Source organism: Olleya sp. YS, from assembly GCF_029760915.1.
Lineage (GTDB): Bacteria > Bacteroidota > Bacteroidia > Flavobacteriales > Flavobacteriaceae > Olleya.
Map to the genome: position 1 here is coordinate 2,027,128 of NZ_CP121685.1, position 115,343 is coordinate 2,142,470.

Annotated in this window: 115 protein-coding genes (2 of these 115 only partly in view); 49 read left to right on the forward strand and 66 right to left on the reverse strand. The window is 32.0% G+C overall.

Annotated elements, in window-relative coordinates; translation table 11 throughout:
- On the reverse strand, window positions 1–166 hold the beginning of the coding sequence (locus Ollyesu_RS09245) for a glycosyltransferase family 2 protein (RefSeq protein ID WP_279300939.1). It extends 743 nt beyond the left edge of the window; the window shows 166 of its 909 coding nt (coding positions 1–166); it begins with the start codon at window positions 164–166; the stop codon falls past the left edge of the window.
- A 98-nt stretch (window positions 167–264) separates the two neighbouring features.
- On the opposite strand from Ollyesu_RS09245, the gene Ollyesu_RS09250 reads away from it, so the two are divergent.
- Together Ollyesu_RS09250 and Ollyesu_RS09255 are read left to right on the forward strand one after the other, a co-directional pair.
- The gene (locus Ollyesu_RS09250) at window positions 265–1,218 is read left to right on the forward strand and encodes a hypothetical protein (protein ID WP_279300940.1); all 954 of its coding nucleotides are present in this window, start codon (window positions 265–267) and stop codon (window positions 1,216–1,218) included.
- Between the two features lie 3 nt (window positions 1,219–1,221).
- Window positions 1,222–2,166 carry a hypothetical protein gene (locus tag Ollyesu_RS09255; protein WP_279300941.1) on the forward strand — a complete coding sequence of 315 codons (945 nt, stop codon included), beginning with the start codon at window positions 1,222–1,224 and terminating at the stop codon, window positions 2,164–2,166.
- Here Ollyesu_RS09255 and Ollyesu_RS09260 read toward each other — a convergent pair.
- Both Ollyesu_RS09260 and Ollyesu_RS09265 read right to left on the reverse strand, forming a co-directional pair.
- Window positions 2,158–3,225, reverse strand: coding sequence for a glycosyltransferase family 1 protein (locus Ollyesu_RS09260; RefSeq protein WP_279300942.1), 1,068 nt, complete (start codon window positions 3,223–3,225; stop codon window positions 2,158–2,160). The two genes, Ollyesu_RS09255 and Ollyesu_RS09260, sit on opposite strands and share 9 nt — an antisense overlap.
- A complete protein-coding gene (locus Ollyesu_RS09265; protein WP_279300943.1) occupies window positions 3,226–3,972 on the reverse strand; it encodes a glycosyltransferase family 2 protein in 747 nt (248 codons plus the stop codon).
- A gap of 101 nt (window positions 3,973–4,073) precedes the next feature.
- On the opposite strand from Ollyesu_RS09265, the gene Ollyesu_RS09270 reads away from it, so the two are divergent.
- The gene (locus tag Ollyesu_RS09270; RefSeq protein ID WP_279300944.1) at window positions 4,074–4,772 is read left to right on the forward strand and encodes a polysaccharide deacetylase family protein; all 699 of its coding nucleotides are present in this window, start codon (window positions 4,074–4,076) and stop codon (window positions 4,770–4,772) included.
- Window positions 4,773–4,844: 72 nt separating this feature from the next.
- Here the strand turns inward: Ollyesu_RS09270 and Ollyesu_RS09275 are convergent, their stop codons facing one another.
- A complete protein-coding gene (locus Ollyesu_RS09275; protein ID WP_279300945.1) occupies window positions 4,845–5,582 on the reverse strand; it encodes a glycosyltransferase family 2 protein in 738 nt (245 codons plus the stop codon).
- Window positions 5,583–5,689: 107 nt separating this feature from the next.
- Here Ollyesu_RS09275 and Ollyesu_RS09280 point away from each other — a divergent pair, with 107 nt between their 5' ends.
- Window positions 5,690–6,517, forward strand: coding sequence for a glycosyltransferase family 2 protein (locus Ollyesu_RS09280; protein ID WP_279300946.1), 828 nt, complete (start codon window positions 5,690–5,692; stop codon window positions 6,515–6,517).
- Here the strand turns inward: Ollyesu_RS09280 and Ollyesu_RS09285 are convergent.
- Both Ollyesu_RS09285 and Ollyesu_RS09290 read right to left on the reverse strand, forming a co-directional pair.
- Window positions 6,514–7,086: a class I SAM-dependent methyltransferase gene (locus Ollyesu_RS09285; RefSeq protein ID WP_279300947.1), complete on the reverse strand. Its 573-nt coding sequence runs from the start codon at window positions 7,084–7,086 to the stop codon at window positions 6,514–6,516. The two genes, Ollyesu_RS09280 and Ollyesu_RS09285, sit on opposite strands and share 4 nt — an antisense overlap.
- The gene (locus Ollyesu_RS09290) at window positions 7,083–8,174 is read right to left on the reverse strand and encodes a glycosyltransferase family 9 protein (RefSeq protein ID WP_279300948.1); all 1,092 of its coding nucleotides are present in this window, start codon (window positions 8,172–8,174) and stop codon (window positions 7,083–7,085) included. Before Ollyesu_RS09290 ends, Ollyesu_RS09285 begins: the two co-directional genes overlap by 4 nt.
- Before the next feature lie 212 nt (window positions 8,175–8,386).
- Here Ollyesu_RS09290 and Ollyesu_RS09295 point away from each other — a divergent pair, with 212 nt between their 5' ends.
- Window positions 8,387–9,040, forward strand: coding sequence for a lipopolysaccharide kinase InaA family protein (locus tag Ollyesu_RS09295; RefSeq protein ID WP_279300949.1), 654 nt, complete (start codon window positions 8,387–8,389; stop codon window positions 9,038–9,040).
- A gap of 95 nt (window positions 9,041–9,135) precedes the next feature.
- Here Ollyesu_RS09295 and Ollyesu_RS09300 read toward each other — a convergent pair whose 3' ends face one another.
- Window positions 9,136–9,951 carry a 2,3,4,5-tetrahydropyridine-2,6-dicarboxylate N-succinyltransferase gene (locus Ollyesu_RS09300; protein WP_279300950.1) on the reverse strand — a complete coding sequence of 272 codons (816 nt, stop codon included), beginning with the start codon at window positions 9,949–9,951 and terminating at the stop codon, window positions 9,136–9,138.
- A 102-nt stretch (window positions 9,952–10,053) separates the two neighbouring features.
- Here Ollyesu_RS09300 and ruvX point away from each other — a divergent pair, with 102 nt between their 5' ends.
- The 4 genes from ruvX to mazG all read left to right on the forward strand — a co-directional run bounded on the left by ruvX (window position 10,054) and on the right by mazG (window position 12,431).
- Window positions 10,054–10,464, forward strand: coding sequence for a Holliday junction resolvase RuvX (gene ruvX / locus Ollyesu_RS09305; RefSeq protein WP_279300951.1), 411 nt, complete (start codon window positions 10,054–10,056; stop codon window positions 10,462–10,464).
- Window positions 10,465–10,472: 8 nt separating this feature from the next.
- Complete coding sequence (gene def, locus Ollyesu_RS09310; protein WP_279300952.1) at window positions 10,473–11,066, forward strand: peptide deformylase; 594 nt, start codon at window positions 10,473–10,475, stop codon at window positions 11,064–11,066.
- 54 nt (window positions 11,067–11,120) lie between these two features.
- Window positions 11,121–11,546: a DUF5606 domain-containing protein gene (locus Ollyesu_RS09315; RefSeq protein ID WP_279300953.1), complete on the forward strand. Its 426-nt coding sequence runs from the start codon at window positions 11,121–11,123 to the stop codon at window positions 11,544–11,546.
- Between the two features lie 111 nt (window positions 11,547–11,657).
- The gene (gene mazG, locus Ollyesu_RS09320) at window positions 11,658–12,431 is read left to right on the forward strand and encodes a nucleoside triphosphate pyrophosphohydrolase (RefSeq protein ID WP_279300954.1); all 774 of its coding nucleotides are present in this window, start codon (window positions 11,658–11,660) and stop codon (window positions 12,429–12,431) included.
- A 587-nt stretch (window positions 12,432–13,018) separates the two neighbouring features.
- Here mazG and Ollyesu_RS09325 read toward each other — a convergent pair.
- The 35 genes from Ollyesu_RS09325 to htpG form a co-directional block, all read right to left on the reverse strand.
- Window positions 13,019–13,387, reverse strand: a complete 369-nt coding sequence (locus Ollyesu_RS09325) for a DUF2200 domain-containing protein (RefSeq protein WP_279300955.1) — start codon at window positions 13,385–13,387, stop codon at window positions 13,019–13,021.
- 51 nt (window positions 13,388–13,438) lie between these two features.
- Window positions 13,439–13,861, reverse strand: coding sequence for a hypothetical protein (locus tag Ollyesu_RS09330; RefSeq protein WP_279300956.1), 423 nt, complete (start codon window positions 13,859–13,861; stop codon window positions 13,439–13,441).
- A gap of 155 nt (window positions 13,862–14,016) precedes the next feature.
- Window positions 14,017–14,667, reverse strand: coding sequence for a hypothetical protein (locus Ollyesu_RS09335; protein WP_279300957.1), 651 nt, complete (start codon window positions 14,665–14,667; stop codon window positions 14,017–14,019).
- A gap of 12 nt (window positions 14,668–14,679) precedes the next feature.
- Entirely contained in the window at window positions 14,680–15,102 is a 423-nt protein-coding gene (locus tag Ollyesu_RS09340; RefSeq protein WP_279300958.1) for a hypothetical protein, read from the reverse strand.
- Between the two features lie 575 nt (window positions 15,103–15,677).
- Complete coding sequence (locus tag Ollyesu_RS09345; RefSeq protein WP_279300959.1) at window positions 15,678–16,121, reverse strand: hypothetical protein; 444 nt, start codon at window positions 16,119–16,121, stop codon at window positions 15,678–15,680.
- Between the two features lie 81 nt (window positions 16,122–16,202).
- A complete protein-coding gene (locus tag Ollyesu_RS09350; protein ID WP_279300960.1) occupies window positions 16,203–16,943 on the reverse strand; it encodes a DUF6090 family protein in 741 nt (246 codons plus the stop codon).
- Window positions 16,944–17,118: 175 nt separating this feature from the next.
- Complete coding sequence (locus tag Ollyesu_RS09355; protein ID WP_279300961.1) at window positions 17,119–17,490, reverse strand: glyoxalase; 372 nt, start codon at window positions 17,488–17,490, stop codon at window positions 17,119–17,121.
- A 168-nt stretch (window positions 17,491–17,658) separates the two neighbouring features.
- Window positions 17,659–17,904: a hypothetical protein gene (locus Ollyesu_RS09360; protein ID WP_279300962.1), complete on the reverse strand. Its 246-nt coding sequence runs from the start codon at window positions 17,902–17,904 to the stop codon at window positions 17,659–17,661.
- Window positions 17,905–18,168: 264 nt separating this feature from the next.
- Window positions 18,169–18,885 carry a hypothetical protein gene (locus tag Ollyesu_RS09365; protein ID WP_279300963.1) on the reverse strand — a complete coding sequence of 239 codons (717 nt, stop codon included), beginning with the start codon at window positions 18,883–18,885 and terminating at the stop codon, window positions 18,169–18,171.
- Window positions 18,886–18,969: 84 nt separating this feature from the next.
- Window positions 18,970–20,883, reverse strand: a complete 1,914-nt coding sequence (locus Ollyesu_RS09370; RefSeq protein WP_279300964.1) for a DUF349 domain-containing protein — start codon at window positions 20,881–20,883, stop codon at window positions 18,970–18,972.
- Between the two features lie 102 nt (window positions 20,884–20,985).
- Complete coding sequence (gene aroE / locus Ollyesu_RS09375; RefSeq protein WP_279300965.1) at window positions 20,986–21,747, reverse strand: shikimate dehydrogenase; 762 nt, start codon at window positions 21,745–21,747, stop codon at window positions 20,986–20,988.
- A complete protein-coding gene (locus Ollyesu_RS09380) occupies window positions 21,716–22,735 on the reverse strand; it encodes a DUF368 domain-containing protein (protein ID WP_279300966.1) in 1,020 nt (339 codons plus the stop codon). Before Ollyesu_RS09380 ends, aroE begins: the two co-directional genes overlap by 32 nt.
- The gene (locus Ollyesu_RS09385) at window positions 22,736–23,746 is read right to left on the reverse strand and encodes a DUF368 domain-containing protein (protein WP_279303070.1); all 1,011 of its coding nucleotides are present in this window, start codon (window positions 23,744–23,746) and stop codon (window positions 22,736–22,738) included.
- Between the two features lie 53 nt (window positions 23,747–23,799).
- A complete protein-coding gene (locus tag Ollyesu_RS09390) occupies window positions 23,800–25,188 on the reverse strand; it encodes a tetratricopeptide repeat protein (RefSeq protein WP_279300967.1) in 1,389 nt (462 codons plus the stop codon).
- A gap of 144 nt (window positions 25,189–25,332) precedes the next feature.
- A complete protein-coding gene (locus Ollyesu_RS09395; protein WP_279300968.1) occupies window positions 25,333–26,520 on the reverse strand; it encodes an aspartate aminotransferase family protein in 1,188 nt (395 codons plus the stop codon).
- 5 nt (window positions 26,521–26,525) lie between these two features.
- Window positions 26,526–28,304 (reverse strand): OstA-like protein, encoded by a 1,779-nt coding sequence (locus Ollyesu_RS09400; RefSeq protein ID WP_279300969.1) that lies wholly within the window; start codon window positions 28,302–28,304, stop codon window positions 26,526–26,528.
- A gap of 587 nt (window positions 28,305–28,891) precedes the next feature.
- Window positions 28,892–30,163 (reverse strand): adenylosuccinate synthase, encoded by a 1,272-nt coding sequence (locus Ollyesu_RS09405; protein WP_279300970.1) that lies wholly within the window; start codon window positions 30,161–30,163, stop codon window positions 28,892–28,894.
- A 5-nt stretch (window positions 30,164–30,168) separates the two neighbouring features.
- On the reverse strand, window positions 30,169–30,627 hold the full coding sequence (locus Ollyesu_RS09410) for a transcriptional repressor (protein WP_111660584.1): 459 nt from the start codon (window positions 30,625–30,627) through the stop codon (window positions 30,169–30,171).
- 95 nt (window positions 30,628–30,722) lie between these two features.
- Window positions 30,723–32,942: a RelA/SpoT family protein gene (locus Ollyesu_RS09415; RefSeq protein WP_279300971.1), complete on the reverse strand. Its 2,220-nt coding sequence runs from the start codon at window positions 32,940–32,942 to the stop codon at window positions 30,723–30,725.
- Window positions 32,943–33,077: 135 nt separating this feature from the next.
- Window positions 33,078–34,061, reverse strand: a complete 984-nt coding sequence (locus tag Ollyesu_RS09420) for a hypothetical protein (protein ID WP_279300972.1) — start codon at window positions 34,059–34,061, stop codon at window positions 33,078–33,080.
- Between the two features lie 21 nt (window positions 34,062–34,082).
- Window positions 34,083–35,324, reverse strand: a complete 1,242-nt coding sequence (locus Ollyesu_RS09425; RefSeq protein ID WP_279300973.1) for a DEAD/DEAH box helicase — start codon at window positions 35,322–35,324, stop codon at window positions 34,083–34,085.
- A 49-nt stretch (window positions 35,325–35,373) separates the two neighbouring features.
- Window positions 35,374–36,381 (reverse strand): transglutaminase domain-containing protein, encoded by a 1,008-nt coding sequence (locus Ollyesu_RS09430; RefSeq protein ID WP_279300974.1) that lies wholly within the window; start codon window positions 36,379–36,381, stop codon window positions 35,374–35,376.
- A gap of 14 nt (window positions 36,382–36,395) precedes the next feature.
- On the reverse strand, window positions 36,396–37,058 hold the full coding sequence (locus tag Ollyesu_RS09435) for a carboxypeptidase-like regulatory domain-containing protein (protein WP_279300975.1): 663 nt from the start codon (window positions 37,056–37,058) through the stop codon (window positions 36,396–36,398).
- 133 nt (window positions 37,059–37,191) lie between these two features.
- Complete coding sequence (locus Ollyesu_RS09440) at window positions 37,192–37,752, reverse strand: hypothetical protein (protein ID WP_279300976.1); 561 nt, start codon at window positions 37,750–37,752, stop codon at window positions 37,192–37,194.
- A gap of 12 nt (window positions 37,753–37,764) precedes the next feature.
- Window positions 37,765–39,093, reverse strand: a complete 1,329-nt coding sequence (locus tag Ollyesu_RS09445; protein WP_279300977.1) for a hypothetical protein — start codon at window positions 39,091–39,093, stop codon at window positions 37,765–37,767.
- 124 nt (window positions 39,094–39,217) lie between these two features.
- Window positions 39,218–39,805 (reverse strand): hypothetical protein, encoded by a 588-nt coding sequence (locus Ollyesu_RS09450; protein WP_279300978.1) that lies wholly within the window; start codon window positions 39,803–39,805, stop codon window positions 39,218–39,220.
- A gap of 237 nt (window positions 39,806–40,042) precedes the next feature.
- On the reverse strand, window positions 40,043–41,335 hold the full coding sequence (locus Ollyesu_RS09455; protein WP_279300979.1) for an MFS transporter: 1,293 nt from the start codon (window positions 41,333–41,335) through the stop codon (window positions 40,043–40,045).
- A 2-nt stretch (window positions 41,336–41,337) separates the two neighbouring features.
- On the reverse strand, window positions 41,338–43,170 hold the full coding sequence (locus tag Ollyesu_RS09460) for a Xaa-Pro dipeptidyl-peptidase (RefSeq protein ID WP_279300980.1): 1,833 nt from the start codon (window positions 43,168–43,170) through the stop codon (window positions 41,338–41,340).
- A 266-nt stretch (window positions 43,171–43,436) separates the two neighbouring features.
- The gene (locus Ollyesu_RS09465; RefSeq protein WP_279300981.1) at window positions 43,437–43,622 is read right to left on the reverse strand and encodes a hypothetical protein; all 186 of its coding nucleotides are present in this window, start codon (window positions 43,620–43,622) and stop codon (window positions 43,437–43,439) included.
- Window positions 43,623–43,650: 28 nt separating this feature from the next.
- On the reverse strand, window positions 43,651–44,082 hold the full coding sequence (locus tag Ollyesu_RS09470) for a hypothetical protein (RefSeq protein ID WP_279300982.1): 432 nt from the start codon (window positions 44,080–44,082) through the stop codon (window positions 43,651–43,653).
- Window positions 44,079–44,417 carry a PadR family transcriptional regulator gene (locus Ollyesu_RS09475; RefSeq protein WP_279300983.1) on the reverse strand — a complete coding sequence of 113 codons (339 nt, stop codon included), beginning with the start codon at window positions 44,415–44,417 and terminating at the stop codon, window positions 44,079–44,081. Before Ollyesu_RS09475 ends, Ollyesu_RS09470 begins: the two co-directional genes overlap by 4 nt.
- Window positions 44,418–44,692: 275 nt before the next feature.
- Window positions 44,693–45,445 carry a hypothetical protein gene (locus Ollyesu_RS09480; protein WP_279300984.1) on the reverse strand — a complete coding sequence of 251 codons (753 nt, stop codon included), beginning with the start codon at window positions 45,443–45,445 and terminating at the stop codon, window positions 44,693–44,695.
- Between the two features lie 8 nt (window positions 45,446–45,453).
- Window positions 45,454–46,173, reverse strand: a complete 720-nt coding sequence (locus Ollyesu_RS09485; protein WP_279300985.1) for a hypothetical protein — start codon at window positions 46,171–46,173, stop codon at window positions 45,454–45,456.
- 133 nt (window positions 46,174–46,306) lie between these two features.
- Window positions 46,307–46,771 carry a hypothetical protein gene (locus tag Ollyesu_RS09490; RefSeq protein ID WP_279300986.1) on the reverse strand — a complete coding sequence of 155 codons (465 nt, stop codon included), beginning with the start codon at window positions 46,769–46,771 and terminating at the stop codon, window positions 46,307–46,309.
- Window positions 46,772–46,885: 114 nt separating this feature from the next.
- Entirely contained in the window at window positions 46,886–48,793 is a 1,908-nt protein-coding gene (gene htpG, locus Ollyesu_RS09495) for a molecular chaperone HtpG (RefSeq protein WP_279300987.1), read from the reverse strand.
- 263 nt (window positions 48,794–49,056) lie between these two features.
- Between htpG and Ollyesu_RS09500 the strand changes: the two genes are divergently transcribed.
- On the forward strand, window positions 49,057–50,067 hold the full coding sequence (locus Ollyesu_RS09500; RefSeq protein WP_279300988.1) for a ketoacyl-ACP synthase III: 1,011 nt from the start codon (window positions 49,057–49,059) through the stop codon (window positions 50,065–50,067).
- 446 nt (window positions 50,068–50,513) lie between these two features.
- On the opposite strand, the gene Ollyesu_RS09505 is transcribed toward Ollyesu_RS09500, so the two are convergent.
- Window positions 50,514–53,003 carry a TonB-dependent receptor gene (locus Ollyesu_RS09505; RefSeq protein ID WP_279300989.1) on the reverse strand — a complete coding sequence of 830 codons (2,490 nt, stop codon included), beginning with the start codon at window positions 53,001–53,003 and terminating at the stop codon, window positions 50,514–50,516.
- 106 nt (window positions 53,004–53,109) lie between these two features.
- Here Ollyesu_RS09505 and Ollyesu_RS09510 point away from each other — a divergent pair, with 106 nt between their 5' ends.
- A complete protein-coding gene (locus Ollyesu_RS09510) occupies window positions 53,110–53,472 on the forward strand; it encodes a CoA-binding protein (RefSeq protein WP_279300990.1) in 363 nt (120 codons plus the stop codon).
- Here Ollyesu_RS09510 and Ollyesu_RS09515 read toward each other — a convergent pair.
- Together Ollyesu_RS09515 and Ollyesu_RS09520 are read right to left on the reverse strand one after the other, a co-directional pair.
- On the reverse strand, window positions 53,469–53,723 hold the full coding sequence (locus tag Ollyesu_RS09515) for a hypothetical protein (RefSeq protein ID WP_279300991.1): 255 nt from the start codon (window positions 53,721–53,723) through the stop codon (window positions 53,469–53,471). The two genes, Ollyesu_RS09510 and Ollyesu_RS09515, sit on opposite strands and share 4 nt — an antisense overlap.
- Window positions 53,724–54,118: 395 nt before the next feature.
- A complete protein-coding gene (locus Ollyesu_RS09520; protein WP_279300992.1) occupies window positions 54,119–55,600 on the reverse strand; it encodes a sodium:solute symporter in 1,482 nt (493 codons plus the stop codon).
- 151 nt (window positions 55,601–55,751) lie between these two features.
- Here Ollyesu_RS09520 and recR point away from each other — a divergent pair, with 151 nt between their 5' ends.
- The 3 genes from recR (at window position 55,752) to Ollyesu_RS09535 (ending at window position 58,884) form a co-directional block, all read left to right on the forward strand.
- Complete coding sequence (gene recR, locus Ollyesu_RS09525; RefSeq protein WP_279300993.1) at window positions 55,752–56,369, forward strand: recombination mediator RecR; 618 nt, start codon at window positions 55,752–55,754, stop codon at window positions 56,367–56,369.
- Between the two features lie 9 nt (window positions 56,370–56,378).
- Window positions 56,379–57,476 (forward strand): glycosyltransferase family 2 protein, encoded by a 1,098-nt coding sequence (locus tag Ollyesu_RS09530; protein ID WP_279300994.1) that lies wholly within the window; start codon window positions 56,379–56,381, stop codon window positions 57,474–57,476.
- Between the two features lie 94 nt (window positions 57,477–57,570).
- Window positions 57,571–58,884: a dihydrolipoamide acetyltransferase family protein gene (locus Ollyesu_RS09535; protein WP_279300995.1), complete on the forward strand. Its 1,314-nt coding sequence runs from the start codon at window positions 57,571–57,573 to the stop codon at window positions 58,882–58,884.
- 238 nt (window positions 58,885–59,122) lie between these two features.
- Here Ollyesu_RS09535 and Ollyesu_RS09540 read toward each other — a convergent pair whose 3' ends face one another.
- The 4 genes from Ollyesu_RS09540 to Ollyesu_RS09555 form a co-directional block, all read right to left on the reverse strand.
- Window positions 59,123–59,794 carry a hypothetical protein gene (locus Ollyesu_RS09540; RefSeq protein WP_279300996.1) on the reverse strand — a complete coding sequence of 224 codons (672 nt, stop codon included), beginning with the start codon at window positions 59,792–59,794 and terminating at the stop codon, window positions 59,123–59,125.
- 99 nt (window positions 59,795–59,893) lie between these two features.
- Window positions 59,894–60,460, reverse strand: a complete 567-nt coding sequence (locus Ollyesu_RS09545) for a DUF664 domain-containing protein (RefSeq protein ID WP_279300997.1) — start codon at window positions 60,458–60,460, stop codon at window positions 59,894–59,896.
- Between the two features lie 120 nt (window positions 60,461–60,580).
- Entirely contained in the window at window positions 60,581–61,003 is a 423-nt protein-coding gene (locus Ollyesu_RS09550; RefSeq protein ID WP_279300998.1) for a hypothetical protein, read from the reverse strand.
- A gap of 55 nt (window positions 61,004–61,058) precedes the next feature.
- Window positions 61,059–61,697, reverse strand: a complete 639-nt coding sequence (locus tag Ollyesu_RS09555; protein WP_279300999.1) for a glutaredoxin domain-containing protein — start codon at window positions 61,695–61,697, stop codon at window positions 61,059–61,061.
- A gap of 72 nt (window positions 61,698–61,769) precedes the next feature.
- Between Ollyesu_RS09555 and Ollyesu_RS09560 the strand changes: the two genes are divergently transcribed.
- The 11 genes from Ollyesu_RS09560 to Ollyesu_RS09610 all read left to right on the forward strand — a co-directional run bounded on the left by Ollyesu_RS09560 (window position 61,770) and on the right by Ollyesu_RS09610 (window position 69,424).
- Entirely contained in the window at window positions 61,770–62,546 is a 777-nt protein-coding gene (locus Ollyesu_RS09560; protein WP_279301000.1) for a 3'-5' exonuclease, read from the forward strand.
- Between the two features lie 10 nt (window positions 62,547–62,556).
- Window positions 62,557–62,904 (forward strand): hypothetical protein, encoded by a 348-nt coding sequence (locus Ollyesu_RS09565; RefSeq protein ID WP_279301001.1) that lies wholly within the window; start codon window positions 62,557–62,559, stop codon window positions 62,902–62,904.
- A gap of 15 nt (window positions 62,905–62,919) precedes the next feature.
- Complete coding sequence (locus Ollyesu_RS09570; protein ID WP_279301002.1) at window positions 62,920–63,531, forward strand: fumarylacetoacetate hydrolase family protein; 612 nt, start codon at window positions 62,920–62,922, stop codon at window positions 63,529–63,531.
- Window positions 63,532–63,534: 3 nt separating this feature from the next.
- Window positions 63,535–63,876 (forward strand): Hpt domain-containing protein, encoded by a 342-nt coding sequence (locus tag Ollyesu_RS09575; protein ID WP_279301003.1) that lies wholly within the window; start codon window positions 63,535–63,537, stop codon window positions 63,874–63,876.
- Entirely contained in the window at window positions 63,876–65,120 is a 1,245-nt protein-coding gene (locus Ollyesu_RS09580) for a competence/damage-inducible protein A (protein ID WP_279301004.1), read from the forward strand. Before Ollyesu_RS09575 ends, Ollyesu_RS09580 begins: the two co-directional genes overlap by 1 nt.
- A gap of 87 nt (window positions 65,121–65,207) precedes the next feature.
- Window positions 65,208–65,444 (forward strand): 50S ribosomal protein L28, encoded by a 237-nt coding sequence (gene rpmB / locus Ollyesu_RS09585; RefSeq protein WP_111660560.1) that lies wholly within the window; start codon window positions 65,208–65,210, stop codon window positions 65,442–65,444.
- 27 nt (window positions 65,445–65,471) lie between these two features.
- Window positions 65,472–65,654: a 50S ribosomal protein L33 gene (gene rpmG / locus Ollyesu_RS09590; protein WP_028282775.1), complete on the forward strand. Its 183-nt coding sequence runs from the start codon at window positions 65,472–65,474 to the stop codon at window positions 65,652–65,654.
- A gap of 34 nt (window positions 65,655–65,688) precedes the next feature.
- The gene (locus Ollyesu_RS09595; protein WP_111660559.1) at window positions 65,689–65,841 is read left to right on the forward strand and encodes a DUF4295 domain-containing protein; all 153 of its coding nucleotides are present in this window, start codon (window positions 65,689–65,691) and stop codon (window positions 65,839–65,841) included.
- 168 nt (window positions 65,842–66,009) lie between these two features.
- On the forward strand, window positions 66,010–66,984 hold the full coding sequence (ftsY, locus tag Ollyesu_RS09600; protein ID WP_279301005.1) for a signal recognition particle-docking protein FtsY: 975 nt from the start codon (window positions 66,010–66,012) through the stop codon (window positions 66,982–66,984).
- Between the two features lie 328 nt (window positions 66,985–67,312).
- A complete protein-coding gene (locus Ollyesu_RS09605) occupies window positions 67,313–67,741 on the forward strand; it encodes an SRPBCC domain-containing protein (protein WP_279301006.1) in 429 nt (142 codons plus the stop codon).
- Between the two features lie 33 nt (window positions 67,742–67,774).
- Window positions 67,775–69,424 carry an amidase family protein gene (locus Ollyesu_RS09610; RefSeq protein WP_279301007.1) on the forward strand — a complete coding sequence of 550 codons (1,650 nt, stop codon included), beginning with the start codon at window positions 67,775–67,777 and terminating at the stop codon, window positions 69,422–69,424.
- Here Ollyesu_RS09610 and Ollyesu_RS09615 read toward each other — a convergent pair.
- A complete protein-coding gene (locus Ollyesu_RS09615) occupies window positions 69,421–70,497 on the reverse strand; it encodes a serine hydrolase (RefSeq protein WP_279301008.1) in 1,077 nt (358 codons plus the stop codon). The two genes, Ollyesu_RS09610 and Ollyesu_RS09615, sit on opposite strands and share 4 nt — an antisense overlap.
- A 95-nt stretch (window positions 70,498–70,592) precedes the next feature.
- On the opposite strand from Ollyesu_RS09615, the gene rimO reads away from it, so the two are divergent.
- Complete coding sequence (gene rimO, locus Ollyesu_RS09620) at window positions 70,593–71,897, forward strand: 30S ribosomal protein S12 methylthiotransferase RimO (RefSeq protein WP_279301009.1); 1,305 nt, start codon at window positions 70,593–70,595, stop codon at window positions 71,895–71,897.
- Between the two features lie 146 nt (window positions 71,898–72,043).
- Here the strand turns inward: rimO and Ollyesu_RS09625 are convergent, their stop codons facing one another.
- A complete protein-coding gene (locus Ollyesu_RS09625) occupies window positions 72,044–72,715 on the reverse strand; it encodes a hypothetical protein (RefSeq protein ID WP_279301010.1) in 672 nt (223 codons plus the stop codon).
- A gap of 208 nt (window positions 72,716–72,923) precedes the next feature.
- Between Ollyesu_RS09625 and Ollyesu_RS09630 the strand changes: the two genes are divergently transcribed.
- Both Ollyesu_RS09630 and Ollyesu_RS09635 read left to right on the forward strand, forming a co-directional pair.
- Entirely contained in the window at window positions 72,924–73,415 is a 492-nt protein-coding gene (locus Ollyesu_RS09630) for a DUF4878 domain-containing protein (RefSeq protein ID WP_279301011.1), read from the forward strand.
- Window positions 73,416–74,069: a YiiX/YebB-like N1pC/P60 family cysteine hydrolase gene (locus Ollyesu_RS09635; protein WP_279301012.1), complete on the forward strand. Its 654-nt coding sequence runs from the start codon at window positions 73,416–73,418 to the stop codon at window positions 74,067–74,069.
- Between the two features lie 7 nt (window positions 74,070–74,076).
- Here the strand turns inward: Ollyesu_RS09635 and Ollyesu_RS09640 are convergent, their stop codons facing one another.
- Window positions 74,077–75,333 (reverse strand): carboxypeptidase-like regulatory domain-containing protein, encoded by a 1,257-nt coding sequence (locus tag Ollyesu_RS09640; RefSeq protein WP_279301013.1) that lies wholly within the window; start codon window positions 75,331–75,333, stop codon window positions 74,077–74,079.
- Between the two features lie 132 nt (window positions 75,334–75,465).
- Between Ollyesu_RS09640 and bshC the strand changes: the two genes are divergently transcribed.
- Window positions 75,466–77,067 carry a bacillithiol biosynthesis cysteine-adding enzyme BshC gene (bshC, locus tag Ollyesu_RS09645; RefSeq protein WP_279301014.1) on the forward strand — a complete coding sequence of 534 codons (1,602 nt, stop codon included), beginning with the start codon at window positions 75,466–75,468 and terminating at the stop codon, window positions 77,065–77,067.
- Between the two features lie 48 nt (window positions 77,068–77,115).
- Here the strand turns inward: bshC and Ollyesu_RS09650 are convergent, their stop codons facing one another.
- The 3 genes from Ollyesu_RS09650 to Ollyesu_RS09660 form a co-directional block, all read right to left on the reverse strand.
- A complete protein-coding gene (locus tag Ollyesu_RS09650) occupies window positions 77,116–78,345 on the reverse strand; it encodes a T9SS type A sorting domain-containing protein (RefSeq protein ID WP_279301015.1) in 1,230 nt (409 codons plus the stop codon).
- A gap of 70 nt (window positions 78,346–78,415) precedes the next feature.
- Window positions 78,416–80,122: a hypothetical protein gene (locus tag Ollyesu_RS09655; RefSeq protein WP_279301016.1), complete on the reverse strand. Its 1,707-nt coding sequence runs from the start codon at window positions 80,120–80,122 to the stop codon at window positions 78,416–78,418.
- 233 nt (window positions 80,123–80,355) lie between these two features.
- Window positions 80,356–82,233, reverse strand: a complete 1,878-nt coding sequence (locus Ollyesu_RS09660; protein ID WP_279301017.1) for a tetratricopeptide repeat protein — start codon at window positions 82,231–82,233, stop codon at window positions 80,356–80,358.
- A 184-nt stretch (window positions 82,234–82,417) separates the two neighbouring features.
- On the opposite strand from Ollyesu_RS09660, the gene guaA reads away from it, so the two are divergent.
- The 4 genes from guaA (at window position 82,418) to Ollyesu_RS09680 (ending at window position 86,837) form a co-directional block, all read left to right on the forward strand.
- The gene (gene guaA, locus Ollyesu_RS09665) at window positions 82,418–83,953 is read left to right on the forward strand and encodes a glutamine-hydrolyzing GMP synthase (protein ID WP_279301018.1); all 1,536 of its coding nucleotides are present in this window, start codon (window positions 82,418–82,420) and stop codon (window positions 83,951–83,953) included.
- Between the two features lie 120 nt (window positions 83,954–84,073).
- Window positions 84,074–86,023 carry a LysM peptidoglycan-binding domain-containing protein gene (locus Ollyesu_RS09670; protein WP_279301019.1) on the forward strand — a complete coding sequence of 650 codons (1,950 nt, stop codon included), beginning with the start codon at window positions 84,074–84,076 and terminating at the stop codon, window positions 86,021–86,023.
- A gap of 38 nt (window positions 86,024–86,061) precedes the next feature.
- Window positions 86,062–86,604 (forward strand): hypothetical protein, encoded by a 543-nt coding sequence (locus Ollyesu_RS09675; protein WP_279301020.1) that lies wholly within the window; start codon window positions 86,062–86,064, stop codon window positions 86,602–86,604.
- Window positions 86,604–86,837 carry a DUF3820 family protein gene (locus Ollyesu_RS09680; RefSeq protein ID WP_279301021.1) on the forward strand — a complete coding sequence of 78 codons (234 nt, stop codon included), beginning with the start codon at window positions 86,604–86,606 and terminating at the stop codon, window positions 86,835–86,837. The genes Ollyesu_RS09675 and Ollyesu_RS09680 overlap by 1 nt, the downstream gene beginning before the upstream one ends.
- 4 nt (window positions 86,838–86,841) lie before the next feature.
- On the opposite strand, the gene Ollyesu_RS09685 is transcribed toward Ollyesu_RS09680, so the two are convergent.
- Window positions 86,842–87,276: a DUF1801 domain-containing protein gene (locus Ollyesu_RS09685; RefSeq protein ID WP_279301022.1), complete on the reverse strand. Its 435-nt coding sequence runs from the start codon at window positions 87,274–87,276 to the stop codon at window positions 86,842–86,844.
- Between the two features lie 229 nt (window positions 87,277–87,505).
- Between Ollyesu_RS09685 and Ollyesu_RS09690 the strand changes: the two genes are divergently transcribed.
- From Ollyesu_RS09690 to Ollyesu_RS09700, 3 genes are all read left to right on the forward strand, one after another.
- Complete coding sequence (locus Ollyesu_RS09690) at window positions 87,506–89,122, forward strand: CTP synthase (protein ID WP_279301023.1); 1,617 nt, start codon at window positions 87,506–87,508, stop codon at window positions 89,120–89,122.
- 84 nt (window positions 89,123–89,206) lie between these two features.
- Complete coding sequence (gene yidC / locus Ollyesu_RS09695) at window positions 89,207–91,114, forward strand: membrane protein insertase YidC (RefSeq protein WP_279301024.1); 1,908 nt, start codon at window positions 89,207–89,209, stop codon at window positions 91,112–91,114.
- Window positions 91,115–91,247: 133 nt separating this feature from the next.
- The gene (locus Ollyesu_RS09700; protein WP_279301025.1) at window positions 91,248–91,934 is read left to right on the forward strand and encodes a toxin-antitoxin system YwqK family antitoxin; all 687 of its coding nucleotides are present in this window, start codon (window positions 91,248–91,250) and stop codon (window positions 91,932–91,934) included.
- Window positions 91,935–92,083: 149 nt separating this feature from the next.
- On the opposite strand, the gene Ollyesu_RS09705 is transcribed toward Ollyesu_RS09700, so the two are convergent.
- Complete coding sequence (locus Ollyesu_RS09705; protein ID WP_279301026.1) at window positions 92,084–93,058, reverse strand: fasciclin domain-containing protein; 975 nt, start codon at window positions 93,056–93,058, stop codon at window positions 92,084–92,086.
- Between the two features lie 181 nt (window positions 93,059–93,239).
- Here Ollyesu_RS09705 and mnmA point away from each other — a divergent pair, with 181 nt between their 5' ends.
- The 6 genes from mnmA to Ollyesu_RS09735 all read left to right on the forward strand — a co-directional run bounded on the left by mnmA (window position 93,240) and on the right by Ollyesu_RS09735 (window position 99,387).
- On the forward strand, window positions 93,240–94,430 hold the full coding sequence (mnmA, locus tag Ollyesu_RS09710) for a tRNA 2-thiouridine(34) synthase MnmA (RefSeq protein WP_279301027.1): 1,191 nt from the start codon (window positions 93,240–93,242) through the stop codon (window positions 94,428–94,430).
- Between the two features lie 25 nt (window positions 94,431–94,455).
- Window positions 94,456–96,087, forward strand: coding sequence for a S8 family serine peptidase (locus tag Ollyesu_RS09715; RefSeq protein ID WP_279301028.1), 1,632 nt, complete (start codon window positions 94,456–94,458; stop codon window positions 96,085–96,087).
- 92 nt (window positions 96,088–96,179) lie between these two features.
- On the forward strand, window positions 96,180–97,121 hold the full coding sequence (locus Ollyesu_RS09720; RefSeq protein WP_279301029.1) for a nitronate monooxygenase: 942 nt from the start codon (window positions 96,180–96,182) through the stop codon (window positions 97,119–97,121).
- A gap of 57 nt (window positions 97,122–97,178) precedes the next feature.
- Window positions 97,179–98,561 (forward strand): MATE family efflux transporter, encoded by a 1,383-nt coding sequence (locus Ollyesu_RS09725; protein ID WP_279301030.1) that lies wholly within the window; start codon window positions 97,179–97,181, stop codon window positions 98,559–98,561.
- Between the two features lie 18 nt (window positions 98,562–98,579).
- Window positions 98,580–98,807 carry a hypothetical protein gene (locus Ollyesu_RS09730; protein WP_279301031.1) on the forward strand — a complete coding sequence of 76 codons (228 nt, stop codon included), beginning with the start codon at window positions 98,580–98,582 and terminating at the stop codon, window positions 98,805–98,807.
- Window positions 98,808–98,811: 4 nt separating this feature from the next.
- The gene (locus Ollyesu_RS09735) at window positions 98,812–99,387 is read left to right on the forward strand and encodes a phosphatase PAP2 family protein (protein WP_279301032.1); all 576 of its coding nucleotides are present in this window, start codon (window positions 98,812–98,814) and stop codon (window positions 99,385–99,387) included.
- A gap of 1 nt (window position 99,388) precedes the next feature.
- Here Ollyesu_RS09735 and Ollyesu_RS09740 read toward each other — a convergent pair whose 3' ends face one another.
- Genes Ollyesu_RS09740 through Ollyesu_RS09750 form a run of 3 tightly spaced genes read right to left on the reverse strand, consistent with a single transcriptional unit; the run spans window position 99,389 to window position 102,352 of the window.
- A complete protein-coding gene (locus Ollyesu_RS09740; RefSeq protein WP_279301033.1) occupies window positions 99,389–101,023 on the reverse strand; it encodes a phospholipid carrier-dependent glycosyltransferase in 1,635 nt (544 codons plus the stop codon).
- Window positions 101,016–101,639 (reverse strand): lipid-A-disaccharide synthase N-terminal domain-containing protein, encoded by a 624-nt coding sequence (locus tag Ollyesu_RS09745; protein ID WP_279301034.1) that lies wholly within the window; start codon window positions 101,637–101,639, stop codon window positions 101,016–101,018. Before Ollyesu_RS09745 ends, Ollyesu_RS09740 begins: the two co-directional genes overlap by 8 nt.
- The gene (locus Ollyesu_RS09750) at window positions 101,639–102,352 is read right to left on the reverse strand and encodes a glycosyltransferase family 2 protein (protein ID WP_279301035.1); all 714 of its coding nucleotides are present in this window, start codon (window positions 102,350–102,352) and stop codon (window positions 101,639–101,641) included. The genes Ollyesu_RS09745 and Ollyesu_RS09750 overlap by 1 nt, the downstream gene beginning before the upstream one ends.
- A 94-nt stretch (window positions 102,353–102,446) precedes the next feature.
- On the opposite strand from Ollyesu_RS09750, the gene Ollyesu_RS09755 reads away from it, so the two are divergent.
- Window positions 102,447–103,388, forward strand: a complete 942-nt coding sequence (locus Ollyesu_RS09755) for an NAD-dependent epimerase/dehydratase family protein (protein ID WP_279301036.1) — start codon at window positions 102,447–102,449, stop codon at window positions 103,386–103,388.
- 145 nt (window positions 103,389–103,533) lie between these two features.
- Here the strand turns inward: Ollyesu_RS09755 and Ollyesu_RS09760 are convergent, their stop codons facing one another.
- From Ollyesu_RS09760 to Ollyesu_RS09775, 4 genes are all read right to left on the reverse strand, one after another.
- Complete coding sequence (locus tag Ollyesu_RS09760; protein WP_279301037.1) at window positions 103,534–104,304, reverse strand: HNH endonuclease; 771 nt, start codon at window positions 104,302–104,304, stop codon at window positions 103,534–103,536.
- Window positions 104,305–105,504, reverse strand: coding sequence for a DNA adenine methylase (locus Ollyesu_RS09765; protein ID WP_279301038.1), 1,200 nt, complete (start codon window positions 105,502–105,504; stop codon window positions 104,305–104,307).
- Window positions 105,505–105,665: 161 nt separating this feature from the next.
- A complete protein-coding gene (gene meaB, locus Ollyesu_RS09770) occupies window positions 105,666–106,739 on the reverse strand; it encodes a methylmalonyl Co-A mutase-associated GTPase MeaB (protein WP_279301039.1) in 1,074 nt (357 codons plus the stop codon).
- A gap of 66 nt (window positions 106,740–106,805) precedes the next feature.
- A complete protein-coding gene (locus Ollyesu_RS09775) occupies window positions 106,806–107,366 on the reverse strand; it encodes a DUF2911 domain-containing protein (protein WP_279301040.1) in 561 nt (186 codons plus the stop codon).
- A gap of 178 nt (window positions 107,367–107,544) precedes the next feature.
- Between Ollyesu_RS09775 and Ollyesu_RS09780 the strand changes: the two genes are divergently transcribed.
- From Ollyesu_RS09780 to Ollyesu_RS09795, 4 genes are all read left to right on the forward strand, one after another.
- Window positions 107,545–108,102, forward strand: a complete 558-nt coding sequence (locus Ollyesu_RS09780; RefSeq protein ID WP_279301041.1) for an RNA polymerase sigma factor — start codon at window positions 107,545–107,547, stop codon at window positions 108,100–108,102.
- Complete coding sequence (locus Ollyesu_RS09785; protein ID WP_279301042.1) at window positions 108,086–108,652, forward strand: hypothetical protein; 567 nt, start codon at window positions 108,086–108,088, stop codon at window positions 108,650–108,652. Before Ollyesu_RS09780 ends, Ollyesu_RS09785 begins: the two co-directional genes overlap by 17 nt.
- A gap of 64 nt (window positions 108,653–108,716) precedes the next feature.
- Window positions 108,717–110,225, forward strand: a complete 1,509-nt coding sequence (locus Ollyesu_RS09790; RefSeq protein WP_279301043.1) for a hypothetical protein — start codon at window positions 108,717–108,719, stop codon at window positions 110,223–110,225.
- 33 nt (window positions 110,226–110,258) lie between these two features.
- Entirely contained in the window at window positions 110,259–110,951 is a 693-nt protein-coding gene (locus Ollyesu_RS09795; protein WP_279301044.1) for a peptidoglycan DD-metalloendopeptidase family protein, read from the forward strand.
- Window positions 110,952–110,982: 31 nt separating this feature from the next.
- Here Ollyesu_RS09795 and Ollyesu_RS09800 read toward each other — a convergent pair whose 3' ends face one another.
- Window positions 110,983–112,143 carry a hypothetical protein gene (locus tag Ollyesu_RS09800; protein WP_279301045.1) on the reverse strand — a complete coding sequence of 387 codons (1,161 nt, stop codon included), beginning with the start codon at window positions 112,141–112,143 and terminating at the stop codon, window positions 110,983–110,985.
- Window positions 112,144–112,328: 185 nt separating this feature from the next.
- Entirely contained in the window at window positions 112,329–113,573 is a 1,245-nt protein-coding gene (pepT, locus tag Ollyesu_RS09805; protein ID WP_279301046.1) for a peptidase T, read from the reverse strand.
- A gap of 142 nt (window positions 113,574–113,715) precedes the next feature.
- Between pepT and Ollyesu_RS09810 the strand changes: the two genes are divergently transcribed.
- A complete protein-coding gene (locus Ollyesu_RS09810) occupies window positions 113,716–114,759 on the forward strand; it encodes a quinone-dependent dihydroorotate dehydrogenase (RefSeq protein ID WP_279301047.1) in 1,044 nt (347 codons plus the stop codon).
- Window positions 114,760–115,343, forward strand: the 5' portion of a protein-coding gene (locus tag Ollyesu_RS09815; RefSeq protein WP_279301048.1) for a LysE family translocator. The gene runs 43 nt beyond the window's last position; the window shows 584 of its 627 coding nt (coding positions 1–584); its start codon is at window positions 114,760–114,762; the stop codon falls past the right edge of the window. It begins immediately after the preceding gene.

Genomic DNA, 115,343 nt, shown 5'->3' on the forward strand with positions numbered 1-115,343 from the left:
GCATGTTTTCTTTTAAGTAATTATAGTCTTCACTAGTAGAGTTGTTGTCAACAACAATCACTTCAAAAGATATAGATGCGTCAGTATATTCAAATACAGATGCAATACATTTTAATGTGTACTTTGAAGTATTATAGTTTATTATAATTACCGAAACGTCCTTCATGAGCACAAATGTAAAGAAAGCTAGTATATTTTAAATCAAACTAAATAAATATTCTATTTTTGTGCCACTTAAAAAGGTGGTTTTACATTAACAAAAACATGGGTAAAAGAAAAATTTTAATTGTTAGTCCAAGAGCATTTGGATACATAGATTACATGATAAATGCTTTAGAACAATATGATGACGTTGAGGTTAGTGTATTGTTTTTAGAGTATGCTGGTTACAGAAATAAAAAAGAAAAAGTAGTTAATTTTTTATCAAAAACTTTTACTGGTGTTAACTTAAAAAAGACCTATTACTTTTTAAAAACAGATGTCAAAAAATTAGGAAAACAAGACGAAGTTTTAATTATCAGACCAGATTTTTTATCCAATAGCTTTTTAAAGCTTATTAAAAAACATACTAAGGTTTTTAATGCTTTTTATTTTGATAGCGCACAACGTGTTTCTAGAAAGCAGGATATTATTCACTTTTTTGATAAAGTATACAGTTTTGATAAAGTAGATGTCGAAAAATATAATTTTGAATTTATTACTAATTACATTTTCGCTAGATCAGAAATCAATCCTAATCCTGAGTATTTATTTTTTAATATCTCTGGTAATGATGATGATTACAGATTTACCCAATTAGAAAACCTAGGAAAGTATATAAAAAGTAAAGGCTGGACGCTTAAATTTTTGTCGTTCCATCCAAAAAAAGAAAAAGCAGGAAGAGGTATAATAGATGTGATTGATGAGATAATTTATGTAGATGAAGCAATTGATTTAATTAAAAAATCTAAAATTCTTGTCGAGCTACAGCGTAATAACCAAATAGGATTATCCTTTAGGATTTTTGAATCCTTAGGTCTAAAAAAGAAACTGATAACCTCTAACACAGACGTTGTTAATTACGACTTTTACAACCCGCAAAATATATTGGTTGTAGATCCAGACAATGTTGTTATACCAGACGATTTTGTAACCTCACCATATGTAGAAGTTCCAGAAGATATTTTAGAGAAATATACCATTGAACATTGGGTTAAGCGTGTCTTTAATTTAAACTAATAAATGAAAAAAATACTTATTGTAGGTCCACCAAGTCTTGGTTATTTAACAAAAATTGATCAACAATTAAACCTACGTGAAGGTGTACAGTCTGATATTGTTTTAATTGATAAATTTACTTTTAAGTATAAAAATTTTGGACATAAAATAGTTAATTTTTTATCCAAAGTCTTTTTAGCTAAAAACTTAAAAAAGGAACACGTTAATACGGTAATTATTAATAAAATTAACCAACTAGGCCCTCAGGATTTAATTTTTATAATCAGACCAGATTTATTAAAGCCTAAAACTTTAAAGTATTTAAAAACCCAAACCAAGTCTTTACAAGCGTTTTACTACGATAGCACAAGACGTTTTCCTAAAAAAGTGGACATCATTCCGCTATTTGACAAAGTGTATAGCTATGATAGGTTAGACGTAGACAAGTATAACCTAGAATTTTTAACTAACTATATATTTGACGAAAGCGAAAACACTAATCATGAGCAACTATTTTTTAATATTTCTACTCATGATTATCGTTATGAGGCTATGGAGCGTTTAGCAAAATACATTCATGAAAAACAATGGAGTAAAGAAATATTAGTGTTGGGTCCAGACGATTTAGCATCAGAATACCTTACCATTATACATCAACAAATTCCTGTTGATGAGGTGGCTAAAAAAATTAATAAATCAAAAATTATAATTGAAATCCAACGCAAAGAGCAAGTCGGTTTATCTTTCAGAATTTTTGAAGCATTAGGACATCGTAAAAAGCTTATTACTACTAATGCAGATGTTGTTAACTACGATTTTTATCATCCTCAAAATATTTTGGTTATTGATGAAGATAATATAGAAATCCCTGAAGACTTTGTTACTTCACCATACGTGCCAGTAGAGGATGAGATTTTAAACCAATATCGATTAAATTACTGGATTAATAAAGTGTTTGATTTACAATAAACTTCTGTAGACATCAGCATACTGCAGTGCTGCGGTATTCCAATTAAAACTTAACGCACGTTTTATGTAAGCTTCAGTGTATTCTGGTTTGTTAGTTTCAAATTGATGCATGCCTTTCTCAAAAACTGAAGCCATATCTTTTGCATCAAAATTGTCCCAATAAAACGCTTTGTCTCCACCAATTTCTGGTAGAGAGGTTAAATTAGATAAAAACACAGGTTTTCCAAATCGCATAGCCTCAATAGGAGGTATTCCAAAACCTTCGAGCAACGACGGAAATACAAATGCAGTACACTGTTGAAAATAATACTGTTTTTCTTCAGTATTTAGTTTGCCTAACAAATGCACACGCGTTTTAGTGTTTGTTTTCTCAATAGCATTTACTAAAGTTGTTGTAGCATAATTACCTGAAGCATCTCCAGCTAAAACCAAATCAAAATCTGGTAAATACTCTAGCATTTGTACTAATGTATGTACGTTTTTTCGTTTGGTTAATCCACCAATAAAAAATAAATATGGTCGTTTAGTTACTGGCTTTATTGATGTATTATTTAAATCTAATACTTCTGTTAACGGATTACCATTGTGTATAACATATTCTGGAACCTTTGGTACATCAAAATATTGATGTGTTGATGCTTTTGCAAATTCAGAAATGTACGTTATGGCGCTACTTCTATTAAGTTTGTCTATAAAACGTTTGTTAGTGTTGTGGTTTAAATCACTTGAGACTTCACTTATAAAATTGACATCATGTACAGTTAAAACGTATGGGATTTTATGATAAGGTTCAATCTTTATATTTTGGTTTAGACTATGCCAAACATCGTATTTTTTTCTTATTCTAAACAAAGGATGTCTAGATAAAGACTTGTATGTTTTATAGTTAAAATAGTCGCTAAATTCGTCTTTTAATGCAGAGGTATCTTTAGCATGCAATGTCATTTTAAAATCTGTAATATTGGCATGATGTAACCCTTTAATTAAATGATAATTAAATTGTCCAAAACCATTAAATTGGTTTTTAATATTATGAGATTCTAAAAAAACCTGTTGCATTTAATCTATATTTCTGTACATAGTCCAAAGCTGAATATAACGTTTAAATACCGAAAACGCATGCACGTAACTAATTATAAAACCCTCTTTACCATCTAAAAAACCTAAACGCAAAAAATATTGATGCATAAAACGATACCAAGGTCTAAACAAAAAATGATATAAATTTGGACGTACATTTTTTTTGTATAACGCTTCGGCTTGTAATTTACTGTATAGACTTAATTTTTCATTATAACTATCAAAATCCTTATACGTTTGATGATTAACGTGTTGTTTTAAAAGACCAATTTTAGCAGAAGTTTCTATAGCTTCATGGACTAGTTTTCCATTGTATTTACAATAGTTTTTATCAAATAAACGCACTGCAATATCAGTTTGAAAACCACTATATTTAATACGTTTTCCCATAAAATGAAAATCGCGCTTTACTCTAAAAGCTTTTTCTTTAGGGTTGGATTGTACAGTGGTGATAATCTCTTCAGCTAATGCTTCAGGAATCATTTCATCTAAATCAAAAAAGGTGACCCAATCATGTTTTGCTAAACTCATTGCGTAATTTTTTTGAGAAGAAAAATTATCAAATTTTCGTTTAACAAAAGTTACATTATGTTGTTTAGCAAGTGCTTCCGTATTATCTGTGCTGTAGGAGTCTACAATAATAATTTCATCTGCAAAAGACAAGCTTTTAATATAGCGTTCTATATTATCTTCTTCGTTATATGTAATAGCTAAAGCGCTTATCATGCTATAGAAAGTCAGATTTTTGGCAAATATAACCATTAGGCTTTATATATTTGTGTGCAGAGTATTCAATTTAAAACAACGTGCCAAAACTTCCTATTTTAATGTATCATAGTGTAACCACTCAATCTAGTAAGAGTCGTGGTTTAACTATTGATGTCCAAAAGTTAGAAGAGCAACTGTTGTTTTTAAAATCTGAAGGCTATACCACACTTCATTTTAAAGATTTACAGCAGTTTAGTTCTGCTAAAGACTTTCCGGGAAAAGCGGTGATTATAACGTTTGATGATGTGTATGTCAATCAGTTAGAATTGGCTTATCCATTGTTTGTAAAGCACCATTTAAAAGCATGTTTTTACATACCGTTTAAATATGTTGGAGGTGTAAATACTTGGGATGAAGGTGTAGAACCTATAATGTCTGTTGCACAATTACAGTCTTTAGACAGTGAAGTAATCGAACTTGGTTTACACAGTTTTGCGCATCAACGTTATGATCAACTATCTCTTGAAGCCATACAAAAAGACTTTGATTTATGTAAAGATTTTATAGTCGAAAATAAGCTAGATATCAATAATACATTAGCGTATCCTTATGGAAAATACCCAAAAGCAGGAGAGGAGCAACATGCTTTTTTTAAGTGTTTAAAAGAAAATAATATTGCTTATGGTTTACGTATTGGAAATAGAGTGAATAGATTTCCGTTTAAAAATCATTACGAAATACAACGTTTAGATATTAAAGGAGAGGATAGTTTGAAAACGTTTAAGCGCAAGTTGAAGAAGGGGAAGCGTTTATTTTAGTTAAAAGTTTAAAAGTAGGAGTTTTGATTGTTTTTCCCTTTTCCCTTTTCTCTAATCCCTAATACCTAACTACTATTTAATCCCTCTCTGTAACAACATCAACTTTACATATCTAGAAAATACACCATAAGCATTAATACTAGCAACTGCTAATCCAGGAATCCCATCCATAAACCCACGACGTAAAATATAGCTACTAAAAAAACGATAAAAGGGTTTAAAAGCTAAATGAAAATAGTTTGCTTTTTTTCCTTTTTTTAGTAGTTGCTCTGCCTGAAACCAAGCGTAGCTATCCTTTTTGCTTATATAATGCAGTAAACCTTTGTAGGTAAAGTGCAGTACTGGGTTTTTAAGTTGTCCAATGGTACCTTCAACAATTAATTTTTCGTGTACCAATCCTTCAAATTTACAGTTGTCACGTTTAACTAATCTAGTAACGTTGTCACTATGGTTATACAAAAACCGATTCATATAAAAATGCGGAAAATTAAGCTTGTAACCAGCATGTTTGTTGCTGTCCATTGCTGCTATAATTTCTTGCTTTAAGGCGTTTGGGATACGCTCGTCAGCATCAATAAACAAAATCCATTCGCCTGTTGCATATTGTAACGCATGATTTTTCTGATTCGAAAAATTATCAAATTTACGGGATAACACTTGACAATTGTAACGTTCTGCAATCTCAACTGTTTTATCAGTACTCATAGAGTCCACTACAATAATTTGATCTGCAAAACGTACAGAACGTAAGGCATTTTCAAGGTAGTTTTCCTCATTATAAGTAGGAATAATAACAGTTAGTGTTTTCATTTAAAACGTAAAGTGCAAATTTACATTAATAATTTTAGCTTAAAAAAATCTAAGTGTATCAATACCTGAAATAGTCTTATCTTTGTAGCCAATAAAATATCAATTAAATGAGTGGTTTACCTATTACTGTTATCATTAGTACTTACAATTCTGAAGCATGGCTTGCCAAAGTTTTAGAAAGCTACAAGCATCAAGATTATGAAAATTTTGAAGTGATTGTTGCAGATGATGGGTCGCGTGAAACAACCAAAGACTTAATTGATAGTTTTCGTGAAGATTATCCTGTAAACTTGCGTCATATATGGCATGAGGATAAAGGGTACAGACGACAGGAGTTGTTAAATAAGTGTATTGTACAAACAGAACACGACTATATTTTAATGACAGATGGTGACTGTATAGCACGAAAAGACTTTGTATCTACACATGCTAAATATGCTGAGAAAGGCTACTTTCTATCTGGTGGGTATTTAAAACTAGATATGCCAACTAGCGAAGTCATTTCATTAAAAGATATCGAAAACGAAAATTGCTTTAATACCGATTGGTTAAAAAAGAATGGTAGTGTTAGTTTTAAAAATGCTTTAAAAATAAATGTAAGTGGTATTTTAGCTGATGTACTAGATACTGTGACACCAACAGGAGCTACGTTTAATAACTGTAATTCTAGTGCTTGGAAAGACGATTTAATCGCTATAAATGGTTATGATGAGCGTATGCAGTATGGTGGACCAGATCGCGAGTTAGGTGAGCGTTTGTTTAATTATGGCATCAAGTCTAAACAAATTAGACATAAAGCTATTGTACTTCATTTAGATCATCCCAGAGGTTATAAAACAAAGGAATCTTTAGATCGTAATTTAGCCATTAGAAAAAACGTAAAAGACAACAAGGTGGTTAAAACACCATATGGTATTGAGAAGTTAAAGGATTAAGACTTTTTATAAACACCAATCTTCCAATACCTCATTTTTTCATTGGTTTTAATTGTTGTAAAATCGATTTTTTCAAGGTTTTCAAAATATTCCCAACAACCATGTCCTTCTCTAAAGATCGATACTATTAATATCCCGTTATTCTTAAGTTTTGCTAATAGTCTATCTAAAACTTTTCTTTTTTCCGATTCTTGAACATAATAAAATGCTTCATTTAAGATAATAATATCAACTTTTTTTGGTGGAATAAATGTATGAAGGTCAGCAACTATAAAGTCGGTTTTAGGATAATGTTTTGATTGTGCTTTGGCAATAGATACTTTAGAAAAATCTACTCCTAAAAAAGAATTAAAATGCTCTCTTTCTAAATAGTTATTTAAAACACCTTCACCACAACCTAAATCAAGAATTGTAGGTGTTTCTGTTCCATAAGATGTCATAAACTTAATAATAGTAAGATACCTTTCAGCTTCAATAGGTTTTTTTAAGCTCTCCCAACGTCCGTTTTTGTATTGCTTGTTCCAACGTTGCTTTCTGCGCCAATTATGAAATCTATTTATAATATTCATAATAAATGGGTATTTAAAAAAGCATCTAATTTAGGGATAATCATCTCTGGCGTCAATTGCTTATACATATAGCTTGGATCTTCTTCAATTTTACGACGCTCTTCTCTATCTGTTGAAAATAAATCCGGTTTTTCTTCTAGTAAATGAATTGATGTGTGTGTTTTTCCATCTTCAAAACTTGCCCAATGTTCTTTTAAAACATAAGGTGAAAATATGGTAAACGTTGGTTTACCTAATGCTTTAGCAATATGTACTATACCACCTTCATTACCTACTAGTAATTTGCACTTATTCATTAGCGTGATAAATCCTCTAATACTATCTTCATAAATATCAATAATAATGTTGTCTTTATTTTGACACTGCTCATAAATATGCAATGCATCTTCTTTTTGATGTGGTGCATAATTAAACAGCACATTTACATCAAAGGTTGAGGTAATATGGTCTATTAACTTCACAATATAATCGTATGGCATTGATTTTTGTGGAGTACTACCTAAAATACCTAGCATAATGGCAGGTTTATCGTACTTATCTAGTCTATTGTATTGTTGTTCTTTTTCGGTTAAAACAATACGTGGATGATAATCTATTTGGTCTTGTGGTAACGGAAAAAAGGTGTTAAACATATGGACTCTGTCCTCGATTGCTTTCCCACAATAATGGGTTTTTTCTTCTAAAAACGGAACGGTGTGTGTGTAAAATTTAAACCAGGGATTTTTGCCACGTTTTTGAAACCCAATACGCATTTGTGCACCAGAAAAATAACAAATAATACGACTTTGAAGCTTGGAATACGGATCAAAAATAATGTCATAATTAGTCTTTTTTACACGACTAATTAGCTGTTTTAAATTTAAGATTTGTTTTAATTCTTTCTCGTTTATTGCAATAATATTATCGATATTCGGATTATTCTCAATGACACCAACCGTATAGTCATAGACTAAAAAATCTATTTGGCTGTCAGGATAAACGGTTTTCATGTTTTGTGCTATAACAGAAGCTATAAGCACATCTCCAATTCGTTTATTTTGTATAACAAGAATTTTTTTCATCGTAATTCCTGCAATTACAGGAAGCATATTAAAATATTTATTGCTTTTAAGGACTATACCGCAAAATATAATTTTATCGGCTTTTATTAAAATTTAGTTTAATATATCTTTGAACAATCACTAAAATTAAAATTATTATATACTGTCATCCAAAATATCAGCATCTAAAAGAACAACTTTTAAATATAATTTCAACGTTTGAAACCTCTGGAGAGGCAGTAACTGTTGGACAGCGTAACGTGATTAAATCTTTTGAGATTGACGGTTTAAAACTTAATGTAAAATCGTTTAAAGTCCCAAATGCGTTCAATAGTTTGGTTTATAAATGCATACGACCAAGTAAAGCTAAGCGTTCTTTTCAGTATGCTAGTAGGTTGATAGATTGTGGAATTTCAACGCCTTTTCCAATTGCTTACATAGAAAACACGACTGCTTTTGGATTAAAAACTAGCTATTATATTAGTCAGCATATCGATTATGATTTTGAGTTTAGAGAGTTAATTCACAAACCACAATTTCCAGAACGCAATATCATATTAAAACAATTTGCTGCGTTCACGTTTAAATTACATGAAAACAACATAAATTTTTTAGACCATTCTCCAGGAAATACATTAATTACTAAAGACGATTCAGATTATAAATTTTATTTAATAGATTTAAACCGCATGCGTTTTGAAACAATGACCTTTGACAAACGCATGCATAACTTTAGACGCTTATGGTTATCCAAAACTATGATTAAAGTCATTGCTGAAGCTTACGCAAAACTATATAATAAGTCTTATAAAGAAACTCATGACTTAATGTTGAAGCATAGCAGAGCATTTCAATTAAAAATTAATAGTAAAAAGTTAAGACGTAGCGGACGAAAGATGCGATTTAGTAAGTAGAAAGAAGTTTAAAGTAAAAAGTAAGTAGAATATAGTATGCAGTCTTCAGTCAAGATTAAATACTGCTAACTGAAGACTGATTACTACCAACTTATTTATACTGCCACATCATACTCACGTAACGCATCATTTAAAGACGTCTTCTTATTAGTACTTTCTTTACGTTTTCCAATAATTAAGGCACAAGGGACTTGATATTCTCCTGCAGCAAATTGTTTCGTGTAACTTCCTGGTATGACTACAGATCTTGCAGGTACGCGACCTTTCATTTCTATTGGTTCAGGACCAGTTACATCTATAATTTTTGTGCTCATAGTTAACACCACGTTAGCACCTAAAACCGCTTCTTTTTCAACATGAACACCTTCAACAACTATACAACGTGAGCCTATAAAAGCACCATCTTCAATAATTACAGGAGACGCTTGTAAGGGTTCTAAAACACCACCAATACCAACACCACCAGATAAGTGTACATTTTTACCAATTTGTGCACAACTACCTACGGTAGCCCAAGTATCTACCATGGTTCCTTCATCCACATAAGCACCAATATTGACATAACTAGGCATTAAAATGGTGCCAGCAGATATGTAAGCACCATGACGAGCAACTGCGTTTGGCACAACTCTAATTCCTTTAGACTCATAACCTCTTTTTAAAGGGATTTTATCGTGATACTCAAAAATACCAGCTTCTAAAGTTTCCATTTTTTGGATAGGGAAGTACAACACTACTGCTTTTTTAACCCACTCGTTAACTTGCCAACCTGAAGTTGTAGGTTCTGCAACACGCAATTTACCTGAATCTAATAGATTAACCACTTCTCTAATAGCTTCAATAGTTTTTGTATTAGTTAATAGCTCTCGGTTTTCCCAAGCGTTTTCTATAGTTTGTTGTAATTCTGTCATATCAATATTAATTTAGGACAAATATAATTCGTAAAAATTAAAATATGGCACAATATTTAAGGTGTTAAGGTTATAAAACTATAAATTTGCAGAAAATTTAATATGGCTCGCATTTTAGCAATAGATTACGGAAAAGTAAGAACAGGATTAGCAGTAACAGACGAGCTGCAAATCATTGCGTCTGGCTTAACCACAGTTAAAACCAAAGAGCTAATTACATTTTTAAAAGACTATCTAAGTAAAGAGGACGTTGAGTTATTTTTAGTGGGAGAACCAAAACAAATGGATAACACACCTAGCGAAAGTGAAGTGTTAATCAAACCATTTTTAAGTCAACTACAGATGTTTTTTCCAAACGTACCTGTAAAACGAGTGGACGAGCGTTTTACCTCTAAAATGGCAACACAAACTTTAATAGATAGTGGATTAAAGAAAAAACAAAGACAAAATAAAGCGCTTTTGGATGAGGTTAGTGCAACCATCATTTTACAGAGCTATCTTTATAATCAATAGTAAATAATATGATATTACCAGTTGTCGCTTATGGCGATCCCGTTTTAAAGAAAAAAGGGACAGAAATAACTAAAGATTATCCAAACTTAAAAGAGTTAATTGCTAACATGTACGAGACCATGTATGCTGCGTCTGGAGTGGGTTTAGCTGCGCCTCAAATAGGTTTGCCTATCCGCTTGTTTATTGTAGATGCCTCACCTTTTGCAGAGGATGAAGAGGTGCTAGGCAAGGAAGAAATTACTTTTTTAAAAACCTTCAAACATACCTTTATCAATCCAGTAATTATTGAAGAATCTGGAGACGAGTGGGCTTTTAACGAAGGTTGTTTAAGTATTCCAGATGTTAGAGAAGACGTGTTTAGACAACCCAATATTAAAGTTGAATATTTAGATGAAGACTTTAAAAAACATACTATAGAATTAGATGGTTTAGCTGCTAGAGTCTTTCAACATGAGTATGATCATATTGAAGGTGTGTTGTTTACAGATCATTTATCAGCTTTAAAAAAGAGATTGATAAAAGGAAAACTAACCAATATCTCTAAAGGAAAAATTAATGTGGATTATCGTATGAAATTTCCGTTAATGAAAAAGAAACGTTAAACGTTTGGAAAACCCAAACTAACATAAGATATTTGCCCACTTTAAAATTAAATTATGGCTTTAGATAAAGTATTAGCAATTGCTGGAAAACCAGGATTATATAAATTAGTAACTCAAACTAGAGGTGGTTTTATAGCCGAATCTTTAATTGACAACCGTCGTTTAGCTGTTGGTATACAACAAAACGTGAGTATTTTAAGTGAGATTGCTATTTATACGTTGACCGAAGAAGTACCATTAAAAGAGGTGTTTAATAAAATTAAAGCTAAAGAAAATGGTGCACCAACTAGTATAAGTCATAAAGATTCTAAAGATAAATTAGAAGAATACTTTTTTGACGTCTTACCAGATTACGATGAAGACCGTGTCTATGCAAGTGATATTAAAAAAGTAGTACAATGGTACAATATGCTTCAAAAAAATGATATGTTGCAATTTGAAGACGATGCTAAAGAAGAAGCGTCTAACGAAGAAGAATAAATAATTTTCATATTATAATTATCTAAAAATCCAGCAATTGCTGGATTTTTTTGTTTTCGTTTTTTAAGATGAAACAAATCAGCGTACTTTTACAAAAATCTTTTTTTACATATGAATTCTAGAGCAGACCAATTAAAAGCATTTGACCGTTTATTAACTATAATGGATGAGTTGCGCCAGCAGTGTCCTTGGGATAAAAAGCAAACCATGGAAAGCTTACGTCATTTAACTATTGAAGAAACCTACGAGTTGGGTGATGCTATTTTGGATAACGATTTAGAAGAAGTCAAAAAAGAAATTGGAGACCTGATGCTGCATCTAGTGTTTTATGCTAAAATTGGTAGCGAAACCAACCATTTTGATATTGCAGATGTTTGTAATGATATTTGCGATAAGCTCATCCATAGACATCCACACATTTATGGAGACGTGACAGTACAAAATGAAGACGATGTCAAACGTAATTGGGAAAACTTAAAGTTAAAAGAAGGTAAAACTAGTGTGCTGCAAGGAGTCCCTAAAAGTTTACCAGCCTTAGTAAAAGCAAATAGAATACAAGATAAAGTAGCAGGAGTGGGTTTTGATTGGGAACAACCAGAACAAGTGTGGGAAAAAGTAGAAGAGGAGCTAAACGAGTTTAAAGTTGAAGTCCAAAAAGGCGATAAAAACGCAATGGAAAGCGAGTTTGGCGATGTGTTGTTCTCTATGGTTAATTACGCACGTTTCTTAAAAATAAACCCAGAAAACGCTTTAGAACGTACCAATAAAAAATTCTCTAAACGTTTTAAATACTTAGAAAGTAAAGCAAAAACTTTAAATAAAGACTTAAAAGACATGACACTTGCTGAAATGGATGTTTTTTGGGAGGAAGCGAAAAAACAGTAATTGGAAAATCTGGTGATTTTCAAATACTCAAGTTTTTTGGGAGGAAGCGAAAAAACAGTAATTGGAAAATCTGGTGATTTTCAAATACTCAAGTTTTTTGGGAGGAAGCGAAAAAACAGTAATTGGAAAATCTGGTGATTTTCAAATACTCAAGTTTTTTGGGAGGAAGCGAAAAAACAGTAGCTGTCATTCCTGCGAAGGAAGGAATCTCATGATGTATCTAAAGGGTTCTCAATACATTTTTCTCGTACCTCATAAAACATTCGAACTGGCAGAAGCGAATGATATGCATAAAATTCTTCACAATAAAAGCACCATTTTTTGACATGTTTTTATTATAATTTCAAAAAAAATAAACTTTTTTACAATTGTCGACATCCAAAACTATAATTGTGTCGTATATACAACAAATGACATAATCTTTTCTTAGATATAGTTGATTAATAGCAAAACATCAAACTTGATGTCATTAAAAATAATTATTTCTTGTAAGCGAAGAGAAATAATTGGTTAGTTTAGTTAGGAGCCACAATCCTACTTCCTTCAAGAAGTAGGATTTGGTTTTTTATAAGGTCTAGGTTTTAAAACTATTTAGGTTGACGTAGTATTTTATCCATTTTACGTCCTTTAGCCAACTCATCAACCAGTTTATCAAGATACCTACACTCTCGCGTTGTTTTGTTGGTAATATCCTCTATACGATAGCCACAAATAACTCCTTTAATTAAATCGGCATTTGGATTAAGTGTTGCATTTTTAAAAAACGTTTCAAAGTTGACTTTATTTTCTAAAATGTCCTTAATCTGCTTATCGTTATAACCTGTTAACCATTCTATAACTTGGTGTAATTCTTCCACAGTTCGTCCATTGCGCTCAAGCCTAGTAACATAGTGTGGATAGACAGAGGCAAAGCTCATTTTCGCAATTCTTTCATCATGATGACTAGTATCTTTCATGGGTTTTAGTGTTATAAATTCAGTTCAGTTTTTGTTTATAATCTACTAATCTTACTCATTAAAGTAATAAAAACAAAGGAGTTCGATATTGCTATCAACATTATCATTTTCACTTAAATATACTCTGAATTCGAAGTCACAAGTTGATTCAGGATCAATATTCAAACAAGAAGTCGAAGAAGTAGTATTAGAAGTCGAATAGGTTATTATTTCTCCATTTTCTCTAAACACGAAACTTGGTTTTCCTGAAACTGATACAAGATTTTCATTGGTAATAGTTGTAGATATTAAATATCCTTTTTCATCAGGTTCATTAAAAGTCAGAATCTGAAAACCCGATTGAGTTACTCCGTCAATTCCTGGAAAAGGATTTAAGTTACAAGGGTTATTTGAATTGTTATCATCATTATCATCATTTCCACAACTTATGAGAGTTAAGATTAGTAAACTACTAAAAAAAGTTTTTAATTTCATAAAAGTATATTTTTAGTTAATCATTACTTTACGATTTATGTATGATTTTTTTAATGGTTAAGTGACTAATTTAGTTAAAATATGACGAATAAAAACCATTAGGGATTTTTATTAGTCTTAAAAAAGCAATCATACATTGCTATTATTTAATATAGTTATTTGACTACAGGATGCCAAATATCTTCTAATTCCTTAATTTTCTTATTTTCGAAATTTGTGGCTTCAAAAAGCCATTCTATTAAATCTATATGTTTAAATCCATTTTGCTGGCAGATGGCATTAAGTTGTCTTTCTGTATAATCTGACATAGATAGAACATTAAATTTCCAATCACCATTGTCTTTCACAAATTTAAGAGTAACATTTGGTGACAAGGTCTTTCCGTCTATTGTGAAATCGCCAGTAGCGTTTTGGTTATTTATTTTGATGTTAGTAATTCCTGTTGTTTTAATGGCACGTATTTGTTCTGTATCCATTGTACTTATTTCTGTAAATATTTTAATCATTAAATCCTTTGGACTTAGTGTTTTTAACACAGAATCCTCGATTATTGCTCTTGTTGATAACAAATTAATTTTCTCGGATAACTGTAATTGGGTTATACCAACTGAGTCTAATTTTAATATTTTAGAAAGGAAATTTTTATAATAATTACGAGATTTGATATCGCTTAAATTATAAATCTTTTCTCCATCTAATTCAATATTAGCTGTATTAAACTCATTAAACGTATTAATGATGTCTTCCTTTTCATTACTACATCCAAATAAAAAAATAGACATTAACAAGATTATAATTTGTCTCATAAATTGTTTTAATTAACTAAGCCAACCCTTTTTAGTGGCTTTTTTACTGTAGAGATAAAGTAGTCCTGCTATTGTAATAACGACAATTGGTATAACGATTGAAATAACAATCGAAACATTCTTAATATCAAAATAAAATAGCCAATATAATTCTATTAAAAGTAAAGTAATTAATGAAATTGCAAAAAATAAAGTTGCAATTTTTTTTCTCATAAGAAGCATTAAACTGCCTAAAAATTCAGAGAATATCGCAGCAAGAAATACAACTGCGTACCATATTGGTATTGACTGAATGGATTGAAACTCCTCTATAGTTGAATTTTTTTCAAGAAAATCCAATTCGAATGAACTAAAATATAATTCAAGAATATTCCACACAAGAGCGAAAATTGCTACTACATAAAAAGAAGTTGGTGGTTTAGTTTTTAAACTCATATTAGAAACATTATTTACGTTTCAATAAAGATAATTAAAATTTGATGTATACCAGAAATTATAGTTTTCTATTAATTAGAATTGTGAGATCAATAAAAATCTTGAGAAATAACTCAACAAAAACTCTGCTTATTTTTTTGTTTAGATTTTCAATCCCGAAAGCTTAATGCAATTCTACTTTTGAGTAAGAATTCATTCAGATTGTTTAAATACATGTTTACTAGTGCGGTACGTATAAAATACTAATAAAATGAATATTGATATGTAAAATAAAATTTCATAAAGTTCTGTTTTTGCAGACTCTGTATTTCCAATATAATTAGTACTGTTGCTTTCTGTTAACATTAGATATGAGCAAACTAAAAACCATAAATGAACAATTACGATTATAATTTTAAAAGATAATTTCATTTAGCGTTCTTATTTTTTTCAATTGTAGGCAACGTATTTGTATAATATAGTTGCGTGTTTAAGCATTAAAGTTAGCAAATAAATGACGCATATAAAGTCTGTTAGAACTTTTATAAGTAGGTTATATTAGCATTAAATTATTTGTGTAGTTAGTAACTTACGGTTTATTCTATTGTAGAATTATTTTCTGAATCAATTATATTTGGTTTTATTTTTAAAACAATCCAATAACCAATTATCAGCCCAACAAAGGAAAAAATCAAATCATTAATATCAAACACATTATTTCCTCCTAAATTATGAATTTTTAATTCTTGAGTTAAGACATAAATACCTGCTAAAATAACAGCGAGAATATAAATTGATCTGGTTCTAATTTGATACCTTCTATTTAATTTATCATTTACTATTAATCCTAAACCAGTTAAAGTTAAAGTTCCAATTATCGCCTCAAAAAAATTCGGGAATGACAGTAACGCTATCTTGAAAAATTCAGGTGATTCACTATCTAAGACACTTGGTCTAATAAGCTTTAAAAATATAAAGATTGGTATTATGATAAGCTCTACACGAGCCAATTTCATTATATCAATCATTTTCTCGTTCATTTTGGTTTCGCTTGCTACTATTGGTTTGTGTGTGATAGGTTACGGAAAAAGACGCGAGTCATTTTCTGCTTTGAGACTAGGTTAATTAATTTCTGTTTTAACCAATTTTATAATTGCTTCTATTTCTTTTTTTAGTGGTTCATATTGCGACGACTCTAACACTTTACTAGTTGTTATAAACAATAATATTTCATTGTCAAATTGACTTTTCTGAAGAACTTCTAAATTATTAGTATCTGGTTTACTTTTACTTATTCCAATCAAATTTTCGGTGACACCAATTTCATTAAATATACTTCTAAGTGAACCATACTTACGTATTATATTGAAAGCTTCTCGCTGATTTTTGTGAAGTAATTCTTCTTGAAATCTTAAATTATCAATTTTTCGTGACCAAGAGGCTAGTCTTTTTCTCAGCTCCAAATTTGATATGTCATTAAGTGCACCTGAATTCAACATTTCTATAAGAATTGAATTTTCGGATTTGAATACTGGTGAGTAACCTAATGAACTTCCAATTAACATCGCGAGTTCTTTTTCATTGTTGTAAGGTTGTTGCTTCGCAATTATCTCAGCAATTTTCTTAGCGGAATTTATGTTATCTCGATTCTTAGAAATTGTGAAGTCCAATATTTGCAAGTTATTTTCAAATTCTAATTTCAGCCCATTTAGATAAACTTGCGTTTTTTTAGCAGTTTTTATTTTTTCGTTGTATTTGCCTATTCCTAAGGCGAGTATGATTCCGATAACAACTAAAAGTATTTCTCCAACAGCATACTTTAAATAACTAAAAAATCTAGATTTGTTTTCCTTTTCTTTCATATTAAAATTAATTGTTATTCAAATTAGGGCCAACTTTATGTATGGTTTGTTACGTAGTTAAAAAACTAATTTAATAAAATTGAAACGAACCAGAGAGAATTCCGCAGGAATATTAGTAAGTAGGCTAGAAGCAAGCCAATTAATTATACACGTTGTTGTGAGCAGTTTTATTTAATCACTTCTTCGTTTTAAATTTTCCAATATGCCATAAAATTCCAGATGGATCATGAAGAAAAAATTCATTTCCCCATTCGTTATAGACTATTTCAGATAATTTTACATTATCATATTTTTCGGTTAAATTCAAATTCTTTATTCTTTCCAATGACGTTTCTAAATTTTCCACTTCGTAGAAAATCATTGAGTTATCAACCCAATCTTTGACATAAGCATCTTGTAAATAGAATCCGAACTTTTGAATATGAAAATAAGACATGTTTTCGGAAGTAATTATTTCATTAAATCCCAAATCCGAATAAAAATTTCGAGAAATATTGAAGTTTTTAGATCCAATAAATGGTCTGATAGATTTTCCAATTATTTCCATATGTAGTATTTCAGTTAAATTGCTTACAACGTGTTTGTGTATGGTTCAGTTGCGTGTTTAATCAACTAATTTAGTAAACAAAAACGAGCGCGAGAAAATTCCGAAGGAATTTTCCAGATAAGCACTTGCCAAAGCAATAAATTACACACGTTTTTGTACAACGTTTTTTTATTTAGTCGACTCAAACTCCGTCCATTTTCCGTTTATCAGCTTTTCTAATTTACCAAATTCAGGATTTCCGTTTTGATGTCCTTTTATTCTGACAGGATTTATCCAATCGTGTTGGCAATTCGGTTCAGGATTTGGTATTTCAGTCCAATTTAATTTTATTGTTCCATATTCCTTTTCGCAAGATTCCATTGCGTCATTTTCCGATTCATACCATTCGTCCCATTCTGCCCCACAATCCTCCAAATTTTTATATCCAAAACGATAAGTTCCGAACTCATCATTATAAATCATAAGTCGAACAATTCCGTCTATCGGTTTGGTAAGATTTACAATTTTTCTCATTCAGCGTTTAGTTTTGGAAATGTTGCACAACGGTCTAGTGTATGATTTCGTTGCGTGTTTAAGCACTAAGTTAGCAAATAAAACACAGATAGAAAGTCCGCGAGGATTTTCGTAAATAGTCTAAAATCAAGCAATTAATTATACACGGTGTTGCCAGTAGTATTTTTAATATACTCGATATCCGACTAATTCCATTTTTCCGTCAAAATTCTGAAAGTTGAAAGATTCATATTTCGCACGATTATTTTTCTGCCAATATCTATATTCAATTATATCTGTTAATTCGTTCGAAGAATCATTGAATTTAACTAACGCTTTATTAAGATATTCACGTTGTTTATTTTCAAATCCTAATTCCTTTATTTGCTTTAAAAAACTCAAAAACTGTTCGTAAGTAAACTCTTTAGTTATATTTGAATGCAAATTTTTATAAAATTCAGAATAGTTTTCGTTGTTCAGCATCTCAATTAATTCCTCAACTTTTTTAGTTGATTCCAAAATTAATGTTTCGTTTTCTCTTTGTTGTTTTTTTATTTCCTCAATTTTCTCAACAGTTACTTCACGGATTTTTTCCAAATTCTTTGGCTTGTCAAATTTTGGATATCGGAATTGTATTATTAGTTTTTTTTCTTCTGGTCTTGTATTCGAAAAGAATTTCAAATCTTTAGTGTCTTTTGGGTCAAATCCACTAATTTTTGTTTTTAAAAATTCATTCCAATTTTGATTGACAATATCTTTACTCAACTTGACATTATCTTCGTAATTCTCAAATATATCAATATGAGCAATTTCGTCAATTTCAATATTATTCACTTTGGTATCACAAGATGTAAAAATCAAAGCGATAAATAAAAATTTTAGTAGGATGTTCGTTTTTTTCATATTACTGGCAACTAGTTATATAACAACTTATATCTATTTTTTTGGGTGTATTTATCCAGTTATGACAACTTTTTATGTTTTATTTTAAGAGTAAAGCCCTTTAATTTTTTTCAATTTTGTAGTCCATAATTTTAAGTCGTCTTTATGCTTTGTAATATTTTTATGGACATCTTTAACTAATGGGTTGTCTGACTTGACATTAGAGAAAAACTGTAAATTGTTTTCTAGTTGGTTGATTTCGCCTTTAATCTCATCTACTTTTTTCTGGATATAAAAACGCTCGTTATCCAACGCTTTGGTGTCATTACCAGAACTTAATTGGTCTAATTTATTTTCAAACTTGATTAACTCGGCTTCCGTTTTATTTAAATCCAACGCTTTAAACACATCGTCTAATGCAGTATTAAAATCGCTTTCTATTTGGCGTTTATTACGTGGCACGCGACCAATGGTTTTCCAGGTATTAATGTGTTCTTTTATGGTTTTTAAATCTGTAGCTTTTTCGCCTGTTAGTTGTAATGCTTTAACGTCTTTTATCAACGCTTCTTTTTGGGTATATGCAGCATCTTCTTCTGCACTGGCTGCATGACGTTGTGCTTTTATACGGTCAAAATAGTGGTTACAAGCGCCTTTAAACTGTTTCCAGATTTTATCGCTGTCTTTTCTTGGAACGTGTCCAATACGCTTCCAGTCGCTTTGTATTTTTTTCATTAACGCAGTGGTAGCCTCAAAATCTTCACTATCCTTATTGGCTTCTGCTATTTTTACCAGTTCTAACTTTTTTTCTAAGTTTACGTATTGGTCTTTTTTAAGGTTTTTATAAAACTCGTTTTTCTTACGGTTAAAACGTCTAACAGCTTCTTTAAATTTAGCCCAAGTAGCTTCATTAACTTTAATAGGTACTTTACCTGCTTTAAAAAACTCTTCACGAAGGGCTTCAATCTCTTTTATTTTGTTTTGCCAACCACTATGACTGGTAATGTTTTCGTTAGTTTTTTCATCAATAAGTGTAATTATAGCTTGCTTATTAATAAGGTTTTGCTCGTATAACGTATCTAGGTTTTTAAAATAGTCTTGACGCTTAGCATTAATCTTTTTAGTAGCTTCTTTAAAGCGATCCCAAATAGGTTCTCTATGTTCTCTTGCTACAGGACCAAGCTCTTCCTTCCAGATTTTATGTAAATTTTGAAGTTCTCTAAACGCTCTGTTGGTATTGTCTTCATTGGCTAACGCTTCTGCTTGCTCTATAATTTTTGTTTTTAACTCTAAATTATGTGCAAAATCTTTGTCACGTAAATCTCTGTCTAGGTGTAATAAATCGTAAAAACGCTCGACATTAAAATGGTAGCTATTCCAAGCATTGTTATACTTGTCTCTTGGTATTGGACCAGCTGTTTTCCATTGGTCTTGCAGCTCTTTAAATTTTTTGTATTTGGTATTCATCGAGTCTTCAGCATCTACTGTTAATGCTTTTATTTGATCGATAATGTCTAATCGTTTAGTTAAGTTTTGCTTGTGGTTTTGCTCGATAGTTTTGTAGTGTGCAGTCAGACGTTGTCTATAATCTTTATAAGTGTCTTTAAAACTGCGTTGTAAAGGTGTGTGGTATCTAAAGTCAATCTCGTTACCACCATTGCTTAAAAACTCTTCTTTTTTCTCGTCTAAAAGCTCCTGAAATTGTTTGTCAAACTCTGCTTTTATAGCTTCAACCGGTTTTTTTATGGCTTGTACTTTTTCGTTTTTAACCAAACGTTCTAGTTGAATTACTAGTTGTTCTAGGTTTAACGATTCGTAATCAACTTCTTCGATGTTATGTCGTTCTGCATTTCCTTCATCTTCTGCATCTTCTGCATTAGAATCGTCAATTTCATTTAACACATCATCTTGATCGTCGCTTTGTTCTGGTGTAGCAACGTCTTCTTGAGGTGTCTCTGGTTGTACGCTTTCGTTTTTTTCTTCCGTTCCATCTGCTTGTTGCAGGTTATCTTGCTCTGACATTTTGGTAAATGTTTTAGGTTGTTTTTATGTGTGTTTAGCTTTTAAAGATAGTAACTACTTGAAAAACTACAAATATTTTGTGGGATTAGTCGCTGTTTACTACTATTTATTCCAGATTTGCCAAGATTTTTCTGCTTGAAATACTAACATATTGTATCCATTAATTGTGACTGCTCCTTTAGATTTTCCGTGTTTTAAAAAAAGGGTTTCTGAGGGATTATATATTAAATCGAATAAAATATATTTAGCAGTAATACCTTGATACGGAATGTTTGGCGCTTCGTCTACATTAGGAAACGTACCAACTGGTGAACAGTTAATGATAATTTGATGTTGACTAATATCCTCATGGGTAAGCGAATCGTAGGTATATTTAGTATTATTAGAGGCTTCTCTAGATACAAAATGATAAGTAATATTAAGTTCTTTTAATACAAAAGCAATTGCTTTACTTGCACCACCTGTGCCTAAAATTAAGGCTAGTTTGTGGTGTTTTTTAAGATGTGGTTTAATGGATTTTTTAAACCCATATATATCTGTATTGTAGCCTTTTAAATTCCCTTTTTTGGTAAATTTAATCGTATTTACAGCACCAATTTTTTTAGCTTTTTTATCTAAACGATCTAAAAAAGGAATGATACTTTCTTTATAAGGAATAGTCACATTAAGACCAGCTAGATTATTGGTTGTTAGGACTTGCTGTTTAAAGTCTTCAATAGATTGAATATCAAAATTTTGGTAGGTTGCATCTGTTATATCTTCGTCCTTAAACTTTAAAGTAAAATAGTTTTGGGAAAATGAGTAGGAGATGTCTTTTCCTATTAATCCAAAATTACGCATGTGATTTTCTGGTTTTTTGTCCATAGAGTTCTAATGCTAATACGATTGCGATACCTACCACAATATAAAATATAGCTAAGTAAGTTTGAGTGTTTAGTTCTGGCCAATAACGCTCGTAATTTTCCACTATTTTTTGACCTCTGGAGTCTAATAGAAAATGTCCTTCTGTTTGTACTTTATAAATGGTATGCTTAAAAGGCCAAACTACACCTAAAGAGCCAACTATAAACCCAATAATAGAAGCCAATGTGACACTTTTATAATGTTTTAAAATGTAATTTAAGACATGGGAAAAAGTAACTAATCCAACCACAGAGCCTAATGTAAAAACTGCTAACACTTTAAGCATTCTAATACGTTCTATGTTTGATACAAAGCTAAAATCGCCAGTAAATATCTCAGAAAACGTATCAAATAAGGCATTTACAGAATCTACTAAAAGCAACACATAATTACCTAATAAAATTAAAATAAATGACCCTGAAAATCCTGGTAATGTCATACCTGATACACTAATTATTCCGCAGAAAAATACAAAGAACAAGTTGTCATTTTCTGTAGCTGGATCTAAAAAACTAATGCTTAATCCTAAACATGCACCTACTGCTAATGCAATATAGGTTGTAGTTTTCCAGTCTTTAAAATCTTTACTAATGTAGTAAATAGAGCCTATAATCATCCCAAAAAAGACACTCCAAACGTATAACTGATAGTGAGTAATTAGGTAATCTAATATTTTTGAAACACTAAAGTAGCTAACAATCATTCCAAAAAACAACAAGCCTAAAAAGCGACCATTTATATAATGGTAAAACAATCTAAACTTTCCGTTTAATAATAGCTTAAACGCTTTACCATTTACTTTTTGTAAAGACTGTATAAACTCTTCATAAAACCCTGCAACAAACGCAACTACACCACCAGACACACCAGGAACTTTATTGGCAGCTCCCATTCCTAATCCTTTTAAAATCAAGAATAGTTTGTCTTTAAATGTACGCGTGTTTTCCATTTATTGGGCTTTATTACCTACTTTTTCGAGAATAAAAATAGTTAAAAATCCAGCAATCATTAACCCAATTGCGAACAATAATTGCGTATCTGTATTGGCATTAATTTGCGAGTAGGTGGACGGTGAAACACTTTTTTCAATGACGGTTTTGTAACTGTCAAAATCAGCAATACTTTTTTGGTATACGCTTAAAGTTTCAAATTTAGATAGTCCAGCAAAGTCCATGACTATTCCAGAACTATCCTCCATAACAGAAATAGTTTTTTTGTAAGGCCAAACCTTGTTTAAAGAGCCTAAAATAAAGCCTGTTAAAATGGCTAATGTGGTATTGTGATAATTTTTAAACAACCATTTTAAAAGGTGGCTAAAGCTTAACAGTCCAACAATTGCACCAGAAGCAAATAAGGCTATTTTTTTGAAGTCAAAATCATGAAACGCATTACTTAATGTTTTGTAAGCACCTAAAATAACCAGAATAAAACTACCAGAAATACCTGGTAATATCATAGCACAAATTGCGATTGCTCCTGCAATAAATAAAAAGTAACTGTTGGTATTACTAGCTAAAGATGGGAGGCTAGTAATGTAAAATGCAGCAGCAGCTCCTAAAATTAGTGCTAGAACGGTACTGATTGACCATTTGGTAATTTGCTTACCAACAAAAAAAATACTGGCTATAATTAATCCAAAAAAGAATGACCAAATTAATACTGGATGTTCTTCGATTAAATATTTTGCCAGTCGCATAAACGACACAAAACTAATAATGATTCCTGTAAGTAATGCTAACAGAAAATTACCGTTTAATTGTTTCCAAAACGCTGAAAAGCCTTTTGATTTTAAAGTTTTTAGTAAGGAAAGATTGATGCCACTTATTGTAGCAATTAATTCTTCATATATCCCAGAAATAAAAGCAATAGTACCACCAGAAACACCAGGAACTGCATCTGCTGCTCCCATAGCCATACCTTTTAAGCTTACTACAAGATAGTCTTTAAATCGTCGTTGCATGGTTTGATTTTTGTGAGTAATCAAAGGTATGCAAAATTCGTTTTAAGTACAGATTATTGTAACTTTTTTAATGCGTTTTGAAACGTGGTAGATTGGTACACTTTTGGAAATAATTCTTCTACTACAAATAAAAATTCTGCATTAAATGTAAAAGCATTTTTTAAATGATAGCTCCCTTTTTCGGTTTCTAATAGGCTATAGTAAATACCTGCAAGTCTAAATTCTATTTCGGCATTTTCAGGATAAAATTCTGCTGCTTGAATTAAATTGTAACTAGCAGCTTCAGGCTCTCCTAATTGTACTAAAATATCACCTCTTTGTAACCACGAGTTTAGTTCGTAATTACCTAATTCTAAAGCACGTTTGTAACCACGCTCTGCTTCTTCAAGAAAGTTTAATCTGTGATTGATTTGTGCATACAATTTCCAGTAAATAACGTTATCGGCATCAATATTAATCGCCTTGTTAATATAATATAATGCCTTCTGGTAATTTTGCTGTTTGTTGTAAAACTTAGTTATAGCAATCCAACCTTTATCTAATAATGGATCTTCTTTAACTGTTTTATAATAGTATTGTTTTGCTAAATCTGTTTGTCCAAGTTTTTCATAACAACAACCTAAACGTAAAAATGCAAAGGACGTTGGATCGTCAAGCTCCATAGTCAACAAATAGTTTTCTATTGCTTCATTATAACGCTTTAATTTTTCTAGAACTTTTCCTTTTTCTAGATATGCACCTACAAATCTATCATCAGAGATTATTGCAAAATCAAAAGCACTTAACGCTTTAGTATACTCTTTTAAAGTGAAATATTGCTTACCTAGTTGGTGCCAGGCTACTTCAGAATAAGGATGCTTATTTAAATAGGTGTTTAAAAAATGAATAGCTTCGTCATTTTCATTTAAAAAATCAAAACAATAAATAACATTATATAATGACGAATAATCTTCAGAATCTTCATCTAAACAACGCATAAAACTTTGTTTTGCTTCTTCAAAATTATCTAAAAACAGGTATTCCATTCCTATTAAAGAATGTAGTTCTGAAGTTTCTTCAGATAAATCTAAAGCAGTTTTAAGTACGTTGATGGCATCTTCATGCTTGTCTTCTTTAGATAAAATGTTTGCTTTTTGAATATAAATTTCTTCATTTGAAGGTTCCAAAACATGTAAAGCATCCAACATTTGGTTGGCTTCTTTAAGTTTGTTTTCAAAAACAAAAATTTCGACTTTAAATAATTTAAGATTTGTAGATGTTGGATGTTGTTCTAAACCTAATTTAATCGCTTTTTTTGCTAGAGACACTTTACCTTGATTAAGATAATGGTGAATTATATTTTCAAATTCTCCCGAATCGAAAAACAACACATTGTTTGTTTTTAACATCGATTCGAATTTTGTTAACGATACATTATTTGGTTCTTCTTGACTAAACTCCATAGGCACTATTTAAGTGTTTCTATTGTAATAAATGTAATGCTCTCTTACTTTTTATAGTGGTATCAAGCACTTTTGTTTTTAACAAAGTAATCAACAATTACAGGTTTTTATATGTTTTTTATCTGATTGTTAGCGACTTAGGTGTTAATTGTGGTCGCTTATTTTATTTAATATTTCAATAATAATGCCACAACCTTTAATTAATTCCTCATTTGTGATGGTTAAAGGTGGAGTTATCCTAATGGCTTTAGGTTCAAAGAGTAACCAAAACAAAATTAATCCTTGATTTTGCGCTTCTAAAACCACTTGATTAGTGACTTCTGCAGATGTAGTTATGGCAGCTAACATTAGACCACGTCCTCTAATTTCTGAGATTAAAGGATGTTTTAAATGTTGTCTAATAAGTTGTTCTTTTTCTAATGTTTGTGACATTACGTCTGTTTCTGTCACTTCTTGTAATGTTGCTAAAGCCGAAGCTGCAATTACAGGATTTCCGCCAAAAGTAGTTATGTGTCCTAGTTTTGGACTGTCTTGTAGTAAATCCATATGTGCTTTGGACGCTGTAAATGCGCCTATGGGTAGGCCACCACCAAGTCCTTTTCCTGTCACTAATATATCTGGAATTACATTGTAATGCTCAAAACCAAACAATTTACCTGTACGTCCCATTCCTGGTTGAATTTCGTCTAAAATTAGTAGGGCTCCAACCTCTTGACATTTATCTTTTAGCTTGGCTAAATACTTATTTTTAGGCTCTATAAATCCTGCACCACCTTGAATGGTTTCAACAATTACAGCTGCGGTTTTAGTAGAGATATGTTTAAAATGTGGCTCATAATTAAATGTAATATAACTTACATCTGGTAATAATGGTCTAAATGGTGCTTTACGTTCTTCAAAATCCATCAAGCTAAGAGAACCTAACGTATTACCATGATAAGCATTATGCGCAGCAATTATCTGACTACGACCTGTTACACGACGTGCTAGTTTTAATGCACCTTCAATAGCTTCGGTACCAGAATTAACTAAGTATGTTTTTTCTAGTGGTTTTGGAAGCTGTTTTGCTAACAGGTGACATAAGTCTACAGCTGGTTGTTGTACATATTCGCCATAAACCATAACGTGCAAATATTTATCTGCTTGTGTTTTTATAGCTTCAATAATTTTTGGGTGACTATGTCCTAAAGTGCAAGCAGACACACCAGCAACAAAGTCTAAGTAAGCTTTGTTTTTTGTGTCATAAATATAACTCCCTTTGGCATGAGAAACTTCTAAAGCTAATGGATGTGGTGTGGTTTGTGCTTGATATTTAAGAAAGGCTTCCTTCATAATAATCAATCGTTTGCTTCTTCAGTTTTTGGCTTTTTATCTATAACTAAGTCCTGCTTAGTAGGTGTTAACTTAGGTTTCAGGAATTTTTTTGGAATCGTCCTAGATGCTTTTGGTTTTTCATCCTTTTTGTTAAGTTGTTTGTCTTTGGCTTCTTTATCTGCTTTATTGACACGTCCAATCAACGCTTCACCAAAAAATTCTTCACCCGGATTATAGGGTTCTAATCCTCTAATAATGGGAAGTTCCAAAGGTGGATCGTCTTTAAACAAATCGTCAACAGATCGTGGTCGCTCATCATCTCTCCAATCAAATCCTCTAAGTTTTCTAGCATTTGCAGGCAAATCTTCTTCGGTGTATAGTTTACCTTCAAATTGTTGAAGTTTACGTAATTCTATAACTTCTTTGTTTTCAAAATATATTATAATATCTGCTGATTTTGATTTTTCAATACCAATTAGTTCTTGGTTTTCGTTTCTACTGTAGTTAATAGATTCGGCATTTTTAAGAATATCTACTTGTTTGATGTTATTGTCTTCATCAAACAAACCAATAAGTCGCTTTCCTGAAATTTGATTATAACCATCTGTAGATAAGGTGTCTTTGCTTATAAGAAACGCATTGTAAAATACGATGAGCGAATCTAATTTTTCAGTTTCAGGATTAGATTTTAGATGAATCGTGTCTCCTGTCATTTGATTGTCCTCATTCCAAAGTATAGGTTTTCTTGCAGCAGAAAAGGCATCCCCTTTATTAAATCGTCTTAAATTAATCAATTGTGTGAGTCCAGATTTATGGTCTGCATGTATTGAATCTGATTTACCACTAAGATCCGATTTAAAAATTTTGGCATTATAATATGCTCTTGTAATACGATGTTCTGGTTTTCCGGTAACCATCAAAGTATCTGCATGTATATAGATGCTATCATTTTCTTGAGTAGTAATGGCTAATGCACGTTTGGTAATATAAACGGAGTCTTTTGCACGATATACTTCGGCATAATGCCCTTTTACAATACTTTTATTTATGGTGTCTGTAACTGTTATATTATTGGTTGCTGATGCAAAGTTTCTATTACGATCAAAATACATACTATCGCCTTCCACCACACGATTATCGTAATCTATTCTGGATTTTCTAACAAAATAACCTGTGTCATTTGTGGTGTCATAAAATCCACGTTCGCTATAAATTTTACTACTATCTCCAACAATGGTTGATGGTCCATACATGTATGCATGACCAGTATCTGAGTAATAATCTAAGGTTTTAGTTTTTAATACGTAATCTGGATTTACCAATTTTACACTATCTACAAAGCGATACTTTTTATTAGTCATGTAATAGCGACCAATGCGACTTGTGATAGTTCCTGAAGAGTCTCTGACCACTTTACCGCCAGATTTATAATAGGACTCTTGCTTGGCTCTGTTAAAATATAAGGTGTCTGTGGTGATTGTAGACTGTGGATCTGTTAATACGACGTCTCCACTTGCAAACGCGAGTTGCGTTTTACCAGAATACTCAACATATTCTGAGGTCAGGTTAATGGTATCACCTTGTTTCATGTTGACATTTCCGTAAGCTTCAACAAAATCTTCTTTACCATAAAAAATGGCTTTATCGCAAAACATATCAATCCCATCATGATAGATGTGGACTTGACCTTGATCACTTCTAGTTAGTATACTGGCTCCAGGAAAGTTCTCTTCATCTATATCTCCAAACGCACCAGAGTCTTTGATTTCTATGGTTTTTTGTTGTGCTAGACCTATCTGCATAGCACATATAATGAATAGGAGAGGAGTATATAATTTAAATTTCAATATCTTACAGTTTAGCACAAAAATAACGATTTAATAGACTTACTATTATGTATTAAGATTTATTTAATACCAAAAAACCTGCCATTAAATTCAACTTGATTTGACAAGCTTTAATTTGTCGAAAACCAAATGGAATATTGAAAGAATAATAAAGCAGTAAAAAGGAAACCAAAAATAAATAGTAAAACTATTTTGATTTTTTGTTAATATCAAAATTAAACCAATAAGTATTAAAATAAATCCAATTACGTTATATCTAACATTTCTAAAAAAGATAAGAATTATACCTAAAAGTCCACTAAGACTAACTGTAAACTCTGGAGACAAAAAATTAAGAGATTCAATTTGGTCAAAGAACATTACTATTAATGAAACTCCGTAGAAAACAGAAAATTTATTATATGGTATTAAAATCAATAATAGAGAAATAATAGATAGGATTTTAATAAGAATTTTCATTTTAGATTTCATTTAAAATTTAAAAACCTTGTAGATTATAAATAGTCTACAAGGTTTACTAAGTTATAATAAAATTTTAAGAATTACCTAAAAATAGTCTGCTTTCTATCTGGTCCAACAGACACGATAGTAATAGGAATTTCCAATTCTTTTTCTAGAAAATCTATATAGTCATTTAACTCTTTAGGTAGTGTCGATTGATCAGACATTTGTGTCAGGTCTTCCTTCCAACCTTTAAAATCTGTATAAATTGGTTCAACATTTTGTGGTTCAATATTGTAAGGTAAATGGGTAATAGTATCTCCTTTATATTTGTACGCAGTAGCAACTTTTAAGGTTTTAAAACCTGATAGTACATCTGCTTTCATCATCATTAATTGGGTCACACCATTGACTTGGCACGCATATTTTAAAGCGACTAAATCTAACCAGCCACAACGTCTTGCACGACCTGTGGTGGCACCAAACTCGTGACCAACTCGTCCCATGGTTTCTCCAACCTCGTCAAACAACTCTGTTGGAAAAGGTCCAGAACCAACACGTGTAGTGTAGGCTTTAAAAATACCAAACACGTCACCAATTTGGTTAGGTGCAACACCTAAACCAGTACAAGCTCCTGCTGCTGTAGTATTACTTGAGGTTACAAAAGGATACGTCCCGAAGTCGATGTCTAATAACGAGCCTTGAGCACCTTCTGCCAATATGGATTGTCCAGATTTTTGAGCTTGGTAGATATATTCTTCAGAATCTATAAATTTTAAAGATTTTAAGACTTTTACTGCTGCAAAAAACTCTGTTTCTAATTCTTTTAAGTCGTATTGGATATCAACGTTATAAAAGTCAATCATAGACTCATGCTTATCTGCTAACGCACGATATTTGTCTTTCCATGTGTCTAATTCTAAGTCGCCAACACGTAAACCGTTACGACCTGTTTTGTCCATGTAGGTTGGCCCAATTCCTTTTAAAGTAGATCCAATTTTTGCTTTTCCTTTTGACGCTTCACTTGCAGCATCTAATAACCGATGCGTTGGTAAAATAATATGTGCTTTACGCGAAATAAGAAGCGATTTTCTATAATCTACATCTTGCTCTTCAAGCTTATCTAATTCTTTTTTAAAAATTACAGGATCTATAACCACTCCGTTTCCTACTAAATTAGTGGCTTCATCATGAAATATTCCTGAAGGAATAGTGTGTAGCACGTGTTTTTTACCATTAAATACCAATGTGTGTCCTGCGTTAGGACCACCTTGAAAACGTGCGATAATATTATATTTTGAAGTTAAAACGTCGACAATTTTTCCTTTGCCTTCATCTCCCCATTGTAAACCAAGTAGTAAATCTACTGCCATTTTAGTTAGTTGTTATTAGTTTTTTTTCGGTTTCCGTAAAAGTATAATGAGTGTTTAGAGATTTCGATATCAAACACTTCTTCAATTGTTTTTTTAATGGCTTGGATGCGTGGATCGCAAAATTCTATAACTTCTCCTGTATCTTGAAGAATCACATGATCGTGTTGTTTATCAAAATAGGATTTTTCATAATGCGCTTGGTTTTTTCCAAACTGATGTTTTCTAACTAAGCCACAATCTAAAAGCAACTCTATGGTATTGTATAGCGTTGCTCGACTGACACGATACTTTTTATTCTTCATATTATCATACAAAGATTCTATATCAAAATGTTCATCATTAGAATAGATTTCTTGAAGTATAGCGTATCGTTCTGGTGTTTTTCTATGACCATTGTCTTCTAAAAAAGAAGTGAAGACGTTTTTTACAATCTCTTGATTTTTAATATCTGTTTTTGCACTCATAAATACCCAACAAATTTACATATTTTTTTGAGGTTGTAGTTATAAAAAGTAAGGTTTGAACCATGGGTTATTAGACACTTATTAACAACTAAATATTAAACCCTAGTCACTTTATCTATTCCGTTTATTTTTTTAAGATTATCCATCAATTTTTTAAGCATGGTTTTATTGCGGACAATGACATTAATTTTACCCGTAAAAATCCCGTCGTCACTCTGAAAACTAATACTATTCATGTTAACATGCATATTGGATGAAATAACTTTAGTAATGTCATTTACCAATCCTAGGTTATCTATGCCTGACAAGATAATTTGTGCTGCAAATTCTTGTTGAGAGGAGTCTATCCATCGTGCTTGCATGATACGATACGCATAGTTGGATTGTAAGCTTAAGGCATTTGGACAATTTTTTTTGTGCACTTTTATTCCGTCATTAATAGTAATAAATCCAAACACGGAATCACCAGGAATTGGATTACAACAATTAGCTAATTTATAATCTAATTTTTCTTCCTCTTTACCAAACACTAAAAGATCGTATTTGTTTGTAATTTCCTCTTTATTAAGCTCTTCTGGATTAATGTTTTGCTTTCTGGTTATTTTGCTTTTCAAAAAGCTTACTAGTGCATTGCTTCTGGATGCTGCATATTCCTTTAGCATAGTGTTATCTATGTTTCCTGTGCCCACACGATAAAATAAATCTAAACTAGTTTTTAGATTAAAATGGTTAACCATTTCGTTAACTGACTTTTCATTTAAAACTATTTTAAGTTGTTTAAGTTTACGTCTCAAAATTTCTTTTCCGTCTTCAGCTATAGTTTTTGTTTCTTCTTTTAATAGCGATTTAATTTTACCTCTGGCTCTTGCTGTAGTTGCATAATCCAACCAGTTTGGGTTGGGTTTAGCATTTTCAGAAGTTATAATTTCAACTTGGTCACCACTGTTTAATTCATGACTTAGAGGCACCAATTTACCATTAACTTTTGCGCCTCTAGTTTTACGTCCAACTTCGGTATGTATACTAAATGCAAAGTCTAAAGGTGTTGCACCTTTTGGTAGAGATTTTAATTCACCTTTAGGTGTAAAGACAAAAATTTCTTTAGAGTATAAATTCAGTTTAAATTGCTCTACAAAATCTACTGCATTCATAGATGAGTTTTCTAGTGCTTCTTGAAGTCGGTTGATCCAAATGTCTAAACTGTCTTCTTTATCTTCAGCATTTTTATATTTATAATGTGCAGCATACCCTTTTTCTGCAATTTCGTTCATACGCTCACTTCTTACCTGAACTTCTACCCAACGTCCTTTTGGACCCATTACAGTAATGTGTAATGCTTCATAACCAGTAGATTTTGGAGAGGATATCCAATCTCGTAAACGTGTTGGGTTGGGTCTAAAGTGATCTGTCACGATAGAATATATCTTCCAAGCTAAGAATTTTTCGTTTTCACGATCACTTTTATAAATAATTCTAACCGCAAACTTATCATACACTTCATCAAAAGATACTCCTTGTTTGTCCATTTTTCGTTTGATAGAAAATATGGATTTTGGACGACCCTTAATAGTGTATGTTAACCCTTCTTTGTCTAAAGATTTTTTAATAACGTTATTAAACTCTTCTATATAGGCATCTTGTTCTTCTTTACTTTCCTTTATTTTGTTAAGGATGTCATTGTAAATGTCAGGTTCAGTATACTTTAAACCTAAATCTTCCAGCTCTGTTTTGATATTGTATAGCCCAATTCTATGTGCTAAAGGTGCGTAAATATAAAGAGTTTCTGAAGCTATTTTTTCTTGTTTATCTGGACGCATGCTGTCCATAGTTTGCATGTTGTGCAAACGATCTGCTATTTTGATAATAATAACTCTAACATCATCATTAAGGGTGAGTAGCATTTTTCTAAAATTTTCGGCTTGTAAAGAAACATCCATGTCTTTTTCTTTACTTAAAGATGAAATTTTAGTTAAGCCATCTACAATTTTGGCAACAGTCTCACCAAACAAATCTTCGATATCTTTGATGGTGTAGTTGTCGTTGTCTTCCACCACATCATGAAGCAATGCTGCTGCAATTGAAGTAGCATCTAAACCAATTTGTTGTGCTACAATTTTAGCAACAGCAATAGGGTGAAAAATATAAGCTTCTCCACTTTTTCTGCGTTGCTGGTTATGTGCCTCAACCGCTACATCAAAAGCTTTTCTTATAAGCTTTTTGTCTGCTGTAGACAGCGTACGATAACTTACTTTTAAAAGTTGTTTATAGGCTTTGGCAATTTCAGCATTTTCTTTTTCAGTATCAATTTCTGTCATGGAGTAGTCACCTTCATTTAAAATAGAATCTGTATTAAAAATAAGATAAAATACTGAATGGACAACAACTAGTTGTATAAATTTAAAGGAATCCGAATAAAGTGTTTTTTTATTCGTTAAAATGATGTAAAACTTCTACTGATTTTTATACACTTCCATTTTTAAACCCATACCATAGTTGTTTAAGCCTGCGTTTAGGAGATTGGAGTTTTTTATGTTTTGTTTGTCAAACAATACCCATTGTCCACCATTTAAAAAAATGCGTTTAACGAAGGTTTTTTTCTCTGAGATTTCGTCAGTAAATGGTAATAAGGGTCTAAACGTTGTTGATACTTTTACAATACCACGTCTAGTTTTTACCTCTTGGTATTTTTTATTGGGAAGTAGTTTACCGTTCTTATCAGTAAAGCCTAGTACTTGTATAGAAACAAAAAGTCCATTTTTAGGAATAAAAATATCAAAGCCAGACACGTCAAATTCAAATATAGGTTTAGTGTCTTCTGTAGCAATAAAAACAATTTTTTCATAGGTTAATACCTCTCCTGGTGATCCATTATTATTTTGGTAAAACTGTACTCTAAATAATGTAGAAAACGGACGTTTTTCATGATTGTCTCTATTGCGTTTTCGCCAAGTTTTGGCTTCTGTTTTTATAGGTAATAATATTTTAGTTAATCGTTTTGGCCTGGTGTCTGAATTTGGAAAAAAGACTGCGATTTCACTTTCTATGGTTGGTAGCCAACACTTGTAATAATCGTCATGACCAACAGGTTTTATAGTCACTTCTTTAAATTTACCTGTTGGTTTTGCGGTAACAATAACTTCATCCAACAAGTCTGATTGTGGAGCTAGGTATAAAGTGTCGTTTAATGTAGATGTTGCTAGCTTTAAGTCCTTATATCCTAATGCAGAAATAAATAACGAATCAATATCTGAATATAGTTTTTTAGTAAATACAAATTGTCCTTCATCATCTGCAAAAATACCATTACCATTACCAAACGATACTGTTGCAAAAGACACTCCTTTTTCAGAAATACTGTCTATAAGTGTGGTTTGGCTAAAACTAGTAGTTGTAATAACAAAGGTTAGTAGGTAAGCTAAATGTTTCACTATCATAATACTACAAACATATCAAATTTAATACCAACGTTTTTTCTTTTTTTTAGACGCGACGCTTTTGCGTCCCTTTTTGTGTTTACTTCCAGTTTTTTTAGACTTGTGCACTATAGGTTTTGCTTTTGGATCTAATGGGTAAGGATGATTGTCTATAACATCCAACTGTAAGTTGATGAGTTTTTGAATGTCTATAATGTAAGCTTTTTCATCTGCACTACACAATGCGTAAGTCATTCCTGACTGTCCTGCACGAGCAGTACGACCAATTCTATGGACATAAGTTTCTGGAATGTTAGGTAAATCAAAATTTACCACTGCATCTAGATTGTCTATGTCAATACCACGAGCTGCAACGTCAGTTGCGATTAGAATATTGACTTCTTTTTTCTTAAATCGTTTTAAAGCGTCTTGCCTAGCAGTTTGGCTTTTATCACCATGGATACTATCGACTTGATATCCATTTTTAAGTAAGGTTTTTTCTAATTTGTCCACACCATATTTAGTGCGTCTAAAAATAATGATGTTGCCTTGAATGGTATTACGAAGTAAATGCAAACACAATTCTATTTTATCCTTTTTTGGGACATAATATAGTAACTGGTTAACGTTCTTTGAAGTTGAACTATTTTGAGCTACTTCAATACGCTGAGGTTCTGTTAAAATAGTTTTGACTAATTGTTCTACTTTATAAGGGATTGTTGCCGAAAACAATAAGGTCTGCTTAGTTTTAGAGCATAAACGTTCAATTTTTTTGACATCGTCTATAAAACCCATGTCTAACATTAAATCCGCTTCATCTAGTACTAGAGTTTCGATGTAATCTAGATTAATATCATCTTGTTTGTGTAAATCTAATAGACGTCCAGGAGTTGCTATCACAATATCAACACCTTGCTTTAATGCTTCTTTTTGAGGGTCTATAGACGTGCCTCCATAAATAACTACACTTGATAATTCTGTGTAAGTTGCGTAAGCTTCAAAGTTTTCTGCTATTTGTAGGGCTAATTCACGTGTCGGACTAACTACTAAAGCCTTAATTTTTTTTCCTTTTTTTGAGGCTGTTTGCTTATCATACAATTGCTGTATGATTGGTAAGGCAAATGCTGCAGTTTTACCAGTTCCGGTTTGTGCGGAAACTATAACGTCTTTTTTATTAAGTACTAGCGGAATGGTTTTTTCCTGAACCAACGTTGGATTGTCGTAACCTTTTTCTGCTATAGCGCGAAGTATAGGCCTATTAAGTTTTAAGTCTTTAAATGACATGTTGTAATATTTGCTACAAAGGTAGCTTTTTAGTCGAACAAAATAGACTTTAACTTTTTTCTACTTTTATGGTATAGGTTGCTACAATATCGTTTTCAATTTTTAAGTGAACATCATAAAATCCTTTATGTTTAAATTTGGTTTTAAAAGTGATGTAACCATCTTGGTTTTTTATATCATAAATATCAAACGGTATAGTATCTGTACCAGAAAATTGTACCAAAGCCACATTGTCTTTTTTTATAGGTTTTAGGGTTTTAAAGCTAAATTGAACTGCGTCATCTTTTTTTGACGTCAAATGCATCATCGATGGGCTAATCGGAATTATTTTATGCTCAAACGTTTCGCCATATACTATTGGAGCTACTTCAAGTGTTTTGGTTGTTAACGAGTCGTTTAAATACCATTTCTTGTCTAAAGGAAAATGATTTTTAGCAAATAAAACTGGATCTGTTAAGAAGTAACCTTCGTTAAAGTCTTTTACAAAAGTATTTCCATTTAACAGGTAACCACTGGACCAAGTCGCATCACATAAGTACCATTTATCATTTAGTTTTACAGCATTCCAAGAATGATTAATCCTATCTAAACTATCTATATTAGAGGTAACACTTCGACCATAGCCATTAACAATTTGACAGTCAATATTTGCAAAAAAGCAAAGCTCTTTTAGTAAATAGGCATAACCAGTACACATGGTTTTTTTGTGTTTAAGTAACCGTTTAAAAGATGATTTTTTATACTGATTATTCCATTGAATATACCCTAAACTATCGTTTTTAAATTGCTTTCTTTTTTTAGAGATTTTGTGGTCTTGTATGGCATCTCCTTTAATGTTATCGCACACCCAAAAATAGATTGCTCTAAATTTTTCTGCATCTGTAGTTAACTTATGGGTTAAATTATGCGCAAGTATGGGAAGATTATCTAATCGACTTCCGTGATTTAGCTTAGCAATATTATCTGCTCTGGTAAAATCGATGGACTTAAAATCCGATACTTGCGCTATTGCGCTATTAATCAAAAGACCTAGAATAAAGGAAAATATTGGTTTCATATACATTCTAGAAATTAGTCCTTTTTAGATTTGTATACTTGTTTAACGTCCACTCTTCCCATCATGATATAAGCTTCGTCATCCATATTTATATTTAGTTGCATATTAGATGATGCATTAGTGGTGTCAATAACTGTTTTTTTAGACTGATAGCCAACATAACTAAACACTAATACATCACCTTGTTTTAATTTTTGAGGAAATTGAAAATTTCCATCAAAATCAGAACTTGCTCCAATTTCTGTACCTTCTAAAACAACATTAACTCCAGGAAGTGGGATTCCGTTTTGGTCTTTAATGTGCCCTTTAACAGTCACTTTTTTTGTTGTTTGCTTTATTTCTTTATCAGTTGCGTTGCTTGGTGTATCTTGTGCTTGAGCTGTAGTTAATGATAATAACGAAAAGCAAGCTAGTCCAATTCCGCTTAACAGGCTTAAATAAGGTCTTTTATCTGGTGTCATAGTATATGTATTTAATTGTGATTGGTTAAATCTTCCACAGGTGTTTTCTGGATTGTTTATGGTGAAATAATGAGAGATTTCTTCTGTATTCATTGTAGTAAAGTCTATGACTTCTTGGTTGCATGAGTTACAAAACCCACCTGCTTTTGTAGTAGAAAATGAATTGAAGTTTTCTTGACAAGGTGTTTTGATACTTAGGTTAAATTGATTTTTCATGATATAAAGTTTAATTGTTATGTTACATCAAACTTATATTACATTACTCTATTTAAAAACTAGTAATGAGTGAATGCTACTTTTGAGTGAGTAAAGTGTATTTTTCAAAGTTTATATTGTGGTAATTTCAATTTTAGCGACACATTTTTTCTGTAATTCCTAATTGATTGGATAATTTTCTGCGTCTTAAGGTAGTGTTTTTAGGGTTAGTTTTTAAGAATTTAATCGGTAATTCTGTGTCCAAAGAAATTGTTTCAAAAGTAGATTGATGTTCAAAAAAACATTCGTTTTTATACACTTGATTGTTATAAATAAATTCAAATTCTATAACATACAAAAACTCATTAATATGTTTTGGTTGCCTACTGTTAAACGATGATGTTTTGTGTGTATAATTGTCTATTCTCTTATTTATTATTCTAGCACTTGTGTAGCTTCCGTATTTTTTAATTTTAGCTTGCTCATAATAATACATAAAACTTGACGGTAATGTAAATAGCATAAAAGCGGAAGCCAAAATCATAAAAACACATCCAAAAATTATAAATGCTATTCCATTGTCATCAATCTTAGTTCCTAAATAAGTAAAAAACCCTCCAACTATTAAAAATATAAACCAAATACCTAATAATCCTAAGTGTGGTTTAAAGGCTTGAATAATAAATTGTTTATTATCTGATAAAGTGGGTTTCAATAAGGTTATAAATTACTTTTTAAAATACCAAAACGGAATGGTTTGTATAAAATCTTGTTTTATACTGTCTTTAGCTTTGTATGCTCTGTAAATTTTCAAGTTGTGTTTTCCATTTTTAATGGAGTCTAAGCTAATAACTGTTTCAAAACCGTCTTGATTATTATTATGTTTAGTGAATAAAAAATTCTGATTTTTATATTCTGTACTATCAATTTTTATAATATATATATCAGACAATGTTTTTATGTAATCCGCTTTAAGGCTATCTATTTTTTGTCTGTTTTTTAAATACTCATTTGAAAAGAAAATACCGGACTTATAACCACGAATATCTTCTTCAGGCTTTAAGATCTTATTGTAAGCAAATATAGCATCCTCTAACCGTTCACTATATTCAATAAAGATAGGAAGGTATTGTGTTGTAATGATTTTTGATGGGATAGAAACATTTCTTACAAACATGCCTTTTTCGGTAATGTTCTCGTCGTAATTAAGTCTGTTTGCAGTAAAAGAATTTGATAGATCTGAAGATGAAAAATAATTAGATCTATTAAAGCTGAAAGATGTTATCGCTATTATTGTAAAGTATATAGGAATTAAAGCTAGACTTAATCGTTTTCCAAACTTATTATCAATAAAATTATGAACCAATGGACGATATAAAAAGGATAATGTTAAGTAGCCAAACACCCAATAAAATGGAAAGTAAATTTTAGCTAGCCATTTATTTTTTTTCAGGTAGCCTTGGGTTATAAAATCTATAAATGTAAATAGCATCCCAAAGAGCACAAAAAATAACATTGTTAAACCTAAAATAAAAAATATAACATGTCTATTTTCGTGATCATTTATAAGGAAGTAGGCTATTGCAAAAATAGATCCAATGATTGCAAAAACACTTATGATATAAAAAATGATTAAAAATGAGATTGCGAAGAGAACACTACAATAATCTTCTAATCTTGAAATATATTTATCAAACGATCCTATTTTTTTTCTTAAATAACGATCAAATTTTGGTCTGTAATTAAGCTTTTTGTAGTCTATATCACCAGATACGTAACGTAAGCCTAAAGCACCAATCCATAAGCCTCTTAATATAACATGCAATAGTAAGGTAAACATTAAAATAGAGCAGGAGATAAGCGCAATCATTAATGCAATACCAATAGCTATATTATTCTCGTTTTGTGCAGTATTAATAAATAGCTTTAGTGGTTCAAATACTTGAGATAACCCATAAATAGAGAACCCAGAAATAATAAGCTCTAGTTGCCAGCTTTCTTGTTGAAGTTTATCTAACCAAAGTTTAAAGGCTTTGGTTCTATAATTATTTCTCATAAAAATAGTACGATTGGTTAAGGTAAAGATAAATTAAATATTGAAAATGACTGTATAAATTATTCTACTGCAAAAAAAAAGCTACTTCAAGTAGAAATAGCTTTTTTTATATAGTAATATATTTTTAGTTTACTTTAAAACCTAAAGCAATATAGGGTTGTCCAATATTAGCAACAGGTCCTCCTGCACCATAAAATACAGACCCTTGAAACACTACATTACCTTGCGTAATTGGGTATGGTACATCTGTAAAGTCATCTTTTCTGATAATTCTACCAACGGTTTCATTTAGCATAGTATATCCAGGTAAAATAGTGCGTTTTACAGTTATAAAATCACCTGTATTAACCACTACAGGTGTTATGTTTTGGTAGTCTAAACCACTTTGAGAAAAGGTATGTGTACCTAAGTAGCTACCACCACTGGTGTTATTAATAATTTCCATATCATAACCTCCAGCATAAGTACTTGGGTTTTGATAGCCTATAGAACATATTTCTCCTGAAGCATTAATTTGTATTTCATATTCATGGGTTTCTAAATCCATAAATTCTGCTGGTGCATTATAACCATTTGCAGTATTAAAAGCATTGGTAATAGCAGCATTGACGTAATTATTATCACATACGTTATTGGTGCTATCATCATCGTTATCGCAATTAAAACATGTGAAGCATAATAATGCCATTAAAGTAATTTTGATTGTTTTCATAATTTTAAAGTATTGTTAGATTAGTGTAATGTAGTTAAAAAAAATAAGTTCGATTTAAATGATATTTATTTTAATAAACAAAGTCATTAACTTTAGTTTGTATTGTTTTAAATAATTACAAAACAAAATTACTTTAAGAAAAAGACTATAAAAACACATACACTAAGAAGTTATGGTTTGGACACATTATCATCCAGTTTCAGTGTATTAAAGGTTTTAATAGTATTGTTGTAACATCTATTCCACATTTGGCAGTGTATAACTTTTAAAAGCACCTAACAACCCAAATAGTGATAATACTAAAACGACACCTTCTATGGAAATTAACGAGACTAAAGCGCTTAATCCACCTGTAACTAATAAAATTAAGCCAATAACAGTATTGCTTACAGCTACATAATTGGTTCTTTGGTTACCTTTAGCCATATCTACAATATAGGTTTTGCGTCCTAATCTTACACCACCATGTGCAATACCTAAAATAAAAAAAGCAATTGGGTAAATCCATGTTAGACTTCTAATTGATTGAAAATAGGTAATAACAAAAAAAGTAATAATGCCTAAAACAGATGCTATTAAAACAGCAATAGCCATGACATTTTTACTGGATTTATCTGCAAATTTTCCCCAAATAGGTGAACTAATTATTGAGGCTATTCCTTTAGCTATAATAAATAGTCCAAGTAAATATGCTTCTTTACCTATATACTTTTGCGCTAATAACACGTAATAAGGAGCAGTTAAAGCTGAACATAATAGCAATGATCTCGCGATAACAAAATCTCTAAAGTGTTTATCTGTTTTTAAAAGACCTAATTTTGAAATAAAGCTACTTTCTTCTTCATTACTTTTAATGTTAGAAGGAAACTCTTTTATTCTTGAATAAATTATTGCAGCAATTAACCACGTTACTGATGCAAAAAAAATAAGGTTGCTGTAAAAGTTAATAGTAGCATCACTTTTTGACTTGTAAAGTATATATAGTCCAGCCAATAATACTAAAATCCCTGATATCGAAACCGTATAGCCTTTTAATTTACCTCGTCTAGTTTTTGGAATACATTTTCCTGTAACATCTTTTGATGATAATGAGCAAATACTTCTGGACAAACTAAATATAATTACTGCTAGTATTATTAACCAACCTGCTGTTGTACCTTCAAAAAATAATGCAATAAAACCGATAGAAGCAATAGCCAAAAATTGTAAAAAAGATCCAACTACCCAAATCCATTTTCTAATAGATTGCCTGTTGACGTATCTTGATAAAAATACTTGCGGAACCATTGAGCCAGATTCCCTAATAGGAACAATTAAGCTAATGAGGTAAATAGGTGCATTAACATAGCTCATTAACCAAGTCAATACCGTTTTTGGATTGCTTAAAGTGTCTCCAAGCTTTGTAAATACACTACTAAAAATTAAAAGAAAATAATTTTTTGGAACATGTTTGCAAGCCTCGTCAGTAATATCTGTACAAACACGTTCTCCTGTTTCATTATTTAAATAACGATATAGTTTTTCCAACATTTTTATTCAGTCACCTTATCAAATGCTTCTTTTCCACCAACAATAGGAATAGTCAATCTAGTTTTATCTAAGTCGACAGTTAATTCGGTTCCAGGTTTTGGATGAATAGTAAAGTCTTTATCACTAGAAAATATAATTAACCCAATGCGTTGTCCAGCTCTAATTATTTGATCATCAGGTTGTAATTTAAAGGTCAAATCATAAAATTTTCTTGGTTTTAAAGGCTCGCTTTTTGATAAGGATTCGTGGTTTTGTGGATCTGCCCAACCACGTGTTATAATATTATTTGTTATCAATTTTGCGTCTTCTTCCCAAGGAAGTGACACCAACCAAACCGATAGGTTTGCAGCAGATTTACTACTTGATACACTAATGGTAATTTCTGCTTCACCAGAAATATGAAGTGCTTCTTTTAGCTTTGATGTAGTATATAATAATCTGTTTTTAGAACTTGTAGCCTGTGCATGGTCTTTACCAGAGACATTAAAATCATCCACAAGCATTTCAGTTTTTTGACGTTTGTTTTGTTTTAGGGAGAGCATTCCAACGTCGTTTCCACCTTTATTTAAAAATAATGTTACGTTTTTCGCTTCAGGATTTGGGTATGCTTCATAAGCAGTAGGTTGGTCGCGTTTATCATTCTCGCGAACAATCCAAGCTTGTTTATCGTTTTCTACTCCATTTTCAATACCATGTAAATAGCGAGTAAACCAACGATTCATCATGGTTATAGGTGGTGGTCCACCATGTCCATTTTGATGATAATAGATTTGTGTAGGTAAACCCATTGCTTTTGCTTTTTGGTAAATACGGTTACTGTGTTCTGGCATCACATTCCAGTCGTTAAAACCATGAGACATAAGCAAAGCAGCTTTCATATTATCCATTTGATTTAAGTAATCGCGTCCAGCCCAAAAATTGTTATAATCTCCAGTCAGTCTATCCATTCCGTTAGCCATTTCGGTATCTCTTATCGTTTTATTGTTGTATGGACGTTTACTCTCGTCTCCACTATGTATAAAGTCATATAGCACATCAATATCTTCACCTAAATAACCTCCTGGATGACGTACCAAACCATTAGATCTATAATAATGATAATAAGACGTATTTGGTGCAATTGGGATAATGGCTTCTAAACCATCTACACCAGTTGTAGCAGCTGCTAAAGGAAGTGTCCCATTGTAAGACGTACCAGTCATACCTACTTTTCCTGTGGTCCAAGTCGCCTTAACTTCTTCGTTGCCATCAGGTGTGGTATAGCCTTTAGCACGACCATTTAACCAATCAATAACTGCTTTTGGTGCTAAGGATTCGTTTTCGCCACCAACCGTTGGAGCACCTTGCGATAATCCAGTGCCAGGAGAAGAGGAGTGTACCACAATATAACCACGTGGTACCCATTTCATGATATGTGAATTGGAGATAATTGGACGTTGTCCAAAACGTTTGACTTCTGGATGCACACGCTCTACTTTTGCAGGTTCGCCTAATTCATGCTCGACGTCCCACATTAAACCAGGTACGTCTTGCGCAACACCAGCAAAGTAGGGACTAGTTACATAGACTACAGGTAGTTTTAAGCCTTCCGTATCGGTTTGTTTAGGTCTGGTTACCGACACGTGTACACGATCTAGTTGGTCATCACCATCTGTGTTAAAAGTAGTTTCTACCCAAAGGTCATGTCTAATCCACTCTTTATAATCGCTAAATCCTTTAACGATTTGTGCTTCTCCATTTTCAAAAACCGGAACAGTTTTGTCTTGAGCAAAACTTACGGTTGTTACTAAAAATAGGATTGAAAAAAGACTTAGAATTGTTTGTTTTTTTGTCATCATAACTGCTTATAACGTTTGTTGGTACAAGTTAGTTATTTTTTAGGAATAGGGAAGGGGTTAATGTTAAGGAAAGATAAAAGTTTTGATTGAGTTTTAGTGGAGTTGTTTAACTTTTAGTTATCACAAGTTTTCAATTCGCTATATCAAATGTTTAACGAAGTTACTTGTTTTTTGCTAGATAATCAATATAAACAACTACGTATTTTAGTAACTAAAAAACCACCTGAAAAAGGTGATTTTTTGATTTTAGAATAGTGTTATTACTAATTCGCTATTGTCTCTTTTTTATATAACTTATAAAATAGGGTTGGTAAAAATCCAAAGTTCAGTAGCAGAAATCCTATAAATAAAATAATTCCAGAGAAAGGCCAATGCATAATTTTAAATAAGATGGCAGTACTTAAGGTAAACAAGGCTAAAAAGCCTAAAACATAAACTGATTTTTTCATTTTGATTGATTTTAATTAATGTTCGTAATTATGATTGATATTTAAGTGTTTTTTCTTTGTATTTATTGTAAAAGTAAACTGGTAGAGTGATAAGTATTAAAAGCATAAATCCTAGTAATAGCATTATGCTGGCATATGGCCAATGCATAATTTTAAACAGGCTACCTATTGCTATAAGTATGGCTGTTAAACAACTACTAGCAAATAATAGTTTATTTCGGTTTTTGGCTGATTTGAAATACAACTGCACATTGGTCTCTTGTTGGATTTGATTGATATTTAGATAACCTCCAAATTTGTTTATTGCATTTTGGTAAGCTGTTTCAAAATTGGCATGATCTGTATTTTCTATATAGGTACATATGTGGTCTAAAATGTCTTCTTTTAGTGCTTCATTTTTTAAGCCATACAACTCTAAGTTATTAGAGATATAATCAATGTGTTGATCTGTTAGTCTCATTTTAAAGTAGTTTTTGGGTTAAAGATTAATGACAGTGTATTAATAAAATCGTTAATCTGGTTGGTTTGTTCAGCTATAACTTGTTTTCCAGATTTAGTAACACTATAATATTTACGTACTCGTTTGCCTATGTATACTTTTTCTGTTTCTAAAACCTTATTGCTTTCTAGCTTGTGCAAAATAGGGTATAAAGCACCTTCAGAAATGTCTATTTTACCTTTTGTAAGTTCTTTTACTTTTTGTGTAATCTCATAACCATACATTTTATCATGCTGACTTAACAGTTTTAAAATGATAGGTCGAAGTGTTCCTTTTGTGAGTTCTTTACTATACATATGACAAATATACACTTTTTTTAAATACATTTTAATAAAATGCATTATTTTTTCTCAGACATAAAAAAACCACCTACAAGAGGTGGCTTTTTAATTTCCGCGACAGCGAAAAATTATTTTGATTATGATATTGCTTACTTTATCATATCATAGCTACGCTTAATAAAGTCGCTTAACTCTTTTCCTTTTAATAAGCCTTGAGATAAACGTGCTAAGTCTAAACTTTGATTAATTAAACGTTCTTGTTTTTTTAGTCTTAGTATTTAAAAATTTTATTAAAGCAATAATTTTTCTTTTTTTAAATAATCAATAATTTTCATTCCTAAAATTGTCGATTTTAGTTGAAAAAAGCTTTCAGCTTGAAAAGCAATTCCTCTGTGTAATGACTCTTCTCTCTGAAAAATAGTTTTAGAATTACTATTTTCATCAATATCTTCAGAACTCCAAACAATCATACTTGTTTGTTCATTTCCAATTGTAAATCCACAGACATATGTTTTATTTTCATGAATAAATAAAAGAGGAGCGCCAGATATTCCTCGAGGACACATATAAGAAAGTTCGTAATGAGCAGGAACTTTAGGGAATCTATGATAATACCCTACTAAAGTTATATAGCCTTTATAACTTCTTATTAAAACTTCTGAGTGTTCATTATCGAATCCATATGCGTAGCCAGTACTAACTACATTATTAAGCATATTAAGTTTTTGAGAAAACCAAGGATAAGCTTTTGCTCTTGGGATTGAAGCAGTTAAAATTCCAGAATCATTTTCTTTAAAAATTTCACTTTGTCCTATTTCAACAAAAGACATAGTTTTATCTTCATTTTGATATCCTAAAGCTATAACGTCTTGTTCATATGCGCTTTCAATTGTGTGGGCACATGTTATAAAATAATTATTCTTTATATAAAAAGCTGTTCCAAAAATATTTACAGGATTGAATCTACCATGTTTTGTTTTGTTTCCTCCAAAAACAGGGAAAACTATGTCATAAGCAATTGGTTGATTTGTGTTAGTACTCATTATCAGTTCTATTTAATAATAGCAGTTTGGATATTACTATTTTCTAAGCTAATAAAGTTAATAAACTTTAACCCATTATCTTTCACTCTATTAGGGAAAGTAAATAGGGTGTCTAAATTACCCTGTTCTAAAACTTTATTTTTTATCCATATTAACCTCAAATCAGACAACTCTAGAAAAGCTGCCTTAATTATTTCAAAATTATAGCCTGGGATTAATTCTGGAATTAGGTTTTTAAAATTTATATCTTGATGGTTAGTTTCTGAAATGTACTTATCATTAATTGAAGTTAAGTCTATATTATAATAGGATAAATAATTTTCTGGAGAAATCATCAATGTAAGAATTTTGATATGTAATTCATTTAAACTATTTAATAATTCTAAATAATATTCTTTCTCATTCTGTGTTGTTTCAAAATCTAAAGTTGAATTTATTAATAGTGCTTTGAATGCAACTAGCTTAGTTTTTTGATAGTTTTCTCTTACACCTTTAATGCAACTATTTAGAATAAATTCAAACTCTTCGGAATTTAAATATTCTTGATTTACTTTTTTTAAGCAATTACCTAGGCTTGAGAGAAGCTCAATTACTCTTTTATTGCTTTTTTCAGAATGATTAGCAGTTGTTAACGATATTATTCCATCAGTATTTGGTAATAAAGATAATGTTGGTTTTAATTTTTCTTCAATTTTTTCTGATAAAAATAATTTACTCTTTTTCTTCATTTTAGATTCCTAGTATCTTTTAAAATTAAATATCGATTTTTTTCTATAAATATTAAGGATACTAACTAAGTATTTATATATCCAAAAAAACTATCTCAAGAGATGCTTTTTGTGTGAAAAAAAGTAAATAAAATTATTTATATATTATATCTATAATTTGCCCATTAACATTTAATGTTTTTATAGGGTCGTTTTTTGGTATTGATGCTGCAAATTCAATAAAAAAAGTTCCTTTTTTATTGGGTTTTAATTTTTGATGGAACCTATTGAATCTACCTGTTAATTTCATTGCTTTAACTACATAATCTATGTTGATGAGGTTTAAATTTTTATCATATAAAAATATTTTTTCAAAGTCTATGGTTTGCTCATTATTTGATTTATTTTCAAACTTAAATATGAATGAAATAAAACGGGTTCCTTTTTTTGACACGTATGTTACATTACCTCTGTTTGAGGTTCTTGATTTAGAAATTTTTTGAATTGAAAATTTTAAACTTTCAGAATAGTTGTATGTGTGGCTTTTGTCTAACTTTTGTTTTTTTTGATTTGTACCACCTAATGTAACTAATAAAAAAATAAGCAATATGTTTTTCATAATCTTTTGATTTTTTTAAATGTACTTATTTTTTCTAAAACTAAAAAAACCACCTACAAGAGGTGGCTTTTTAATTTCCGCGACAGCGAAAAATTATTTTGATTATGATATTGCTTACTTTATCATATCGTAGCTACGCTTAATAAAGTCGCTTAACTCTTTTCCTTTTAATAAGCCTTGAGATAAACGTGCTAAGTCTAAACTTTGATTAATTAAACGTTCTTGTTTTTTTCTAGTCTTGGTATTTAAAATTTCATGGACCAGCTCTGAGTTTGTGTTTACTACCAAGTTATACATTTCTGGCATGCTACCAAACATGTTCATACCACCACCTGTAGCTTGCATCTCTTTCATACGACGCATAAATTCCGGTTGTGTAATCATAAATGGTGTTGCATTGCTATCCATAGCTTCTAATTGCACCATAAATTTTTCTGAAGGCACCACATCTTTTAATAGCTCGTCCAACGCTTTGGTTTGGTTTTCGTCTAATTTAGAAATAGCTGTGTCTTCCTTCTGGATTAACTTATCAATGTGGTCTGCATCGACACGAGCAAAGCTTATTTTTTCTTTAGTAGTTTCTAGCTTTTGCATAAAGTGTGACACAATTGGGCTGTCTAATAATAACACCTCATAACCTTTATCTTTTGCTGCCTCAATGTAGCTGTGTTGCTCGTCTGCGTTGCTTGCATACAAGATAACTAGTTTATCATCTTTGTCGGTTTGATTGGCTTTAGTTTTATTGTATAATTCCTCATAAGTGTAATACTTACCATCTACTGTTGGGTATAAGGTAAATGCTTCTGCTTTTTCAAAGAATTTGTCATCAGACAACATACCATATTCTATGACGATTTTAATATCGTTCCATTTAGCTTCAAAATCTTCTCGATTGTTATTAAACAACGATTTTAATTTATCGGCTACTTTACGCGAGATGTAAGAGCTTATCTTTTTAACTGCACCATCTGCTTGTAAGTAAGAACGAGACACGTTTAATGGGATGTCTGGACTGTCAATCACACCACGTAGCATGGTTAAAAATTCAGGCACAATACCCTCTACATTATCTGTTACAAACACTTGGTTTTGATATAACTGAATTTTGTCCTTTTGCATCGCCATATCCTGAGTCATCTTAGGGAAATATAAGATTCCTGTCAGGTTAAATGGATAATCTACATTTAAATGAATATGAAATAAAGGATCTTCAAATTGCATTGGATACAACTCACGATAAAAGTTCTTATAGTCTTCATCTTCTAACTCTGTTGGTTGTTTAGTCCAAGCAGGATTAGGGTTGTTAATAATGTTATCTACTGTTATTTTTTTCTGAGGTTCGGTAGTGTCTTTACCGTCTTTGTCCTTTGTTGTTTTAGGTGTGTGATCAGGATCGTTAACTTCTTTTGTTCCAAACTTAATTGGTATTGGCATAAACTTGTTATACTTACTTAACAAGCTGCTAATACGCGCTTCTTCTAAAAATTCAGTAGAGTCTTCTGCTATATGCAAAATAATCTCTGTACCTCTGTCTGTTTTGTCATGTGCCTCTAAAGTAAACTCTGGTGAGCCATCACAAGTCCAATGTGCAGCAGGCTCATCTTTATGCGATTTGGTAATAATTTCTACCTTATCTGCCACCATAAAAGCCGAGTAAAATCCAAGACCAAAATGTCCTATAATACCAGAATCTTTAGCACTGTCTTTGTATTGGTCTAAAAACTCTTCAGCACCAGAAAACGCGACTTGGTTGATATATTTTTCAACCTCTTCTGCTGTCATCCCTAAACCTTGGTCAATAATGTGTAGTTTTTTACCTTCTTTATCAATTTTAACTTCAATAATAGGATTGCCATAATCCGATTTAGTTTCACCAATACTAGCTAAGTGTTTTAGCTTTAAGGTTGCATCGGTAGCGTTACTAATTAGCTCACGTAAAAAGATTTCGTGATCACTATACAAGAATTTTTTAATGAGTGGGAAAATGTTTTCTACTGAAACGTTAATATTTCCTTTTGCCATGATTTAATTATTTGATATTCCTACATAGGCAGGAATCTGTTTAAACTTAATTTTATTACTATGGTCTATTAGTCAACAAAAATGCCAATTGCTTAAAAGTGACAAACTGACACGACTAATCTACAGAATGAAAAAAAGACTTCGTTTAGAATTAAAGTTTAAATATTGGTAATTGAAAATTTTGTAGCTGAATGATTAAATTTGCTTTATATTTAATTCGTAAATGAAATTTCCGATGCTTCGGAATAAAAAACAGAAGTTTTATGTACAATTCAAAAATTATAGGTTTAGGTAAATATGTACCAGACAATGTGGTGACTAACGATGATTTATCCAAACTAATGGATACAAATGACGCATGGATTACTGAGCGTACTGGAATAAAGGAAAGACGCTGGGTCAAAGAAGGAAGCGGTGACACTACAGCAACTATGGGAGTAAAAGCTGCCAAACAAGCTATAGAACGTGCTGGTATAGATAAAGACGATATCGATTTTATCATTTTTGCCACTTTAAGTCCAGATATGTATTTTCCTGGTCCAGGTGTGCAAGTACAACATGCTTTAGACATTAAAACAGTTGGTGCTTTGGATGTACGTAACCAATGTTCTGGGTTTGTTTATGCTGTATCTGTTGCAGATAATTTTATTAAAACTGGTATGTATAAAAATGTATTGGTTATTGGTAGCGAGCTGCATTCTCATGGATTAGATAAAACTACAAGAGGACGTGGCGTGTCAGTAATTTTTGGTGATGGAGCAGGAGCTGCAGTACTTACACGTGAAGAGGACACTACTAAAGGGATTTTATCTACACACTTACATAGCCAAGGTGAACATGCAGAAGAGTTAGTGGTTAAAGCACCAGGAATGGGAACCCGTTGGGTTACAGATATTATTACAGAAAACGATCCAAATGATGAGAGCTACTTCCCATACATGAATGGACAATTTGTATTTAAAAATGCTGTAGTCCGTTTTAGTGAAGTTATAATGGAAGGTTTGGCTAAAAATAATTTAGGAAAAGATCAAATTGACATGTTAATTCCGCATCAAGCTAACTTACGTATCGCCCAATTTATACAGAAGAAATTTGGACTGAGTGACGACCAAGTCTTTAACAATATCATGAAATACGGAAATACAACAGCAGCTTCTATACCTATTGCTTTAACCGAAGCTTGGGAAGAAGGAAAAATTAAAGATGGAGATAATGTAGTGCTAGCTGCTTTTGGTAGTGGATTTACTTGGGGAAGTGTGATAATGAAGTGGTAATTTATTTCTGCGAAAGCAGCAATCTCATGAATATGAGTTAGGTTTTACATTGAATCTTATTAACATCAATAAATTGATAAGTCTTTCTTTCTCGCAACTACAAAAAAAACAAAAGCCCGAAACATTTGTTTTGGGCTTTTAATAAACTAACCATTTAAACTAAACTTTATAAATACGTTGGTTTTTTGTGAAGACTAATTCAAATAAAATATAAAACGATTTATTGTTTGTTTAATAGTAAGACGCCTAAAAACAGATTTTATTACACTGATTTTCAATATTTAACGTCTTTTTAACATACTTAAAGTAATAAACACAAAGTTGTGTTAAAACAAAAACCCAAAGTCGATCAGGCTTCGGGTTTTCTTATTTAGCAACCAAACATTTACACTAACCATCAACTGTATGGATGGTCACTAAATACCTTCTAGAAGTTATTGTTAATATTATAAAAATCCACCACCTTGTGCTTCATTCTTATCACGTTGCTTTCTTGATTTAGCTCTGTAATTTCCTCCACCAAATCTATAAGATAATCCTGCAAAAATAGTTCGGCTTTCCCAATTAAAAGCACCTGTCTGTCTAAATGGATTGTCACCTTCAAATGCAAATTGCATGGTGTCAAACACATCGTTAAAATTTAAACTAAAACTACCTTTGCCATCAGCAAAACTCTGTCTTGCTCCTAAATTAACAAAGTACATTGGCTTCATAGTAAACTGGATGCCTTTGTTTTGTCCTCTATAAAATCCAAAAGCAGATAAAGATAACGTCTTAGTAACTTTAAAATTATTAAACATTCTCAAGTTCCAAGCTACGTTATCTACTGCCAGTTTTTGAGTAATGATGTCATCTGCTGTAGCAGTTTCAATAGGTGCATTTAATACTTCGGTAATTCCATTTTGTGTTTGGCTGTACAAATCAAAACTTCCGTTAAAACTCCACCATTTTGTTGGTCTGTAGTTGCTAGATAATTCTATTCCGTAAGAGGAGTTGTTATTAAAATTGTCAAAAGTTAAAATGATTCGGTTTAAATTATTTCTATCTATAAACACTGCTCTATTAATTTCATCTTCAATAATTCTGTAAAATACACCAGCAGTAATACTTCCTTTTTCAAGTTGACGTGTATAATTAGTTTCAAACGAATTGGTAAATTGTGGTTGCAAGTTTTGATTACCAAAAGATGAAATTAAAGGTGTACTCCACTCTCTAATAGGGTTAACTTGTCCAACTCCAGGTCTATCTACACGACGACTATAACTAAACTGATAGCTGTTTTTTTCTGTAGGTGAATAAGTGAAAAATGCTGAAGGATACAGTTGAAAGTAATCGTTGGTAAACGGAATAACTTCTGTAGTAGTATCCGCAAATAATTGCACTGCATCTGATTGCTCTTTAACATTTTCTAATCTAACACCCACTTGATAGGTAAACTTTTCTAGTTCTTTTCCATACGTGGCATAAGCAGAAAAGATATCTCTAGTATAATCAAAATCTGTACTTGGTGTTGGAATAAACTCATCACCATTATTTGGTGTCATATCTTGATTTGGATTTGCTGAAAACCCTGTAGAGCTATAATCTATTTTAGAATCAAATAACAAAGCTTGTAACCCTAATTCTAATTTAGAACTGTCGCTTAGCGGATTAATATAATCTAGGTTAACAGTGGTTAAGTCTCTGTCTGTGTCTACAAAATCTAAATAGTCTTGTGTTTGCGTAAAACCTCTAAATCTAAAGTCTGCATCTTCATCTTGATTAAATCTATTGTAGTCTACTTCTAATTCTATATTATGACCTTCTTTGGCAAAATCTAACTTGTAATCAAAATTATATTGTCTTGAGATGTTACTGTTATCTGTAAAAAATAGTTGTGTTTGATTAAACGACTGGTCGTCATAAAAAACAATATTTGTTGGACCTTCATTACTGCTATCTGATGAGTTTTGACTAGTAAATACCGAAATAGTATTTTTTTCATTTAAATAGAAATCGACGCCAACTTTATACAGATGGTTTTCGGTTGCATCTAAAAAATTAAAAAACTGTTCAGAATTATCATCTGGTCTAAAGATGTTTCCGTAATTCTGATTCTTGTTAATATTATTTCCGTAGTTACCATACAGGTTGACTTTTCCGTTTCTGTAATTCATATCAATAGAGCTATTAAACTTAGCATTTTCTTGATATGCTAATCCTAAATTGATATTACCGTTAAACCCAATTTTTACATTTTTATGTAATATGATATTGATAATTCCACTCATTCCCTCTGGATTATATTTAGCAGATGGGTTGGTAATTAATTCTATACTTTTTATTGAGGTTGAAGGTATTTGCTTTAGTAATTGTGCTGCTGGAATATTTGACAGTTTTCCATCAACCATAACACGCACATTTTGGTTGCCACGTAAGCTTATATCACCAGTCTGTTGGTCGACACTTACAGATGGTAGGTTATTCATAATATCGCTAGCGGTAGGTCCAGAAGTGGTTAAATCTTTTCCAACGGTAATAACCTTTCTATCTACTTTTTGTTGTATAGTTGAGGTTTCTGCAACTATAGTAACTTCATCTAAGTTAGTTGAAGCTTCTTCTAAATTTATAGTTCCTAAATCTATTGTTCTATTATCTTTAGAAATAACAATAGTTTTTGTTTGTGGTAAAAACCCTAAATATTCAATACTGACAGTGTTAGAACCTTCAGGTATCTGATTGACTTCAAATTGCCCATTATCATTTGTAATTCCTCCAGTAATTAGCTTATTATTTGTGTCTTTGACAATAATGTTTACATAAGGTAAGGGTTGGTTGAGAGTTGCGTCTAATACATTACCAGTAATAGTTCCAATTTTGGGTAATGCTTCCGCATTGTCTTGTGCTTGTAAGCTAAAGGCTACCAATAGCAATACAAAGGTGAGTAGTTTTTTCATTTTGTTGATTGATTTGTTTGATTGATGACTTGTGGTTATATTTTAAAGACGCTTTTTTTATCAAACTGTTACTGTATATTTACATTTTATTGAAATTTTAACATTTATGAGTAAAAAAACATTGGTATTAGGGGCTTCATTAAAACCTGATAGATATAGTAATATGGCTATTAGAAAATTAGTTAATTATAATCAAGAAACTGTTGCTTTTGGTATGAGGTCAGGAGAAGTAGCAGGCGTACCAATAGATACAGAATTAGTGGATTATAAAGATATTGATACGGTTACTTTGTATCTAAACCCAACTAGGCAGCAAGAATACTATGACTATGTAGTAAATTTGAAACCTAAACGCGTAATTTTTAATCCAGGTACAGAAAATCCAGCGTTTTATACTATCCTAAAAGCGCATAACATTACTTTTGAAGTGGCTTGTACTTTAGTTTTGTTAAGTACTAATCAGTATTAAGATTTTTGTAATAAATCATTGATTAATACTCCATACTCATTTATTTTAAAATGAATTTTCTTTGGAGGAGGTGTCTTTTTTTCACTGTAAAAAAAAACTTTTCCATCTATACCAATATTATCTAATAAACCTAGATTATAAAGTTGATGTTTATCAAATTCTGAAACCTGATCTTCTTTATATATTTTTCTTATTTTTTCTAAATCAGATAAATAACCTTTATTGATTACATGAGATAATCTTAGAAACATTTCATAGTTTATTTTCTCTTCAATAGTAAATTTAAAGAGTTTTCCTATGAGTTTAGATTTAGTATAATTATCGTTTTTGTCAATTATTAATAATAAATTTTCTTCAATTCTATTACTGTATTTTTTACTGTTATTTATTTTTTCAATAAAAGATATTCTTTTTTGTCTAGGAATAGGTTTTAGTTCTAATAAAAAGTTTAAAATTTTCTTAAGTAAAATTTTATCTCTTAAGCCAATACCAATATTTTTAATGCTTATCAGCGTATTAATTACTGGAATATCTTTTAATATTCCGTCTTCTAAAAACTCATCTATACCAATCTCAATAAGTTCTGAAGTAACATTTTTTAATTCATCTGAAATTATTGATTTTCCTAAAGAATTTTTTATATAAATTACTGATTTGAAATGGTTTTTTTAGAAATCAACCACAAGCCTATAAAGGTAATCAACCCATTAAGCGGAAGTATTTCCCAATGGAAAGCGTATTTCCCAATAAAACTATCTGGGAAATTTGCTGGTAATTCTGTAATGATGTAGGTAATAATTATGGATGCCAATCCAATAACCCAAGCCCACTTGTCTTTAATTTGTCGCTTAGTTAGTATTCCAAAAGCAAATAAACCAAGCAGTGGACCATAAGTAAAAGTTGCAAATTTAAATAGGTTATTGACGACGCTACCTTCCAATTCATTAAAAATTATAACGACAATAATTAATACCAAGGACACACCAATATGTACTTTTTTACGTAATGGTTTTTGTTCGGCTTTTGGCAATTTTTCAATATTTAAAAAATCTATAGAAAATGAGGTGGTTAAAGAGGTTAATGCACTATCTGCACTACTGTAAGCTGCAGCTATTAATCCTATTAAAAAAGTAATTTGTAACCCTAGTCCTAAACTTTGATTCATAGCTATTTCTGGAAATAATAAATCGGTTCTAACTTTTTCGTCTACAACAGGAATGTTAACTCCAAATTGTTCAGCATAGATAAATAAAAGTGCACCAAGAGATAAAAAGATAACATTAACAAACACTAATAACACGGACATACTAAACATGTTTTTCTTAGCGTCTTTAGGGTTTTTACAGGTTAGGTTTTTTTGCATCATATCTTGATCTAAACCTGTCATGGCTATGGTTATAAAAATTCCGCCAATAAAATACTTCCAGAAATATATTTTACTATTAACATCCTCAAAAAAGAATAATTTACTTTTAGCTTTAAACGCGTTTTGATTAAAAATCTCTGTGACAGACCAATCTAATTTATTAACAATTAAAACAATTGCAACAATTACTGAAGTAAGCATTGCTAAAGTCTGTAACGTATCCGTCCAAACTATGGTTTTAATTCCACCACGATTAGTATATAACCAAATTAATGCTATAGAAATTACTACAGTTATCCAAAACGGAACACCAAGTTTTTCAAACACAATATACTGCATGGCTAAAGCCACTAAAAATAGTCTAAATGCAGCACCTGTAACACGAGATAATAAAAAGAAAAAGGCACCTGTTTTGTAACTAGTAGTTCCAAAACGTTGTTCTAAATATTGGTAAATAGAGGTAACATTTAACCTGTAGTATAATGGAAGTAGAACTAGCAAAACCACCAAATATCCTACAAAAAAACCAAAAACCCCTTGCATGTAGGCAAACTGCTGACCTTCTACCAAACCAGGAACAGAGATAAAGGTCACTCCAGATAAAGAGGCGCCAATCATTCCAAAAGCCACCACATACCAAGGTGATTGTTTTTTAGCTTTAAAAAACACGTCGTTAGAATCGTCTTTACCAGTAAAATAAGAAATGAGTATTAGCACACCAAAATAGGCAGCAATCAATAAAAGGATTTGTATTGAAGTCATAAAGTTAGTTTAACACTGCCAAAATACAAAATAAGTTAAAAGTACTTGGAGTTATAAGTATTTAAAGTTTTAATACTTATGGTTTTGTTTTGTAAGATGAAAACAATTTTTTTATTCGCAAATTAGTGTCGAAAGTAGTAATTTCGCAGATATGGAATTTTCATCAAAACTTCTTGAAAACGCAGTTAACGAAATCTCACAATTACCAGGTATTGGTAAGCGTACTGCATTGCGTTTGGCGTTACATTTGTTGCGTCAACCTAAACAGCACACGCACAATTTAAGTCACGCCTTGCTCAATATGGTTAACGATTTAAAATTCTGTACGTCTTGCCATAATATTAGCGATAACGATTTATGTGATATTTGTGCCAATCCGTTACGTAAAGACAATGTAATATGTGTTGTAGAAGATGTTAGAGATGTTATGGCTATTGAAAATACTGCATCACATAAAGGCTTGTATCATGTGTTGGGCGGAAAAATTTCGCCTATGGATGGTATTGGTCCTCACGATTTAAACATTAACAGCTTAGTTCAAAAAGTACAAGCAGGACAAGTCAAAGAGCTGATTTTTGCATTAAGCCCAACTATGGAAGGTGATACAACTAACTTCTATATTTACAAGCAAATTAAAGATTTTGAGGTACAGACGTCTACGATTGCTAGAGGAATTTCTGTTGGTGACGAGCTAGAATATGCAGACGAAATCACTTTAGGACGAAGTATTATAAACAGAATTCCGTTTGAGTCTTCACTAAAACTATAGCTGTTTTACATGAAGCTATCCATTATCATATTAAACTATAACGTACGCTACTTTTTAGAATTGTGTTTGCAAAGTGTAGAAGCAGCCATTACAAATCTAGAAGCAGAAATCATTGTGGTAGACAACAACTCGCAAGATGATAGTTGTCAAATGGTAAAGCAAAAATTCCCAAACGTTTTACTCGTTGAGAATAAAGAAAATTTAGGTTTTTCAAAAGGGAATAATAAAGGTGTACAATATGCGAAAGGCGAGTATTTATGTATTCTAAATCCAGATACAGTTGTCCCAGAAAACTGTTTTGAGGAGTTATTTGAATTTTCAAAAATTAAAAACGATTTAGGCCTATTTGCCTGCAGATTAATTGATGGTACAGGTGTTTTTCTGCCAGAAAGTAAGCGTCATATTCCAACTCCAACGGTTGCTATTAAAAAAATATTAGGTTTTGACACTTCTTACTATGTGTCAGAATTAAAAGATAATTCCACAGGAATTGTTCCAGTTTTGGTTGGTGCATTTATGATGGTAAAAAAAGATGTTTACAATCAAGTTGGCGGTTTTGATGAAGACTATTTTATGTATGGAGAAGACATTGATTTGTCCTACAAGGTGCAACAAGCAGGTTTTGATAATATGTACTATGGACCAGTTCAAGTCATTCATTTTAAAGGTGAAAGCACATTAAAAGATGCTAATTACGCCAAGCGGTTTTATGGAGCTATGCAGATTTTTTACAAAAAACATTTTAAACGCAATGTGCTGTTTGATGGACTGGTTTGGTTAGGTATTAAATTGGTAAAATATTCTAAAAATATCGCTTTCGCGGAACGTAAGCCAGTATCAAACTATGTTTTGGTATCTGATAGAACTTATCCAGATTTGGAAGTCGCTGTATCCAAACCAATTAAGGTGGTTTCAGAATTATCTAATACAGAAAGTAATACACAGGTAATATTGGATGCTAACTACTTAAGTTTTAAAAGCATCATTGAAACACTATCAAATTCAGAAAAAAATAAAAACATAAGCTACAGAATTATTCCAAAAAACTCTAATTTTATCCTTGGAAGCGATTCGTCAACAAGTAGAGGCGAAGTGCTTCACTTTTAATAGCTTGTAAAATGATAAATAATAATCAGTAAAATGTTCTATTTTTTATTAATTTTGCAATTCAATACAACAAAAAGACTATTAGATTATTAATATGGCAAGATTTGAACTTAAATTACCAAAAATGGGAGAAAGCGTTGCGGAAGCAACCATTACCTCTTGGCTAAAAGAAGTTGGAGATACTATTGAAATGGACGAAGCAGTATTAGAAATTGCAACAGACAAAGTAGATAGTGAAGTCCCAAGCGAAGTAGATGGTGTTTTAGTTGAAAAACTATTCAACGTGGATGATGTGGTGCAAGTTGGTCAAACCATAGCTGTTATTGAGACAGAAGGTGATAGTGAAGCAGTAACCGAAGCACCAAAAGTAGAGGCTTCACCAGAACCATATCCTGTTGCAGTACAGGAGGTTGCTAAAACAGTAGAAGTTGCACAAGACACTGCTGCACCAATTGCATCTAATGGAGACCGTTTTTATTCGCCATTAGTAAAAAATATGGCTAAAGCCGAAGGGATTTCGCAATCAGAATTAGATGCTATTCCAGGAACAGGAAAAGATAATCGTGTGACTAAAAACGACATGATTGCTTATTTAGAGAATAGAGGGAAACAACCTGCAAAAGCTGAAACTACAATAAGTACACCATCTGCTGCTTCAAAGCAAGATAAACAAACAGAAGCACCAGTACAATTTGCAGCAGGAGATGAGATTATAGAAATGACCAGAATGGGCAAATTAATTGCACATCATATGGTAGAATCTGTTCAAACTAGTGCACACGTGCAAAGTTTTATAGAAGCCGATGTGACTAATATCTGGAATTGGAGAAAGAAAGTAAAAGACGGGTTTATGAAGCGCGAAGGCGAAAACCTAACCTTTACACCCATCTTTATGGAAGCTATTGCAAAGTCATTACGTGACTATCCAATGATGAATATTTCTGTGCAAGGAGATAAAATTATTAAAAAGAAAAACATTAATCTTGGTATGGCAGCAGCTTTACCAGATGGCAATTTAATAGTACCAGTTATTAAAAATGCAGACCAACTAAATTTGGTTGGTATGACCAAACAAGTAAATGACTTAGCAGGTCGTGCTAGAGATGGTAAATTAGCTCCAGATGACATCCAAGGTGGAACTTACACAGTAACCAACGTTGGTACGTTTGGAAGTATTATGGGTACACCTATTATTAACCAACCACAAGTTGGTATTTTAGCTTTAGGTGCCATACGTAAAGTACCAGCAGTTATCGAAACACCAGATGGTGATTTTATAGGCATCCGTTATAAAATGTTTTTGTCACACAGTTACGACCATAGAGTGGTTAATGGAGCTTTAGGAGGGCAATTTGTTAAAGCGGTTAAGGATTATTTAGAGTCTTGGGATGTGAATCGTGAGATTTAGACTAATTACTTTGAAAAAAGGAATCTCATTATAATAATTAAAAAAGCACAATTTTAGAATTGTGCTTTTTTATATCTTAAATTTTAGTTTTTGGAGTTTCGTTTAACGGTCTCGGCTAAGAGTAGATGGGTGGCTAAGCATTTAACTTTGCAAGTACACACCAAGCTGAAAATCTGCGAGGATTTTCAGAAGTAGGCGAGAACAAGCAATTGCTTATAGCCAATGTTGTGCATAGTTTTTATTCATTCCACAGTCGATTCATATAATCTTTATCAGAATCATTTGTAATAAAATATGTCCAATTTGATTCATCCGCAATTAAAAAATTAAATGTAACGAACTCTTTCTTGTTTCCGTTTTCGAATACTTTTAATTTATACTGATAAGTCGGGTGAAATATTGAGTCCAAAATTCCATCTCGATAGTCAGAAACTTTGCTTTTATTCCAGTCTTTTATAAATCGTTCAGTTTTAATTCGGTTGAGTTTTTTTGTTTTGTTTGGGTCAATTCTAGAAACTATTATAATTGAGTCAACTTTTTGTATTTCAATTTTAGTCTTTTGAGATTTAAATTCCGTTATTTTTTTATCACATACATTAATTATCAAATATTGTCCATTTTTGGGCTCAAATCGAATGTTACAAGAGTCAAATTTATAACCGCTACTTGCAATAAATTCTCCGTTCTTTTTCAAGTCAAGAGGATAGTAATGTGGTCCAGCCCAACCAAGACATTTATTTTCAATTATTTCATATTCATTGATTGTCCAAGTGTAACTTATTTCGCAGTCAGCTCCATAAGCCTCTCCAAATAAATTAAGTGCTTTTTTCGAAATGAAAAATCCTCCAATTAGTATTATTCCAAATACAATTGATAAAATTATTAATGTTTTTTTACAACCTTGATTCATTTAAATTATGCACAATGTCTCTGATAAAAAATCGTTTTAATGTTTTTTATCAATCGTTAAACGAAGTTAGTTGATTTTTTTAACTAAGTCAAGGTAAGATTAATTATTAGTAGCACGCTTAGCAATCAACCTGATTTGTCCCATGTGGTTGGCTTGGTGCTCCATAACGTGGTACCAAGCCCAATGGTTATTCATACTGCTACCTTTTACCATAGATTTAAACCATGTGTCGTCCTTGGTTTTTAGCAATCTATAGGTGTCTTTACGTACCTCGTCCCACAGATCAAGATAATATTGTATTGGTTTCCCTCTTAATTGTTCGCGTCCTACATCTCCTAAGTTTAAGGCTACACTCCATTTTTCAGCTTCCTCTTTGTTAAAGCTTCTGTTTTCAAAGGTATAGACTTGATAATATTTTTCGGTAGCAGCAAGATGGTATATCATAGCTCCAATTCGGTTAGCTTTATCATCTAATAAAAAGTCGGTTTCTTCTTGGCTTAAATATTGAACACTGCTTGTTACTCGTGCTTTTAAGTCGTCAAGCATAGATACCACAATTCCAATGTTTGGTGTGTATCCTTTTTTGGTTTCAATGGTATTCTGTGCAACTGTAGTACTAAAAAACAGTAAAAGCACTAGGCTAAAATTTAATTTTATTGTTTTCATAATATTGATTTTTAGAAAGTTATAAAATTAAAACGTCAAAATTCTAAATTTAAGTATCAAAATTTAAAATCTTAATTAAGCCTATCACTCTAAACTTGACTAAAGATTTTTAAAATAATATTATAAATCCATCAGACCAAAACCCTCAGGAGCTTTCTTAGAATTAACTTTATTGTATGTCCAGATGTAAATTGTTTTGACGACATTAGAATCTAAATCAAGTAAGTTGTATTGGTCCACTGGAGTTTTCAATATTTTATTTTGAAGTGATCCAGCTCTTTCCCATGAATATTGAGATGAACCAGGTTTTATATATACTAATCTTCCTAGATATTCTCTGGAGTCTGGAATACTAGAAAATGGAATTGGGTTGTTTGGAGACAAACCAAATTCGCCTTCTCCATTTGGTAACTCTTCTAGTTCTGTGCCTTCTTCATCTCTTAATAATTCCATTTGTTTTTTCATTTCTTCAAAAAAAGAATCCGAATCTATTTCATCTTTAGTCTTTCTAGATTTTGATTTAAAAAAATCGAATAATCCCATACTTTTAATGGTTTAGTTTAAAATTAATTTAGTTGTTTTTCATTTAAAGCTAAGCCTAATTAAATCCATCCCTCAACGCTTGAATAAAATCTTCTAAGCTTTCAATATCATTATACAATTGGTCTTCAATTTTTAAAATTGGGATGTTATTAAAGTCACTTTTAGGCTTAATAGCTTTAAATTCTTTAATTATTTTATTGTAGTTGGTGGTGTCTTGATCCAAATTATACTCGGTGTAACCTATCTTGTTTTTAGTTAAAATATGTTTGGCATCTGGACAAATACTACAATCGTCTTTAGTGTAAAGTGTGACTTTTTTATTTTTTAATTCTCGGTCTAATTTAAAGTCTATAATTTCAAAATCTTTATCAACTTCTAAGCTGTAAGATACTTCATTTACCACCAAAATATAAGTGTAATTACCAGGTTTATCATTCAGTTTTACCATGGTTAGGACTTTCTTTTTGCTATTTCCTGGAATGGTTTGTAAGATAGGTCTCTCGCTACTACGTCTAAAATCGTTAGTATCTACTTTTAAAAACACATCGTAAGAGATAGAGTCCGTATTTTCAATAAATAACTCATAGCGTTTGCCTATAATTTCTTCATTTAACTTAACGTATTTATGGTCGTTTTGAGAAAAAGAAGTTAGAGATAGTAAAGCAAAAAATAATAGGGTAAAGTTTCTAATCATTTTAAAAGTATTACAAAGTAAAAGTAACAGATTACATTTATATTTGCATAAATCATTCCAATAAATTCATATATGACGTTAAACTTAACAAAACCCATTTGCTTTTTCGATTTAGAAACTACAGGAGTTAATATTACTAACGATAGAGTAGTAGAAATTTCTATATTAAAGGTATTTCCAAACGGAAATAAAGAAAGCAAAACGTGGTTGGTTAATCCAGAAATGCCTATTCCACCTGTAGTCTCTGCAATACATGGTATTACAGACGATAGAGTAGCTAATGAGCCTACTTTTAAAGAATTAGCATCAGAAATTAATACTATGATTAAAGATGCGGATTTGGCTGGATTTAATTCTAATCGTTTTGATATTCCGCTTTTAGCGGAAGAAATGCTGCGTGCAGGAATAGATTTTGATATGAAAAGTCGTGTGGCTGTAGATGTACAAACTATTTTTCATAAAATGGAACAACGTACACTTAGTGCTGCCTATAAATTTTATTGCGATAAAAGTTTAGAAAATGCACATACAGCAGAAGCAGATACTTTAGCAACCTACGAAGTTTTAAAAGCTCAAGTCCAGCTTTATGACGAGTTGGAAAATGATACCAAATTTTTAGCCGAGTTTAGCTCGCGTAAAAAGTTTGCTGATTTTGCAGGATTTATAAGTTACAATAAAACAGGTCAAGAAGTATTTTCTTTTGGAAAACATAAAGGAAAACTGGTTACAGATGTGTTAGATCAAGAACCAGGATATTTTGGTTGGTTGCTAAATGCAGACTTCCCATTATATACAAAAAAAGTACTAACAGCAATCAAGTTAAGAGCATTTAATAATAAGCTGGATTAAGTAAAGAGTATTGAAAAATATCGATATTATAATTTGGACTATTTTTTTATCTGCTACATTTAGTGTAGTTTTTTATATATACTATAAAAAAAGTAAAGCAAAAGATATTGAAAATTATAATTCAGATGTAAGAAAATTAATTAAAGCAATTAATAATAATCACAAAGAAGGGATTGTAATTTATGGTAATAACGTCCTATGGAATTATTATTTGAAATCAGACGACTTAGATTATTTGATAATATGTCTTGAGAAATATATTGAAGAATCCTCAGAATTAAAAAAACTATACGATTCTTGTATCGATAAAAAAATTCATAGAAACACTTCACATTATAGAAAATATTGGGTATTATAATAAACAATCCAAACCATGAAACTAATCTGCATAGGTCGTAACTACACAGACCATATAAAAGAACTAGAAAACGAAAAACCTACAGACCCAGTAGTGTTTATTAAGTCAGACAATGCCATTTTATTAAAAAAGCAACCTTTTTTTATACCAGATTTTTCTAATGATGTACATCATGAGGTAGAGGTTTTGGTAAAAATTAGTAAATTAGGAAAGCATATCGATAAAAAATTTGCACACAAATATTACAAGCAGATTGGTTTAGGTATCGATTTTACTGCACGAGACTTACAAAAGCAATTAAAAGACAAAGGATTACCTTGGGAAAAAGCAAAATCTTTTGATGGCGCAGCAGTGATAGGTACATGGTTAAGTAAAGAAGAATTTTCTGACGTCAATAATATCAATTTTAGCTTAGAAAAAAATGGAAGTGTGGTTCAAACCGCAAATACAAGCTTAATGTTGTGGAAAATTGACGAGTTAATCGAATATGTATCAAAATATTTTACTTTAAAGATAGGAGATATTATATTTACCGGAACACCTGCTGGAGTTGGCAAGGTAGTTGCTAACGATAAACTAAACGGATTTATTGAGGATAAACAATTATTTTCAATAACAGTAAAATAATACATGGAACAACATTACAAATTACACAGATTAAAAGAATTAGCAGATAACGATCAAGAATTTATCTTAGCATTAGCAGCCACTTTTATTGAAGAAGTGCCAGGAGATGCTAAAGTGCTTAAAATAGCTGTAGAAAATAAAAACTATTTGTTAACCTATCAAACGGCTCATAAAATGAAACCTACAGTAGATATGTTTGAACTAGGAATCTTAGACGATTTAATTGAGGTGCAAGATTGGGGGAAATATGAGCAAACAGATAAAGACATCACAGATAAATTAAATAAAGTTTTAGATGCTGTAGAAAAAGCAACTACAGAAATTACTCAAGATTTTAATTTGTAATGCTAGCCGAAATAATTACTATTGGTGACGAAATCTTAATCGGACAGATAGTAGATACTAATTCCGCCTTTATAGGTAAAATGTTAAACACCATTGGTGTTTCTGTTTATCAAATCACATCCATTCAAGACGACAAAGACCATTTACTAAAAGCTTTTGCTGAAGCAGAACACAATGCAGACATCATTATTGTTACTGGTGGTTTAGGTCCTACCAAAGACGATATCACTAAGCATACTTTATCTCAGTACTTTAATGATACGTTAGTACAAAATGATGCTGTTTTACATCACGTTGAGTATTTGTTTAAAAAGTATATCAATCAACCTATTTCAGATATTAATCGTAAACAAGCACTAGTACCTTCAAAAGCTAAAGTGCTTATGAATCGTTTTGGAACTGCTCCAGGTATGTGGTTAGAAAAAGGTAATAAAACCTTTATCTCGCTTCCAGGTGTACCTTACGAGATGAAAGCACTCATGGAAAATGAAGTCCTTCCTAAATTATCTCAAAAATATAAGCGTCCTTTTATTCTGCATAAAACCATTTTAACCTATGGTTTAGGTGAAAGTGCAATTGCAGATCGTTTAGAAGCTATAGAAGATAATTTGCCTAAACATATCAAACTAGCCTATTTACCTAGTTTAGGACGTGTTAGATTACGATTGTCAGGCAAATCAGATAACGAAGATAGTTTAGCACAAGACATTCAGCAACAAGTTGATAATATCTTACCACTTATTAAAGATATCTTTGTTGGTTTTCAAGACTCTAATGAAGGTCTAGAACAAATCATAGCCAAACAACTAACCAAATCAGGTCAAACGTTAGCATTAGCAGAAAGTTGTACTGGCGGAAAGTTAGCCGAACAATTTACAGCACATTCTGGTGCGTCTGCATTTTTTAAAGGAGCTATTGTTAGTTATGCTACCCAAACTAAAATAGATGTTTTAGGTGTGTCAGAAGATTTAATTAAACAACATTCTGTAGTTAGTGCTCCAGTAGCTAAAGCTATGGCAATTAATGTAAGAGAAAAATTAAAATCAGATATTGCTATTGCAACAACAGGTAATGCTGGACCAACTAAAGGCGATTCTGATGCTGAGGTTGGTACAGTTTTTATAGCAATAGCTACAAAAAACGGAGTAGTAGCGCACGAATTTACCATGGGAAATCATCGCGAACGCGTTATAAATAAAACCGTAAATAAAGCGTTAGAGTTACTCCAAAAAGAAATTTTTTAAAATTAATTATTTAGCTATTGTCAAATAGTAAATTATTAGTATATTTGCACCTCGATTTTTAGTAACATAATTTAAAGTTATAAAGTAATGTCAAGAGTTTGTGAACTTACAGGAAAAAAGGCAATGGTTGGTAACAACGTATCTCACGCAATGAATAAGACAAAGCGTAGATTTGATGCTAATTTAATAAAAAAACGTTTTTATATTCCTGAAGAAGATAAGTGGGTAACTTTAAAAATATCTACATCAGCATTAAAAACTATCAATAAAATCGGTATCTCTGCTGCATTAAAAAAAGCAAGAGCTAACGGATTTGTAAAATAATTGCCCAACAGGTAAAGAATTATAATTATGGCAAAGAAAGGTAATAGAGTACAAGTAATATTAGAATGCACAGAGCATAAAGAGTCTGGTAAACCAGGAACTTCTCGTTATATTACAACTAAAAACAAAAAGAACACTCCGGACAGAATGGAAATTAAAAAATTTAATCCAATCTTAAAGAAAATGACTGTTCATAAAGAAATTAAATAATATTCTTTAAGTAAAGAATAAAAAAGTATTAGACATGGCAAAGAAATCAGTAGCATCATTACAAACAGGATCTAAAAGATTAACAAAAGCAATTAAAATGGTAAAGTCTCCAAAAACAGGAGCTTACATGTTTGTTGAATCAATCATGTCACCAGAATTAGTAAAAGATTTTATGAAAGACAACTAGTCTTACATCAAAACACAACATACAAAAGCTACTTTCTATTAGAAAGTGGCTTTTTTGTTTTTAAAATATTGCGTTTCTTTACCAAGTAAAACTATGACAATGTAGCAGTCTATTAAATTAGGCGCTAAAATTGTAATAGGCTAATCAAACATATCAATTAAAAAACACATGAGTTTTTTTAAAAAAATATTCTCCTCAGATAAAAAAGAAACCTTAGATAAAGGTTTAGAAAAATCAAGTACCAGTTTTTTAGGCAAGCTTAGTAAAGCAGTTGCAGGAAAATCTAAAGTAGATGATGATGTTTTAGATAACTTAGAAGAGGTTTTAGTCTCTAGTGACGTTGGTGTTAATACGACTTTAAAAATCATCGAACGTATCGAAGCACGAGTTGCTAAAGACAAATATTTAGGGACAGACGAGCTGAATAAAATTCTTCGTGAAGAAATTGCTGGCTTACTGTCAGAAACTAATTCTGGAGAAGACACGGAGTATACCATTCCTGACTTACCAAAACAAGACAATGGAAACAAAACACCTTACGTCCTAATGGTCGTTGGTGTAAATGGAGTTGGTAAAACAACCACTATAGGTAAGTTGGCCTACCAATTTAAAAAGAAAGGCTTAAACGTGGTTTTAGGTGCAGCAGATACCTTTAGAGCTGCAGCAATAGACCAATTACAAGTGTGGGCAGATCGTGTAGATGTGCCAATGGTACGACAAGATATGGGTAGTGATCCAGCATCTGTTGCATTTGATGCCTTACAATCTGGTGTATCACAAGATGCTGATGTTATTATTATCGATACAGCTGGTCGTTTACATAACAAAGTTAATTTAATGAACGAGTTAACAAAAGTAAAACGTGTCATGCAAAAAGTAATTGGTGATGCACCACATGATGTATTATTAGTTTTAGATGGTAGTACAGGTCAAAATGCTTTTGAGCAAGCTAAGCAGTTTACAGCTGCTACAGAAGTGACTAGTTTAGCAGTAACTAAATTAGATGGTACTGCAAAAGGTGGTGTGGTGATTGGTATTAGTGACCAGTTTCAAATTCCAGTTAAATATATTGGAGTAGGAGAAGGTATTGAAGACTTACAAGTCTTTAATAAATTTGAGTTTGTAGATTCTTTCTTTAAGTAGATGAACTCAACTTCAGATAGATTATTCAGAATCATAGCAATTTTTATAATTCTATATTCTACCTTAGTTCTAATTACTACTGTATATACTACAATTCAAACATACTTTAATCTAGACAATCCTTTAATACCTGAATATTTAGTTTATTATTCATTATTTCCTTTAGTATTTATAATTCCTATTTTTGGTTTTAGTATTTGGTTTAGTTGGAAAAGCCTTTATAGTACTAATGCTAATAAAGTTATCATATTGATACTTTTAGGTATTTGCATTTTTCATTTTACTTTTCCAGACTTAGTTTATGATTTTATTCATAAATTTAATCCTTATGGCACATAATATATTACATGATTTAGTTATCAAAGTAGCTCCAAAACAAGTGTTTGATGCAGTGACACAACCTGAACACTTAAATAATTGGTGGACATTAAAATCATCAGGTCAACCAGAATTAGGAGCAGAGTATAATCTTAATTTTACTGATAAATACGATTGGTATTGTAAGGTTTCAGAAGTGGTTCCAAACCAATCTTTCTATCTAAAAATGACACAATCCGATCCAGATTGGATGCCAACTACTTTTGGTTTTAATCTTAAAAATCACGACAATGGTACGTTAGTCGAGTTTTCGCATAACGACTGGCAATCCAACAGTCATCACTTTAGACATAGTACTTATTGTTGGGCTTTACTACTTAAAGGCTTAAAACAATATTTAGAAAACCATATCATCCTTCCATTTGAAGCTAGAGGTTAATTTCCTTTTTGTATTTTTATTAAAAAATACAACATGAGAGTTTTAACATTTCTATGTCTACTACTAATTACCTTTGGGTGTAAAGAGGCAACAACCACTACAGAAAAAAAAGACAACACAGATATTTCTGATATTTCTACCAAAGACTTTAGAGAATTTAAAGTTTTGGACTCTAAATACTTATCTAATGCTCAGATTTGGCGCGATTTAAACGTTCAAATCGAAGACTTTACAGAAGAACGATACAACGCTTTAAAACCACTTGTTTTAGAACAAGATATTCCCACATTACAACAATATATTTCAGAAGGAAAACTGTCTTATGAAAATTTAACCAAGTTTTATTTATACAGAATTAGAGCATTTGACAGAGAAAATGATTTGTCTCTAAATTCAGTCATTGCCATCAACCCAAATATAATTTCTGAAGCTAAAGCAAAAGATGAAGCTTTACGTAATATGGATATTGCAATAGAAGATTTAAAGTATTCTGTTTATGGAATGCCAATCTTACTAAAAGATAATATCAACGCCTTAGGAATGCCAACAACTGCAGGAGCAGTTGCTCTTCAAAACAACAATACAAACGATGCTTTTATTGTCACAAAGCTCAAAGAACAAGGTGCATTAATTTTAGGTAAAGCTAACTTAAGTGAATGGGCTTACTTCTTTTGTGGTGATTGCCCAAGTGGTTATAGTGCAATTGGTGGTCAGACCTTAAATCCTTATGGTCGTAAAACCATTGATACTGGTGGCTCTAGCTCTGGAAGCGGAGTAGCAGTTGCAGCCAATTTTTGTGTCGCAGCAGTAGGTAGTGAAACTTCAGGATCTATATTATCTCCTGCGAGTCAAAACTCGGTTGTAGGATTAAAACCAGAAGTAGGTTTAGTAAGTCGTAGTGGTATTATTCCAATATCTTCTACTTTAGATACTGCAGGTCCTATTGCTAAAAACGTAACCGATACAGCTATCTTATTGGGTGCTATGTATGGTTATGATCCAGAGGATTCAAAATCTTTTGAATCTGTCAATACAAAATGGACACCAAGAGATTTTTCTAGATTTGAAGGTAAATCTTTAAAAAATAAAACATTCGGAGCATTTAAACCCTTGTTAAAAGACTCGTTGTATTTGGAAGCTATTTCGGTTTTAAAAGCGCAAGGTGCAGAAATAGTAGAGTTTGAACCAGAAGACTATCAACTTCCTGATTTTTTAAGACTGCTAAATTTAGATATGAAAAAGGATTTGCCTGACTATTTTTCTAAATATGCAGACCCAACTTTAAATTTAAAATCGGTAGACGACGTCATTACTTTTAATACAAAAGATTCTGCAAACGTTATGCCTTATGGGCAGAAATTATTTAGAGGAGTTGTAGCTGATACTGCAACTGAAGAAGAATTCAAAAACATTAAAAAAATATTAAAAAATAACGGAAGTATGTATTTTGACATCGTTATGAAACGACATAATCTTGATGCTTTTCTATCTATAAATAATTATCATGCAGGTTTTGCTGCTGTAGCAGAAAACCCAGCAATTACAGTACCAATGGGTTACACAGAAAATGGAGTACCTAAAGGGTTAACCTTTATTGGTAAAGAGGAAAAAATGTTATTAGACTTTGCGTATTTATACGAGCAAGTGTCTAAAAAAAGACAAGCACCAAAAGATTATAACTAATTAATAACTGCATTAATTTTTCCCCATAGGTCATCATCAAAAGTGGATAATGCAAAATTAACATCATCTGCTGCGTCTCCCATTCTAATAATTACTAAATCTTTGCTTGGGACTATGTAAATTTTCTGGTCGTTTTTACCCAATGCGCAATATATATCATCAGGTGCGTTTGGGATTAGTTCTCCAGAAAACTCAATTTGTGTTTGTGGTAAGTGATAGCTTGATTTACCATTTAACCACCACATATATCCATACGCTTCATTAATAGTTTGAGAGGTATTTGTTGCTTCGGTAACAAAATCTTGAGATATAATTGTGGTGTTGTCCCATTGTCCACTTTCAGAAATCAATAAACCAAATCGTGCCATACTCCTAGAATTACTCCAATACACGCTTAAATCTCCAGAGCCAAACCAAGCTCCAGTCATACCTATTCTATCTCTTAACTGTTCATTAAAATAATTATCCCATGTGTCATTACTAACACTTGCTACAACATCTTGCAATTTTACATACACATTGTGATATGCCCAACGTGTACCAGCATCTGCAATATACTGTAAGTCTTCTGGTGCTACCGAATCGCCTAGCGTATCATCCAACCCAGAATCCATAGATAGTAAGTTTTTGCAAGTAATTAAGTGTTCTTGCTCTAAAGTCGCGCTAGTCCAACCAGTACCTAAATAATCAGAGACTTTAGTATTAATATTAACCAATCCTTGGTCTTGCGCAATTCCTGTGACTGCTGTAGTTAGTGTTTTTCCTGCACTTGCCCAATACCATGGAGCTGTGTCTGAGTGTCCATTAAAATATTGCTCAAAAGCTATTTTTCCTTTGTGCAACATAATAAATGACTTGGAGTTTGTTTGTTCTAAAAATAGTGCCAATTCATCTATAGCTGTTGTATTCCAATTTAAATCTGTAGGCGAAACCGTTTCCCAAGTATCAGAATTTATAGGCGGAAAATAAGTCGCTTCAGGCGTTGGGTTATTAGTATCTGAGTCGTCATTGTCAGACGAACAATTAAATAGTATCACAATTAAAAGACAAAGTACAAAGTGAATCGGTTTCATAATACTGGTTTTTCTTTTGGACTAATATAAAACGGAATGGTTTAATATCTGTTATATTAAAATTAGATAGTATCTTTGCAGTCCAAAATTGAGGTATGAGAACAAAGTCACTTAAACAAAACAAAATCAACGTTATAACTTTAGGTTGTAGTAAAAATGTTTACGATAGCGAAGTCCTAATGGGACAATTAAAAGCTAACGGAAAAGAAGTGGTGCATGAAGAAGAAGGTAATGTCGTGGTTATTAACACTTGCGGTTTTATCAATAATGCCAAAGAAGAAAGTGTGAACACGATTTTAGAGTACATGCAAAAAAAGGAAGATGGAGAAGTGGATAAAGTGTTTGTAACGGGTTGTTTATCCGAAAGATACAAGCCAGATTTACAAAAAGAAATCCCTAATGTCGACCAATATTTTGGAACCACAGAATTACCAGGTTTATTAAAAGCTTTAGGTGCAGATTACAAACATGAACTTATTGGTGAGCGTTTGACAACCACACCAAAAAATTATGCGTATTTAAAAATTGCTGAAGGTTGTGACAGACCGTGTAGTTTTTGTGCAATTCCTATTATGCGTGGAAAACACAAGTCTACACCAATAGAAAATTTAGTAACTGAAGCTGAAAAACTAGCTGCAAATGGTGTAAAAGAACTCATACTAATTGCACAAGACCTAACCTATTACGGATTAGATTTATATAAAAAACGAAACCTTGCCGAATTACTTGAAAACTTAGTCAAGGTAGAAGGTATCGAGTGGATTAGGTTACATTATGCTTTCCCAACAGGATTCCCTATGGATGTGTTGGATATCATGAAGCGAGAACCTAAAATTTGTAATTATTTAGATATACCGTTACAACATATTAGTGACGATTTATTAAAAAGTATGCGTCGTGGTACCACTAAAGAAAAAACCACTAAACTAATCCATCAGTTTAGAGCGATAGTTCCAGAAATGACTATTAGAACCACCTTAATTGTTGGTTATCCAGGCGAAACTGAAGCACATTTTGAAGAGTTAAAACAATGGGTTAAAGACATGCGTTTTGAGCGTTTAGGGTGTTTTACGTATTCTCACGAAGAAAACACTCACGCTTATAACTTAGAAGACGATGTGCCACAAGACGTGAAACAAGAACGTGCCAACCAAATTATGGAAATCCAATCTCAGATTTCTTGGGAGTTAAATCAAGAGAAAATAGGTCAAATTTTTAATGTTGTTATTGACCGTAAAGAGGGTAACTATTTTGTAGGTAGAACCGAGTTTGATAGTCCAGATGTCGATAACGAAGTATTGATTGATGCAACAGAAACGTATTTAAAAACAGGAGAGTATTACAACATTAAAATCACAGAAGCTGAAGATTTTGATTTGTATGGTGAGGTGGTGAAGTAGGGTTTTGTGTGAAGGTCTAGTATATGATTTCGTTGCGTGTTTAAGTAAGTATTAATTAAGCAAATAACACATAAATATTAAGCCCAAGTGGACTTTCGTAAGTAGGCTCTAAGTAGCAATGAATTATTCAAATCTTAACCTAGCATTTATTGAAAATCCGATGAGCTAATTATAATTTCATATTCATAAGGTTCAGTTGTGTCATTTATCGGAATTTCAATATAATGATTTAAAAATGGACTTGAATTTCCAATTCGAAAATTAATTTCATTAACCACGTTTTTGTCAATCCAAATTCGTCTTATTGAATTTTGAGTTGAAGGTGGTATTGGGTCGATTAGTCTTTCAGGAAATTGTTTGTATACATTTATTTCTTGAGTTATTTCATCGGTAGCTATAACTTTTAAATCTACAGGATATAGTCTCAAACCCTCAAAATTCAGTTCTTCTTGGTTTCCAATACTTTCGTCTTGAATAAATTCGACCAAATTCGGTATGTGCACTTGTTCATTAAAGTCAAGTTGAATTTGATATTTATTTCCATTTCCAGTCGTGTTAAATGGTAAATTGTAATCTCCATTTATGTCAGTTGTAGTCGAATCTATAAAACCTTTAAATATGTAATTCGTTCCAGCAAATGTTGCTTGCGTGCTATATTCCGCTAATTTTATTTTCTCATTTACTATTGGAATATCATTAGTTGAATCATAAACTTTCCCAAACACTAAAGTTTCAATGTCAGCTGGAATTGGATCTTCTTCACAACTTACAATTAGAAGCGAAAAACAAGTTAAAATATAAATCAAATTTTTCTTCATAGATTAGGTTTATATTATGCACAACGTATATATATTGCGAGTTTTCAATATAACTATATCGAGTATGTAACGAAGATAGCCGAAAAAAACAACAAAGTCAAGTACCTAAAATTAATACAACCTATCAATTTTCAGGTTTACAACCACAAAAACAATTTGAGTATTAAGCCTAAAAAAGTATATTTACAAAAACTTAACAAATCATAAAATGAAAAAATCAATTTTAAAAACATTTCTAGTCTCTTGTTTCCTTGTGTTAACTGCTTGTGGTGGTGGTGGACCAGAAAGTGCAACCATTAACTTTTTAGAGAGCATGTATTCTGGCGACTTTGAAACTGCTAAACAATATGCGACGACTGACACTAAATCTATGTTAACTATGCTAGAATCTTTTGGTGCTAAAGACCAATTTGCAGACAAAATGAAAGAGTCAGAAATGGAATTTGAAGTGGTAGAGACCAAAATTGATGGTGATACTGCGGTTTGTACTGTAAAAATGTCAAGTAGCGAAGATGAAAAAGATCAAGACATGCCTATTAACTTAGTTAAAAAAGATGGCGAATGGCTAGTTGATATGAACAAAGAGTCTATGAACAAAGAAGGTATGAATGATCTTGATAAAGAAACAGGTAATCCTGATTTAGACTTTGACGAAGATGAGGATGAAGACCAGTACGAGGAAGGCGAAGCAGCAGAGTAGATGATAAAAACAGCTATTAAAATAATACTGCTTATTGGTGTCATTTTTTTAGGATATAAATTTTTAAAAGACGATTCAAACAGACCATATGAATCGTCTTTTTTGTATAAACTATCGTCTAAAGAAAAAGCTAAACTCCAAAATGGAGATATTATTTTACGTCGTGGTTATGGTTTAGTAAGCACCATGATCTTAAAAATGATGGATGAGGATTATGATGTGACACATCTAGGTGTTATTGTAAATCAAAACGACACGTTAAAAGTCGCACATGCCTTATCTAGTAGTGTGTCTAATCAAGATGGATTACGTTTACAAGCTATAGACTCGTTTGTACATAACTCTCACGACCAAACTATTTTAGTCACAAGACTAAAAAATATAGATAGTATTAATCAACAAAAAATAGTGCGTCAAATAGCGTATTACAAACAAAAAAACTTACCCTTTGATCATAGCTTTAATTACAAAGATAGCACAGAGCATTACTGCTCTGAGCTTATTTGGCGTATTTATGAGCATAATCTCAATATATTAAAGGTTTCAGATACGCTTAGTGATGAGTATAAGTATAACTCGCTTAAAACCTTTTACGACACCAATTATTTTGATGTTATTATAAATCATCAAGATAAATCCTTAACACCACTTTAGGATAGTATTATACCTTCTTGAGGTTTTTACTAATCTTTTTAATAGCACTTTCTATGGACTTTTCTGGTTCTATAATATTGTATTCGCCCCAAAAATTTGGATCGGAAAATCCAGACGCTTGATCTTGTAAAATACTGGTTGGTCTTAAGCGTTTAGTATCTTCATTGGACAATAAATTTTCGTCTATGTTCCAATCGGTTATAGCCATTTCACTTTGTAAGGTGTATCTACTATTAAATAATCGGTTTTTCCAATTAACTTTAAATGTTAGTAAAATATTACTATACCCAAAATACCATTTGCCATTTTTAGTCTTATAATTAACACGATAGGAGGCTTCTGTTGGGTAAACTTTAGCACGTCTTGGTTTTTTTCTTACAAATAGTTTAGAGGCTTCTTCACGATTTTCGACATTTAAACTATACACAGCACTAGTTAATGCATAGGTAGTTGCATCAATGTACAATTTACCAGAGTACATTGGGCTTAACACATTTTGATTTTGCTGAAAATTAACCACATAAACAAGTCTATTATCTATCTGTGTGGAGCGATCAAAACTAAAATTATAATCGTCCATATTGTCATCAGTAAAAATGAATTTAGGATACTTAATCACATCAGTATACAAGCTACTAAAAGGACCGCCTTGTAATTTTAAAGCTATAGTATCTAATCTTGAGTAATCGGTATTTTTTCTGGCTTTTATTAGTGTAATACCATCGTTTCGGTTAGAGGTATAAGATTGCTTGTTAATAGTGACTACTGCTTCAGACAACGACGCGTTTTTATTTCTTTTTTTAATGGTTTCTCTGTAAAAACCTGTCATAAATATATTTTCAGAAAAATAGTTTTCACCTTTTAAAGACAAGGTTTTATTAACTAAAGTTCTGGCATCTTTAGGTACTACTAAATCAATCTCAGCAAGTACAGTTGCAGCTTGCTCAAGATAAATTTTGGTATTAGTAGTTTTAAATTCAGATAAAGCAACATCTAACTTTTTATAACCTAAGTAGGAAATAGAAACAGAGTTATTTAATAAATCTTCTGGAACTTTAAGTATAAACTCTCCTTCGTTATTAGTAACTGTACTAATATTTGAGTTATTAACTGTAAGGTCTGCTAATGATAAAGGTTTAGACGTATCCTTGTCTAAAATTTTTCCTTTAAATTCCTGAGTATTTTGTGCAAAACTAAATACACTAGAAATTAGAATTAAAAGAGTTAAAAATGTGTTTTTCTGTGTAAAAAATAAATGTTTCATAGCAATATTTTATTGAGGGATTAACACATAAATTTAAGCAAAATTTGGCAGATTAGTGTAAGGATTTATGTTAATTTTAAGACAAACAATAGGCTAAACTACCTTATATTTACATCAGATTTAATTGTAACTATGCCAACAGACTGTATACCTTTTAAAGATACTGGATACTTTTCTAAAATAATACTAGACTATCTGAGCCAAAAGACAGAATTGCAGTCGTTTTATGGTAAGTTTCCTGTATTAGAAAATTTTAGGGCTCAGATACAAGATAAGCAAAAGATTTTCTCTTTAAAACACAGATCTGTTTTGGTTGAAGTGTTACAGCAACAATACAAGACCTTAGAAGCTTCTCAAACAACATTATCTAATATAGAGTTGTTAAGTAAAGACACAACGTTTACTGTGACAACTGGACATCAACTTAATTTGTTTACTGGTCCACTTTACTTTTTGCATAAAATAGTATCTACCATTAACCTGACCAAACAATTACAAGACACTTATCCAAATTATAAGTTTGTACCTGTGTATTGGATGGCTTCAGAAGATCATGATTTTGAAGAAATTAATTATTTTAATTTCAGAGGTAAAAAAATACAGTGGAACAAACAAGTTAGCGGGATTGTAGGTGATATTGAAACACAAGGCTTAAAAGACGTTTTTGAAATAGTTTCAAAAGAACTTGGTGTTGGTAAACATGCAAACCAATTAAAGGAGTTGTTTGAAAACGCCTACTTAAAACATCATACTCTAGCAGAAGCGACACAATATTTAGCCAATGAGTTGTTTAAAGACTATGGTTTAGTAGTCTTAGATCCTAACCATAAAGCGTTAAAGGAATTGTTTATTCCGTATTTAGAAAAAGAAGTCTTAGATCAAGTGTCTTTTAAGGCTGTTCAAGATACCAATCAACAAATTAGTCATTTGTCTACCGATTATAAAATACAGGTTAATCCAAGAAAAATTAACTTATTTTATATCTCTAAAAACCTTCGTGAACGTATTGTTTTTGAAGATGAAACGTATAAAGTACTTAATACCAAAATTAGTTGGAACAAAGCTGAAATACTACAAGAAATCAATCAGTTTCCAGAACGATTTAGTCCTAATGTAATTTTACGTCCACTTTACCAAGAGGTTATTTTACCAAATCTATGTTATATTGGTGGAGGAGGCGAGCTAGCGTATTGGTTTCAATTAAAATCTAATTTTGAAGCTAATCAAGTTCCTTTTCCAATTTTACTGTTACGTAATTCTGTGTTGATTCAAACAGAACAACAAGCTAAAAAACTTAAAAAACTAAACATCACAAACAAAGACATCTTTTTAAAACGTGATGCGTTTATTAATAAAAAGGTGCGTCAAATTTCTAATATAGATATTGATTTTTCAGAGCAAATCAATCACTTAACAAAACAATTTAAAGATTTGTATGCTTTAGCAGAGCAGACCGATAAATCGTTTATTGGTGCAGTAGCAGCACAAGAAAAAAAACAAATAAACGGATTACAACATTTAGAAAAACGCTTATTAACTGCTCAAAAGCGTAAGCTTAAAGATCAGGTAGAACGTATGACAGAGTTGCAAAACCAATTATTTCCCTATGGAAGTTTACAAGAAAGAAATACTAATTTCTCTGAAATATATTTAGAGTTTGGTGAGCAGTTAATTCCTAAATTAATTCAAGAATTAGAGCCTTTAAAAGGAGAGTTTACCATTATTACTATTTAAAAAAACCTCCTGATAATAATCAAGAGGTCCTAGCTTTTATTTGATTGTTTATTGCTTAATAAATTTAAGGGACTGATGGTTGTCTATAGTTAAAAAATAAAGTCCATTTTGTAGTTTCTTAACAGTAATTTTAGAGTCTTTATTCAATTGACCAGAAGAAACTTTTTTACCAGTGATATCATAGATGCTATAGTTTTTATTGTCTAACACATTAGAAACACAAATAAAATCTGAAGTTGGGTTAGGATATAGTTTAATGTTTGACAGTGAATTATAGGTGTTTACAGACAGAGATTCATCTGTTATAGAAACTTTAAAACCAAAGTCATGATTGGGTTTTATTACTCCATCCCAAAAAGCATTTCCCTCAGGGAAAGGGCTAGGTGCAGTACCTTGCGGAATTAAATTTCCAATATCAAAAACAAAAGTATATTGATTATTTTCTATTAAGGGTACATTACCAGAAATATCTATTCTAGCTTTTCGTTCTTGACTTGCTACGGTAATATCTGGAAAGTTTTGAGTATATATTGGTGTTCCTGAAGTCGTATTGCCATCATAAATATATAAGGTACTAGCAGATAAAACACCAGCAGCTGGATGAACATTAAATTGTACATAATTAAGTGATCCAGTACAATTAGCGGTAAAACTTTGTCCACATATTTGAGGGTTGGAGTAGTACGTATTGTAATTGTCACCAATTGTACATGACTCTATAGGAGTAATGGATTTAACCATTAAATTATCCATTGCCCAATAGTCCATACCATTAATAATTTCTAATTCCAAACTTATTAATTCCATGCCATCCCATATAAAATAATCATACGAAAAGGTTTCAAAATTTGTGTTTGAAGTAGAGGTTATAGTAAATTCTTCAGAGATAGTATAATTGTATATCGTTTTGCCTGTAAATCGGATTGTTCCTGTTGAATAATTATCTCCATCATTTGTTCCAGTCCATCCACATTGGGTATCTGCTACAGAAGCAAGTTGAAAAGTGTAGCCATCTGGTGCAACTATACTGCCTATTACTCCAGATGATGCACCATCTAAGTATCCTGAATCTAAATACCTATTGAGTCCTGAGGCACCATCACAAGAAAAACCATTGAATTCGCTAATGATTAAATCTCCTGTAGTAGTAAAGTTTAAATTATTAATTGAAAATGAAGTGCCTCCAAGAAGTTCGTTTTCAAAATCTTCAGTCATAATTTGTGCGTTTAAAGTAGCACTAATCATAAAGAAAAATAAAGTGTAAGTAATTATTTTCATCGTATTTAGATTTATAAGTTGATAAAAACGAAAGAGTAACTTTTAATTGTTACTCTTTCGTAAAATTTGGTTAGTTACAGTTAGCAGGAACGTCTTGGACGTTGCTTTCAGAATCTATAATTTTATCTAAAGTTAAAACCCCTTTAAGAGTAATAACTATTGAGGTAGGTTCAACAGTTGTGACTACACCATTAAAATTATTAACGTAAAATAATGTTCTAATTTCTTCGCCAGATAATACTCTTCCAGAACTAGAATCTACACCCTCAACTCGAAAACGTTGTGCAAAATTGATCCTTGTTTCTGGATAAAATTGAATAACATCATAAACTAACGAAGCGCTTCCCGAAGGGACTATAACTGTTCGTGTTGACGTAATTACTTGCGTTTCTCCACTTTGCGTACTTTCCCATTCACTAGTTGTTTCTGTAGAAGACCAAGAATGGCCATAACTTGTATTTACACCTGCATTTACAGTGGTTCCTGTCCCTAATATTTGAGCAGAAAACTCCACGTCTAAACTTACACCTACATCAAATGAATTAGAAGTGGTTGTAGAGAGTGTTTCTTCAAATCCAATAGTGCTTTGTTGGGTTTCACTTTGCGCTACACCTACGGTTTGACTTAATGTTCCACTTCCGCAATTATTAAGAACACTATTAAATGTTAAGGACGTTACAGCAGGTGGAAGTATAGGTTCTAAAAATGAAGTGCCAATACTAGTTACGTTCCATTGCACACTAGTTGAAACTAAACGCCAGCTTCGTGGTTCTGCATAGACGGTCTGGGGATTAAAAACAACAGCATTATTAACTACCCAATTGCTGAAGGATAATCCAAAACCAGGAATTTGTTTTAATGGAAAATTATCTCCCCATTCTATACTTACAATAGAATAACTACCATCGTTTAATTGATCGAATCGATATTTAAAATTATCATAATCTGAGGCAGATTGAATCTGAGAAAAATTTGTACGTGTACTCAAATTTGGTGCAACAAAAGTTCCAAAATAATTTTGTGTATTTACGGTTATTTCTGTGGCTTGTATAAATCGTCCTGTTTCTTTATGAAGTATAGCAAAGGTATTATACTCATTAGGAATAGGAATAAAAGCAAAACCTCTATCTGTCTCATTTGCATTAAAATCTGTAGGATTAGCAGTAATAACATGACTATAACTTGGGTTATCTAAAAATCTCCAGGCACCATTATCTGGGCTTCCATCAACATTCATACGTTGTATGTAATACGTTGTGCTATCGGATAATGTTAGTGTTTGGTTTTCAATAGTTTCTTGTATGTTATTAGTATTTGCAGAACGTGTAGGAGGATTGGATTGAAAAGAAGAAGTAAAGGTACTTTCTGTAAAAATAATATTACCATTGACATCTTTATATTCGGGAGTCACTGGTACACCATTTGTTAATTCGTTTTTAGCAGCTTCACTTAACCCTTCTAAAGGTATTTTAAGTTGTCCTAAATAAGAATACTCATCCAAAGGTATAGTTTCAGAAAAATTACCATTATTGGCGTTAACATTGATAGTAACTTGAGTAGGTTTGTATCCTTTTCTAGCTAATGGTCGACCATCTAGTACAATTCCAATTTCTCCCTCAAATGATTCAAAATCATCTTCTGTTACGGTTCCAGGTGTGATGATAAGTTCTCCTTCACCTTGATTACCAGGGTCTGTTGTAGGGTCATCCTTAGAACAGGAAACAACAATTAATGACATAAGTGTCAATACTGTGAAAGTTTTAAATAGCGTTTTCATAATACTTTGTTTTTTGTGGTTAATTATTCTTTACGTTTGTGTGAAACTTGCTCAAATAGTCTGCAGCTTTTTTGAACAAGATCACCACAAAAACGGTTTTGTCAACTTAATGACAAGGCAAACATAGTGGTGTATTTTAGATTGCCAAAAAAACGCTTGGGTACAAAAAGGGTACATAAAAAAACACCTGTATTTACAGGTGTTTTAAAAGATTTGTCAATACAGATTTATGTCTAAATAGCTATCACAATGGCTTCTAAAGATTGATTAGAATCTATTCCCATTTTCTTGCGAAGACGCTGTCTAGCTTTTTTAATACCATCGCTAGAAATATTTAAAATATTAGCAATTTCTTTAGAGGATAAATTCATTTTTAATAAAGCCATTAAACGTAAATCGTTAGTCGTTATGTTTGGAAATTGTTGTTGTGCTTTACTATTAAAATCTTTGTGTACTTCTTCAAAATAACGTGAGAAGTTTTCCCAATTATTATCGTCTTGTAAATCAAAATTTATGGTTTGAATCAACATTTGGTAACCAGGATCGGCATCTGCATCTTGCTTTAATACTTTAGCTTTTTGTTTTAAATCGTTTAAGACTTCATTCTTTTTGGCTAAGTGTAAAGCATGAGTGGTTAATTCTTTGGTTTTAAATTCTAGCTCAGCTTGAGCAGCTTCTTTTGCTAATTTGTTTCGTTTGTTTCTTAGATAAAAAGCATACACAGCAATTAAGGCAAGTAATAAACCTAAAGCTAAAAGAAGGCGTTGTAAATTATTAGTTTTTCCTTTTAAATTTAATAAGTCTATTTCGTTTTTTTGAATTTGGATTTGTTGTTCTTTTTTTTCAGTTTCATAAATGGTTCTCAGCTCCTCTATTTGCTGAGTTTTTTCTTTACTATTTATAGAATCATTTATAACTTGATATTTTTTTAAATCCTCTAAAGCAGATTGTGTATTATTTAATTGTTCATAGAGTATTGATCTTTGAAAGTAATTATCTTTTAAATTGGAGGTAGCACCAATGTTTTCATTAATTGTTATAGATTTATTAATGTATTGTAATGAAGAATTCCAATTATTATTTGAAACAGCAACTTGAGATAATAGGCTAAGTGTTTTTGCCACATCATTATTAAAATTTATAGATTGATATTTTTCTAGTGCAGTTTGAAAATAATCTTCAGCATCTTTAAATTGTTTTTCATATAATGCGACTTTACCTAAACCTCGCATACTATCCGCTTGATCCTTTGTACTCTCTGTTTTTTTAGCAATAGCTAAAGCTTCTTTAAACGATGTTTCTGCTTTTTTGTAGTCCTTTAATTGAATATAAGCAAGACCTATTTGATTGGCTGTAGAGGATTGATAGAATAGATCGTTATTTTTTTTATAAATATCTAATGCTTCATTAAAATAGGTCAAACTTGAATTATAATTACCAAGAGCGTATTCAATATTGCCTAATTGTTTTAATGCATCAGCTTGTCTAATCTCATCGTTTATTTTTTTAAAAAAATCTAAAGCTTTTAAACATTCTTTTAAAGCAATTAGATTATTGCCTTTTGATAAATGGATTAGGCTTAAAAGCTCGTATTCTGCTCCTATTAAATTAAATGGTATTTTATTATGAAGCGTTTTTAAATTTTCTTCCTTATTATATAAGTCAATGTTTCGCATAACAATGTCAATAGCTAAATCGTAATTGCCTGCATCTTTTTCAATAGAAGCTAAAGAATGGTTTGCAAATATCTGACTAATAACTATCGCATTGTCTTTAGCTATTTTAAGTCCCTTATTATAGTAGTATTTTGCCGAGTCGACTTCACTTTTATTATAATAAAAATTACCAATTTGTAAATTACTGGAAGAAATACCTTTATTATAATTAAGTGTTTTAGATAATACTAGAGCCTCATTAGCATAGTCTAAAGCAAGTTCTGGGTCACTAAACATGAGTAATTCATGCAAGGTTCCATATGCACCAACTTTAAGAGTATCATTAGGCCTAATTTTTAATGATAATGTAAGACTATCTATGATTTTTTGATTTTGAGAATAAGATTGATAATTTAAAATTAATAATAAAACCAGAAAAAAATTAAAGCATTTCATAAGTTGTTAGTTTTTAGTAAAATAAAGATACAAATTCTAAAAACTCATATTAAAATTAAAGTAAGACAAAAGGGGTACATCTTAAAAAACACATATATTTTGTAGGTTGGCACTATGTTGAAAAATTTTTGAAAAAAACGTAAAACGTAAAAGTAAATCTAAAATCTATATACTATTTTTGCGCATGCAACACGACAAAGTACTTATCTTAGATTTCGGATCGCAATACACTCAACTTATTGCGCGTAGAGTTAGAGAGCTTAACATCTATTCTGAAATCCACCCCTTTAACAAACCACCACAAGATTTAGACCAATACAAAGCGGTTATATTATCTGGTAGCCCAATGTCGGTTAGGTCAAAAGATGCTTTTCATCCAGATTTATCAGAAATTAGAGGTAAAAAGCCCATGCTTGCAGTATGTTATGGTGCACAGTATTTAGCCCATTTTTCAGGTGGTGAAGTTGCAGAATCAAATACTCGTGAATACGGTCGTGCAAAATTGAGTTTTGTAGAAAACAACGACACTTTTTTAGAAGGCATCCATGAAGGAAGTCAGGTTTGGATGAGTCATAGTGACACCATTAAAATATTACCAAAAAATGGAGTCCTATTGGCAAGCACACACGATGTACAAAATGCAGCCTATAAAATAGAAGGCGAAACCACTTATGCCATCCAGTTTCATCCAGAAGTGTATCACAGTACAGATGGTAAACAATTGCTAGAAAATTTCTTAGTCAAAATTGCAAATGTTAATCCAGATTGGACACCAAATGCATTTGTACAAGAAACGGTAGACGATTTAAAAACTAAATTAGGCAACGATAAAGTAGTCCTTGGATTGTCAGGAGGTGTAGACAGTTCTGTAGCAGCCATGCTATTACATAAAGCCATCGGAAAAAACTTATATTGCATATTCGTAAATAACGGATTATTACGTAAAAACGAATTTACAGACGTCCTTGAGCAATACAAAGGTATGGGCTTAAACGTTAAAGGTGTAGACGCTTCGGCACGCTTTTTGGATGCACTAGCAGGAAAGAGCGATCCGGAAGACAAACGTAAAGCAATAGGTCGCGTATTTATTGAGGTGTTTGATGATGAAGCGCATAGAATAGAAGATGTAAAATGGTTAGCACAAGGCACGATTTATCCAGATGTTATAGAAAGCGTAAGCGCTACTGGAGGACCAAGTGCAACTATAAAAAGTCATCATAATGTAGGTGGTTTACCAGACTTTATGAAACTTAAAATAGTAGAGCCATTAAAAGCGCTATTTAAAGATGAAGTCAGACGTGTTGGTGCTTCTATGGACATGGATAAAACCCTTTTAGGTCGTCATCCGTTTCCAGGTCCTGGTTTAGCCATCAGGATATTAGGAGATATCACAGCCGAAAAAGTACGGATCCTACAAGAAGTAGATGCTGTATTTATAAACGGATTACGTGATGCAGGATTGTACGACAAGGTCTGGCAAGCAGGAGCTATTTTACTACCAGTAAATAGCGTAGGTGTTATGGGAGATGAGCGTACTTACGAAAAATGCGTCGCATTAAGAGCAGTAGAAAGTACCGATGGTATGACAGCAGATTGGGTAAATTTACCTTACGAGTTTTTACAAAAAACAAGTAACGATATAATAAACAAAGTAAAAGGCGTTAATAGAGTAGTATACGACATTAGTAGTAAACCACCAGCAACCATAGAGTGGGAATAATATAATTTGGGCGTTACCACAAGGGTCGCGTCTTACGTTATATCTTTTTTTGCCATATATGGCAGCAAAAAAAGGATGCCACTACAACCGCTAACGCATTTTGAAACGTATAAACAACATATGAGAAAATTAATATACATTTTATCACTAGTCGTCGTATTCGGCTGTGCTTCCGCGAAAGCGCAAAACTACAAAACCCATAAAGTAAAAGCAGGTGAAACCATAGAGCAAATTGCTACTAGATATAACGTTTCAAAATCTCAGATTTATGCACTAAATCCAGATGCCAGAAAAGAAATTAAACCAAATTCGGTGTTAATTATTCCAAAGGAAAATACAGTTGCAACTACCTCACCTAGTACCAAAATTACCCGAATACTAGATGGTTTTAAAACGCATAAAGTAAGACGTAAAGAAACTCTTTACAGTTTATCAAAAAAATATGATGTTAAGCAAGAGGATATCAAAAAGCACAACCCACAATTATACGCTAATAATTTACGTAAAGGCGATAAAATAAAAATCCCTATTTACAAAACGATAACAGAACAGGTTGTGGTAAAACCAACTACTAAAACCTACACAGTCAAGCCAAAAGAAGGTAAATGGCGTATTGCGTATCAATACGGAATTACAGTTCAAGAGTTAGAAGATTTGAACCCAAATATGGCTGAGGTCTTACAACCAGGTGACGTTGTTAATGTGCCTAATTTAGATAAGGAAGACGTAAAGCAAATAGATGAGCAATACAGTTATTACACTGTTTTACCAGCAGAAGGATTTTACAGATTAAAACTTAAAACTGGATTAACCCAAGAACAATTAGAGCAATTAAATCCTGGATTAGAAACAACTGGTTTAAAAGAAGGTATGGTATTAAAAATCCCGTTTAATGCTACATTAACTGGTCAAAACTCTGAGATTGAAGGAGGTTTGGTCTCAGGTGACACAATCACTACTTCAGATTTATCAACCAGAATTTCAGATAGAAGTACTAAGCATATTGCTATTATGTTGCCTTTCAAGCTAAATAAAATTGATTCAGATTCTATATACGATGCAAAACAATTAATTAGAACTGACCCTTACATAAGTACGTCTTTAGATTTTTACTCAGGTGTTAAAATTGCATTAGATAGCTTAGCGTCTTTAGGAATTAATTTAAAAGTAGATGTATACGATACAGAAAACAGAGAGAGTAGAGTTGCATCTTTAGTGCGTTCTAATACTTTTGATGATGTCGATGTTGTTATTGGGCCTGTTATGCCAAAATTATTCAATACAGCAGCAGCAGCTTTAAAAAGTAAAAATATTCCGTTAGTATCACCAATTACTAAAACAGTAAATTTAGGCGATAATGTATTTCAATCTAGACCAGCAGAAAAACTGCTTAAAGATAAAATTGTAAACTATTTTAAAACAGATAGCACCTCGCACTTTATTATTGTCTCAGACATGAAAAATAAAGCAACTTCAGATTTACTCAAAAGAACATTTCCTAAAGCCTCTGTGGTGATGTCAAGAAAAGTAGCTAAAACAGGTGCTGATGCCTATTACATTTTAGATCAAGATATAGTTAATGTTCTGAAACCAGGTAAAAACGTCGTGTTTTTAGAGACTGCCAACGCTGGATTTGTGTCCAATGTGTCTAGTATATTAAATTCTAAAATTGATGCTACAACATCAGTAATTTTAGCAACAACAGATAAAACTAAAGCTTTTGAGGATGATGAGGTTAGAAACACCCATTTATCTAATTTAAGTTTTACCTATGCATCCATCAACAAATCGTTTAGCGAGGACGAAAGTAACAGCTTTAATAAACGTTATATGGCTTTATACAAAGAGTCGCCTAACCCATACGCTGTAAGAGGATTTGATTTAACAATGGATGTGGTATTACGTTTAGTGACCTCAGAAGACTTATACCTTTCTGTTAACGAGTCGCCACTAACCAGTTATGTAGAAAATAAATTTGCATACAAAAAGAAATTGTTTGGTGGTTATTATAACGATACGGTATATTTAGTCAAGTACCAAGATTTAAAAATTGTTGAGATAAAACAATAAAAATCAGTATATTAACGTTGTTTTAGAGAGTCTTAATCATGCTAAAATATATTGTCATATTCGCTGGATGTATGCTGTTGCAAAGTGATGCAATGGAAGAATTGTCATGGAGCGAACACTATAAATTAACTTGGAACGATTTTAAAGGACAACCTAACCCAGATACAGATGCTGTAGCTGTCACAGCTTCTGGTATTACATTTAGCTACTCGATTAAACAAAGCAACAAAAAAGTAGTAGGTTTTAAAACATTAGTTAAAGCCTTCTTTTATCCAGAACACTCTTGGTGTAAAGCAGAACAAGTGGATGCACATGTGTTGGGACACGAGCAATTGCATTTTGATATTACCGAATTACATGCTAGACTATTTAGACAACGTATTGCAAAAATAAAACCGCATGATGACTTAGCACAAACTCTTCAAGAATTGCACAAAACTATTGAAGATGATTTAGCCAATATGCAACATACTTATGATGCAGAAAGTAATTTTTCAATAGATGTAGTTGGTCAACAAAAATGGAAAGATAGTATTGCCATTAGATTAAAAGCGACAGAAAAATTTAAATCTAAAGGATAGTGCAACTACAACCAGATAGGGACTTCCTAATTACATTGGCACATACTAAAATGCCTTATGGAAAATATAAAGACCGATTCTTAATAGATTTGCCAGAATATTATGTGGTGTGGTACCACAACAAAGGTTTCCCTAAAGGAAAACTAGGTGACATGCTAGAAACTGTTTACACGTTAAAAGTCAATGGTTTGGAGCAATTAGTTAGAACCATTAAAAAGCAGTATCCTAAGTAAATTGTTATGTTCTACAAGCACATTCATGGTGTTCATTAAGATATGCAATTGTTTGCATGCAAAGTTTTTCTACAATTGGAATATTAATGTCAGATAGCTTTTTAAAATAAATACAAGCTTTACCCATTTTAAATTTTCCTAAATCCTCAAGTAGAGCATCACTTTTTTCAGTTTTAGAATAGACATAAAGTGAAAACTGAGTTTTTCTAGGAGAGAAACCTAATAAGGAAGCATCACCTTCATGACCACTAGCATACTTATAATGATAGCTTCCAAAGCCTATTATTGTCGCTCCCCACATTTTTGGTTTAAAACCTGACCAATCTGTCATCAATTCAATTAATTTATAACTGTCAGCTTTTTTTTGATCATTGTCTACATATGATTCAATAAAATCTAAGACATCTACTTCAGTTTCAGTGGTTTTATTTTTAGCCATTTAGTTTTTTTAGTTGTTTTCTTGCCTCTAAAAGTATTTAAGATGGGTTTGCGTTAAAAACAGTATTATTAATTAGATGTATTGAATATATAATAAAAAGTCGAGAAAGTCAAGTGTACAACCTCATGACTTGATATAAAAAACAGTCTACAAATTCTTCAAAAATAAAACCCGAAACCCTAATAGTTTCAACTAAAAATCATAAATTTGCAAGCGTTAACAACGCAACATGACACCAGAAACTAAGTATATATTTGTAACAGGAGGCGTAACTTCTTCTTTAGGAAAAGGCATTATCGCAGCCTCTTTGGCTAAACTACTTCAAGCACAAGGTTACAGAACTACCATCCAAAAATTAGACCCTTACATTAACGTAGATCCAGGAACTTTAAATCCGTATGAGCATGGCGAATGTTATGTCACTGACGATGGTGCAGAAACCGACTTAGATTTAGGACATTACGAACGTTTTTTAAACGTACCGACCAGTCAAGCCAACAATGTTACTACTGGACGTATCTACCAAAGTGTGATTAATCGTGAGCGTAAAGGTGAATTTTTAGGTAAAACAGTACAAGTTATACCACATATCACAGACGAAATAAAACACAGAATCCAAATTCTTGGTAATTCTGGAGAGTATGACATAGTCATCACAGAGATTGGTGGAACTGTAGGTGATATCGAGTCTTTGCCATATATTGAAGCAGTAAGACAATTAAAATGGGACTTAGGTGATAATAATGCTTTAGTAATTCATTTAACTTTAATTCCGTACCTAACTGCTGCAGGAGAATTAAAAACAAAACCAACTCAGCATAGCGTTAAAACCTTAATGGAAAGTGGTGTGCAGGCAGATATTTTAGTCTGTCGTACAGAGCACGAATTACCAAGCGATTTAAAGCGTAAGCTAGCACTATTCTGCAATGTGCGTGAGGAGGCCATTATTCAATCTATTGATGCGTCAACTATTTATGATGTGCCCAATTTAATGTTAGAAGAACAGTTGGATAAAGTGGTGTTAAAAAAACTAGCATTACACAGTGATGTACCAGATTTAACACGATGGAATCAGTTTTTAAAACGTCATAAAAACCCAAAATCTGAAATTACTATTGGATTAATTGGTAAGTATGTCGAGTTGCAAGATTCTTATAAATCGATATTAGAATCATTTATTCACGCAGGAGCAGAAAACGAAGTCAAAGTAAATGTTGAGTCTGTCCATTCAGAATATTTAAATGAAGACAATATCAAAATGAAATTGTCCCATTTGGACGGAGTGCTAGTGGCACCAGGTTTTGGAGAACGAGGTATTGAAGGAAAAATTGATGCTATTAGATTTGTACGCGAAAATAATATTCCATTTTTAGGGATTTGTTTAGGTATGCAAATGGCAGTTATCGAGTTTTGTCGTAACGTTTTAGGTCTTAAAGATGCCAACTCTACAGAGATGAATCCAAAAACGACACATCCAGTAATTGACATAATGGAAGATCAAAAATCTATTACAGAAAAGGGTGGAACCATGCGTTTAGGGGCTTGGGATTGTCATATTGAAAAAGAATCTATTGCTCATAAAGTCTACCAGTCGCAGGATATAGAAGAGCGTCATAGACACAGATATGAGTTTAACAGTAGCTATAAAGACCAGATTGAAGCTGCAGGCTTAAAAGCTACAGGATACAATCCAGAAACCAAACTAGTAGAAATTATAGAAAATCCAGCTCACCCTTGGTTTGTTGGTGTACAATATCATCCTGAATATAAAAGTACAGTTGCCAATCCACATCCTTTGTTTGTGGCTTTTGTAAGGGCAAGTTTAAAATACAGTAACAAAAAATAAGTGTCAATTTGACACCAATTTAAAAGTGGTCGTATATTTGACTAATTAATTATTCCTTGTAAAAAGTAAGAGGAACCAAATAGTATGGAAGAAAAAAAACTAGACATAAACTCGATAATAGGATTTGTTTTAATCTTTGGTATTTTATTATTCATGATGTGGCAAAATAAGCCAACACCAGAAGAATTAGAAGCACAGGAAGCCGAAAAACAAGCACAAATTGAGGCTCAGAAAAAAGCAGAAACTAAAACCGAAACCGATACCAAAGTCACTACTGCTATAGATTATTCTAAACCAAAAGACTCTAACGCAGTAGCAGAACTACAATCAAAGATTGGAGGTTTTGCTTACTCTGCATCATCATCAAACTTTACAGAGGATGAAGTAACTGTAGAAAACGATGTATTAAAATTAAAATTTCATACCAAAGGTGGTCATTTATCAGAGGTTAAATTAAAACAATTTGTAGATTTTGATTCTATTCCTATTTACTTAGTAAAAGATGGAAATGCGGTATTTAACATCAACTTCCAAACCAACGATAATCGTACATTAAACACTAAAGATTTATACTTTCAGCCAACAGTAACTAAAAGTGGAGACAATACCATTGTATCCATGAAACTTAAGACAGCCGAAGATAAATACTTAGAGTATAACTACGTCATTAAACCCAATGAGTACATGATAGATTTTACTATCCAATCTCAAGGTTTAGAAAGTGCTATCAATACCTCAAATCCTATTAGTTTAGATTGGACTCAAAAAGCTTACAGACACGACCAAAGTATAAGTTATGAGAATAGATATACTCGACTAACTTACCAAATGGATGGAGGTGATGTCGATAAATTATCTCAAATGGGTGACGATGACGAGATTGAGGAAGATGTAGATTGGTTGTCTTACAGACAACACTTTTTTAGTTCGATATTAGTCACTGACAAACCCTTTAAGGAGGTTGCAATAACGTCTAAAAACTTAGTAGAGGATGAAGAAAAAGATTCAATATTCACAAAACAGTTTTCAACAAAAACTGCGTTAGCATTAAATGGTGCAAATATCAACAATAGTTTAAAGTTGTATTATGGACCAACCGATAGTGAAATATTAAAGCAATACGATAATAATTTAGTAGAAAGTATTCCTTTTGGATGGGGAATTTTTGGTTGGATAAACAAGTTTTTATTCATTCCATTATTTAATGGCTTAAGCTCGTTTTTACCTTACGGAATTGCTATTATTGTAATGACCATTTTAATAAAATTGGCGATGAGTTTTGTGCAATACAAGCAATATTTGTCACAAATGAAGCTAAAGGTATTAAAGCCAGAATTAGATGCTATTAGAGAAAAACATAAAGACAATAAATTAAAGGCGCAACAAGAAACTATGGCGTTGCAAAATAAAGCAGGAGCTAGTCCTCTAGCTGGATGTTTACCAGCTTTAATCCAGATGCCAGTGTTTTATGCGTTATTTATGTTTTTCCCAACTGCATTTGCATTAAGACAGAAAAAGTTTTTATGGGCAGATGATTTGTCATCTTATGATGTTGTTGCAGAATTACCGTTTAATATTCCATTATATGGTGATCATGTCAGCTTATTTCCAATATTAGCTGCTATTGCTATTTTCTTTTACATGAAGTTAACTACTGGTCAAAACCAAATGTCAGCTCCAAAGCAAGAGGGAATGCCAGATATGGCTAAGATGATGAAGTATATGATTTATTTTGCACCAATTATGATGCTTATTTTCTTTAATCAATACGCTTCAGGATTAAGTTTGTATTACTTTATTTCTAACTTAATTAGTATAGGAATCTTATTAGTTATCAAAAATTTCATTTTAGATGAAGAGAAGATTCACGCTAATATTCAAGTACAAAAAGCGAAACCAAAAAAGGAAAGTAAGTTCCAAAGACGAATGAAAGAAATGATGGAACAAGCAGAAAAGCAAAAACAAATGCAACAAAAAAACAAAAAAAAATAATTTCTTTTAATCATATCATTATAAAGCTGTCTACTATAATTTTAGTTTGGCAGCTTTTTTGTTATAACAAAAACAATTAAACAACGTTAAGCCATTAGGCAGGATTTCCGCGACAGCGATAATATATTTAAAAATGAAAAGAATACATTTAGTACTACTATTTATACTTGTAACCAGTGGGTTAGTGGGTCAAGAAGTTAATCAATTTGATACTAATGGACTACGTCATGGCAAGTGGAAAAAGAATTTTGAAAACACAAATGTGGTAAGATATGAAGGCGAATTTAATCATGGTAAAGAAATTGGCACCTTCAAGTTCTATAAAAACATTGATGGTAAAGCTGTTCTAACTGCAACAAAGGTTTTTGATAAAGACACTAATGAAGCTTATGTTACTTTTTTAGCTAGTACAGGAAAAAAAATTAGCGAAGGTAAAATGCGAGGAAGAAATTACATTGGTAAGTGGGTAATCTATCATAAAAACGCTGACCAAGTCATGACAGAAGAATTTTACAATAATCAAGGAAAATTGGAAGGTGTACGAAACGTGTACTACCTAAGCGGACAGGTAGCCGAAAAAGCACATTATAAAAATGGACTATTGGATGGAGAATCTAAATGGTTTGCCGAAAATGGTAATTTAATTAAGAGTATTAATTACAAAGCAGATAAGTTTCATGGTGCGTATAAAACGTATAATAAAGACGGTATTATAGCAACAGAAGGACATTATAGAGATGATGTAAAATGTTGTGTTTGGAAAAGATACAAAAAGGGTGAGTTAGTAGAAGAAAAAGACTTAGATAAGAAAAGAGAGTAAATAACTAAAATAGCACATATTAAAAAACGCCTTGATTTCTCAAGGCGTTTTTTGTTAATTTAGATTAATGTGTCTATTAATCTAAGGGAAAGCAATTGTTTCACATTAATCTAAATCATGATTAAAAAACTAACTAATATAAATTCTTCTTATGGTCTAATAACTCTATCTACAACATGTGCTACTCCATTTACAGCTTGAATATCAACTAATGATGTTACGATATTAATAACTCTGTTCATTGGATCTGTTATTGTAAAGTCACTTGTATCTACATCAATAGTACCACCTAAAGTTGTTACAGATCCAGTAGATAAACCACTTGACTGTACGTTACCAGCAACCAAGTGTATATTTAAAACTGCTTCAACAGTTGCAGGATCAATATCTCCTAATCCTGTCATTCCGCTTGGGTCTAACTCTAATAGTAATGCGTCAAATGCATCGTTTGTTGGAGTAAATACTGTTAATGGTCCTGATTCTGCATCAGCTAAAGTTGATACTAACATTGGTGAAGGCATTTGAGAGTCAGCAGACCCTAGTGCAGTTACTAAATCTTCTAAAGCAGGATTTGTAGTTGCAAATGTAGCTAAAGTCGGTAAATCTATTACAGCATCAACGACATGTACAATACCATTACTAGCAGAAATGTCTGCGATCGCTACGTTTGAAGAACCGTTAAATGTTACACCTGTATTACCATCCCAATAAATACTTAAATTAGTATTATTAGGACCTGATGCTAAAGTATTTGTATAACCAGCAGAACCAGTTAAGTCAGTAGACAAAATATTTGCTCCATCAATAACATGGTTTAATAAAATCTGGGTTAATACGTCGTTTGGTACTTCAGATAAAGATGAAAATCCTTTAGCTGCTAAAAATGCAGTAAAAGCATCATTTGTTGGAGCTAATACTGTTCTACTTCCATTAGCAGATAATGCGTCTACAAGTCCAGCTTGTACTACAGCTTCTACTAAAATGCTTAAACTTGGTGTAGCTTGAGCTGTTTCTACAATGTTTAATGGTAATGGAGTTGGTGTTGGAGCGTCATCATCGTCACTACAAGACCATAATACAAATGTTGCTAAAAATAACAGAGATAATTTTTTGATTGTTTTCATAATTTTGCTTTTTTTAAGTTTGTTCAACAAATCTATAAAAAGATTAAACAAGAATATTTTAAAGATTTGTTAATTTTTTTTAATTAACTGTTTATTAACAATATACGTTCGGGTTACAAATAGAGATTATTATCATAAATTTTTTAGAAACACTTATCTTTGTCATTAATTTTTAAAACACATGAAAAAAAGAGTCATTGTTGGATTGTCTGGTGGAGTTGATTCTAGCGTTGCTGCTTATCTGTTAAAAGAGCAAGGCTATGAGGTTATTGGCTTATTTATGAAAAACTGGCATGATGATTCTGTGACCATATCAGACGAATGTCCTTGGTTAGATGATAGTAATGATGCTATGTTAGTTGCTAACAAACTAGCTATTCCATTTCAAACTGTAGATTTAAGTGAGCAGTACAAAGAACGTATTGTGGACTACATGTTTGACGAGTACGAAAAAGGACGAACACCAAATCCTGATGTACTCTGTAATAGAGAAATCAAGTTTGATGTATTTATGAAAATTGCTCTAGATCTTGGTGCAGATTACGTTGCAACAGGTCATTATTGCAGAAAGAATACAATTGTTAAAGATGGACAAGAGATTCATCAATTACTAGCTGGAAAAGACCCAAATAAAGATCAATCTTATTTTTTATGTCAATTATCTCAACAACAACTAGCTAAAGCATTATTTCCTATTGGAGAATTATTAAAACCAGAGGTTAGAGCAATTGCCAAACAACAAGACTTAACTACTGCAGAAAAAAAAGACTCTCAAGGGTTATGTTTTATAGGAAAAGTAAGATTACCCGAATTTTTACAACAACAACTTAAACCCAAAGAAGGTGTTATTGTAGAAATACCTAAAGACCTTCCGTTTTACGATGAAACACCTCCTGGTTTTGATTCTAAATTAGAAGAGTTGCAATACAATTCCAGAAAACCTAGCTATTCTGTAGAACAAGGAAAAATAATGGGTAGGCATCAAGGCGCGCACTATTTCACCAAAGGACAACGTAAAGGATTAGGAGTTGGAGGAACAGTAGAACCTTTATTTGTTATAGATACAGATGTTAAAGAAAACGTGATTTACACAGGACAAGGGTCAAAGCATCCTGGATTGTATAAAAACTCACTATTTGTATCTAATGACGAGTTACATTGGGTTAGAGAAGACTTAGCTTTACAATCAGGAGAAAATTTAACTGTTTTAGCGCGTATTAGATATCGTCAAGCACTTCAAGATGCAACCTTACACAAAGTAGATAATGGGTTATATGTGGAATTTGAACAACCACAATCCGCTATTACTGAAGGTCAATTTGTAGCTTGGTATTTGGATGAAGAATTAGTAGGTTCTGGTGTAATTTCTTAACTTGCAGTAACAAAAGGTTACTGTTATGAGAAAGCTGCTCCTTATTTTCGTATTAATCTATTCTTCAATAGCTGTATCGCAAGAACATGCTTGGGTATATTTAGCAGACAAGCCTAACAGTAGTTCGGCTTTAGCAAATCCTATTTCTATTTTAACTCAAGAGGCTTTAGATCGTAAAGCAGCACACAATGTAGCAATAGATTTTAGAGATGTTCCTGTGGACAACAGTTACATTGCTGCCATAAAATCGCAACCAGGTATTTCTGTTATGGCTAAATCCAAATGGTTTAATGCACTACATGTAATTGGTAGTACAGCAGATATCAATGCATTAAGTACTGTAACTGTTAGTGGTAATCCAATTGTTAGCAGTATAGATTTTGCAGATGATAACCTAAATACAAGAACCAGTCAAAATCAAGATAAACACGAGGTAGAGTCCAGTTTAACGACCTTTAATTATGGTAATGCTGCCAATCAAATAGAAATGATTAATGGTGACGATTTACACCAACATCCAGATAGTTATACAGGAACAGGAATGACAGTTGCTATTTTAGATTCTGGATTTCCAAATGTAGATACTATGAATGGCTTTCAACGTTTAAGAGATGCTGGCGGAATTTTAGGTGGTTATGATTTTGTTGATAGAACTTCAGACGTTTATATTTATCAAGGAAATTCTCATGGTACTTGGGTACTTAGTGATATGGCTGGATTTATTCAGGATCAATTTGTTGGGACTGCTCCAGATGCACAATATTATTTATTCAGAACAGAAAACGCTGCGTCAGAAACTCCTTTAGAAGAAAGTTTATGGGTAGAAGCTGCGGAACGTGCAGATAGTTTAGGTGTTGATGTTATCAACTCATCTTTAGGTTATACGACGTATGATAACCCTAATTATAGTCATACACCAGCAGATATGGACGGTAATACTACATACATCACAAAAGGGGCAAACATCGCGTTTGAAAAAGGCATTTTGGTTGTGAATTCTGCAGGAAATTCTGGTGGAGGAAGCTGGCAAATTGTTGGTGCACCAGCAGATGCAGCAGGTGTGTTTAGTGTTGGTGCTGTAAAAGCAGATGGGACTTACGCCTCTTTTAGCTCTCAAGGAAATAGTACACAACCCACTCAAAAACCAGATGTGGTGGCTCAAGGTCAATCTAGTTATGTCATACTAAATAATGATGTTATTTCAACCTTAAATGGTACCTCGTTTAGCGCACCAATATTGGCTGGTGGCATCGTGTGTTTATGGCAAGCTTTGCCTTCTTTTACTAATGCTGAAATCATGCAATTAGTTAGAGAATCTGCATCACAATACAATGCTCCAGATAATGTATTAGGTTACGGAATACCAGATTTATCCATTGCTTTAGCACAAGGATTATCGGTTGTCGAGTTTCAGAATCAAAATACAACTTTAAAACTATATCCTAATCCAGTTAAAAACGAATTAACTGTTGAAATCCCTAATCAGTACGAGGAAGCATGGGTAAAAATATACGATATCTTAGGAAAAAAAGTCATAGAAACCACAGTCACGACTATTCAACAAAACATAAATACTACTGCTTTAGCAAAAGGTGTGTATTTAGTTAAAATTGAAGCTAATGACTTGTCAATAACTAAAAAAATAATTAAAAATTAAATCTTCGACAAGCTCAGACTGACAAAGAATTATATGAGTAATTCATTCATCAATCTCACACTGAGTTTGTCGAAGTGTTTATAAAATAAAATATGCCAAATAAAATCACCCAACTCTTCAACATTAAATATCCAATCATTCAAGCTGGAATGATTTGGAATAGTGGATGGCGACTAGCATCTGCTGCAAGTAATTCTGGGATTTTAGGATTAATAGGTGCAGGTAGCATGTATCCAGATGTGTTACGTGAGCATATCCAAAAATGTAAACAGGCAACGAACAACTCCTTTGGTGTTAATGTCCCAATGTTGTATCCAAACATTGAAGAGATTATGAATATTATTGTAGAAGAAGGTGTCAAAATTGTGTTTACGTCAGCAGGAAACCCAAAAACATGGACCAAATGGTTACAAGATAGGGGAATTACAGTGGTGCATGTGGTTAGTAGTGTCAAGTTTGCTTTAAAAGCACAAGATGCAGGTGTGGATGCTGTGGTGGCTGAAGGTTTTGAAGCTGGTGGACACAATGGTCGTGACGAAACCACAACACTAACTTTAATACCTATGGTACGTGAGCAGTTAAACATACCATTAATTGCAGCAGGTGGTATTGCAACTGGAAAAGCTATGTTAGCCTGTATGGTGTTAGGTGCAGATGGCGTACAAGTGGGTAGCCGATTTGTAGCCAGTACAGAAAGTAGCGCACATCAAGCTTTTAAGCAAGTAGTTGTTGATGCTAAAGAAGGCGACACGCAATTAACCCTAAAAGAATTAGCACCAGTTAGATTGATTAAAAATAAGTTTTACCAACAAGTTGAAGACTTATATAAAACTGGTCCAACACCAGAACAACTTAAAGAGTTGTTAGGTCGCGCACGTGCTAAAAAAGGCATGTTTGAAGGTGATTTGGAAGAAGGCGAATTAGAAATTGGTCAAATTGCAGGATTAATCCATGACATTAAACCTGTTGCTGAGATTATTAAAGAAATGGTTGAGGAGTTTGAGGAGGCGAAAAAAGAAGTGATCAGCCTTTAATGTATTTAATGATAATTTTCCATTAAAAATTCTTCTCAAAACCACTACTTTTGCCAAATGGTTTTATCCCAATACACTAAAGAGTTTAAATACAATTGGCAACTTGCAGCTCCAGTTATGTTGGGTATGTTGGGACATACCTTTGTGAGCTTTGTAGACAATATTATGGTTGGTCAATTGGGTACTGCAGAGTTAGCTGCTGTGTCTTTAGGGAATAGCTTTATGTTTATTGCTATGTCCATTGGTATTGGTTTTAGTACTGCAATTACACCTTTAGTTGCAGAAGCAGATGGCGCAGACGATTTTGCTAAAGGCAAATCGGCTTTTAAACACGGACTATTTTTATGTACTGTTTTAGGTGTGTTGTTATTCCTACTCGTCTTTTTTGCTAAACCATTAATGTACTTGATGAAGCAACCTGTTGAGGTGGTTCAATTAGCTATTCCGTATTTAGATTTAGTGGCGTTTTCGTTAATACCATTGATTGTCTTTCAAGGATTTAAGCAATTTAGTGATGGTTTGTCATTAACCAAATACCCAATGTACGCTACAATTGTCGCTAACCTAGTTAATGTTGGTTTAAACTACTTGTTAATCTTTGGTAAGTTTGGTTTTCCAGAACTAGGTATAGTTGGTGCAGCTTACGGGACTTTAGCCTCTCGTTTTATAATGGTCGCTTATTTGTGGTGGTTATTGAAAGGTCGCGAAAAATCTAAAGCTTATGTCACCAATATTAAGTTTTTTGTATTAGATAAATTAATGCTAAACAAAATTATAGGTCTTGGAATGCCAAGTGCCATGCAAATGTTTTTTGAGGTTGCCATATTTACTGCTGCAATTTGGCTGAGTGGATTATTAGGTAAAAATCCTCAAGCTGCTAATCAAATTGCATTAAATTTAAGCTCTATGACTTTTATGGTCGCCATGGGATTAAGTGTAGCTTCTATGATTAGAGTGGGAAATCAAAAAGGGTTACAGCAGTATTTTGAGTTACGTCGTATAGCAGTATCGTTATTTTTAATGGGCTTTGTCTTTGCAGTTATTTTTGCGTCGTTATTCTTAATATTTAATCAGTTTTTACCACGAATTTATGTCGATTTTGACGATGTTATCAACTTTACAGATAATATGGAAGTGGTTACCATTGCGTCTCAATTATTAATTGCAGCAGCTATTTTTCAGATTAGTGATAGCTTACAAGTTATTGTTTTGGGTGCTTTACGTGGATTGCAAGATGTTAAAATACCTACGGTTATAACCTTTATTTCTTATTGGTTAATTGGGTTTCCAGTCAGTTGGTATTTAGGTAAAGAAGATGCTTATGGCAGCTTTGGTATTTGGCTAGGATTATTAGCAGGATTGTCATCTGCAGCAATTTTATTATTTATAAGGTTTAATTATCTCACAAAAAAGCTAATTTTGAATTCAGCTAACAACTAAAAGCTAAAAGTTAAAAAAATGGAACTACCAAAATACATACTAGGTGATAATACAGATTTTCCAAACGCAATTTTTGTTATTCATACAGAGTTTCCTAGATTTATAATAAATTTAGAAGATGATGACGTAGAATGGTTTGAAGATTTTAACCAACATGACGAAAAAGAGCTAGAAATGGAAATGGAAAATTTAATAAAAGAAGCTACTGCGTTTTATGATAGGGAAGTAGCACGATACGAAGAATAATTACATGTTAGATCAATTAGTAGAATACGATAAAGAACTCTTTTTATTTTTAAACAATTTAGGATCTACCACTTGGGATGGTTTCTGGTTGTTTTATACCGATAAACTACACTGGATTCCTTTATATGCTGTCCTAGCAGTGTTAATGTATAAACGCTTAAACACTAAAATGTTTGTATTAACCTTAGTGGTTATTGCTTTAATGATTTTGTTTACAGATCAAATTACTAACTTATTTAAAAACGTTATTGTAAAACGTCATAGACCGTGTCATGAAGACGAATTAGTACAAGCCATGCGATTGCTTAAATCATGGTGTGGTGGTCAATATGGATATTTTTCTGGACACTCTAGTAATAGTATGGCTGTCGCAATTTTTTCAGGGTTAATTTTAAGATATAAATACAAATACCTGATTTATATATTAATTATTTGGGCTATGGCAATGGCTTACAGTCGTGTGTATATTGGTGTACATTATCCACTAGATATTTTAACAGGTATGATTTTTGGTGGGTTATCTGGATGGATGTTCTACAAGTTAGATAAGTATCTGCAATCTAGATTTCAGTTAAAATAACTTATTTCTTTTTAAACAAATAATAGTTGCTAATCAGCCTCTCTTTATACTGTTTACTTCCTGGTTCACTTTCGTTTAAGTCGTAAGTATCTAGTTTTTCAATGCTGTACTTTTCAATCAATACCGCTTGATCTTCTGGACTAATTCCGTTTGCTAAAACACCAAATTTAGTCTCTAACGGGAATTTGAATGTATTCTCTCCAATTTTTATTTGCGGAATCTTTTCACCATACTGCCAAATGGTTTCTGGTGGCACATAATTAAACGCATACACTTTTAGGTCACGTTGTTTGTTATCTTTTAATAAAGTTGAAACTGGGTTAAAGTTTTCACTAGTAAATCCTTTAAAAACAGGTAATCCAAACAAAAATAAAGCTCCAAAAAAAGTAACGGTTAACAAAAACACGTGTTTTATTTCTTTTTTAATTAATTGAAGAAGAATTGCAAGTCCTAAAGCAAATACGACTACAGAAAATAAAATGAAAGGAACTAACACCTCATGCAATTCTGCTTTAAATTGAAAGTACAACACTAAAGGTGCAACCAAACCGATTAAAGCAATTAATCCAAAATTAATATACACAGGAAGCGTCTCGCGTTTATCCTTTAGTGTTTTAAATTTTCGGATTAAATACTCGATATAAAATCCAATATTTAACGCTAATGGAATTAAAACTGGCATCAAATAACGTGACTTTTTCTCTGGAATAATAGATAACAAAATCACAGCAAAAATAGTCCATAAAAACGTGAATTTATAAGCTTTATAATGTATGGCTCTGCGCTTTAAATAAGGGTATAATAAACTAATAAATGCAGGAATAGTCCACAAACCACTTTGTGTAAAAAAACTCCAATAGTAATAAAATGGTCTCACGTTATAACTAGTCCAATTTCCTGTTTCTCTACTTGTAATGGCTGTAAACGTTTCTGGATCTTCTAATCTTACATACAAATACCACCAACCACCAACAACAATACCTAGTATTAAAATGGCTACAATTGGTGCTACTTTTGCTTTGATATTTTGGTATTTAAAGCTAAAACCATAGGCTAATAAAAACGGTAGAAGTAACGCGTAAAAACTTACAGGTCCTTTGCTTAAAATAGAGCAGCCAATAGCAACACCAGCAATAATAACGTGTTTCCAATGGATGTTTTTGGACTTAAAAGACTTGTATAAATGGTAAATGGCAACCATCATAAAACCATGAGTAAAAATATCCCAAGGTGCTTCAATAGTAATCCCAATTACGTAAAACGAGGTGATTAAAATCAAGGTATTAATTATACTATGCGCTCTGCTTTTTAATAACGATTTTGATAATTTAAAGCAATATGCTGCCAAAACCATAATCATAAGTATAGCTGGTAAACGCATGCCAAATACACTATTTAAGCCAAATACTAAACCAGAAATTGCAGTTAACCAAGTTGGTAAAGGAGGTTTTTCGTAACGTGCTTCACCATTCATGGTAGTTAATAACCAGTTGTTATCCTGAATCATTTCTCTTGCAGTAATAAAATTACGCGCTTCCATTATGGTGACTTGGATTGTTTCCAGGTTTGGTAATAGCATAATGGCTATAATCAAACAAATAATAAGTAGCGGATATTTTTTAAACGATTTAGGCATTCTGCTGTTTTAAGATTAACAAATTGCGGATATAAATAATGGCACCTAACGAGTGTCCAACAAGCAACACATAATCCACTCTAAAAATAGCGTAGGTCAATATTAATAACGACCCAACTAAGCTTAATGCCCAAAACCCAAAAGGTAGCGAGGATTCTTTATGTTTTTCAGAATACATCCATTGGTACACAAAGCGTAAGGTAAATACAATTTGAGAGATGATTCCTAGTACTAATAACCATAACGGAATGGCTTCGTTTTTAAACAACCTAACCGTATCAATTTCATTATTATTAAAGTAAAAAACCGTAATAAAAACAGGCATAAATAACAATATCCATCGCATAACTACAGGACATGTTTTCCATTGGTTTTGTAGCTGTAAATTTCTAATATAAATATAATAGGTTAAACCTTGACCTAACATAATTGCAAAATCATCACGTAAATACCCATAAATAAACAACAAAAAAGAAGCCACTAGACTAAGTGTCCAAAATAAGGTTGGCGTAATGACGCGCTTCTGTTTTTCGCTAGTTAACCACTGGATAATTAAGCGAGAAGAAAATAAAATTTGCGCTAAAAATCCAATACTAAGTACAATCCAATTACTCATTATTTTGTTTTGGCTACGTCGTAGTTAATATACTTTTTCTTCATCCACAGATAGGCAAAACAATCTAATAAAGGTCCTAATAACCTGTTCCACAATCCAAATTTAGCTTCGCCAGCAACACGCGGAAAATGTTGTACAGGTATCTGCTTTATTTTACCGTTTTGTAATAAAATCATAGCAGGTAAAAATCGGTGAAGCCCTTTAAACATTGGGATGCGTTTAGCATAGTCTGTTTTAATCACTTTTAACGGACAGCCTGTATCGTCCATTCCGTCTTTGGTAAACGCACGTCTAATTCCGTTTGCAATTTTAGACGACATATTTTTAACAAAACTATCTTTACGGTTAGCGCGTACACCTGTTACTAAATCAAATTCGCCAATATGCTCTAACAGTAAATTAAAATCTTCTGGTGCAGTTTGTAAGTCAGAGTCTATATAACCTACCAATTCTGTTTTTGTATAATCAAAACCTGCTTTAATAGCAGCACTCAAGCCTCTATTGTCCTTAAATAAAATGTAATCAAATGCCTCATTTCTGTCACAAATGGTTTCAATTAATGCTTGACTATTGTCTTTGGACCCATCGTTTACAAATAACACTTTAGTCGTTTTAGTCGCTATTTTGGTATAAGCCAAAAGCTCTTTTTCCACTCTAAGTAAATTATCCTCTTCATTATAAACAGGAACAACAATGGTAAATTGGTAGTTCATAAACCTCTTTTAATGCTACAAATGTATTGTTTTTTATAGAATTGAAATTACTATCGAAAAAAAATCTGTTTCTTTGTATTACAGAATAGCACTTATGAAAATATTAGTTACTGGAGCAGTAGGTTTTATAGGCTCTCACACTTGCGAGCGATTACACAAATTAGGTCACGAGGTTGTTGGTTTAGACAATTTTAACGACTATTACAGCTTGACGCTGAAAACCTTAAACGAAAAAGCATTATTAGAAAAAGGAATAACAGTGATAAAATCTGATTTAAGAGATCCAGATTTTGCTGAAACTTTGCCAAAAGACATCAACTATATATTTCATTTTGCTGCACAACCAGGTATTTCTGCGACCTCTACGTTTGAAGACTATTTTACCAATAATATTATTGCCACCAAAAACCTGATTGACTATGCTTTGCAATGCATAGACTTACAATTATTTGTTAATATTGGAACCTCGTCTATTTACGGTCTGGAAGCAACGTTTCCAGAAAGTGTGGCTCCAAAACCAGCATCGCATTATGGTGTGACTAAATTAACAGCAGAGCAGTTAGTATTACAAAAAAGTAGAGAGCAAGTCTTTAAAAGCTGCTCGTTACGTTTGTATTCTGTAATTGGACCAAGAGAGCGTCCAGAGAAAATGTACACCAAGTTAATAGCGTGTGCCTTTAATGGAGAGGCTTTCCCATTGTATGAAGGTAGTGCCTCACATTTACGTAGTTTTACCTATGTTGGAGACATCGTCGATGGAATAGTTAGCGTGATTGGTAACGACACCAAAGTAGATGGCGAAATCATTAACCTAGGTACAGAAGTAGAGCACACCACACAAGAAGGGATTGAAGCAGTTGAGCAAGTGATTGGGCAATCCATAACAATAAACCATGTTAAAGCTAGAGTAGGTGACCAATTACGTACAAAAGCTAATATTGATAAAGCCAGAAAGCTATTAGACTATAATCCACAAACCACCTTATTAGAAGGTGTTAAAGCACAAGTAGATTGGTATAAGGCTAATTTTTTGTAGTGAGATTTTAAAGTTTTGTTTAATGGTTTTGTGTATAGTTAGTTGTGTTGGCTAGAACTAAATAAGTAAAAGAAAACCCGTCCATTTTTCTGAGTACAAACAGATACAGCAATTAATTGTGACACGTTGTTGGACATAGTGTTTTTTATCTTTTAAATATTCCGTTTTGGTCAATGAAGCCAACTAATTGTTTAATCTCTAATGGTTTGCTCCAGTTTCTGTGAATCATTCTATGGCAGTTTGAGCAAACTGGAACTAAATTTTGTAAAGCTTTATCCAGAGTTTTCTCCAAATCCTCATCTTGAAATTGAAAAATAGGTTTTTCGTGATGAATTTCTATGAAACCTTTTCCGTGTTCTCCGTAAAAATTTTCAAAGTCAAATGTACAACAATTACAAGCTATGTGACCATCTTTAGTGAAATGTTCGATAGCATAATTTCTTAATTTAGTTGAACGTTCATAAACTTTTACTTTTGCTACTTTTTTAACTCCTTCTTGAATTATAATATTTTCATCAAATGTTAATCGTTTTCTTTCTCCTTTTTCTATTTCTTTTAAATTATCTTTAATGTCAGAATAGTCAAAATCATTTGTGAGTAAGTATCTTAATTCAGCTTTATGGTCTTTTAAATACTGTTTTCCTTTGTTTGTTATATATAGCGGACTTCCAGCTTTTGATTCACGTTCAATAAACCCATTTTTAACGAAAGGTCTTTTACTTGCTGTTAGATTTCTGACAATTTGAGAAAAATAATCGTCATTTCTATTTGCTAAAATAACTAAATCGTCTCCTGATGGTTTTAAAATATCTCTTAATAAACTTGATAATTCAGAGGTATTTATCTTTCCGTTTTTTAAGCTTATTAAATATAATGCAGGAAGCCTTAAATCTCCTTCGTAAATTCTTTCGCTCATTTAGTAGTTTGTTATTAATAAATGTTCAGTTTCTTTATTATTTCTATTCATAAAACTTACTAAATAAGTTTTGTCAAATGTTGAAATTTTAATCTCAGGATGTGTATATAAATCTAAAATAAAATCTGTGTTTTTTATTATCATCATCCATTTTGCTCTGCACTTTTTAATTAAAAAGTCAGCAAGTCTTTTTTGGTCAGATTTAACAAAATCGTTTTGAGCATATGTGCTAAATTCTGTGTCATATGGTGGATCTAAAAAGATAAAATCATCTTCTGTTGGCTGAAAAAGATTAAAAAATTCTTGAAAATCCGCATTTACAATATTTGTTTTTGATAACAATTCTTGTAATGGCTCTGATTTTAAATAATCAATTTTCTTTCTGAAATTTTTATTGTTATATGCAATTCCACCATAAGGAACATTAAATTCGCCTCTTGAATTGTAGCGAAACATACCTGAATAAGCGTAATTACGAATAAATAAAAATATTGCTGTGTAAAACGCTTGGTTTAGTTCATACTTTTTGTGAAAGTTATAAATATGTCTGAAATGCATATAAAATGCACTTTTTAAAGCAGTTTCTATATTATCTAAAATATCTTTGTCTGGAAGTTTACCTTTTTCTTTTTCAAGAACTTTCATTCTTGAAGTTTTTCGAACTAAATTTTTCTTTATTTCTTTTAAGAAATTTTCAATATTGAAGTTGAAATAAGAAGAAAAAAGCCCGTTGAACTCTTTAGAGTTTTTTAAGATAAACTCATAAATTTTATTTGACAAAATATCTTTGGATATTATGTCGCATGCAAAATCTTTATAGATTTTTATAAAAAAACTTTGATTTTTTTCTGAAATGTTTCCTAAAACTTCCCAATTGTGAATTATTTCATCAATTGCTTTGAAAAACATCTCCCTTTCGTCCGAAACTATGATTTTATATAAATCAATTAATTCGTGTGCTTTATCATTTATGAAATATTCTTTTGCTTGAATTGCGGTATAAACTGAACCTCCACCAACAAAAGGCTCGAAATAATTTTCAAAATAGTCAGGAAGATTTGGAATGATATATTTTAATTCCTGTTCCTTTCCACCAGCCCATTTTACAAGTGGTTCAAGTCTTCGCTCTTTTGTGTAATTAGCAAAACTTAAATTGATTTGATTATACGTTACTACTGGTTCTTCAACAATTGTATTCATAACGTAAATTTAAAATTTTTATATTTCGGTTTAAACAAATTTCAATGAATTTTACAGTTTTTGTTCACATTTGTGTACAACTTATATGATATAAACCATATATTAATATTTTATATCAGTCGTTAAACGAAGTTAGACGTTTTTTTTACAAAGTCAAGTTATTATTCCAATCCCAACAAATACTCAGCAGCAGCAAATGGTGTGGTTTGGTTAGTTTCGATAAGCTCTAGCTGTTTTTTAAGCTCTAGCTTAATGCTTTCATTATTAAAAAAATCTGCTTTTAAACGATTTTCTATAGTTTGAATAAGCCAAAACTTGTTTTGCTCTTGACGTTTATTATAAAAATAATTATTAGCAACGGTAATTTCTAAATAGTCCTTTATAATATGGTAAATGTCATCAATACCTTTGTTGTTAATAGCACTGCACATAGTGACTTTGGGTTGCCAACCCGTTGCTTTTTCTGGGTATAAATGTAAGGCTCTGTTAAATTCTACTTTAGCGAGTTTGGCTGCTTTAAGGTTGTCACCATCTGCTTTATTTATAGCTATAGCATCTGCCATTTCTATAATACCACGTTTAATACCTTGTAACTCGTCTCCAGCTCCAGCTAATTTTAATAGTAAAAAGAAATCGACCATACTATGTACAGCAGTTTCGCTTTGTCCTACACCAACGGTTTCAATAATTATGGAGTCAAAACCAGCAGCTTCACAAAGGATAATGGTTTCGCGCGTTTTTCTTGCCACTCCACCTAAAGAGTCTCCTGAAGCAGATGGACGTATAAACGCTTTGTTGTTTTTGACCAAGTCTTCCATTCTGGTTTTATCACCTAAAATACTTCCTTTGGTCAAACTACTACTTGGATCTACAGCTAAGACTGCTACTTTTTTACCAATGCTAGTTAGATAGGTTCCAAACGCTTCAATAAAGGTGCTTTTACCTACACCAGGCACACCAGTAATACCAATTCTAACCGATTGATTAGCATGTGGCAAACAGGCTTTAATAATGGCATGGGCTTGCTCTGTATGTTTTGGGTGTTTGCTTTCTACTATGGTGATGGCTTGACTTAAAGCCGTAATATTGCCTTCTAAAATAGCATCTACAAGGTCTTTTGTAGTACGTTGTAATTTACGTTTGGCTTTAATTTTTGAAATAGCAGCATCGCTAGTCGTTTCTGATAGAGAAACACCTTCATTTTCTGATAATGCTGATTTCTTGTTTTTTGCCACAAATACATACATTTAGTTCGTGTAAGAAGGACTACTTACTGCCTACTAAACACTACTTACTAACTATTAGTTTTTCAATGGGATTTCAATCTTTACATCATCCCAAGCCATAGTCATTTTTAAATCGTCTGTCGAGTTGTCAAACGCAATGGTAAATTGCTCCACAGATTTATCCAATTTTTGAGCTGGTACTTCTACTTCTACCACATCAAAATTAGGATCCCAATTGGGTTCCATTTTTTCGTTAACTCCCCAATCATACTGCTTAGAGTTAAACATGACTTTCCATTGGTCTTCCATTGGAACGGTCCACAACGTATATTTTCCTTTAGGCAATAACATGCCTTTAATAGATAAATCCTCATTGGTTTCAAAGGTGGTCGCTTCATTTGCTCCTGTACGCCAAACTTTATTAAAAGGGACTAAGGCGCCAAAAACATCTCGATCTCGTTTGGATGGTCTGTTATAAAACACTTCCAGCTCTAAGTGTCCAACTTCAAACACAACCGTTTTTTTAGGACTTAATGGTTTATTAAATAATCCACCTTCTGTAGTAAAATTATATATGAATAAGCCAGTAACTATAAGCAATAGTACTACCATGACCCATTTTAAGAATGTATTCATTTAAAAAATATAATGATTAATAGTTCAACAAAATTAACTGAAAATTTAGTACTTACAGAAACATAACGCTTAAATTATTTATAAATATTGTACTAACTTGAAAAAAAAAATTCAACTTTTTTGCAACACTACTTTTTTTGTGTCGTCTTTAGATTGAACACTAACCAAAAACCAACAAGTGAAAGTCGTTACGTTAGATAACATAGAGTTGTGTAAACAAAACAACCGAAAAGCACAATTGCAGTTGTATAACCAATATTGTGATGCCATGTACCATGTGGCTTTACGGTTTGTCCATCACACTGCAGAAGCAGAAGATGTAGTACAGGACGCATTTATTAAAGCGTTTACAAAACTACATCAATTTAAAGGCGACGTTACTTTTGGCGCTTGGTTAAAACGTATTGTTATTAATAAAAGTATTGATTATTTAAAGTCTAAAAAACAACGTTTAGTTGAATTAGATGAGGTGCACCTAAAAGTAATTGATACAGATACTAGTGACAAATGGTTAGTAGAAGACACAACAACTTTAGACCAAATTAAGCAAGCCATTAACAAGCTTCCGGATAAATACAGGTACGTCGTCATGCTCTTTTTAATAGAAGGTTATGATCATCAAGAGATTTCTGAAATATTAAATATTACCGAAGTCGCATCACGTACACAACTATCCAGAGGAAAAGTAAAATTGCAAGACCTTTTAAAACACAATCATTATGGCGAAAGATATTAGAGACCTATTCAAAAACGATAACAAAGTATCTCATCAGCAGATGTCCCAAGGACACGAAGCACGATTTTTAGAGAAGCTAGACCAAGCATTGCCACAAAAAAAGCAATCCAGATGGACGTTTTTAAATATTGCAGCAAGCGTACTACTAGTCATTGGTTTAGGTTTCGGAAGTTACACACTATTTAAAAAGGATATAGAGCCTATAAAAGTGGTGGACAACGACCAACCTAATACTGAAAAAACGATGACGCTTGGCGATATCTCTCCAGATTTAAAAAAGGTGGAAGATTATTATGTGGCTAATATCAATTTAGAGTTATCTAAATTAAAATTAACACCAGACAATAAAGAACTGTTTGATGGTTATGTGTTACGGTTAGAAGAATTAAATGCAGAATACAAAAGCCTATCTAAAGAGCTGACCGATAATGGTCCAGATGAGCATACAGTTAATGCCTTAATCCAAAACCTGAAATTTCGTTTAAACTTGATGTATCGTCTTAAAGAACAACTCAATCAATTAAACAACATAGAAGCTTCCCAAGGGTAGGCTACTAATTAACAAGAAAATGTCACACTAAGCTTGTCGAAGTGTCTAAAAAAAACTAAAAAAGATGAAAACTATATATCTAAATTTAATTTTATTACTAGTAACCGTAAGTGTTACTGCACAACAAAAGTTAAGCAAAATAGACCAATCTGTAAGAGCTAACAAAGATGTTACTGTAGATTTAAATACCAGTCACACTAATATTATTGTAGAAACTTGGAATAAAGATTACATAGAAGTTGAAGCTTATATCGAAAGCAAAAAACTAACTAAAGAACAACTACAAAAAGCAATAGACAATTGGGATGTCACCCTTACAGGAGATTCTGATTACGTAACAATTACTTCAAAAGGAGCAAGAGGTATCTGGTCTGATGATTTGAGCGTCACTATTTTAGATGAAGCATCTATTGAGGCTTTGGCAAATCTACCTGAAACATTAGAACTCAACCTAGAGCCTGTATTAAAAAGTTTAGAAAACTTGGAAGTATTGGGCGAGTTGCCAGAAAAATTAAAGTTGTTAAACCTTCCAAAGTCACCAGACGGTAATTATAATATCGATTTTGATTACGATAGATATAAAAAAGAAGGCGAATCCTATTTAAACTCCTGGAGTAAAAAATACAGAACAGAGTATGGTGAAGCCTATGAAAAAGAAATGCGCGAATGGGCAAAAAGCATCAATCAGGAAGACCTTGACCAGTTTGAAAAAGATATGGAAGAATGGGGAAAGCAGTTAGGTAAAAAAATGGAGGAAGCTTTTGGTGAAGACTTTGAAAAAAGTATGGAAGAATGGGGAGAAAACTTTGGTAAAAAAATGGAGGAAGCTTTTGGCGAAGACTTTGAAAAACGAATGGAAGCTTTTGGAGAACGTCTAGAAAAAGAGTTAGTACCTAAATTAGAAGAACTAGAAAAACGTTTTGAAGCTGAATTTAATGAAGATGGAAAAAAAACAACCAAAAAAAGCGGTAAGTTGTTTGAAGATATAGATTATAACACCACAAAAACCATCATTATAAAAATGCCAAAAAAGGCGAAGCTAAAACTTAACGTTAGACATGGCGAGTTAAAACTAGCCAACGTGTTAGAAAACACCAAAGGAGATATCTCTCATGGATCATTAATAGCTAATCACATTACTGGAGGTAACACCTCCATTAATGTGTCTTATGCTAAAGTGGCTGTAAAAGATTGGATGTCTGGTGAGTTGAAGTTAAAATATGTGGATGATGCCATTATCGCTAATGCCAATAACTTAATACTTAATGCAGTGTCTTCAGATATTGAAATTAATACGCTTTCTGGAAACTCAGTTATTAACGGAAGCTTTGGCGATTTATTAATCAATACCATAGCTTCAGATTTTAGTAATTTAAATATTATTTTAGAAAACAGTGATGCCAAATTAAACTTGCCAAATACAGATTACAATCTGTTTTATAGTGGTAACAAATCTAAATTCAACAATGTAAGTACCTCAAATAAAACCATAAAACACTACCCAAACAATAATAGTAATACTAGCAAAACTATTGTGATTAATGCCAAATTTAGTACTGTAGTTGCTAAATAAATTCTTTAAATTTGGGTTCAATTTTAATATAAAATGAATTCAAAGACACTGTCCCTAATCTTAAGTCAATACACTTCAAAAAACTTATACGTCATTGACGCTTCCATTCCAAAATCAGATTATATTTCTATAGATTTATCGCAATCCAATCCAGCGTTAGATACCTTTGATAATTCTTCATCCAAAGCTTGGGATACCTATATTACCAATTACTTAAACACACACAACAAACAAGTAGCTTTTGGTGGTTATTTAGAGCGTCGAAATTTATATAATAGAAGCGCCTATTTTGCATCACAAAGTCAAGCAGAACAGCGCAATATCCATTTAGGTTTAGATTTATGGTGTCCAGCAGACACACCAGTTTTAGCTTGTTTTGATGGTACCATCCACAGTTTTAAAAACAACACCAATTTTGGAGATTATGGTCCAACCCTAGTTTTGCAACACAAAATCAATGAGGTTGCATTTTACACTTTGTATGGTCATTTAAGTGTAGCGTCCATACTAAATTTAAAAGTAGGCAAAATGGTACAACAAGGTGATACCATAGCTTATTTGGGAGACGCATCTGTAAATGGTGACTATGCGCCACATTTACACTTTCAAATTATAATTGATATACAAGACTATGTTGGAGATTATCCAGGTGTTTGTAGTTTAAATGATTTAGAATTTTTTAAGCAGAACACTATTAATCCTGAAGTGGTTTTGGGGTTGGAGTGAGATATTTTGGATTATATATTTAGAAATATCATTAATTATACATGTTATTGGGTTTTAAGTTTTTGAAAAAAATTAATGCTTTATTTAGCTTATTTTTTATTTCAGAGTTTGGTTTATTTAAAATCCAGTTTTCGATTCCATGAAAACTTTCCACAGGAAAAACTATTCCGTAATCATTTTTCCAATTATCCAATGCTAACTCTAGATTTAAATCTTTGTCAATTAATATTTTGTTATAAATTCCATACATTTCAAAAACACTCATAGCATCTTTATTTTCTGAAAATTTATTTTTAAAAATTTTGACTAGTTTTTTGTCAAAACTTTCATCATTTACGATGTTTTCCTCAAAGAGGTTTGTATAAATAAAACAATTTTCTGGATTAGCTTTAATACCTTTTTTATAATACTCTACAGCTTTCTGATGATGATTTAATTGACCACTAGAAATGCCAGCATTATTATATGCTTGGTCATTTAAAGGATTAATATAAATAATTCTATCAAAAGCTTCAATAGCTTTCAAATGTTGTTTGTTTATATCGTAAATAGTTCCTAAATGCTTTAAAGCTACTTCAAAATTTTTATCTAATTCAGTTGCTTTTTCTAATGCAATAATAGAAGATTCAACATCTCCAGATTTAAATTTGTACAAACCAATATATGCCCAATCATTCGGAGTTCTTTTTGAAGGTTTAGTTGTCAATGCATTATTAGAATATTGTTCTATCATATCCCAATCCCTTTTGGTGTACTGAAATAATGCTTTTTTTCCAATCATGAAAATAGATTCTTGATGGCGATACTGAAACTCAAGACGTTTAAGAATAGATTTAGCCTCATCTCTTGTTTTCTTGTATTTTTTCCAAATGTGATGAGGTTTATTATAAAGAAATGCAAAAGCAGCAAAAGCTGCTAGCATCAGAGCAAAAGCAGCACTTATAATTTGTATAATTGTTGTCTGACTGTCTTTGTAAAATTCTCTTTGAGACTCATTATTCTTTTCAAGATTAGAAATACTTTCTTCGAGAACAGCAATTCGAGTATTTAATTTATTTGTATTGTCTTTATATGTTTTTAGTTCGTTTTTTAGGCTTTTTAAATTATTTGATTTTATACTATCCGTTTCATTTTGTGTGAAACCTATACCTATATTTATAATTAAAAAAAACTTAATAATTTGATGTTTCATGATTATAATTAAATTACTTGAAATATTGTATAAATTTGTACTACGATGTTCTCGAAATAAAATTTATAACACTCTCATACATTATGGTAACCAAACGAAGTTAGCCTAAAAATTTCACAAATTCAAATAACAAAAAAAGCCAAAACAATTGTTTTGGCTTTTTAATATCTGCATTGTAAAACTAGTTATTTACTATTTTTTAAAGCTGTCAACTCAGCAATTTTACAAATCACTTCGGTAGCTTTTATCATGCTTTCCACTGGAACATACTCGTAACGTCCATGAAAATTATGTCCTCCAGCAAAAATATTTGGACAGGGTAAACCCATATAACTTAGTTGCGAGCCATCTGTACCACCACGTATGGCTTTAATTAGAGGTTTGATGTCCAATTGTTTCATGGCTTCTTCAGCGATATCTACAATATGCATTACAGGTTCTACCTTTTCTTTCATGTTATAATATTGGTCTTTAATCTCAATGGTAATAACCTCTCTTTCGTACTGAGAATTTAACTCGTCAGTCAACTTTTGCATCACTTCTTTTCTAGCTTCAAAATGTCCCTTATCGTGGTCTCTGATAATATATTCTAAAACCGTTTCGTCCACTTCACCTTTTATAGAATACAAATGAAAAAACCCTTGATACCCTTCGGTATGTTCTGGAGTTTCTAATCTTGGTAACGAGTTAATAAACTCGGTTGCAATGTACATGCTATTAACCATTTTTCCTTTGGCATAACCAGGATGTACAATTTCTCCTTTTACTTTTACAACTGCTCCAGCAGCATTAAAATTCTCATATTCCAGCTCGCCAATTTGGCTACCATCCATCGTGTAAGCCCAATCTGCTCCAAATTTAGCAACGTCAAATTTGTGTGCACCACGACCAATTTCTTCGTCAGGCGTAAATCCTACACGTATTTTTCCGTGTTTAATTTGCGGATTAGCAATTAGGTATTCCATTGCTGACACTATTTCGGTAATTCCTGCTTTGTCATCTGCACCTAACAGTGTGGTTCCGTCTGTGGTAATTAAGGTTTGACCTTTGTATAATAGTAAATCTTCAAAATAATCTGGTGATAATACAATGTTTTGTTCAGCATTTAACACGATATCTTTACCATCATAGGCTTCAATAATTTGAGGTTTGACGTTGGCTCCTGTAAAATCTGGAGTGGTATCAAAATGCGAAATAAATCCTATAACAGGCACGTCATGGTCAACATTACTAGGTAAGGTTGCCATAATATAGGCATGCTTGTCTATAGTTACATCTTCCATACCTATAGCTTTTAGCTCGTCTACCAACGCGTTGGCTAAATCCCATTGTTTGGCTGTACTAGGTGTGGTGTCGCTTGTTGGATCAGACTCGGTATCTACTGTAACGTAACTAACAAATCGTTTAATTATATCTTCTTTTGAAATCATAATATTTCCTGCGAAAGCAGGAATCTTTTTAATGGTTAATATTTTTTTAATCGAATTTCTAAAGTATAAAAGTACAATATCTATCGCTTATTTAAATTGTAAATCACATTTTTTCGAAGTACTTTTGTGCAAACATTGATAGATGTACAAATTACTACTAAGACCTCTTTTTTTTCTTTTCGATCCTGAAAAAATTCATCATTTTACATTTTCATTAATAAAATTTACGTCTAAAATTCCAGGAATGACTTCTGTGTTTAGACGTTTATACACTATAGAAGATTCTAAGTTAGAACGTCAACTCTTCGGTTTAACGTTTAAAAACCCAGTAGGACTTGCAGCAGGTTTCGATAAAAATGCAGTGTTGTATAACGAACTAGCTAACTTTGGATTTGGTTTTATTGAAATTGGAACCGTAACACCAAAAGGACAAGCTGGAAACCCAAAGAAACGTTTATTTAGATTAAAAGACGACCAAGGAATTATAAACCGAATGGGTTTTAATAACGAAGGTCTTGAAGCTGCCATCCAGCAACTTAAAAAAAATAAAGGGAAAGTAATAATAGGTGGAAACATAGGTAAAAACACCCAAACCAAGCCTGAAGATTACACCAATGATTATTTAGACTGTTTTAGAGAGCTTCATCCTTATGTGGACTATTTTGTGTTAAACGTAAGTTGTCCTAATGTTGGGAGTCACGCCAAATTAAACGATAAAGATTACTTATTGGAATTAATTGCAACTGTCCAAAAAGCAAATAAAGAGTTGTCTGGTCGAGCGCAGTCGAGACCTATTTTACTAAAAATAGCACCAGATTTAAATCAAGGTCAATTAGATGAAATAATAGAACTTGTTGCCGAAACCAACTTAGATGGTGTCATTGCCAGCAATACGTCTGTAGACAGAACAGGATTAAAAACTTCGGACAAACGATTAGCCCAAATAGGTAATGGAGGATTAAGTGGACAGCCTATTAAAGCTAAATCCACACAAGTGATTAAATACTTAGCAGATAAAAGCCATAAAGCCTTCCCAATTATTGGAGTAGGTGGTATCCACTCTGCAGCAGACGCTTTAGAAAAATTGGAAGCAGGAGCTGATTTGGTACAGATTTACACAGGATTTATTTACGAAGGACCAAGTCTTATTAAACAAATAAACAAAGCCATTTTAAACCATTCTTAAATGCAATACGACACGCTATTATTGTTTGTAGTTGCGACGTCTGCTTTAGCAATTTCGCCAGGACCAGATAATATTTATGTGTTAATGCAAAGCATTACCAATGGTCGTAAATATGGTATTGCAACCGTATGTGGATTAATTACAGGGTGTTTAGTGCATACTACTCTAGTGGCTTTTGGAGTCTCTGCTATTATTAAAGAAAACGATACTTTATTTTTTATCATCAAACTGTTTGGTGCTTTGTATTTGCTTTATCTAGCTTACAAAGTCTACAGAAGTGATGCAAAAGTTACATTAAGTAATGACTCGGTACCACAAAAAAGTATGTGGCAATTGTTTAAGCAAGGCTTTATAATGAATGTACTAAATCCTAAAGTGTCTATCTTTTTCTTGGCGTTTTTCCCTGCGTATTTATTTAGTCAAACATTAAATACAGTCACCCAATTTTATGTTTTAGGTTTGTTATTTATGGCAACCTCATTTGTTATTTTTTCTGCAATCGCCATTTTAGCTGGTTTTATTTCAGACTATTTAAAGCGTAGTAAAAACATTGGATTGGTTTTAAAATGGTTGCAAATAGTCGT

What these genes read in the sequence shown, in the direction of transcription:
- Ollyesu_RS09505 (WP_279300989.1), bottom strand. Translation starts at nt 53,003, where the DNA reads ATGAAAAAACTACTCACCTTTGTATTGCTATTGGTAGCCTTTAGCTTA.
- Ollyesu_RS09740 (WP_279301033.1), bottom strand. Translation starts at nt 101,023, where the DNA reads ATGCCTAAATCGTTTAAAAAATATCCGCTACTTATTATTTGTTTGATT.
- Ollyesu_RS09745 (WP_279301034.1), bottom strand. Translation starts at nt 101,639, where the DNA reads ATGAGTAATTGGATTGTACTTAGTATTGGATTTTTAGCGCAAATTTTA.
- Ollyesu_RS09410 (WP_111660584.1), bottom strand. Translation starts at nt 30,627, where the DNA reads ATGAGTGCAAAAACAGATATTAAAAATCAAGAGATTGTAAAAAACGTC.
- Ollyesu_RS09810 (WP_279301047.1), top strand. Translation starts at nt 113,716, where the DNA reads ATGTACAAATTACTACTAAGACCTCTTTTTTTTCTTTTCGATCCTGAA.
- Ollyesu_RS09380 (WP_279300966.1), bottom strand. Translation starts at nt 22,735, where the DNA reads ATGGAAAACACGCGTACATTTAAAGACAAACTATTCTTGATTTTAAAA.
- Ollyesu_RS09415 (WP_279300971.1), bottom strand. Translation starts at nt 32,942, where the DNA reads ATGACAGAAATTGATACTGAAAAAGAAAATGCTGAAATTGCCAAAGCC.
- Ollyesu_RS09350 (WP_279300960.1), bottom strand. Translation starts at nt 16,943, where the DNA reads ATGAAAGAAAAGGAAAACAAATCTAGATTTTTTAGTTATTTAAAGTAT.
- Ollyesu_RS09365 (WP_279300963.1), bottom strand. Translation starts at nt 18,885, where the DNA reads ATGAAAAAAACGAACATCCTACTAAAATTTTTATTTATCGCTTTGATT.
- Ollyesu_RS09405 (WP_279300970.1), bottom strand. Translation starts at nt 30,163, where the DNA reads ATGGCAGTAGATTTACTACTTGGTTTACAATGGGGAGATGAAGGCAAA.
- Ollyesu_RS09400 (WP_279300969.1), bottom strand. Translation starts at nt 28,304, where the DNA reads ATGCAGATAGGTCTAGCACAACAAAAAACCATAGAAATCAAAGACTCT.
- guaA (WP_279301018.1), top strand. Translation starts at nt 82,418, where the DNA reads ATGCAACACGACAAAGTACTTATCTTAGATTTCGGATCGCAATACACT.
- Ollyesu_RS09650 (WP_279301015.1), bottom strand. Translation starts at nt 78,345, where the DNA reads ATGAAAATAATTACTTACACTTTATTTTTCTTTATGATTAGTGCTACT.
- Ollyesu_RS09445 (WP_279300977.1), bottom strand. Translation starts at nt 39,093, where the DNA reads ATGAGAAATAATTATAGAACCAAAGCCTTTAAACTTTGGTTAGATAAA.
- Ollyesu_RS09390 (WP_279300967.1), bottom strand. Translation starts at nt 25,188, where the DNA reads ATGGAGTTTAGTCAAGAAGAACCAAATAATGTATCGTTAACAAAATTC.
- Ollyesu_RS09795 (WP_279301044.1), top strand. Translation starts at nt 110,259, where the DNA reads ATGAATTCAAAGACACTGTCCCTAATCTTAAGTCAATACACTTCAAAA.
- Ollyesu_RS09450 (WP_279300978.1), bottom strand. Translation starts at nt 39,805, where the DNA reads ATGAAAACAATCAAAATTACTTTAATGGCATTATTATGCTTCACATGT.
- Ollyesu_RS09480 (WP_279300984.1), bottom strand. Translation starts at nt 45,445, where the DNA reads ATGAGTACTAACACAAATCAACCAATTGCTTATGACATAGTTTTCCCT.
- Ollyesu_RS09575 (WP_279301003.1), top strand. Translation starts at nt 63,535, where the DNA reads ATGGAACAACATTACAAATTACACAGATTAAAAGAATTAGCAGATAAC.
- Ollyesu_RS09500 (WP_279300988.1), top strand. Translation starts at nt 49,057, where the DNA reads ATGTACAATTCAAAAATTATAGGTTTAGGTAAATATGTACCAGACAAT.
- Ollyesu_RS09340 (WP_279300958.1), bottom strand. Translation starts at nt 15,102, where the DNA reads ATGAGTTTAAAAACTAAACCACCAACTTCTTTTTATGTAGTAGCAATT.
- Ollyesu_RS09325 (WP_279300955.1), bottom strand. Translation starts at nt 13,387, where the DNA reads ATGAAAGATACTAGTCATCATGATGAAAGAATTGCGAAAATGAGCTTT.
- Ollyesu_RS09570 (WP_279301002.1), top strand. Translation starts at nt 62,920, where the DNA reads ATGAAACTAATCTGCATAGGTCGTAACTACACAGACCATATAAAAGAA.
- Ollyesu_RS09545 (WP_279300997.1), bottom strand. Translation starts at nt 60,460, where the DNA reads ATGAAAACAATAAAATTAAATTTTAGCCTAGTGCTTTTACTGTTTTTT.
- Ollyesu_RS09630 (WP_279301011.1), top strand. Translation starts at nt 72,924, where the DNA reads ATGAAAAAATCAATTTTAAAAACATTTCTAGTCTCTTGTTTCCTTGTG.
- Ollyesu_RS09580 (WP_279301004.1), top strand. Translation starts at nt 63,876, where the DNA reads ATGCTAGCCGAAATAATTACTATTGGTGACGAAATCTTAATCGGACAG.
- ruvX (WP_279300951.1), top strand. Translation starts at nt 10,054, where the DNA reads ATGGCTCGCATTTTAGCAATAGATTACGGAAAAGTAAGAACAGGATTA.
- Ollyesu_RS09595 (WP_111660559.1), top strand. Translation starts at nt 65,689, where the DNA reads ATGGCAAAGAAATCAGTAGCATCATTACAAACAGGATCTAAAAGATTA.
- Ollyesu_RS09385 (WP_279303070.1), bottom strand. Translation starts at nt 23,746, where the DNA reads ATGCAACGACGATTTAAAGACTATCTTGTAGTAAGCTTAAAAGGTATG.
- Ollyesu_RS09715 (WP_279301028.1), top strand. Translation starts at nt 94,456, where the DNA reads ATGAGAAAGCTGCTCCTTATTTTCGTATTAATCTATTCTTCAATAGCT.
- Ollyesu_RS09790 (WP_279301043.1), top strand. Translation starts at nt 108,717, where the DNA reads ATGAAAACTATATATCTAAATTTAATTTTATTACTAGTAACCGTAAGT.
- ftsY (WP_279301005.1), top strand. Translation starts at nt 66,010, where the DNA reads ATGAGTTTTTTTAAAAAAATATTCTCCTCAGATAAAAAAGAAACCTTA.
- Ollyesu_RS09430 (WP_279300974.1), bottom strand. Translation starts at nt 36,381, where the DNA reads ATGAAACCAATATTTTCCTTTATTCTAGGTCTTTTGATTAATAGCGCA.
- Ollyesu_RS09635 (WP_279301012.1), top strand. Translation starts at nt 73,416, where the DNA reads ATGATAAAAACAGCTATTAAAATAATACTGCTTATTGGTGTCATTTTT.
- def (WP_279300952.1), top strand. Translation starts at nt 10,473, where the DNA reads ATGATATTACCAGTTGTCGCTTATGGCGATCCCGTTTTAAAGAAAAAA.
- Ollyesu_RS09280 (WP_279300946.1), top strand. Translation starts at nt 5,690, where the DNA reads ATGAGTGGTTTACCTATTACTGTTATCATTAGTACTTACAATTCTGAA.
- Ollyesu_RS09470 (WP_279300982.1), bottom strand. Translation starts at nt 44,082, where the DNA reads ATGAGACTAACAGATCAACACATTGATTATATCTCTAATAACTTAGAG.
- Ollyesu_RS09535 (WP_279300995.1), top strand. Translation starts at nt 57,571, where the DNA reads ATGGCAAGATTTGAACTTAAATTACCAAAAATGGGAGAAAGCGTTGCG.
- Ollyesu_RS09725 (WP_279301030.1), top strand. Translation starts at nt 97,179, where the DNA reads ATGGTTTTATCCCAATACACTAAAGAGTTTAAATACAATTGGCAACTT.
- Ollyesu_RS09290 (WP_279300948.1), bottom strand. Translation starts at nt 8,174, where the DNA reads ATGCTTCCTGTAATTGCAGGAATTACGATGAAAAAAATTCTTGTTATA.
- Ollyesu_RS09515 (WP_279300991.1), bottom strand. Translation starts at nt 53,723, where the DNA reads ATGTTTCTAAGATTATCTCATGTAATCAATAAAGGTTATTTATCTGAT.
- rpmB (WP_111660560.1), top strand. Translation starts at nt 65,208, where the DNA reads ATGTCAAGAGTTTGTGAACTTACAGGAAAAAAGGCAATGGTTGGTAAC.
- Ollyesu_RS09355 (WP_279300961.1), bottom strand. Translation starts at nt 17,490, where the DNA reads ATGGAAATAATTGGAAAATCTATCAGACCATTTATTGGATCTAAAAAC.
- Ollyesu_RS09720 (WP_279301029.1), top strand. Translation starts at nt 96,180, where the DNA reads ATGCCAAATAAAATCACCCAACTCTTCAACATTAAATATCCAATCATT.
- Ollyesu_RS09765 (WP_279301038.1), bottom strand. Translation starts at nt 105,504, where the DNA reads ATGAATACAATTGTTGAAGAACCAGTAGTAACGTATAATCAAATCAAT.
- htpG (WP_279300987.1), bottom strand. Translation starts at nt 48,793, where the DNA reads ATGGCAAAAGGAAATATTAACGTTTCAGTAGAAAACATTTTCCCACTC.
- Ollyesu_RS09730 (WP_279301031.1), top strand. Translation starts at nt 98,580, where the DNA reads ATGGAACTACCAAAATACATACTAGGTGATAATACAGATTTTCCAAAC.
- Ollyesu_RS09775 (WP_279301040.1), bottom strand. Translation starts at nt 107,366, where the DNA reads ATGAATACATTCTTAAAATGGGTCATGGTAGTACTATTGCTTATAGTT.
- Ollyesu_RS09550 (WP_279300998.1), bottom strand. Translation starts at nt 61,003, where the DNA reads ATGGGATTATTCGATTTTTTTAAATCAAAATCTAGAAAGACTAAAGAT.
- Ollyesu_RS09520 (WP_279300992.1), bottom strand. Translation starts at nt 55,600, where the DNA reads ATGACTTCAATACAAATCCTTTTATTGATTGCTGCCTATTTTGGTGTG.
- Ollyesu_RS09490 (WP_279300986.1), bottom strand. Translation starts at nt 46,771, where the DNA reads ATGAAAAACATATTGCTTATTTTTTTATTAGTTACATTAGGTGGTACA.
- yidC (WP_279301024.1), top strand. Translation starts at nt 89,207, where the DNA reads ATGGAAGAAAAAAAACTAGACATAAACTCGATAATAGGATTTGTTTTA.
- Ollyesu_RS09475 (WP_279300983.1), bottom strand. Translation starts at nt 44,417, where the DNA reads ATGTATAGTAAAGAACTCACAAAAGGAACACTTCGACCTATCATTTTA.
- mazG (WP_279300954.1), top strand. Translation starts at nt 11,658, where the DNA reads ATGAATTCTAGAGCAGACCAATTAAAAGCATTTGACCGTTTATTAACT.
- Ollyesu_RS09465 (WP_279300981.1), bottom strand. Translation starts at nt 43,622, where the DNA reads ATGAAAAAATCAGTTTATGTTTTAGGCTTTTTAGCCTTGTTTACCTTA.
- Ollyesu_RS09335 (WP_279300957.1), bottom strand. Translation starts at nt 14,667, where the DNA reads ATGAGACAAATTATAATCTTGTTAATGTCTATTTTTTTATTTGGATGT.
- Ollyesu_RS09705 (WP_279301026.1), bottom strand. Translation starts at nt 93,058, where the DNA reads ATGAAAACAATCAAAAAATTATCTCTGTTATTTTTAGCAACATTTGTA.
- Ollyesu_RS09260 (WP_279300942.1), bottom strand. Translation starts at nt 3,225, where the DNA reads ATGCAACAGGTTTTTTTAGAATCTCATAATATTAAAAACCAATTTAAT.
- Ollyesu_RS09755 (WP_279301036.1), top strand. Translation starts at nt 102,447, where the DNA reads ATGAAAATATTAGTTACTGGAGCAGTAGGTTTTATAGGCTCTCACACT.
- recR (WP_279300993.1), top strand. Translation starts at nt 55,752, where the DNA reads ATGGAATTTTCATCAAAACTTCTTGAAAACGCAGTTAACGAAATCTCA.
- aroE (WP_279300965.1), bottom strand. Translation starts at nt 21,747, where the DNA reads ATGGACAAAAAACCAGAAAATCACATGCGTAATTTTGGATTAATAGGA.
- Ollyesu_RS09270 (WP_279300944.1), top strand. Translation starts at nt 4,074, where the DNA reads ATGTATCATAGTGTAACCACTCAATCTAGTAAGAGTCGTGGTTTAACT.
- Ollyesu_RS09425 (WP_279300973.1), bottom strand. Translation starts at nt 35,324, where the DNA reads ATGTCATTTAAAGACTTAAAACTTAATAGGCCTATACTTCGCGCTATA.
- Ollyesu_RS09685 (WP_279301022.1), bottom strand. Translation starts at nt 87,276, where the DNA reads ATGGCTAAAAATAAAACCACTGAAACTGAAGTAGATGTCTTAGATTTT.
- Ollyesu_RS09670 (WP_279301019.1), top strand. Translation starts at nt 84,074, where the DNA reads ATGAGAAAATTAATATACATTTTATCACTAGTCGTCGTATTCGGCTGT.
- Ollyesu_RS09530 (WP_279300994.1), top strand. Translation starts at nt 56,379, where the DNA reads ATGAAGCTATCCATTATCATATTAAACTATAACGTACGCTACTTTTTA.
- Ollyesu_RS09660 (WP_279301017.1), bottom strand. Translation starts at nt 82,233, where the DNA reads ATGAAATGCTTTAATTTTTTTCTGGTTTTATTATTAATTTTAAATTAT.
- Ollyesu_RS09735 (WP_279301032.1), top strand. Translation starts at nt 98,812, where the DNA reads ATGTTAGATCAATTAGTAGAATACGATAAAGAACTCTTTTTATTTTTA.
- Ollyesu_RS09560 (WP_279301000.1), top strand. Translation starts at nt 61,770, where the DNA reads ATGACGTTAAACTTAACAAAACCCATTTGCTTTTTCGATTTAGAAACT.
- Ollyesu_RS09265 (WP_279300943.1), bottom strand. Translation starts at nt 3,972, where the DNA reads ATGATAAGCGCTTTAGCTATTACATATAACGAAGAAGATAATATAGAA.
- rimO (WP_279301009.1), top strand. Translation starts at nt 70,593, where the DNA reads ATGAGAACAAAGTCACTTAAACAAAACAAAATCAACGTTATAACTTTA.
- Ollyesu_RS09800 (WP_279301045.1), bottom strand. Translation starts at nt 112,143, where the DNA reads ATGAAACATCAAATTATTAAGTTTTTTTTAATTATAAATATAGGTATA.
- Ollyesu_RS09330 (WP_279300956.1), bottom strand. Translation starts at nt 13,861, where the DNA reads ATGAAATTAAAAACTTTTTTTAGTAGTTTACTAATCTTAACTCTCATA.
- Ollyesu_RS09540 (WP_279300996.1), bottom strand. Translation starts at nt 59,794, where the DNA reads ATGAATCAAGGTTGTAAAAAAACATTAATAATTTTATCAATTGTATTT.
- Ollyesu_RS09615 (WP_279301008.1), bottom strand. Translation starts at nt 70,497, where the DNA reads ATGAAACCGATTCACTTTGTACTTTGTCTTTTAATTGTGATACTATTT.
- Ollyesu_RS09760 (WP_279301037.1), bottom strand. Translation starts at nt 104,304, where the DNA reads ATGAGCGAAAGAATTTACGAAGGAGATTTAAGGCTTCCTGCATTATAT.
- Ollyesu_RS09275 (WP_279300945.1), bottom strand. Translation starts at nt 5,582, where the DNA reads ATGAAAACACTAACTGTTATTATTCCTACTTATAATGAGGAAAACTAC.
- Ollyesu_RS09605 (WP_279301006.1), top strand. Translation starts at nt 67,313, where the DNA reads ATGGCACATAATATATTACATGATTTAGTTATCAAAGTAGCTCCAAAA.
- Ollyesu_RS09785 (WP_279301042.1), top strand. Translation starts at nt 108,086, where the DNA reads ATGGCGAAAGATATTAGAGACCTATTCAAAAACGATAACAAAGTATCT.
- Ollyesu_RS09510 (WP_279300990.1), top strand. Translation starts at nt 53,110, where the DNA reads ATGAGTAAAAAAACATTGGTATTAGGGGCTTCATTAAAACCTGATAGA.
- Ollyesu_RS09345 (WP_279300959.1), bottom strand. Translation starts at nt 16,121, where the DNA reads ATGAACGAGAAAATGATTGATATAATGAAATTGGCTCGTGTAGAGCTT.
- Ollyesu_RS09690 (WP_279301023.1), top strand. Translation starts at nt 87,506, where the DNA reads ATGACACCAGAAACTAAGTATATATTTGTAACAGGAGGCGTAACTTCT.
- Ollyesu_RS09395 (WP_279300968.1), bottom strand. Translation starts at nt 26,520, where the DNA reads ATGAAGGAAGCCTTTCTTAAATATCAAGCACAAACCACACCACATCCA.
- Ollyesu_RS09675 (WP_279301020.1), top strand. Translation starts at nt 86,062, where the DNA reads ATGCTAAAATATATTGTCATATTCGCTGGATGTATGCTGTTGCAAAGT.
- Ollyesu_RS09455 (WP_279300979.1), bottom strand. Translation starts at nt 41,335, where the DNA reads ATGTTGGAAAAACTATATCGTTATTTAAATAATGAAACAGGAGAACGT.
- Ollyesu_RS09420 (WP_279300972.1), bottom strand. Translation starts at nt 34,061, where the DNA reads ATGATAGTGAAACATTTAGCTTACCTACTAACCTTTGTTATTACAACT.
- Ollyesu_RS09285 (WP_279300947.1), bottom strand. Translation starts at nt 7,086, where the DNA reads ATGAATATTATAAATAGATTTCATAATTGGCGCAGAAAGCAACGTTGG.
- rpmG (WP_028282775.1), top strand. Translation starts at nt 65,472, where the DNA reads ATGGCAAAGAAAGGTAATAGAGTACAAGTAATATTAGAATGCACAGAG.
- bshC (WP_279301014.1), top strand. Translation starts at nt 75,466, where the DNA reads ATGCCAACAGACTGTATACCTTTTAAAGATACTGGATACTTTTCTAAA.
- mnmA (WP_279301027.1), top strand. Translation starts at nt 93,240, where the DNA reads ATGAAAAAAAGAGTCATTGTTGGATTGTCTGGTGGAGTTGATTCTAGC.
- Ollyesu_RS09655 (WP_279301016.1), bottom strand. Translation starts at nt 80,122, where the DNA reads ATGAAAACGCTATTTAAAACTTTCACAGTATTGACACTTATGTCATTA.
- Ollyesu_RS09610 (WP_279301007.1), top strand. Translation starts at nt 67,775, where the DNA reads ATGAGAGTTTTAACATTTCTATGTCTACTACTAATTACCTTTGGGTGT.
- Ollyesu_RS09625 (WP_279301010.1), bottom strand. Translation starts at nt 72,715, where the DNA reads ATGAAGAAAAATTTGATTTATATTTTAACTTGTTTTTCGCTTCTAATT.
- Ollyesu_RS09485 (WP_279300985.1), bottom strand. Translation starts at nt 46,173, where the DNA reads ATGAAGAAAAAGAGTAAATTATTTTTATCAGAAAAAATTGAAGAAAAA.
- Ollyesu_RS09460 (WP_279300980.1), bottom strand. Translation starts at nt 43,170, where the DNA reads ATGACAAAAAAACAAACAATTCTAAGTCTTTTTTCAATCCTATTTTTA.
- Ollyesu_RS09255 (WP_279300941.1), top strand. Translation starts at nt 1,222, where the DNA reads ATGAAAAAAATACTTATTGTAGGTCCACCAAGTCTTGGTTATTTAACA.
- Ollyesu_RS09750 (WP_279301035.1), bottom strand. Translation starts at nt 102,352, where the DNA reads ATGAACTACCAATTTACCATTGTTGTTCCTGTTTATAATGAAGAGGAT.
- Ollyesu_RS09555 (WP_279300999.1), bottom strand. Translation starts at nt 61,697, where the DNA reads ATGATTAGAAACTTTACCCTATTATTTTTTGCTTTACTATCTCTAACT.
- Ollyesu_RS09640 (WP_279301013.1), bottom strand. Translation starts at nt 75,333, where the DNA reads ATGAAACATTTATTTTTTACACAGAAAAACACATTTTTAACTCTTTTA.
- Ollyesu_RS09300 (WP_279300950.1), bottom strand. Translation starts at nt 9,951, where the DNA reads ATGACAGAATTACAACAAACTATAGAAAACGCTTGGGAAAACCGAGAG.
- Ollyesu_RS09370 (WP_279300964.1), bottom strand. Translation starts at nt 20,883, where the DNA reads ATGTCAGAGCAAGATAACCTGCAACAAGCAGATGGAACGGAAGAAAAA.
- Ollyesu_RS09250 (WP_279300940.1), top strand. Translation starts at nt 265, where the DNA reads ATGGGTAAAAGAAAAATTTTAATTGTTAGTCCAAGAGCATTTGGATAC.
- Ollyesu_RS09315 (WP_279300953.1), top strand. Translation starts at nt 11,121, where the DNA reads ATGGCTTTAGATAAAGTATTAGCAATTGCTGGAAAACCAGGATTATAT.
- Ollyesu_RS09700 (WP_279301025.1), top strand. Translation starts at nt 91,248, where the DNA reads ATGAAAAGAATACATTTAGTACTACTATTTATACTTGTAACCAGTGGG.
- pepT (WP_279301046.1), bottom strand. Translation starts at nt 113,573, where the DNA reads ATGATTTCAAAAGAAGATATAATTAAACGATTTGTTAGTTACGTTACA.
- Ollyesu_RS09435 (WP_279300975.1), bottom strand. Translation starts at nt 37,058, where the DNA reads ATGAAAAATCAATTTAACCTAAGTATCAAAACACCTTGTCAAGAAAAC.